The organism is Sphingomonas sp. CFBP 13714, from assembly GCF_014842205.1.
GTDB lineage: Bacteria > Pseudomonadota > Alphaproteobacteria > Sphingomonadales > Sphingomonadaceae > Sphingomonas > Sphingomonas aerolata.
This window is the reverse complement of record NZ_JACYVG010000001.1, coordinates 284195-395483: the sequence shown is the minus strand read 5'-3', so window position 1 is coordinate 395483 and position 111289 is coordinate 284195. Positions and strand designations below refer to the sequence as shown.

Below are 111289 nucleotides of genomic sequence, written 5' to 3'. Positions count from 1 at the left end.
ACCTCCTCGCGACTACGCGGCGTGCCGCCGATCATCGCATAGACGCGGGCGTCGGCCCACATCGCGGCGCAGTCGTCGAGATCGGCAGGGACATGGCCGCTCAGCGTCAGGCGCGCCGTTGCCAGCGTCGGCGCCTGGGGGTGGCGGGGGTCGGGATCGCCGGCGTGCGGTGCTGGCGAAGCGTCGGTCGGATGTGTGGGGGGCATGGCGGCTCCGGATCTGGCATGGACATAGTGGCGGAGATGGCGGCGGCGCGCCATGCCCGACCTGACGTCCCCCGTCCCTCCGTGTCGGGTGCGCGATGGCAGCGGACGACTGGCGCGCGGCGGATCGCGGCGGTGGCGGAAGAGGCGGCCGGGCCGGCAATGCAGGTTGTCTTCGCGCGCGATTGGGCGGGAAAGGCTGTTTTCGCAGGCGCCGGTTTGCGCTAGTCGGAGCCATGGCATCGACGATCTCCTGCGACGTCGCGATCGTTGGCGCGGGCCTGGCCGGCGGGATGATCGCGCTGGCGCTCAAAGCGAAGCATCCGGCGCTCGACGTGCGACTGGTCGATGCCGCCCCGACGGTCGGCGGCAACCACCTCTGGTCGTTCTTCGACAGCGACGTTGCGGCGGCGGACCGATGGATCGTCGCGCCGCTCGTGGTGCATGGCTGGCAGGGCTATGACGTGCGCTTTCCAGGGCATGCGCGGACCATCGACGCGCGTTACAATTCGATTGAGAGCGTCCAGCTCGACCGCGAGGTACGCCGCGTCCTGCCGCCGCACGCGCTGATGCTCGACCGCAAGGTCAGCGGCGCGAGCGCGACCGCGGTGGTGCTGAGCGATGGCGACCGGATCGAGGCGACCGGGGTGATCGACGCACGCGGGCCGGGCGACCTCACGCTGCTCGATCTGGCGTGGCAGAAATTCCTCGGGCGCGAGCTGCTACTCGACGCGATGCACAAGGCACCGCGGCCGATGGTGATGGATGCGGGCGTCGAACAGCTCGACGGCTATCGCTTCGTCTATTGCCTGCCGTTCAAGGCGCGGCGGATGTTCGTCGAGGACACCTATTACAGCGACACGCCCGATCTCGATCTGCCCGTGCTCCGCGACCGGATCGACGCCTATGTCGCCGAGCGCGGCTGGTCGGTGAAGCGGATCGAGCGCGAGGAATCGGGCGTGCTGCCGGTGGCGATGGGCGGCGATTTCGAGGCCTATTGGCGCTCGACCGGCGCGCGCGTCGCCAAGGCGGGGATGCGCGCGGGGATGTTCCACCCGACCACCGGCTATTCGCTGCCCGATGCGGTGCGGACCGCGTCGATGATCGCGGCGCTGGGGGATTTCTCGGGCGCACGGCTGCACGACGCGACCTATGCGATGGCGCAGGCGACGTGGAAAAGCCGCGGTTTCTACCGGATGCTCGACACGATGCTGTTCCGCGCGGCGGAGCCTGAGGAACGCTACCGGATCCTCGAGCGCTTCTATCGCCTCTCCCCTTCGCTGATAGGCCGTTTCTATGCCGGACGTTCGACCATGACCGACAAGGCGCGGATCCTGACCGGCAAGCCCCCCGTCCCCATCGTGCGCGCCGTCCGCGCCATCGCAGGCAGTATGAGATCATGAAGACAGCTATCGTCATCGGCGCAGGGTTTGGCGGGCTGGCGCTCGCGATCCGGCTGCAATCCGCAGGCGTCCAGACGACCATCGTCGAGAGCCGCGACAAGCCGGGCGGGCGTGGTTATTACTGGGAGCGCGACGGCTTCACCTTCGATGCGGGCCCGACCGTCATCACCGATCCCGACTGCCTGCGCGAACTATGGGCGCTGAGCGGGCACGACATGAGCGCGGATGTGACGCTCGACCCGGTGCTGCCCTTCTACCGGCTAAACTGGGCGGACGGGACGAATTTCGATTATACCAACGACGATACGCAGATGCGGGCGGAGATCGAGAAGCTGCATCCGGGCGACTGGGCGGGCTATGAGAAGTTCCTCGCCTATTCCGCCGGCGTGTTTCACGAAGGCTATGAGAAGCTCGGCCATGTCGCGTTTCTCGACTTCGGATCGATGATCAAGGCGGCGCCGGCACTGGCAAAATATCAGGCCTGGCGTTCGGTCTATTCGATCGTGTCGAGCTTCGTGAAATCGGAGAAGCTGCGCGAGGCGCTCTCGTTCCACACGCTCCTCGTCGGCGGCAACCCGATGACGACCAGCGCGATCTATGCGCTGATCCACAAGCTGGAGCGCGACGGCGGCGTGTGGTTCGCGCGCGGCGGCACCAACCGGCTGGTCGCGGCGCTGGTGACCCAGTTCGAGCGGCTGGGCGGCGTGCTGCGGCTCGACGACCCAGTCACCTCGATCGAGACGCTGGGCGACCGCGCGACCGGGGTCACGACGGCGAGCGGCTGGTCGGGCCAGGCGGATGCGGTGGCGGCGAACAGCGACATCATGCACACCTATCGCGACCTGCTGGCGACGTCGCGCAGCGGACAGCGGACCAAGGCGTCGCTCGAACGCAAGAAGTACAGCCCGTCGCTGTTCGTCGTGCATTTCGGGATCAAGGGCACGTGGCCGGGCATTCCGCACCACATGATCCTGTTCGGGCCGCGCTATAAGGGGCTGCTGTCGGACATTTACGATCACGGCGTGCTGGCGGAAGATTTCTCGCTCTATCTCCACCACCCGACCGTCACCGATCCCAGCCTGGCGCCGGAGGGGCATTCGACCTTCTATGCGCTCGCGCCGGTGCCGCATCTCGGCAAATTCCCGGTCGACTGGGACGAGATCGGCCCGATCCTGGAAAAGCGGATCCTCGACGAGATCGGCCGGCGGCTGATCCCCGATATCCACGACCGGATCGTGACCAAGTTCAGCTATGCGCCGAAGGATTTCGCACAGGATCTGAACGCGCATCTGGGCTCGGCCTTCTCGCTCGAGCCGGTGCTGACGCAGAGCGCCTATTTCCGCGTGCACAACCGCGACGATCATATCCCGAATCTGTACTTCGTCGGCGCGGGGACTCACCCGGGGGCGGGGATTCCTGGCGTCGTCGGGAGTGCCAAGGCGACGGCGCGTCTGATGCTTGAGGGCGAGCAGTAAGGGTTTGTTCGCGCGGAGGCGCGGAGGACGCGGAGGTGATGCGTGTCGCGAAGCGACCGTGTCTCCACCTTAACGCGGAACGGACGTTAAGACAGTGCAGGCGCTGTCCGGACCGCAACACCTCCGCGTTCTCCGCGTCTCCGCGCGAACCCATTCTTTTCTTGCGGCACCACGCGCGCTTCCCCTAGCGAGGCCACATGAAAAGACTTGCTGTGTATTGCGGGTCGGCGACGCCGGCTGATCCCCTGTATATCGAAGGCGCACGCGCGCTGGGACGGACCTTTGCCGAGCGCGGAATCGGCCTCGTCTATGGCGGTGGCCGCACCGGCCTGATGGGCGCGATCGCCGACGGCACGCTTGAGGGTGGCGGTGAGGTGATCGGCGTGATCCCGCAGGCGCTGGTCGATGCCGAAGTCGCGCACCGGGGGCTGACCGAGCTCCACGTCGTGCAGGGCATGCATCAGCGCAAGCAGATGTTCACCGACCTGTCGGACGGGTTCGTGACGATTCCCGGTGGTACGGGCACGATGGACGAGCTGTGGGAGGCGCTGAGCTGGGCGCAGCTCGGCTATCATGCGGATCCGGTCGGGCTGCTCAACACCGCGGGCTATTACGACCATCTGATCGCGTTCTGGGACAAGATGGGCGAGGTCGGCTTCCTGCGACCGCAGCACCGCGACCTGCTGATCGTCGCGGATACGCTCGACCTGCTGCTCGACCGGATGGCGGAGCATGTGCCGACGCAGCCGATCGTCCGGATGAACGCGTCGGATCTGTGAACGTCTTGAGGCCGCACACTATCCTGCACCACCCCGGCGAAGGCCGGGGCCCAGTTGGGGGACGCGGATTGGCTCGCTCTACGCGTTGTTACACTCGCTTTCCCACCTGGGCCCCGGCCTTCGCCGGGGTGGTAGTAAAGGTGGCGGCATGACCTCCCCCTCCCCTACCCGCGAAGCGATCGTCGCGACGGCGAAGGAATCGATCGCGCGCGGCTCGAAGAGTTTCGCGGCCGCCAGCCTGTTGTTCGACAAGCCGACGCGCGAGCGTGCGTGGCTGCTCTACGCCTGGTGCCGGCGGTGCGACGATATCGCCGACGGACAGGATCACGGGCACGGCATGACCGTGGTCGACGATGCCCCGGCGCGGCTCGTCACGCTGTCGGCGATGACCGAGCAGGCGCTGGCGGGCGAGGTCGTCGGCGAACCCGCATTCGACGCGCTGCGGATCGTCGCGGCCGAGACGCGGATGCCCAAGCGGTTCGCGCGCGATCTGGTCGAGGGCTTCGCGCTGGATGCGCGCGAGTGGCGACCGCGCTCCGAAAACGACCTGTACAAATATTGCTACCATGTCGCGGGCGTCGTCGGCTGCATGATGGCGATCGCGATGGGCGTTGATCCCGAGGACGAGGACACACTCGACCGCGCCTGTGACCTGGGAATGGCATTCCAGCTCGCCAACATCATGCGCGATGTCGAGGAGGATGACCGGGTCGGGCGCTGCTACCTGCCCGAGGACTGGCTCGTCGAGATGGACTTTCCGCCGGGCCAGCACATGAAGCCGCCGTTCCGCGCACGCCTCGCGGTACTCACGAAACGGATGGCGGACCGCGCGGCGGCGTTCGAGGCGAGCGCACGGGAGGGCACGCCCGCGCTGTCGTTCCGGTCGGCCTGGGCCGTGCTGTCGGCGGCCGGTATCTATGGCGCAATCGGGCGGGCCGTCGCGGCGCGTGGCGAGCATGCCTGGGATCACCGCGTTACGACGTCGGGGGCGCAGAAGCTGGGATTTATCGCGAGAGCCGCCCGGGAAGCAGCGGCGCGGGAGCGGCTGTATCCGCGTACGCCGCGCGATCCGAGGCTGTGGACACGGCCGCGGTAGCTTCGTCTTTCACGCCTCACCCCTCATCCGTTCGCCCTGAGCGAAGTCGAAGGGCCTCCGTTCGGGGTCTGTGCTTCGACTTCGCTCAGCACGAACGGGGAAGAGGCGAACTCGAACACGCGTGAACCGGCATATCAGCCCCTAATTTTGGCCTTGCCTGTCACGGCGATCTGCGCGCCCGCGGTGCGGCAGTTGGCGCCGATCATCGGATAGGGAACGTCGGTGTTCTGCGCGAGCTGATCCGGCAACGCCGCGCGGCACTGCGCCATCGTTTCGTACCGCGCCGGCACGACCCGTGCCTCGGTGCAGTTCATATTGCCGTCACTGCAACCCATGATGGCCATGACGTAGAACAGCGGTTCCATTTCATTCTCCAGCGGATCGCCGTGCCCGGCGTTGGACACGGTATGAAAAGCGACGAAGTGGCAGGATTGTTCCGCCAACCGCTTTCGCCGGGGCTTGACCACGCCTACATCACCACCAGCAATGCCCCCTGATACCTACACCTCCACCCGCGCGGACCAGCCGTTGCTGCCGACGCTCCGCCGCTTTCTGCCATTCCTGTGGCCGGCGGGGCAGCCGAAGCTGAAGGTGCGGATCGTCGTCGCGATGCTGCTCGTGATCGCGTCGAAGCTGGTGCAGGTGTTCGGCGCGGCCTTCACGCTGAAATATGCGGTCGACCGGATGGCGGGGAACGACCGCGGCGCGCTGACGCTCGTCGCGCTGCTGGTGATCGGCTATGCGGCGTCGCGGTTCGGAACGACGTTGTTCGACAATCTGCGCAACGCGGTGTTCGAGCGTGTCGGACAGGACGCGTCGCGGCGGTTGGCCGCGCAGGTGTTTCGCCATCTCCATGCGCTGAGCCTCGATTTCCATCTGTCACGGCGCACTGGTGCTGTGACCAAGGTGGTCGAGCGCGGGACCAAGAGCATCGACACGATGCTGTATTTCCTGCTGTTCAACATCGCGCCGACGCTGTTCGAACTCGTGCTGGTGCTGGGCCTGTTCTGGACCAAGTTCGGCTGGCCGCTGGTCGTCGCGACGGTCGTGATGGTGGTCGGCTATATCGCGTTCACGCGGATGGTCACCGACTGGCGCAATGCCCTCCGCGCACGCATGAACGACCTCGATACCGGTGCCGTCGCGCATGCGGTCGATTCGCTGCTGAATTTCGAAACGGTCAAATATTTCGGCGCGGAGGAGCGCGAGGCGAAGCGCTATGACAGCGCGATCACCGCCTATTCCGAAGCCGCGGTGAAAAGCGAGAATTCGCTCGCGTGGCTGAACCTCGGCCAGGCGCTGATCACCAATCTGATGCTCGCGGGCGGCATGGGCTTCGTCGTGTGGCGGTGGAGCCGGGGCGAGGCGTCGGCGGGCGACGTGGTCTTCGTTTCCACGCTGCTGGCGCAGCTATTCCGGCCGCTCGACCTGCTCGGCATGGTGTATCGCACGATCCGCCAGGGCGCGCTCGACATGGCGGCGATGTTCGACCTGATCGATACGCCCGCGACCGTCGTCGACGTGGCCGATGCGCCCGCGCTGGCCGTGAGCGCAGGGCATGTCCGGTTCGAGAATGTCTCGTTCGGTTATGATGCGGGCCGGCCGATCCTGCGCGATCTCGAGCTCGACGTGCCCGCGGGATCGACGCTCGCGGTGGTCGGACCGTCGGGCGCGGGCAAGTCGACGCTCGCGCGGCTGCTCTACCGCTTCTACGACCTGACGGGCGGTCGGATCACCGTCGACGGACAGGACATTGCGCAGGTCCGCCAGGCATCGCTGCGGGCGGCGATCGGGATTGTGCCGCAGGACACGGTGCTGTTCAACGACACGATCGGCTACAACATCGCCTATGGCCGCGAGGGGGCGGAGATGCCCGAGGTCGAGACGGCAGCGAAGGGCGCGGCGATCGCGGGGTTCATCGAACGCCAGCCGCTCGGCTATGCGACGCGCGTCGGCGAGCGTGGCCTCAAGCTGTCGGGCGGCGAGAAGCAGCGCGTGGCGATCGCACGCACGCTGCTGAAGAACCCGCCGATCCTGATCCTCGACGAGGCGACGTCCGCGCTCGACAGCCGCACCGAGGCGGAGATCCTCGACACGCTCGAGGCGATCGAGCGCGGCCGCACCACGATCGTGATCGCGCACCGGCTGTCGACCGTGGTGCATGCGGACCAGATCGTCGTGCTGGAGGCGGGGCGGATCGTCGAGAAGGGCACGCATGCCGAGCTGCTGCGCCGCGAGGGCGTGTATGCGGAGATGTGGAACCGCCAGGCGCAGGAGCGTGCGGGGCAGGATGACGGGGCGCTGGCGGCCGAGTAGCGACGCATCCGTTTTTGCTGCACGCGACAAGGCCTACCCTGCCCGGTGCGTCCGCCGCCAGTAGAAGAACGAGTAAAGGATTGGCGTCGCGACCATCACGAGCAGCAGCGCGATGACGAACGACGTGCGCGTTTCGCCCTGCATCGGCAGCAGCCCGACGAGGATCAACCCGAACCCCGCCCCCATCATGATACGGCCGCCATAACGATGCGTGGCGATCCAGTTATCAGGATCCATGATCGCCCAGGGCGTGCGGATGCCGACGAAGAATCCCGGGCGCGACTTCGGCAGGACGTTGCCGAGCGCCACGAACAGCACCCCGATCCCGACCAGCATCGTCGTCGCGGGCAGCGTGATGCCAAAGGCCGGCGCGGCGACCATCGCCTCGACCAGTATCAGGATTCCGAGCAGCCCGGCCCAGGCCGTGCGGTAGAGCGGAGCGGATTGTTCGAGCTTGTCCTGCATCGGTTCGAGCGAGGGCAGCGCCGCCATCACCAGCGAGACCACGACCGTCAGCGCGACAGGCATGAACAGAGCAGTTTCTGCATCGGCGAACCGGTCGGGCAGCCCATCAGGGCCCCAATGCGTCGGCAGTTGCGTCCCCGCCGGCAACCGCCCGAGCGCGACCGCGGCGACGATCGCGAGCCCAGCCGCAGTCACTGCAGAGGCTATGATGAGGTTTCGGTAGCGCATGTCTCGTCCCCCTTATCGTTATCCGCGGCACCGACGCGAAGCCGCCCCATGAAGCCCATCACCACCTCCTCCATCACCGACAGATCGAGCGTGTAGACGATCGACGTGCCGCGGCTTTCGGCCTGGATCAGGCCGGCGGCTTTCAGCTTGGCGAAATGATTGGACATGGTCGGTTTCGACACCGCGAACGCGTCGGCCAGCGCCCCTGCGGTCATCGCGCCGCCCTTCAGCAGCTCGAGGATGCGGCGGCGGGTCGGGTGTGCAAGGGCGTCGAAGACCGAGTCCATGCGCTTTGTTTATTCGTAAAGTCGCTAATTAGCAATACGGCTAAGTTTACGCGAGGGCTCGGCGGTGGTTGCACCTCCCCGGCGGAGGCCGGGGTCCAGTTGGGAGACGTTGCTGACAAAGGGCGTCCCGTTGTTACGACCACCTTTCCAACTGGGCCCCGGCCTCCGCCGGGGAGGTGCATGCTAAATGGTCGGGATGCCAGACCCCGGTGCACCGGCGCGATAAGGCCCGCGCTATCCTCGACATCGCAGCGGGGATCGCTACCTAGACGGCGATGGCACTCGACCCCCTTCCCGATCTCCAGCGCATCTTCGGCTTTCCTGATTTTCGTGGCGTGCAGCGCGATGTCGTCGACCGCGTGCTTGCGGGGCAGCGGACGCTGGCGGTGATGCCGACCGGGGCTGGCAAGTCGCTGTGTTACCAGTTGCCGGCGACGATGCTCGAGGGGACGTGCGTGGTCGTGTCGCCGCTGATCGCGCTGATGCACGACCAGCTGCGTGCCGCGACCGCGGTGGGGATCAAGGCGGCGACGCTGACGAGCGTCGATACCAATCGCGAGGAGACGATCGCGCGGTTCCGCGCGGGCGATCTCGATCTGCTGTACGTCGCGCCCGAGCGGGCCTCGAACGAGAGCTTCCGCAATCTGCTGTCGCAGGCGAAGCTCTCGCTGTTCGCGATCGACGAGGCGCATTGCGTCAGCGAGTGGGGGCACGACTTCCGCCCCGACTATCGCCTGTTGCGGCCGTTGCTCGACAGCTTTCCCGACGTGCCGCGGCTCGCGCTGACCGCGACCGCGGATGCGCACACGCGCGCGGATATCCTCGAACAGCTGGGGATCTCGCAGGACGGCTTGATCGTGTCGGGGTTCGACCGGCCGAACATCCGCTATGCGATCTCGGCACGCGACAACGTCAACCGGCAGATCGCGGATATTCTCGAGAAGATCCCGGGGCCGGGGATCGTCTATGCGCAGACACGCGCGGCGACCGAGAAGCTGGCCGAGGCGCTGGGGCGCAGCGGGCGGCCGACGCGCGCCTATCATGCCGGGCTCGATCCGCAGGTGCGCGCGAAGAACCAGGCGGATTTCGTCGCGAGCGAGGACATGGTGATCTGCGCCACGGTCGCGTTCGGGATGGGGATCGACAAGCCCGACGTGCGGTTCGTCGCGCATGCTGGGCTGCCGAAATCGATCGAGGCCTATTATCAGGAAACGGGGCGCGCGGGGCGCGACGGCGATCCGGCGATCGCGCATCTGTTCTGGGGCGCGGAGGATTTCGCGCGCGCCCGCCAGCGGATCGGCGAGGTCGAACCCGAGCGGCAAGCGGGCGAGCGCCAGCGGCTGACCGCGATGGGCGGGCTGGTCGAGACCGCGGGGTGCCGGCGCCGCATTCTGCTCAAGCATTTCGGCGAGGAGCGGCTCGAGGATTGCGGCAATTGCGACAATTGCCTTGGCAATGTCGATGCGGTCGACGCGACCGAGACCGCGCGGAAATTCCTGTCGGCGGTGTTCCGGACGGGGCAGATGTTCGGCGTCGGCTATATCGAGGGCATCCTGACGGGCGTGTCGAGCGAGCGCAGCCTGATGAACGGGCACGAGGCGCTGTCGGTCTACGGGATCGTCGAGGGCGACGAGGTGGCGTTGCTGAAACCGGTCTCGCGCGCGCTGATGTTGAAGGACGCGCTGCGCACCAATCCACACGGCGGCCTCGAATTCGGACCGGCGGCCAAGGCGATCCTGAAAGGCGAGGCGGCGCTGTCGGTGATCGTGCCGCCCAAGCGCGAGCGGCGGCGCAAGGCTGCACCGGGGGCCGTGCCGAACCCGGTCGACGATCCGCTGTTCGAGGCGCTGCGCGTATGCCGCCGCGATCTGGCGAAGGACGCGGGCGTTCCACCCTATGTGATCTTCCACGACTCGGTGCTGCGTGACATGGCGGCGCAGCGGCCCGCGTCGCGCGCGGCGCTCGCGGTGCTATCGGGCATTGGCGCGCGCAAGCTCGACGCCTATGGGGATGCCTTTCTGGCAGTTATCCGCGAGTCCGCATGATCCGGCACATCAACGAAAGCATTTCGGTCGCGCCGCAGATCGCGGTCGAGCAGGTCGCGGACATTGCCGCGGCGGGGTTCAAGACGATCGTCAACAACCGCCCCGACGACGAGGATGCGGGACAGCCTTCGGGCGACGCGATCCGTGCGGCGGCCGAGGCAGCCGGCCTGAACTATGTCGCGATCCCGGTGACGCATGCGGGCTTTTCGCATCCACAGATCGACGCGATGACCCAGGCGCTGACCGAGGCCAAAGGCCCCGTCCTCGCCTATTGCCGGTCGGGCACGCGGAGCTGCAATCTGTGGGCGCTGGCCGCGGCTAAGGCGGGGCGCAATCCCAACCTGCTGCTCGCGCAGGCCGAGGACGCGGGCTATGACCTGCGCGGGATCCGCCCGATGCTGGACGCGCTCGCAGGGCCGCGATGATCCCGATCGCGCTCGGCCCCGCGGTGATCGGGGCTGCGGTCGCGGCATTGGTGGCGTCGGTCGGCGGTATCGGCTGGGCAACGGCCCGGAAACGGCGCGTGATACGGATCGAGACCGCCGAGGAGGCCGCCGAGGCGGCGCAGGCGCAACTGCCGGGCTTTGCCGTGTCAGGGGCCGTCGTCGGCGCCGATGGGCGCGGTGCGCTCGCCGTCGCGGACGATGGCCGTGTCGCCGCGGTCAAGCGTGTCGGCAAGCGGATCGCGGTGCGCGAGGTCACCTGGCGGACGGTGCGCGCGACGCAGGAGGGAATCCTCGTCGAGACCGGCGACCGGACGCTCGGCGCGGTGATGCTCTCGCGGGTCGACGTGCTCGATATCCGGCGGCTGGCTCCCAGGAACATCGGCGTCTAGCGGCCACCCTGCCGGCACCGCGATCGACACGCAAAAAAAGACCCGGTGCGTTGTGCGCACCGGGCCAGGTTGTCCGCAGGAGGAACATCGTGGGTGCGGGCTCGGGCGGCCCGCTACCGAACAGGATCAGTTATAGGCACGCTCGCCATGCTCGCCGATGTCGAGACCCTCGACCTCGACTTCGGGCGAGACGCGCAGGCCGGTGACCGCCTTGGCGATCAGGATCGCGATCACGGTGCCGACCGAGGCCCAGATGATCGTGACAAGAACCGCCTGGATCTGCACCAGCAGCTTGGCACCGATCGCATAGTCGGCGGCACCCGGGCCACCGAGCGACGGCGCATAGACCACCGCAGTGCCGATCGCGCCGACCATGCCGCCGATGCCGTGGATACCGAACGCGTCGAGCGAGTCGTCATAGCCGAGCAGCGGCTTGATCTTCGACACCGCCATGAAGCAGATCAGCGAGGCGATCGCGCCCAGCACGATCGCACCGAACGGGCCCGAATTGCCCGCCGCCGGCGTCACCGCGACCAGCCCTGCGACGATGCCCGAGCAGAAGCCGAGCGCCGAACCCTTGTGACCCGACAGCCGCTCCGCGAGCATCCAGAACAACGCGGCCGACGCGGTCGCGACGAAGGTGTTGATCATTGCCAGTGCCGCCGACCCGTTCGCCTCGAGCGCGGAGCCGGCGTTGAAGCCGAACCAGCCCACCCAGAGCAGCCCGGTGCCGATCCCGGTCATCACCAGCGAATGCGGCGCCATCGGCTCCTTGGGATAGCCGATCCGCTTGCCGAGCATCAGTGCGGCGACCAGCGCGGAAACGCCCGCGTTGATGTGGACGACGGTCCCGCCGGCGAAATCGAGCGCGCCAGCCTTGAAGAAATAGCCCGACGCGGCCCAGACCATGTGCGCGATCGGGAAATAGACGATCGTCAGCCAGACCAGGCCGAACACCATCACCGCGGAGAATTTCATCCGCTCGACGACCGAGCCCAGCACCAGCGCGATCGTGATCGCGGCGAAGGTCATCTGGAAACAGACGAAGACATATTCGGGAATCTCGACGCCTGCGGTGAACGTCGCCGCCTGCGAAGCCGGGGTGATCCCCTTGAGGAACGCCTTGTCGAGGCTGCCGATGAAATTGCTGAGCAGCGGATTGGTCACGTCGGGACCGAAGGCCAGCGTATAGCCCCACATCACCCAGATGAGCATCGCGAGTGCTGCGACCGCGCCGATCTGCGTCATTGTCGAGAGCATGTTCTTCGACCGGGTAAGACCGCCGTAGAATAGGGCGAGACCCGGCAGGATCATCATCAGGACGAGGATCGTCGAGGTCATCATCCAGGCGGTATCACCCTTGTTGACGGTGGCGACGACGGGCGCGGCCGCGGGTGCGGCGACCGTCTGCGCAAAGGCGGGCGCGGCGGCGACCAGCGCGGCACCGAACCCCAGAACCGCCGCGGCGGCTGTCTTCATGTCATGCTTCATCGTGTCCCCCTCCCCTCAGAGCGCCGAGTCGTCGGTTTCGCCGGTGCGGATGCGCACCGCCTGGCTGACGTCGACCACAAAGATCTTGCCATCGCCGATCGCGCCGGTGTTGGCCGATGCCTGGATCGCCTCGACCACGCGGTCCACCAGGCTCGTCGCGCACACGACCTCGACCTTGATCTTGGGCACCATGTTGGTCGTGTATTCGGCACCGCGATAAATCTCGGTCTGACCCTTTTGCCGGCCGAACCCCTTGACCTCGGTGACCGTCATGCCCGCCACGCCGAGCGTGGTGAGCGCTTCGCGCACCTCGTCGAGCTTGAACGGCTTGATGATGGCAATGACGAGTTTCATCGCGCCCCTTCCCCTTGTTACGCCGAACACAACGCAACGACCGTGCCAGTTTACCGGCAAGGTGCGGGACGGGGCGGGAACGGGGTGCCGGATGCGCCGGGCCGCTAGAAACTGTGCAGCGCGCGCCGATTGCCTCAAAAACGGGCAGCGCGCCGCCGGACGGTTATTCGCTCACCGGTCGGGAATGATCGCGCGTGCCTCGGCGAAATCGTCGGCGTCGACCATCACGCGGACCGGGATCAACAGATCGCTGCCGTCGCCGATCGCCATGTCGCCGTCGAACACGATCGCGGCGATGCCTTCGCTTTCGAGCCGACCGGCGATGATCAGCGCCTCGTTGCGGCTGTAGCGGCCAAGCTCGGCGAGACTCATCGGGCCGCACCGGGCGCGACCGTCGGCACCCGCGTCGGCAGACCGTCGATGCTGCGCGGATGCTCGGCCCATTCGGCGAGCCGTTCGGCGTCGCTCTGCCCGGCGTGATATTTGGACAGAGTCTGGCGTTCGCGATCGAGCGTCATCACGGGCACGCCCCATCCGCAGCTCGTCTGCACCTGGTCGACCGCGATCTCGAAGATCTGCCGCGTACCCGGCAACGGCGTGAACTGCGCATAGAGCGCGTCCCAGCGATCGTCCTGCGGCAGTACCGCGGTGCCGTGCCCATAGATGCGGAAGATGAGCGCGGGGCGATCGAACGCGCAGAACATGATCGTAATGCGTCCGTCGGCGGCAAGATGCGCATTGGTCTCGTTCCCCGAGCCGCCGACGTCGAGATAGGCGACGGTGCCAGCGTCGAGCACGCGGAAGCTGTCCATCCCCTTGGGGCTTAGGTTGATCCGCGCGCCCTCGGCCGCGGTCGCGACGAAGAACACGGGCTGGCGTTCGACGAACGCGCGGTGCGCGTCGGTAAGGGCGGGGAAGAAGTCCATGGCAACACCCTATCAGGACCACCGCTCAGACGCGAACGGTGAACCGCTTTTCCAAGCCACTGAAAACGCAATTTGCGAATCGGTCGCAACGCTATTGCAAATCAGTCGCGACAACAGTAGCGAGCCGGAAAGGGGTTTTTCATGTCCGATCGTCGCTTCGCCCGCCTGCTGCTAGCCGGCACCATTCTCACGGCCGGGCTGTCCGCAACACCGGCCTGGGCCGGGTCCGTGTCGGAGGACACGACCCCCAACGCGTCTGTGGCAGCCGCAACAAGCACTGACGAATCTGACGCGTCCGACGCGTCCGAGCCGCAGGATCACGGCGTGATCGTCGTGACCGGCGAGAAGGCAACGACGATCGCGTCGTCGGGGACGAAGAGCGCAACGCCGATCGTCGAGACGCCGCAGTCGATCAGCGTGATCAGCGCCGCCGACATTGCCGGGCTGGGGCTGCAGAACCTCAATCAGGCGCTGCGCTTCGTCGCGGGTGTGACCCCCGAGACGCGCGGTGCATCGGCCGAGGTGTACGACCAGTTCAAGCTGCGCGGGTTCGACGCGCCGGTCTATCTCGACGGGCTGCGCCAGTTCGGCAGCGCGACCGGCTATGCGGTGCCGCAGGTCGACGTGTCGCGGCTCGATCGGGTCGAGATTATCAAGGGCCCGGCGTCGGTGCTCTATGGCCAGTCGAGCCCGGGCGGTCTGGTCGCGGAGGTCAGCAAGCTGCCGCTTGATCGCGCAACCTATGGTGCGGTCAGCGGCACCTATGGCACCTACGACCTGTACCGCGTCGACGCCGATATCGGCGGGCGCGCAGGGGACGGCGTGCTGTGGCGCATCTATGGCAGCGCGAATGGCGCCGACGATCAGCAGACGCAGGGCCAGGGCAAGCGCGAGCGCCAGACGATCTCCGCCGCGGTGACCGCCGGCGCGGGCAGCAGCACCAGCTTCACGCTGCTCGGCGCCTATTCGCACGATCCGTTCAATGGCAATTACGGGGTGTTCCCGACGCTCGGGACGCTGATCGACAACCCGGCAGGCAAGATCTCGACCAAATTCTATGGTGGCGAGCCCGGGGACTTCTTCCGTCGCGAACAGGCCGCGCTGACCTATATCTTCAATCACGATTTCGGTAGCGGCTGGGCGCTGCGCTCGTCGGGGCGCTATCAATATGTGAAGAGCCGGATGGGGCTGGTCTATACCAGCGGACCCGCGGTCGATCCGCTCGCGGTAGCGCCGACGCTGTATGCCCGGTCCTCCTATTCGACGCGGGAGCAGCTCAACAACTGGACGTTCGACAATCAGCTGACGGGCAAGGTCGTCACTGGCCCCGTCACGCACAACCTGTTGTTCGGGGTCGACCGTCAGGTCGCGCATTCGGCGGGGCTCTCGGCCTTTGGCGGCGGGACGCCGATCGACGTTTTCAACCCGGTCTATGGGACGATGCCCACGCCGCAGACGCCAGCCGATGTCCAAGCGTCCTTCGGCATCGGTTCCGCCAATGTCCGCCAGCGTCAGCAGGGGATCTATGCGCAGGACCAGATTGCGGTCGGCGGGCTGCGCGTGACGCTAAGCGGCCGCCAGGACTGGGCCCGCCAAGCGCGCGACGGCCAGGCGCAGAAGGACGAGAAGTTCACCTGGCGCGCGGGCGCGCTGTACCTGCTGCCGTTCGGGCTTGCGCCCTATGCGAGCTACTCGACCTCGTTCGAGCCGCAGAATGCGCGCCTGCGCGACGGCAGCCTCGCCCAGCCCTCGCTCGGCAAGCAGATCGAGGCGGGGGCGAAATTCCAGCCGACCGGTACCGAAATCCTGGTCACCGCGGCCTGGTTCCGAATTGAGCAGACCAATGTCGTCGTCAACTATCCCGACTTCACCGCGGACCAGGTCGGCAAGGTGCGGTCGCAGGGTATCGAGGTCGAGGCGAGCGCGCCGCTGCCCTACGGCTTCAACGCCAAGCTCGCCTATAGCCGCCAGCGCGTGAAGAAGGTCGAGGACGTCATCCCCGCCAATATTGGCCTGCCGCTCGCGACGGTCGGGCGCGGCGGGATTTCGGCGAACCTCGAATGGGCACCGACCGAAGGGCCGGCGTCGGGCTTTGCGATCGGCGGCGCGGTGCGGCACGTCGACAAGACCTATGCCGATTTCTATTCGGACGGCGTCGCGCGCTATTCACCCGCCTATACGGTGTTCGACGCGCTGCTGCGTTACGATCTGGGCAAGCTCAGCCCGCGGCTCGCCAATGTCGATCTCGGCGTCAACGCGACCAACCTGTTCGACAAGAAGTATCTGACGAGCTGCTTCGCCAACTATGCCTGGTGCTGGTACGGCAACCGCCGCACGGTGCAGGCGACGATCGGGTATCGCTGGTAACGGGCCGCTCAACCCTGCGCAGGCGGTTTATGCGCAGGTCGATGGCACATCTTGGCGTGTCGGCCGTTCAGCGGTCCGAGCGCATTCGTTCCGGATGCCGTCCAGCATAGGAGTTTAGCATGAACACGACGACCTTGAAGGGTGAAGGCCAGGATCTGCTCGGTTCGGTGAAGCAGGCAGCAGGCAATGCAACGGGCGACAGCTCGCTCCAGGCCGGCGGCGTCGCCGACCAGATCGCAGGCACCGCAAACAAGGCGATCGGCACCGCGACCGACACCGTCGCACCGCTCGCCGACAAGGCGCGTGCGTTTGCCAAGGATCGTCCGTTCGCCACCGCGGCGCTGGTCGGCGTCGTCGGCATCGCGCTGCTCAACACGCTGCGCGGCAAGTGATCAACCGGGGCCGCGTCCGCGCGGCCCCGCTGGTCGGAGGATCCCGGCGGTGTCGGCATGGGGTGACCGCCTCGTGAGTCGACCCGCCGGCCTCTGGATCGGTACCAGTCGCGGCGGGCTGCACCCACTGCGACACGGCGATGGCTGGTCGACCGGCGCGCCCTATCCTGACGCGATAAACGTGTCCTTCGGCGTCCGTTCGCCGCGCCATGACCTCCATTATCTCGTCGACGAACGCGATGACGGCGCGGTCGGCCTGTATCGCGCCACCGCCGACGGCTGGCAACAGATCGCCCGCGTGGCGGTCGATGGGGACGCGCCCTGTCATCTCGCGCTGAGCCACGACCAGAGTCTGCTCGCCGTCGCCAATTATGCGAGCGGGAGCGTGTCGGTCCTAGATCTCGACGCCGACGGCCTGCCGAACGCGCCAGCCCATGTCTTTGCGCATAGCGGATCTGGTCCGAACCGCGAGCGTCAGACTAGCCCTCACGCGCATTGGGTCGGGTTCGATGCCGAGGATCGCTGGCTCTATGCAACCGATCTGGGGACCGACGAAATCCGCGCCTTCGCGGTGGCGCCGGCGCCGGCGCCGGGCGGCAACCGTGTACGGGCGGCCGGCACAGCCTTTCACGCACCAGCGGGGTCGGGGCCACGCCATCTGCTGCTGCATCCGCAGGTGCCGCGGGTGGCGTATCTAGCAAACGAACTTGCGAACACGCTGACCGTGCTGGTCGGCGGCGAGGGTCGGTTCTCGGCGACCAGGACCGTGTCGACGCTGCCCGAAGAGTATGAGGGTCCGAGCATCGTCGCGCATCTGGCGATCAACGCAGCGGGGGACCGCCTCTATGTCTCCAACCGCGGGCATGACAGCATCGCGGTCTTCGCGCTCGACCCGGATGGCGACCCGCGGCTGATCCAGCATGCGCCGGCAGGGGCGGCCTATCCGCGTCATTTCGTGCTGTTGGAGGACGAGGGCCTGATGGTCGTCGCGAACGAGAAGGACGAATGCGTGACGCTGCTGCCGATCACCGCGGACGGGCTGCTCGGGCCGCATGTCGCCCGGGTCGCGGTTCCGGGGGCGGCGTTCGTTCTGTCACGCTAGGCTGCACGCCTGCACTCAGCGATAGGCGAGCGTCCAGCCGGGCGGCAGATAGTCGGTCGACATGTAATAATAGAAGAGGCAGCTGCCATCGGCGCGGTAGGTGCCGCCCTTGACGAGGCCGAGTGCGACCTGCCCTTCGAAAACCGGCGCGCCGCTGTCACCCGACTTGCATGTCGGCCCTTCGACCGCGACCCAGGTCGGCAGGCACGCGCCGCCGCACAGATCGCCCGCGGGGGCGAAATCGACCATCGCGACCGGCGCGCAGCTATAGCCGGTGCGCTCGCCGCGGTGACAGACGAAGTCGCCCGCGCGCGTGCTGGTCCGGTTGCGCCATGTCGCGACGGTGCGGAGCCGGGTCTTGGCGGTATCGGCAAAAAAGGCGGGCAGCCGTGGCGCAGTCGCCGGCAGCGCGGGCGCGCGGTTGATCTGGACGTCCTGATACCCCCAGCCCCATTGGCCGACATAGGGCAGCGCGATCGCCCGCCGCTCCGTGCCCGCCGGCGGCCGCCCGACATAATCGAGCGTGTCGGGACAATGCGCGGCGGTGGCGATCGCATCCGCGACGCCATCGGTGACGACGAATCCCGTCGTGCAGACATAGCGCCGCCCGTCGACCGTCCCGACCACCCGCCCGCCGCCCGCGACGTCCGGCATCACGGTCACGACGTCGGCAGGCGGGATCGTCGCCACGGGAATCCCGGGCGCTGTGGCGCCCGGCGTGGCCGTTACGCTCGTCTGAAGCGCCATCGGCAGCATCGGGCGGTCACTGGCTTCGATCCGCACGGGAACGCCGGTCATATCGGCGAACTTCGCGGTAAGCGCGCCATCCCGGTCGAGCGCAAGGTCCGCGGTCGCGACCATCACGACGAGTGTACCCGTTCGCTGATCCGCACCGATGCCGGGGGGATGCGGAAGCGCGGCGCGGATCGCCGCCTGGAAGGTGCGGATCTGGCCGAGTATCCGGTCGAGCGTCGCCGCCGCGCCGGTCCGGAACACCAGCGGGACGCTCATCCCCCCCGCCTCGACGACGCGGTCCGCGACCGGGTCGGTGCCGGTCAGCAGCACCACGATCCGGTAGGCCGGGTCATGCTCGACCGCGATGCCCGCGAGCCGATCCGCGAATTCGCGGCGCAGCGCGTCGGTGACGGGAATCGTCGCCGCCTGCGCCCGCATGCGGTGGAGCGCGACATCGAGCGGCACGCCGAAACGCCGCGCATATTCCGCCGCGTCCTGCATCGCCGCATCGACGGGGAGCTGGAGCTGCAGGGCGTCGACCGACGCGATCTGTGACGAGACGATCGGCGACGGGGCGGACGGTGCGACACTGGTCTGTGCCGCGCCAGCCGGCGTCGTGTACCCCAACCCCGCAACCAGCGCTCCGGCCAGCCCCGCCTGCATCCATCTCACTGTCATGATCGGCAAACGTCCAGTTTCGGGGGCCAGCACCGGGTCGCGGACCGTGCGCCACGACCGCCCCTGACCCCGACCCCGCCTAGCGCACCGGCGCGGTGTCGCGCGAGACGGATTTTAACGCGCGTCGCGCGCACGCCCCCGCGGGATCGCCGCCATTGTGCCCTAGGTTCGGCGGTGCAGCACTGCGCTGCGATTACAAAGGAATGCCACAGTGACTCTTGCTTTACCCGCCCGACATTTCTCGCCGGCCCCGCGACCCGCAACCGCGACCACAGCCGGGATCGCGGCCCCCGCCCCAACCCCACCGCTGTTCGCGCTCGACCAGCTCGAGGTGACGTTTGACCCGCAGGCCGACACGCTGTGGACCTATATGCGGCCAAGGACGCGGCCGAGTTTCAACCCTGCGCTGCTCGCGGACTTTGGTCAGTGGCAGGCCGATATCCACAGCGCCCACACCTCCGGGGCGATGCCGATTCGCTATCTCGTGCTCGGCTCGCGATTCCCCGGCGTCTTCTCGCTTGGCGGTGATCTCGACCTGTTCGCACAGCATATCCGTGCCGGTCACCGCGAGGCGCTGGTCCAATATGGCCGCGCCTGCGTGCAGATCCTGCACCGCAACCTGCGCGGCCTCGACCTGCCGATCGTGACGATCGGTCTGGTCGAGGGCGATGCGCTGGGCGGCGGGTTCGAGGCACTGCTGTCGTTCAACGTCGTCGTCGCCGAACGCGGCGCGAGCTTCGGGCTTCCCGAGACCGTGTTCGGGCTGTTCCCGGGCATGGGGGCGCACTGCTTCCTGTCGCGGCGGCTGGGGGCAGCGCGCGCCGAGCAGATGATCCTCAGCGGGCGCAACTACAGCGCGGAGGAGCTCTATGATCTGGGTATCGTCCACGCACTCGCCGACCCCGGCCAGGGACGCCGGGTGGTCGAGGACTATATCCGCCAGAACCGGCGTCGCCACAGCGGGCATTGCGCGATCTACGAGGCGTCGCGCGCGGTCAATCCGCTGACGCTCGACGAGCTCGAGGCGGTGGTCGACCTGTGGGCGGACGCCGCGCTGCGCCTCAGCGAGGGGGATCTCAAGCTGATGCGGCGGCTCGTCGCGGCGCAGACCCGTCTGCTCGACAAGCCGAAAGGCTGACGGACATCGCCCCCGGCCCTCAGGACAGCGCACGCATCCTGGGGGTTTCGTCGGCAAGCAGGTTCGCCACCTGGCTTGCCGACATCGGGCGCGCGAGCAGGAAACCCTGCACTGCGGTGCAGCGGGTGCGGCGCAGCTGCGCGAGCTGGGTCGGCGTCTCGATACCCTCGGCGACGGTCTGCATGCCGAGCGTCGCGGCGAGATCGACCACCGTCTGGATGATCGCCATCGACGCGGGATTGTCGTCGAGCGCGGTGATGAACGACCGGTCGATTTTGAGCGTCTGGAACGGGAATTTGGTAAGATAGCCGAGCGACGAATAACCGGTGCCGAAATCGTCGAGCGTGGTGCCGACCGCCATCCGGTTGATCGCCGACAGCGCCGCCAGCGATGCGTCGATATCGTCGAGCAACACCGATTCGGTCACCTCGAGATCGAGCCGCCCCGGCGCGAGCCCGCTGGCGTCGAGCGCGTCCTTCAGCACCTTGGCGAGCCCGGGCGACAGGAGCTGGATCGGCGACAGGTTGACCGCGACGCGCACCGTGTCCGGCCAGTCGCGCGCGTGACGGCAGGCCTCGCGCAGCACCCAGGCGCCGATTTCGACGATCAGGCCGCTCTGCTCGGCGATCGGAATGAATTCGGCGGGCGACACGCTGCCGTGGCACGGGCTGTCCCAGCGCAGCAGCGTCTCGCAGGACAGGATGCGGTGCGTCGCCAGGTCAAAAATCGGCTGGAAGGCGAGCCACAGCTCGCCGCGCGCGATCGCGCCGTGCAGATCGCTGGTCAGCGCACGCGTCCGTTCGATCTTCTCGTCCATCACCGGTTCGTAGAAGCAGAAGGCCCCCCGGCCGCTTTCCTTGGCGCGGTAGAGCGCGAGGTCGGCATGTTTAAGCAGCGTGTCCGCGTCGCCCCCGTCGATCGGTGCGATCGCCACGCCGAGCGAGGCGCCGACCGTCAGCCGACGCCCGGCATAGGCCACGGGCTGTGAGACGAGGTCGAGGATATGATCGGCGATCGTGCGGGCATCGTCGCGCGCGCCGATCGCGCAGACGACCGCGAACTCGTCGCCGCCCAGCCGCGCGACGATCGCGTCGCCGGCCACCCCGATGGTGCCGCCATCGGTGACGAACGCGGTCTGAAGCCGCTGCGCAACCTCGGTCAGCAGCACATTGCCCGCGAGGTGACCGAGCGAATCATTGATCTCCTTGAACCGGTCGAGATCGATCCAGTGGATCGACAGGAGCTCGCCGGTCGATTCCAGCCGGTGCAGCCGCCGCTCGAACCATTCGCGAAACGCGGTGCGGTTGGCGACCCCGGTGAGGTCGTCGCGTCGCGCGAATGCGGCGTGATGCTCGGCGAGCGCGGTCTTTTCACTCGCCGCGATGGTCGCGCCGAGGATGGCCTCATAGGTCTGCAGCGTGATGTCGATCATCGCCAGCACGAACAGGATGATGACGATCGCGAGCATTGCGTTGAGCGGCTCGCCCGACAAAAAGAGCCCCACCGCGAGCGGCAGCGACGCGAGGCAGAGCTGTGCGAGCGCGATCGTCGGCCGACCCGCATTGCGTCCGGCAATCCCCGCCGCATAGCCGATCGCCGTCGTCACCGAAAGGAGATGAAGTACGCCGTCCGCGGTCCGGGTCAGCGTCAGCAGCCCGAACATGCCAAGCAGCGCGGAAAAGGCGAAGGCGCCGATGCGGTAGTAAAACTCCCACTGTCCTGCCCGCGGGCGCTCGGCGGCACCCCGATCGACAGCAAATACGTCAGCGGCCTGTTGATCGGGCACGCGCTGGACGATGCCGATGATCCGCAGTGCGGCGACAAGCCCGATCAGCACCGCGAAGCCGGCAAGCCAGCGATCGCCACTGGTGACAGCCACGACCGTGGCGATACCCGTGCTCGTCAGCGCACCGATCACCAGCGACTTGGGTGAGGCATAGAGCGAGGTGACCAGAGTCGCCCGGACGTCCGCGGCGACCGCGTGATCCGAGTGCCGAAGCTGCCTCAACCGGGTAATGAAATGCGTCATGGCACCTTCGAACAGACTGTAACCGTAGGGTAAAGCGGTTAAGCAAACGCTACGATCCCGCGCGCGGGCGGTTCGCCGCAATGGGGTTCAGCTTCGACCGGGTGTCCGCTAGCAGGGATAATGATCCCAATCGCACCGCGTTCCGATACGCCCGGCCTGCTGGCCGCCCTCGCGCTGTGCGCCATGCTCGCCGGCTGCGGCACGACGCGCTACCGCCCGGTCAGCGACTATCCGGTCAAGATCGGCCGCCCTTACAGCGTGCGCGGCACGACCTACCGCCCCACCGATCTGCCGGGCTATGACGCAGTCGGCATGGCGAGCTGGTATGGCCGGGAATCGGGCAACCAGACCGCGAACGGCGAACGGTTTCGTGTGAAGGGCATTTCTGCCGCGCATACCGTCCTCCCGCTGCCGAGTTATGTCGAGGTCACTGCGCTCGACACCGGCCGGACGATCCTGCTGAGGATCAATGACCGCGGGCCGTTCACGCCCTCGCGGCTGATCGACCTGTCACGCGGCGCCGCCCGGCTGCTCGGGATCGAGCTCCTCGGCCGGGCCGCGGTCCGCGTCCGCCGCGTCGAGCCCGATGCAAAAGACCGGGCGCGGTTACGGGCCGGCAAGCCCGCATCAGCGAGACCCGATGCCTCGCCCGACGAACTCGCCGCGTTGCGCGCGCGGCTGACGGATCAGTCCTTCCAGGCCCAGTAGAGCTGTGCCGGGGGCACGTTCCACCATTCCATGTCGTGATCGATCGATTCAAAATGCGGGGTGAGGAAGTCCTTCACCTTCGGGCTGAACTGATAGACCAGGAACGCGCCGCCGCTGCGCAGTACCGAATGCGTGCCGGCGGCGATCGCCGGGCCGACGCCGGGGGGCAGCGTCGAAAATGGCAGGCCCGAAAGGACATAGTCGGCCGATTCGAAGCCGTGATCGGCGACGATCTTTTCGACATCGGCCGCCGAGCCGAGCACCGCCGAAAACCGCGGATCGGTGATCGTGTGGCGCAGATAGCGGATGAAATCGGGGTTGGTGTCGATCACGATCAGCGTCGCGTCGGGCGCCATGCGGTCAAGAATCGGGCGGCAGAAGGTGCCGACGCCGGGTCCGTATTCGACGAACACCTTGGTGTTGTCCCAGTCGACCCGACCGAGCATCTTGCGGATCAGCTTGTCCGAGGACGGCACGATCGAGCCGACCATGACAGGGTGTTTCAGGAATTCGGTGAAGAACATCTGCCACGGGGAGGGCACGCCGGCGGGGCGGGTGCGCGCGCGCCGGGCGGCTGTGGTCGGACTGGGCATCGTGTTCCTTACGATCAGGGATCCCGCGCGCACGCGAGGCTTTGAGCCCCCCGTCGCACGGATTCCAAACGTGTTTCAAGGCCTGCGGGTTGCATCACGCGACGAACCGCACCGAACGCGACCAGTGCCCGGTGCCGCAACCCGCGCTTGCCAACCCCCGGGCTTGGCTTAAGCATTGGGCATGCACGACGATCGGACGGGCCAGACGGCGGTCATTTTCATGTCGAACCGTAACGGCACCGACCCCGCCGGCTATGCCGCGGCCGCCGCCGCAATGGAGGCGCTCGCCGCGACGCAACCCGGCTATCGCGGGATCGACAGCGTGCGCGACGAAGCCGGGCTGGGGATCACGATCAGCTATTGGGCGGACGACGCCGCGGCGATCGCGTGGCGCGACGATCCCGACCATGCCGCGATTCGCGAGCGCGGGCGGGCGCTCTGGTATGACCGCTACCGCGTCACTGTCGCACGGGTCGAGCGCGACTACGACTGGGCGCGGCCATGACCGGCACCGGTCGCGAGGATGCGCGGATCGATCGTCGCTTCGCGCTGATGTTCCTCGTCATGCTGACGATCGCCGCGGGCAATACCGCGCTGCAATCGGTGCTGCCCGCGCTCGGCCGGTCGCTGGGCGTCGCCGACAGCGCGGTGGCGGGCGCGTTTTCGGTGTCCGCGCTGCTGTGGGTGATAGCCGCGCCGTTCTGGGCGAACCGGTCCGACCGGCATGGGCGCCGCGCAATGATTCTGCTCGGCATCGGCGGGTTCAGCGTGTCGCTGACATTGTGCGGGCTGTTCCTTATGGCAGGGATCAACCACTGGATCGGCGGGACCGCGGCGTTCGGCTGCTTCATCGCCGGGCGGCTGATCTATGGCGCATTCGGTGCCGCCGCCCCGCCCGCGGTGCAGGCGCTCGTCGCGGGCGAGACGACGCGCGCGGAGCGGACCCGTGCGCTGACCCTGCTCGCTTCCGCCTTCGGGCTCGGCACAATCCTGGGGCCGGCGATCGCGCCCTATCTGATCCTCGGGTCAATCGGCGGGCTGGAGGTGGGGCTGGCGGGCCCCGCCTTCCTGTTCGCGCTGTTCGGCGTGGCGGTGTGGATCACGGTGCGGCGGATGCTGCCCGATGACCGGATCGTCGCGCCGCATGATGATACGCACGGCGCGAGTTCGGCCTATCCGTCGATCGGCGGCGCGCCGAGCGGTGCGTCGGTCACCGCCGCGACCCAGTCGCATGTCGAACAGGTCGGCTATACCGATCCGCGCATCCGCGCCTGGATGATCGCCGGGCTGGTGATGGGGCATGCGCAGGCGATGACCGGGCAAGCGATCGGGTTCCTGGTGATCGACCGGCTCAACCTTGCCCCCGCACTCGCGCTCGAGCCCACGGGGATCGTGCTGATGATGGGCGCGGGTGCGGCGCTGCTCGCACAATGGGGAATCATTCCGCGGCTCAACCTGACCCCGCGCCAGCTCGTCCTGACCGGGCTGGTGCTGGCGGCGGCGGGCACCGCGCTGACGGGAATCGCGACCTCGCTCTACACGATCGCGACCGCCTATGCGCTGGCGAGCCTCGGTTTCGGCTTCACGCGGCCGGGCTTTACCGCGGGCGCCTCGCTCGCAGTCGGCGCGAATGCGCAAGGGTCGGTCGCGGGCAAGGTGACCAGCATCAACGGCGCGAGCTTCGTGCTCGGGCCGTCGATCGGGGTCGGACTGTACGAGGCGCAGCACTCGCTGCCCTATCTGGTCGCGGGCGCGGCGTGCGTGGTGTTGATCGGCTATGCCTGGGTGACGCTGAATGAGGCGAAGGACGCGTCGGGCGGCTGACCCGGGATTCATCAGGCCGCGGCTCCGCTATTTCGCCGACATTCCGATGCAGTACAGAAGCAGCGGAACCCCGATCAAGAGGATCATCAGTAACAAGTTCATCTGGATCAGTCGGTTGAGCCATTTCGGCTGCCCGGCAGAGTCCCGATCGGCCTCTTCCTTTGAATAGTCTTCGACAATTTCCATATCGAATTGCTTCGAAAAGAAATGCCTGGGACGCATCCGCAACGAGGCTTTCGGAGACAGGGCGTCTTCATCGACGTCGCGGCGCGCTGGCGAGTGATCGCCAGATTCAGAGGCTGGGCCTGACATTGCGTGGTTCCCGTATATTCGAGATCATGGGCGTGCAGCGCACGTCCCAAAGGTCAGATCGAATAAAGCCCGAACTCCAGCGGCCTATAACCGCGAGCTCGGGCTAACCCCGTGCGGCGAGTTGGCCGGCGTGATCGAGGAAACGCTTATGTGTCGCGGATGCGTACATGAAAGTTACATTGGACCCGTGCCCGGTAATGTCAACACATGGCACAAGATCAGGGCCATTCGGCCAGTCGACTATCGACCGCCGAATGGAACCATGCTGGCGGTAGCCCCTCTCCCGCCAAGGAGAGGGGCGATGATCACGCCGCGCCTTTGCTGGGGAAGGCGAAGCCGATCGGCTGGATGGCGGTCGCGTCCTGTTTCAGGCGGGCCGCCATCTGCTCATACTCACGCTCGGTCTCGGGCGTGACGCTTGCGCGCGATTCCTTCAGCGCATTGTCGAAATCAGCCATCGTCACGTCGGTCGAATCGATCGAGCGACGCAGCGCGACCAGGCCTGCGCGGCGGACGACGTCCTCGAGATCCGCACCCGAAAACCGGTCGGTGCGGTCCGCGAGACGATCGAGATCGACGTCGGACGCGAGCGGCATCTTCTGCGTCTGGATGCCGAGGATCCGCCGGCGCCCCGCTTTGTCGGGCACGCCGACATAGACGAGCTCGTCGAACCGCCCCGGGCGAAGCAGCGCCGGGTCGATCAGATTGGGGCGGTTGGTCGCGCCGATCACGACGACCGACTGGAGCTCCTCCAGACCGTCCATCTCGGCGAGGATCGTGTTGACGACGCGCTCGGTCACCTGCGGCTCGCCCGCGCCGCTGCCGCGGGCGGGCACCAGCGAATCGAGCTCGTCGATGAAGATCACGCACGGTGCGACCTGACGCGCGCGCTGGAACAGCCGGGTGATCTGCTGCTCGCTCTCGCCATACCATTTGCTGAGCAGGTCTGACGATTTGGTGGCGATGAAATTGGCCTCCGCCTCGCGCGCGACCGCCTTGGCGAGCAGCGTCTTGCCGGTGCCGGGAGGGCCATAGAGCAGGAAGCCCTTGGCCGGGCGGATGCCCAAGCGGCGGAACGCGTCGGGATTCTTGAGCGGAAGCTCGACGCCTTCCTTCAGCCGCATCTGCGCATCGTCGAGCCCGCCGACATCGGCCCAGCGCACGGTCGGCGCCTGGACCATGACCTCACGCATCGCGGATGGCTGGACGCGCTTCAATGCACCCAGGAAATCCTCACGCGTGACCGACAGGTCGTCGAGCACCTCGGGCGGGATTGTGCGTTCCTCGAGGTTGAGCTTGGGCATGATCCGCCGCACCGCCTCGATCGCCGCCTCGCGTGCGAGCGCTGCGAGATCCGCGCCGACAAAGCCGTAGGTCGTGCGCGCCAGCTCGTCGAGATCGACACGGTCGCCGAGCGGCATGCCGCGCGCATGGATGCCGAGGATTTCGCGGCGGCCGCGCTCGTCGGGGACGCCGACGACGATCTCGCGGTCGAACCGGCCGGGACGCCTGAGCGCCTCGTCGATCGCCTCGGGACGGTTGGTCGCGGCGATCACGACGAGGTTCGCGCGCGCTTCCAGCCCGTCCATCAGCGTCAGCAGCTGCGCGACGAGACGCTTTTCCGCCTCGCCCGACACCTGCCCGCGCTTGGGCGCGATCGAATCGATCTCGTCGATGAAGACGATCGACGGTGCGGCCTTGGCGGCCTCCTCGAACACCTGGCGCAGCTTGCCTTCCGATTCGCCATAGGCCGACCCCATGATCTCGGGGCCGTTGATCAGGAAGAACTGCGCGTCGGATTCGTTGGCGACCGCGCGCGCGAGCCGCGTCTTGCCGGTACCGGGGGGGCCGTGCAGCAGCACGCCCTTGGGCGGATCGACGCCCAAGCGCTGGAACAACTCGGGATAGCGCAGCGGCAGCTCGACCATCTCGCGCAATTGGTCGATCGTCTGTGCCATGCCGCCAATATCGTCATAGGTGACGTCGGCGCGGCGTGCGTCCTGCGGCTCCTCATATTCGGGGCGCAGCTCGATCTCGGTATTCTCGTCGATATGGACGACGCCCTTGGGGCTGGCGGCGATCACCGCGAGGCGGATCTCCTGCAGCGCATAAGCGGGCGCATTCATGAACTGCTGGACGCCCGCGGGCATGTTGCCGACCCGCTGATGCCCCGCGGTCGCGACGATGTCGCCCTGGCAGATCGGCCGGCCGAGGAATGTGCGCTTCAACGCGTTGGTCGAGCCCTGAAGCCGCAGATTTTGCTGTGCGGGCGCGAAGACGACGCGCGTCGCGGGCTTCGATTCGGCTTTGCGCACCTCGACGAAATCGCCCGAGCCCACACCCGCATTCGCGCGCTGGAGCCCGTCGATGCGCAGGATGTCGAGCCCCTCGTCCTCCGGATACGGCCCGACGGCACGCGCGGGCGTGTTCTGCTTGCCGAGGATCTCGATCACGTCGCCCTCGCCGATGCCGAGCGTCGCCATCAGCGCGCGCGGCAGATGCGCCAGGCCGCGGCCGCTGTCCTCGGGACGCGCGTTCGCCACCTGGATTTTCCGCGTCGGGGTTTCGCTATCGGGCATCTCGACTCCTTCAAACTCGAAGCGTGTCAGATGGGGGGCCGCCGCCGGGCTTGCGAGGACTTGAAAAGACAAAAAAAAGGGCCGGCCAATGAAGGCCAGCCCATGAAAGTTTTTAGGAGAGGATGCCTGAAAGGCGAGGTCTTTTTGCGTCGAGGCGGTTCATGTTGCAAGTGCGAATGGATCCGCTACGATTGCGCTAACTGCAATCGTAGGCTTCAATGCGGCCAATGATGCGGATCACATGCATCGAGTCGGATAAGGGAGTCGGGGAGGAATCATGCGGAGGCTGCCGCCACTCGGGGCTATCGAGGCGTTCGTCCAGGTCGCGCGGCTGGGCTCGATCAAGGCCGCCGCGGAGGACCTCGCGCTGTCCGCGCCCGCGCTCAGCCGGCGCGTGCAGAGCCTCGAACGGTTCATCGCCAAGCCGCTGTTCGCACGCCGGCATCAGGCGATGGTGCTGAACGCCGACGGCGAACGCCTGCTCGCGCAGATCGCGCCGGTGCTCGATTCGCTGTCGGATGCGGTCGAGTCGATGACCAGCACGACCGAGGTGCTGCGGCTGCGGCTGGGCATCCTGCCGCTCTATGCGTCGCAGAAGCTGTTCCCGCGGCTCGGTGAACTGCGCGCGTCGCATCCTGAACTGCATCTCGACATCGATACCGCGGCGCATCTGGTATCGCGGCTGGGTGACGGGCTGGACGCGGTGATCGCGCTGTCGCGCGAGATCGATCCGGCCTTCTATGCGCGGCGGCTCGATCGCAATTCGGTCTATGTTATCGGTGCGCGCACCCTGCTCGACCGCGCCGATCCGATCACCCGACCCGAACAGCTCTCGACGCTGACCGCGCTGGTCCACCGCGACATGACGGATACGTTCACCGCGTGGCGGACGGCGGCTGGGCTCGACGATATCGAGCCGCTGGCGATCGATCATTTTGATTCGGGGGCGCTGATGCTCGAAGCGGCGGCGCAGGGGCTGGGCGTCGCGTTCATGCATGCCAGCCATTTCGAGGATGCGAACGATCCGCGGCTCGTGCGGCTGTTCGAAATCGAGGTGGAGAGCCCGTACAGCTATTGGTTCGTCTGCCGCCCGCGCGCGCTGCAGGCCAAGCCGGTCAAGCTGTTCCATGACTGGCTGATCAAGACGCTAGCGGAAGTTTAGCGAGGCACAGCCTCCGCTCGGATACCGGATGTACGGTTGAGAGAGGGTCAGGGCAGCAACCGCGACGCGCTTCTGACTTCAAGCGCGTCGCGGCTAAGCCGCGCCGTCGGACGGAGCTTTGCTCCGCCGGCCGGCTTCGACTGTCTCCGACGCAGCTTCGCTGCGCCGGTGCAGTCTTCAGCTCAGGCTGCGCGTGCCTTCACGATCTTGCCGGGCTGGCGCGGCGGCTCGCCCTTGGGGAGCGCGTCGATCAGCTCCATGCCGTTGGTGACTTCACCCCAGACGGTGTACTGCTTGTCGAGGAAGCGCGCGTCGTCGAACACGATGAAGAACTGCGAGTTCGCCGTGTCGGGCTGGTTGGTACGGGCCATCGAGCACACGCCGCGGACATGCGGCTCGGCCGAGAATTCCGCCTTGAGGTTCGGCTTGTCCGAGCCCGACATGCCGGTGCCGGTGGGATCGCCGCCCTGCGCCATGAAGCCCGGGATCACGCGGTGGAACACGACGCCGTCATAGAAGCCGTCATTGGCCAGCTCGACGATGCGCTCGACGTGCTTCGGGGCCAGATCGGGGCGCAGCTTGATCGTCACGTCACCGCCGTCGAGGGTCAGCGTCAGCGTTTCGGGGGTATCGGCCATTGGGTCTTCTCCTGAATTGATGCGCGGCAGATAGGGATCCACCCCGCGACTGGCAAATGCATGCGCAGCGCGTTAGGGCCCAAGCGCACGCTTTAAAGGGAGGCAGCCATGAGCGAACTCGAGCTTCCCGAGGTCGAAACCGAGACCCAGCCCGAAACCCAGCTCGATCGCGACGACCGGTTGCGGCCCGAGTTCGTCCGCGCCGTGCTCGACGCGGTCGAGGACGGCGACAATGCGGCGGCGCGCGCGCTGGTCGAGCCGCTGCACCCCGCGGACATCGCCGATCTGTTCGAGCTGACGCCGCAGGAGGATCGCGCGGCACTGGCGCGCGCGGTCACCGATCTGCTCGACGGCGACGTGTTCGCCGAAATGAACGATTATGTCCGGGAGGATCTGATCGACGCACTCGAGCCGCACCAAGTCGCCGACCTCGCCTCCGAACTTGATACCGATGACGCGGTCGCGATCATCGAGGATATGGACGAGGACGAGCAGCGCGCGGTGCTGCGCGCGCTCGACCCCGATGATCGCGCTGCGATCGAGGAGGCGCTGAGCTACCCCGAGGAATCTGCGGGCCGCCTGATGCAGCGCGAGCTGATCGCGGTGCCCGAGCACTGGACCGTCGGCGACGCGATCGATTATCTCCGTGGTCACGAGGAGCTGACGACCGATTTCTGGGAAATCTTCGTCGTCGACCCCGCGCACAAGCCGATCGGCACGTGCCAGCTGTCGTGGATGCTGCGCACGCCGCGCGGGATCGCGATGGCCGATGTGATGAAGCGCGAACAGACGTTGATCCCGGTCGACATGGACCAGGAAGAGGTGGCGCTGCGCTTCCAGAAATATGCGCTGATCTCCGCCGCGGTGGTCGATCATGGCGGCCGGCTGGTCGGCATGATTACCGTCGACGACATCGTCCACATCATTTCCGAAGAGGCGGGCGAGGATACGCTGCGTCTGGCAGGGGCTGGCGACGGCGACATCAACGAACCGATCCGGCTGACGGTGCGGACGCGCTTCACCTGGCTGGTGGTCAATCTGGGCACCGCGATGGTCGCATCGTCGGTCGTCGGCCTGTTCCAGGGGACGATCGCGAGCTTCGCGTTGCTCGCGGTGCTGATGCCGATCGTATCGGGGATGGGCGGCAATGCCGGGACGCAGACGCTCGCGGTCGTGGTCCGCGCGCTCGCGACCAACCAGCTTACGAGTTCGAACACCAAGCGGATGATCGTCCGCGAATTCCGGATCGCCACGGCCAATGGCGTCATGCTGGGCACGCTGATCGGGCTGGGCACCTATGTGATCTTCCGCAACACCGACCTGTCGATCGTGATCGCGGCGGCGATGCTGACCAACAACATCACCGCAGGGCTTTCCGGCGTGCTGGTCCCGATCACGCTCGACAAGTTCCGGATCGATCCCGCGGTCTCGTCGGCGGTGTTCGTGACCACGATGACCGACACGATGGGGTTCTTCTCGTTCCTCGGCCTTGCCAGCCTGTGGGGGCTGCACGGTTGACGCTCCGGTTGAATGGCGCGGATTAGCGCCCATTTCCAGACGGATGCCGCTTCACCTCACCAAAGTCGCGTTCGGCGCGGACAGCGTCGACCATCTGGCGGAGCGCCTGCGGCTGCGCGGCGAAGAGGGCCCCGTGTTCCTTACCACCCGCTACCTGCCCAAGCGACACGAGGAGGTGGCGGGGCCGGTCGGCGAAGGCGGTTCGATGTACTGGATCCTGAAGCACCAGCTGATCGCGCGGTCGCCGATCCTGGGCTTTGGCGAGGCGGAGGGAGGACGAGTCGCGATCCATATCGATCCCAGACTGGTGCTCGTTCAAGCGCGGCCGAAGCGCGCACATCAGGGGTGGCGGTATCTGGAGGGCGCCGATGCGCCGCTCGATCTGGGCGGCGACGCGACCGGGCTCGACATCATGCCGCCCGCGCTGATGACCAAGCTCGCCGAACTCGCGCTGATCTAGCCTGCGCGCCTAGCGGCCGCAGATCACCGGGCCGGTCGCGGCAGCGCGGACCGTGCAGGCCGCGGTGCCCGCGACCGTGACCGAGCCCGCACCGCCGTTCGTCACCTGCGCGGTGCGGCGCGCCGAGGCGCGGGTTTCGCCGACGCCGTCCTGCATGACGACGAGATCATCGACGGCGAAAGCGGTCGCGTCGATGAGCCCCGGACCACTGACGGTCAGACGCGCCCGCGCACTGCGCCCTGCCAGCGTCATCCGCCCGGTGCCGATGACGGTGGCATTCAGCTGGTCCGCCTGCGCATCGTTCACCGCAAGGCTGCCCGCACCGCTGACCGCGAGATCCAGCCGCATCCCCTTCATGCGATCGATCGTCAGCCGCCCCCCCGCCACGACGCTGGCAAAGGCGAGACGCGGCGTGGACAGCGTCACGATCACCGGGCGCTGCGCCCCCGTCTCGGGGCGTTCGCCCCAGCGGCTCGTGCTCCGCCGGACCGACAGCGTCGCGCCGTCGACGCGGATCTCGACCGCCTCGGTCGCATGCGGATCCCCCGCGACCTTTGCGCCGGGCGATCCCGTGACGAGGCGCACGTCGAACGGACCATCGATCCGGACCCGCTCGAAGCTGCCCACCGACACGCTACGATCGGCCGCGGCTGCGGCGACGGGACAAGCAAACAGGAGCGGCAGGGCAAGGAGACGGATCATTGCCCGATCGTTGCCGCTTCGACGCACCGACGCAAGCCGCGCGCGCAGCGGCTCACGGTGCGCAGCGGACCGAGCCGGAGCCCATCTTGGACACGGTGCACCGCGCGGCGCTGCCCAGGTCGACATCGCCCGACCCCATCATGTCGACGGTGGCGGGGCCATCGACGACCGCGCGGACGCTGCCCGAACCGGCAATCTCGACCCGCGCGGAGCGGGCCTTGAGCCCGGCTGCGTCGACATCCCCCGAGCCCGCGATCTCGACCGCCAGCGCCCGCGCGGATCCCGCCGCCGAGACGCTGCCCGAGCCCGCGATCGAGACGGCGAGATCGTCGACCTTCACCGCCGCGACGCCCAGGCTGCCGGAGCCCGCGACATCGGCTGCGAATCGCGTCCCCTCGACCCGGTCGACGGTCATGTCACCCGATCCCGATATCGCCGCCGCCGCCAGCCGCGGCAGCGTGACGAAGACCTTGACCTTGCCCGATCGGCCCCAGCCAAGATCCACATTCTTGCGCCGCCCGATCTCGAGCGTGTCGCCTTCCCGCTCGATCTTCAGCCGGTCGAGCAGCTCGACCGGTCCCTGGGCGCGCACCGAAAAGCCCGTGCCCACGCGGACATCGACGTCACTCGCACCGCGCAGGTCAATCGTGCTGAAATCGCTGACCATATAGGTGCGGGTCGTGCCGGTGCCGCTCGGCGATGCCCCCGCCCCGTCATCGTCCCCCGGCCAGCTGAACGAGCAGGCAGCAAGCGGCATCATCAGACCGAGCGCGAGATACTTCATGGCATCCTCCTGTGTATTGCCCAAACAATACACCCGATCGGCGAGGGGCGGAAGCGGAATCCTTGGTGGTCGTCGGCCGACGGACCAGAAACGCAAAAGGGCGGCCCCGCGGGACCGCCCTTGCGTCATCGAACGGAGCGCCACCGGTCAGGCGGGCAGCTTGTCCTTGTTGTAGATTGCGGCGGCGGCGCGGAGGATGTCGAGGATCTTCTCCTGCGCCTTGGGCTCGTCAATCTCTTCCATCGCGGCGAGTTCGCGGGCGAGACGGCTGGTCGCACCTTCGAAGATCTGGCGCTCGGAATAGCTCTGCTCGGGCTGGTCGTCGGCGCGGAACAGATCGCGGACCACTTCGGCGATCGACACGAGGTCGCCCGAATTGATCTTCGCCTCATATTCCTGCGCGCGGCGCGACCACATGGTGCGCTTGACCTTGGGCTTGCCCTTGAGCGTGTCCATCGCCTCGCGCATGGTCTTGTCCGAGGACAATTTGCGCATGCCGACGCTTTCGGCCTTGTTGGTCGGAACGCGGAGCGTCATGCGCTCCTTCTCGAAACGGAGGACGTAAAGTTCGAGCGTCATGCCGGCGATTTCCGAGCGTTGCAGCTCGATCACACGGCCGACTCCGTGCTTTGGGTAAACGACGAAATCACCGACGTCGAAGGACAGTGCCTTGGCAGCCATTGGGGGCCTTTCCGGATCAATGCCTCCACGCGGTGCCACAGCGACGCGTTCGCCGGATTGCACCGTGGAGGAATAGGGTTCGAACATACTCCAGGCGGACGACTTGACATATCGCGCCCGTCACGGACCCAATTACCATCTTTTCAACAAAATTACCAGCCGATCGTGACAGCCCTCGTGCCCCAATCCGCCATAAAGACACGAATTTCGTGCGATTTTCAGTCGCCGGCGCCGGGCTCGGGCGAGAAATACTTGTCGAACTTGCCCTCAACGCCCTTCATCGCGTCCGCGTCGGGCGGCGTCTGGTTGTCGTTGCGGGTGACGTTGGGCCACTGCGCAGAGAAGGTCGTGTTGAGTTCGAGCCACTGCTCCAGCCCGCTCTCGGTGTCGGGCAGGATCGCCTCGGCGGGGCATTCGGGTTCGCACACGCCGCAGTCGATGCACTCGCTGGGATTGATCACCAGCATGTTCTCGCCCTCATAGAAGCAATCGACCGGGCACACTTCCACGCAATCCATGTACTTGCAGCGGATGCAGGCATCGGTGACGACGTAGGTCATTGCAGAACTCCTGGGCCGGATTCCTTCCCGGCGACGAACGGCCTGCGACTATGCGCGCAGGCCCGTCGCGTCAATCATAGCAAGCCTTCTGCGAGACGTTATCAGGCTTTCCGGCTCTGACCGCGCCCGCCCGAACCACGCCGTCATCCTGACGAAAGTCAGGATCCAGAGCGGCAGAGCGCGGTCCTTCGATATCCTGGATCCTGACTTTCGTCAGGATGACGGGCGGGGTGGTGCGACGTCGTCCGCTTCGGTGCCGGCGGGGGTCTGGCCGGCGATCAGGTCTTGATAGCACGCCTGCGCTTCGGGGGCGGGACCGCGGCGTGTCGGCAGTGCCTCGATGCGGATCACGCGGACGCGGTCGTTGGCGGCGAAGGTGAGGACGTTGCCGATCCGGACGGGACAGTGTGCGCGGTCGATCGCGCGGCCGTCGATTCGCAGATGCCCCTTCTCGGCGATCGCCTGGGCCGCGCTGCGCGTCTTGGCGAGCCGGACGAACCACAGGAACCGATCGATCCGCATCGCGCCTTCAACCATGGCGGACCAGTGCGGCGAGCCCGGCAAACGCGTTCTGCCGCGACGGGTCGATCGGCGTCGCAGGGACCGCGCGCGCGGGCGGGCGGCCGCGCCAGACCCAACGCGGCGTGTCGCCCGCCAGCGCCTTGAAGCCGAGCTCGGCCATCAGCCGCTCGATCGACGCAGGCTCGAGCCCGATCGAGGTCGCGAGCGCCGGGTCGGGCGCGAACGGTGCGCGGCCGGTGCGCGAATCATGCGCGGCGCGGGCGATACGCTCGATCAGGTCGACACGCACCGCCTGGAGCCCCAGCGGGCGGAACCCGGCCTCGAGCGTCGCGCCGTCGCTGCCGCGTGCGAGCACGGTCGCCCCGTCGCGCGGCGCGGTGATCACCGTCCCGCGGATGCCGGCGAGGATACGGCGCCAGCGCGCCGGCTCGGGCTTGAGCAGGCGGATGTCGAACAGGTCGAGCGCACCGATCATGATCCCGATCTTGCGCAACCGCTTGCGCTCGTCGGGATCGACCGCCTCGAGCGCGAGCCGCATCGGCAGGCGGGGGAGAATCCCGCCCGCTTCCTCGATCGCGCTGGCGACCGCGCGCAGCGCCGGGGTCGCGTCCGCGTCGCGGCTGAGCGCGGCAAGATCGACGAGCACCGCGAGCCGCCGCTTCAGCATCCCCGCGAGCCAGCGCGACAGGCGCGTCTCGATCCGCTCGCGCGCCGCCTTGTCGAGACAGTCGAGTGCACGATCGAGGATCAGTTTCGGGCGGGCGAAGGACGGGCCAGCGCCGAGTCGGGCGACCGGATGCCCCGCCCAGACGATCTGCGCCGACTCGTCGAGCGCGATGTCCGCATCCGGCGCATCGACGAGCGACTGGCCGCGCCGCGTGCGTTCGCCCGCCAGCCGCTTCTCGGCGGCGGCAAGCAGCAGGCGCTTGTCGCTGGCGCGCGCGTCGGCAGCGACGGTGAAGCGGAAGCCGTCGAGCCGGCCGATCGGGTGATCCTCGACCATCACCTCGCCCTCCGGACCGATCACGACGGGAAGCGACGCGGCGTCCGCGCCGATCTGACGCATCAGCGCGGTCGTGCGCTTGTCGACGAACCGCTGCGTCAGGCTGGCATGGAGCGCATCGGACAAACGCTCCTCAAGCGCAGCGGTGCGCGCGGCCCAGTGCGCGGGCTCGGCGAGCCAGTCGGCCCGCTGCGCGATATAGGCCCAGATCCGGGTCGCCGCGATCCGGCCCGCGATCACCGGCACGTCGCCCGCGACGGTGTCGAGCCGCGCGATCTCGTCGGCGAACCATTGGTGCGGGATATGCCCCCGCCCCTCGCTGAGATGCCCGAACACGCGCGAGACGAAGCGCGCATGCGGGTCGAGCCCGACCTTGCGGAAATCGGGGATGCCGCATGCCGCCCAGAGTCGCGCGACCATCTTCGGGTGCCGCGTCCGTTCGCGCACCCAGCCCTCCTCGGCGAGCCGCTTGAGCACGCCGAGGTCGAGCGCCTGGGGTGCGGCACGCAGGACGCCGGCGGGCGGACGCGCCTCGAGGCTGGCAACCAGCGCGTCGATGCTGGCGAAATCGGGTTCGCCCTGCCGCCAGTAGAGATTTTCGAGACGCGGGAAGCGGTGTTCCTCGATCGCGAGCACCTCTTCGGGCAGGAACGCGCCCGGCCCGTCATCGGACAGCGCGCCGAACGTGCCGTCGCGCTGATGCCGGCCCGCACGGCCAGCGATCTGCGCCATCTCGGCCACCGTCAGGCGGCGCTGGCGCTTGCCGTCGAATTTGTTGAGGCTCGCGAACGCGACATGCGCGACGTCCATGTTGAGGCCCATGCCGATCGCGTCGGTGGCGACGAGATAATCGACCTCGCCCGCCTGGAACATCGCGACCTGCGCGTTGCGCGTACGGGGTGACAGCGCGCCCATCACCACCGCCGCACCACCGCGCAGCCGGCGGAGCATCTCGGCGACCGCATAGACCTCCTCGGCCGAGAAGGCGACGATCGCGGAGCGCTTGGGCAGGCGGCTGATCTTCTTGGCGCCCGCATAGGTGAGCGTCGAGAAGCGCGGGCGGTTGACGATCTCCGCCCCGGGCACGAGCGCCTTGATCATCGGTCGCAGCGCCTCGGAGCCGAGAATCATCGTCTCCTCGCGTCCGCGGGCACGGAGCAGCCGGTCGGTGAAGACATGGCCGCGCTCGGGATCGGCGCCCAGCTGCGCCTCGTCCAGCCCGACAAAGGCCACGTCGCGGTCGGGCATCGATTCGGCGGTGCAGAGCAGCCAGCGCGCATCGGGCGGCATGATCTTTTCCTCGCCGGTGACCAGCGCGACGCGATTCGCGCCCTTGATCGCGACGACGCGGTCATAGACCTCGCGCGCCAGCAGCCGCAGCGGGAAGCCGATCATGCCGCTGGAATGCGCACACATCCGCTCGATCGCGAGGTGCGTCTTGCCTGTGTTGGTCGGCCCCAGGACCGCGGTCACGCCGCCGGACACATCGTCACTCATAGCCCAGAACATCGGGCGTAAGGTCGCGCGGCGCAATGACCGGCAGGACAAGTTCGCCGTATTCCGCGCACAGGCTTCCGTCCGCCCCCGCCGCACCACGCCTCGTCGTCGTGCGTGGCTGGCGTAAGGCGGGTTAATTTGACTTTAGGACCCTTGCTGCACAGGACTCCGACCCGCGCCGGGGGGAACGGCGAGCCTGGCCGGAAATGTGCGCCAGGAATTTGGGCCACGAGGTGCGCGACGTGTATCTAGGGACGGAGCAGGAACTGGGGCTGGCCGGCGGCATCGACGCCCGAGGTTTCGGGCGCGCCGCCGCCACCGGTTCCGACGCAATTCCCCGGGGCGTCACGCGGTTGCACGACGCCGCAGCACGGATCGACTGGGTGCCCGATCTGGGCAGCGCGATCGGTAGTGCGACGTGGTGGCGCGGCCTCGCGACCTGCACCGCGCTGTGCGCCGCGACCGTCATGCTCGCCCCCGGCTTTCGTCCGCTGACCGGCGGCGTCCCCGCACCGCTGGCCGGTTCGGCACGCGAGCAGGCGCGGGCACTGGCGATCGCGCCGTTCGGCCAGGGCGCGGATACGGGGCGGCGGATGGCGGCGAACGACCTCGTCGTCCCGCTCGCGCAGGCCCCCGAACGGCCGAGCGTCGACCTTGCCGCGACACTGGGTCAGGGCGATGCGTTCGACCGGGTCCTGATCCGCGCGGGCGTCAGCCGGCGTGACGCCAGTGCTGCATCGGCGCTGATCGCGCAGACGGTCGATCCCGGCGCGATCCCGGCAGGCACGCGGATCGCGCTGACGCTGGGCCGGCGCGCGGATCGCACGGTCGCCCGTCCGCTCGACTCGCTCGCGGTGCGCGCACGATTCGACCTCGACGTATCGCTGCACCGCACCGCGGCGGGTCTGGCGATGACGCGCACGGCGATTGCGGTCGACCGCACCCCGCTACGAATCCAGGGGCTCGCCGGATCGAGCCTCTACCGGTCGATGCGCGCCGCCGGTGTGCCCGCCAAGGCGGTCGAGACCTATATCAAGGCGATCGCGACGCGGCTGTCGATCGGTCGCGACGTCAGCGCGACGGACCGTTTCGACCTGATCGTTGCCCGCGAACGCGCCGCGACCGGCGAAACGCGGATCGGCGCGCTGCTGTTCGCCGGGATCGACCAGGGACGGCGCACGCTGCAGCTCGTCCGCTTCGCACCGGCCGCTGCGACCGACAACCAGTCGGATCTCGACACTGCAGAGGGCGAAGACGCCGGCCGCGGCGGCTGGTTCGATGCCAATGGCCAGACCGAACGCCGCGCCGTGTCGGGCATGCCGGTGATCGGCCGCATCACGTCCGGTTTCGGCCTGCGCGTGCATCCGCTGCTCGGCTTCACGCGGATGCACAAGGGACTCGACATCGGGGCGCCGAGGGGCGCGCCGATCCATGCGATGACCGACGGGGTGGTCAGCTTCGCGGGCCGGACCGGCGGCTATGGCAATTTCGTCAAGCTTGTCCACGGCGGCGGTCTGGCGAGCGGCTATGGCCATATGAGCCGGATCGCGGTCGCATCGGGCACGCGCGTACGCCAGGGTCAGGTCATCGGCTATGTCGGCTCGACCGGCATGTCGACGGGGCCGCATCTCCACTGGGAGGTGTGGAAGAACGGCGGCGCGATCAATCCGCGATCGGTATCGCTGGCGAGCGCGGCACAGCTGTCCGGCCCGGCATTGCGCGCGTTCAAGGCGCGGGTCGCCCGCCTGCTCGCGGTCCGCACCGGCACCTAGGGCCGCGCGACGCGCCGTACGAGCGCGCGACCGATGCCGAGTCCCCGCAGATGCCCGTACCAACTGCGCACACTATTGATCGATCATCTTTCCGAATTCGCGCAGACTAGGCCGCTGTCGATCCTGATCACGGATGCGGCGCCCATACTAAAGTCCGGTTCGTAGTTCTACGATATTACAGGACCGTCATGCACCATGCTAGGCGGGATGCACCATCGCTTTACCGGATATGTGACGATCATGCAGACAGGGCTCTCCTCGACCGCGACCGGACGGCTGATCTCGATCCAGGGCTATGTTCCGGGACGCGCGATGCGCCGCGAGCAGGACTGGGCCCTGCGCGGTGCCAGCCGGCCGCAACCGCGCCCGACACCCGTCACCGCGATCCGGCCCGCCCGCGCGACGCCCGTGCCGGCCTTGCGGACAGTGCTGTATCTGAGCAAGATCAAGCCCGATATCGCGATGGATCAGCGCGCGCTGATGGAGATCGTCAACGAGTCCAGCGCGCGGAACGCACAGGCCGGCATCACCGGCGCGCTGATCATCACCGATCTGCACTTCGTCCAGCTGGTCGAGGGGCCGGATCCGGCGATCTCCAATCTGCTCGCGCGGCTGAGCGCCGACCGGCGCCATAGCGACGTGACGATCATCACGGACATGATCGGCCTCGACCGGGGGTTCCGGCGCTTCTCACTGGCCTATTCGGGTCCCGACACGTTCGTCGACCAGCAGCTCATCCCGATGCTCGCCACCCCGAACGGGCCTGGCAAGTCGGAGATCGCATGCCGCCTGATCAACCGGCTGCGGCTGATGGCGGACAACGAGATCACCGAAACCGACTACGCCGCCTAGGCGCCGCCGCGAGTAGCACCCGCCACGACGACCGACAGCCGGCTTACTTGCCCTGCGCGCGCCATTTCAGGATCGTCCGGTCGATGATCTGCTCCTCGCCGCCGACATCGTGCCACAGCGTCGAGAAGAGCGGATCGCTCGAGGCGGGGCGGCGCGCGTCCTCGAGATCGTCGAACGCGACGCGGATCGGGATCGTCACGCCCTCCCCGCAAATAATGGCCTCGCGATTGCGCAGCGCAGGGATGGATTCGAGAAAGCCGCGTGCGCCCTCGGGCATGGCCGCGCGGACAAAGGCCTGATCGCGTTCGTTGTTGAGCCGCATCGCGACGATCGTCCCGCACTGCGACAGGACGCCTTCCGCCAGATCAGACGGGCGCTGCGTGATCAACCCGAGCGAAACGCCGTATTTGCGGCCCTCCTTGGCGATCCGTCCGAGGATCCGCCCGACCGAGCTCTCCGCCTGACGATCGTTCGGGATGTAGCGATGCGCCTCCTCGCAGACGAGCAGGATCGGTCGCTGCGGCTCGTTGCGCGACCAGATCGCGAAGTCGAACGTCATCCGTGCGAGCATCGCGACGACGACGGCGGTGATGTCCGACGGCACGCCCGACACATCGATGATCGAGATCGGCCGGCCGTCGCCGGGCAGGCGGAAGATGCGCTGGAGAAACGCCGCCATCGTGTCCGCGACGAGCATCCCCGAGAACATGAAGCCATAGCGCGGATCGGCCTTGATCTCGTCGATCTTGCCCTTGAGCCGCAGATAGGGGCTGGTGTCGCCGGCGCGGTCCATCTTACCCATTTCGAGGCTGATGATGCCGGTAAGGTCGCTGAGCAGATAGGGGATCGGCGCGTCGACCGTCAGCTTGGCGATCGCCTGGCCGAGCCGGCTCTTCGCGCGGGCGGCGAGCAGGCATTTGGCGAGGATGTCCGCATCGAACTGGCGCTGTTCCCCGGTGCTGGTCAGGAAGACCTCGCAATGCTCTTCGAAATTCATCAGCCAATAGGGCATTTGCAGGTTCGACACGTCGTGGATCGCGCCGTTCGTGCCAAAGGCCGCGGCATATTCGCCGTGCGGGTCGATCATCACGATATGCCCCTGCGGCGCAAGATCGCAGATCCGGTGCAGGATCAGCGCGGCGGCGGTCGACTTGCCCGTGCCGGTCGAGCCGACGAGCGCGAAATGCTTGCCGAGCATCGCATCGACATACAGCGCGGCGGGAACGTCGGTGGTCGGATAGACGGTGCCGATCGCGATATTCGCGCGGTCCTCGGCGGCATAGACCTCGCGCAGGTCGCGCGTCGTGACCGCGAACACCTCGCAGCCCGGCATGGGATAGCGCGTCACGCCGCGGCGGAATCCGTACAATGCGCCGGTCGCCCGGTCCTCGTCCCCCTCGCCAAGGAAATCGATCTCGCCCGCGATGACGCCGCCCATCGCCGCCTCAAGCGCGAGCGAGCGGACATTGGCGATGATCCATGAGCTGCCGACCCGGATCTTGACCTGGCTGCCGACCTGGCCGGCGGCGGCGAGCACCGCGTCGGGGTGCGCGAGCAGCGGCGCGATCGCGGTCCGGTCGAGCAGGACCCGGCTGCTGGCACCGGCGATCGCGGATATGACGCCGATCGGAGCGTCGGCCTGTCCCCCCGGTGGTGCGTCCGGCCCCGCGCCGTCCGCGATCGCCGCGGCGGCAATCGCCCGCTGGAACAGATGGGCGGCGGGGATGTCGGTCATAGGCGGTCGGTCCTCGATCCTCCGGCTTTTGCCAGATGACCGCATCCATGCCGCGCACGGGTAAAGAATGCGTGAGCGTTCGCGCGCCTCAGACCCGGCGTGCGATCCAGCCGGCCGCCCAGCCGAGAAAGATCGAGAGAAAGACCGCGACCAGGCCATAGGCGATCGCCGACCGGTCTGCCGCGCGCGCGACGAAGCGTTCGAACCCCGATTTGCGGATGTCGATGTCGCGCACCGCCGCGGCCAGCACACGGCCGTCGCGGATCAGGAAGGTTTCCGCGGTGAAGCGCCCGACCGGTACGCGCGCGGGCACCGAAACCCGCGCGCGGTACAGCACGTCATCGGTGATCTCGACCGCGCCCGGCGCCTCGTAATACAGCCCGGCACGCCGTTTCAGGTCGACCAGGCCGCGCTGGAACCGGTCTTGCGTCGGAATCGGCGCGCTCGACGCGGGCGACAATTGCAGGCTGTCGAGGCCGAGTTCGTAGATCGCCCGGGTGCGGTCGTCGACCAGCCGCCCGATCGGCTTGGACGAGGCGATAGCATAGAAACTGGGCGCGGACCGATAGCGCAGCCGCGACGTGTTGACCCAGATGCCGGCGACCTTCTCCTTCTCGCGCATCACGATCGACTGGGTCGGCCCCTTGACGACGACGACGATGTCGGTGGGACTCTCGCCGCTCGGCAGGCGCCCGCCGGGATAGAGGATCGCGCCGAACAGCAGCAGTTCGGCCCCGGTGAAGCTGTAGGCGATCTCGATATTGCGCTGCGACACGTCGGGGACGAGCACCGGCTTGGCCTGTGCCATCAGCAGCGGCGCGAGCAGGAGAAGCGGCGCGCCCGGCTTCACGACAGCGTGACCGAGAAGATCTCCTCGGGCCGCCACACCAGCCCGAGCACGATCCGTGCGCCAACGAGCAGGACCATCACGGCGAGCCCGAGACGGAGATATTCGGGACGGAATTTGGTCGCGAACCGCGCACCGATCTGCGCACCGACGACCGATCCGATCAGCAGCAGCCCGGCCAGCACGATGTCGACCGCCTTGGTTGTCGTCGCATGCACCATCGTCGCCACCGCGGTGACGAACAGCGTCTGGAACAGCGAGGTCCCGACCACCACCGACGTCGCCATGCCGAGCAGGTAGATCATCGCCGGCACCAGGATGAACCCGCCGCCGATCCCCAGCAACATGGTCAGGATCCCGGTCGAAAAGCCGAGCAGCAACGGCGCCAGTGGCGAGATATACAGGCCCGAGGCGTAGAAGCGCGTGCGCAGCGGCAGCGCGGCGACCAGCGGGTGATGGCGTCGCTTGCGTGGCTTGGCGGGGCGGCCCGTCCGCGCGCGGCGGATCGTCCCGATCGATTCGCTCGCCATCATGCCGCCGATCGAGCCGAGCATGACGACATAGACGATCGCGATCACGGTATCGATCTGGCCGCTCTGCTGGAGCAGCCGGAACAGCCAGGCGCCGAAGAACGCGCCCAATATGCCACCTGCGACGAGGACGCCGCCCATCTTCACATCGACGCCGTTGCGGCGGAAATGCGCGAACACGCCCGACACGCTCGCTCCCGTGACCTGGCTGGCGGACGAGGCGGCGGCGACGGTCGGCGGGATGCCGTAGACGATCAGCAGCGGCGTCGTCAGAAAGCCGCCGCCGACCCCGAACATCCCCGACAGGAGCCCGACACCGCCGCCGAGCAGGATGATGACGAGCGCATTGACCGACAGGTTTGCGATGGGAAGATACAGGTCCACGCGCGTCGTTATACGCAAACCGGCCGCGGGGGCTAGCGGCCGGCTAGAAGTCGCTACCGACCGAGAGTGCGGGACCCGAGCCGGGGCGGGCGGTGCCGGCGATACGCTGGCGCCAGTCGAGCGCGAGACGGACCGATCGTCGGCCGAGCGGCACTGCTAGGCCGAGCGACGGGCCAAGATCGCCCCGTGTTGCGCCCCGCTGCGCGCTCACCCATGCGCCGACCCCCGCGTCGAGACGGAGCCTGCCGCGTTCCGCGACGCCGTGCGTCACGCGCGCAGCGCCGTCGACGAACCCTTCGACGCCGTCGCGCATGATCGCCCCTGCCTGACCATAGGTCTCGATCCGCGCGCCCGGTGCGATCTCGGCGGGGCCGTAGCCTGCGATCACGCCGACCGTCGGGCCGCCGCGGCCCCCGTCGAGGACGAAGCGCTGTTCGGCGATCAGACGGACGGGCCAGCGGGTCGGCCGCCATTCGATGCCGAGGGCCGCCTCGCGCCCGCGCCCCTCGAGCGGCGCCGCGACCCGCGCGGTCAGCCCGAGCCGCGGTACCGCGTCGACCGCATAGACGACCCGCACCCCCGCCTGCGATGCGCCCAATTGCCCCCCCGATACCGTACCCGACGCGCCACCGCGCGCGAGCAGCCAGCTGCTGACGCTTAGGGGCGGGTGCAGAGTTGCGCGACTCGCCCCGATCGCGGCCGGACCGAGCGGCGGGAGCATTGCGATCCGGCCCTGCCGGTCAAGCGCAAGGTCGGGCTGGACGTCCATCCCGAATGTGGCGTCACGGTCTGCGGGCCTCATGCGAACGTAGGCAGCGCGCGCAGGCCGTTTTAGGATGACCGCAGCAAGCATCGGCGCGGCGCGGGCATGACCGGGCGACGCGCGGGGACCGTGCCCGATGGCCCCGTAAGGCGGTTGCGGCGGCGTGACACGCCGGTCGGGGCGGTGGGCCGCGGCAGCAGTGATGTTCGCATCGGCGGTGGCGCGACGATGGTCGGTAGCGGCGATACCGACGGCGCGGGCTGCGGGCGAAGATTGCCGATCGTGCCGCGTCCCCGCCGCGACAGTGGGACGCTGCTGGCTGCCAGATCCGCCGGGCGTCAGCACCCCCGCGGCATAGGGTGACAGCACCAGGATCCGCATCACGACCCATGCGCCGAGCGCGGCGGCGAGAAAACGGAGCGGCCGCCCGCCCTTCACCCGTGGCGCAGCGTGCGCGTCCCGCTCACCCTCCCGATGATCGGAGATCGGGAAATTCATGCCGGGTCTTGTCCCAGACCAGCGCCGCGCCGCGGAGCATCGCAATATAGCGGACCACGGCGCGCGGCGCGGCGATGAGGCTGATGACATTGCCGACGACGAAGCGGGGCAGCGACCAGAATGCCTCGGCCAAGCCGTAGATGCGCGCGGTGAAGGCCATCCGCATGCCGAGCCGCCACACGAGAAGCCCGATATTCGCCCCCGCCAGCCAGACGACCGGCATCGCTGGCCAGCCCTGCGCGGCCGGGACCATCGCATGAACCAGGAACGTCAGCACCCAGGCGGTCAGCCCGACATAGGCGGCGGCCAGCACGACCATGCTGAGCGGCGCCCGCCGATCGCGCATCCGCATCCAGTGATCGGCCAGCGCCTGCGGACGAGCCCAGCCGGTCCGGTCCCAGCCGGCCAGCGCGATCCCGGTCATCCAGCGCGCCTTTTGCCGGACGGCGGCGTCGAAGGTCGCCGGGAAGAACGCCCGCACCGCGATCAGCGCGCCCGCATCGTCGACTATCCGCGCAAACCGTCCGGCCCCGCCGAGCTGCGCGATCCGCAGCCCGAGCTCATATTATCCCGTGCACATAGTAATCTTGATTTGAGCTAGATCTAGCGCTGCTGCGTGACGACCGTCACGACATAGCCGTCCACATAACTTTAAGCACCCGATCCATATTTTTTAACAAGCCTAAATGTTCTTCTCGATGGAGCACTCAGTCATTGCCCTGGGTGCGCCATTCTGCGAATCAGCCCAGGCGATGCGGTCAATCCCGCTCGCGGGGCGTCGTAACCCCACTGCTACGTCGATCTGGTCGAGTTTCTCGGCCGGGTGGCCGACGCATATGTCCAGGGTTCTGCCTAAAAGCGGCGGCGCCTTGTGCGACGTGCAGGGTTACGAACGCCCGGCTTTGGCCGGGCATCGCCTCTATATTGGACGGAGGCGACGATGCGTTCTAGACGAGATTCACGGGCAACCGAGCGGCGCAAGGAAGCCGTTGACCTGCTAGTGGCGGTTTTGACCGCCTTTGGGCGTGAGGCAGTTTTCTCGCAAACTTCGCCAATCACCCCAACTGGCCGCTCCGTGTTCGGCGTACTTGCGGAACGAAAAGGGGCATTTTTCCGTCCTGTACCGTTCGATCGAGATGATCTCACCACGCTTACCTGCTATTCCAAAGGCGCAGTAAGCGCCGCTATTCGACAACTGACCGCGAATGGATTTTTGACCGTCACCGGAACGAGGACAGCGCCAATGGCAAAGCTGCAATTCCCTCAATCGGCGATTGATGATTTCACGTCGCGAGAAAAACGGAAAGCCGATCAAGCTCGCAAACACGGCTATGATGGTCCGCTGTGGAGTTTCGGGATCGAGGAGGCGAAGAGCGTTCTCGACGAAGGGTAGAGACATATTCAGCGCGTCGTAGTCTGTGCGTTACCGCTTGTCGTGCTCGCCGACAGCTAAGACGCTCTTTTTATCTACTATTAGATCTATTCGATTGCCCAGCGACCGAAGCTATGATGGAGTTTTACGCACTGAGCATTGCTGATGGCGGGTGCTTCACACTTCCGCCAAAAACCTCTCATCTTGCCTCGGTCATCTGTGTCGGGCGCGGCAACGACCGCACGAACCGCCTGAATGAATTGGCCATGACTGAAGAGAAGGACAATCGACCGCGCCGGCAGTTTCGCAAGGCGATTGAGTGTCGCCTCGGCTCGACGAAGCAATGTGGCAAAGCTTTCTGCTCCCGGACCATCACAGTATGAGGGGTCAAGCTCACTCCAGTACTGTTCGAGATGTGGCATGCGCTCATCGCTACGAGTGCCATTCCAGCGAGACGGCTCCAGATATGTGAACTCTTCGATTGGCCAGACCTCTACCGGCACGTCCGCAAATCTTGCAACAGTCCTGGCTGCTGTTTGTTGCGTTCTTCGATATGGCGAGGTCACAATTAAAGACGGAGTGTCTGTCCACGAAGCGGCGAGCTCACGTGCTTGCTGGTGGCCCAATTCCGTAAGCTCAATTTCTGCGAGATCGTGACATGGGAATCCTGCATTACCCGTGCTTTGACCATGCCTTACAAATATTGCCGTTATCATATCACCCCAACTTTCATGTAGAATGAAAAAATTCAATATCATTTGTCGAATGATAGGTTACCGGCACTTCAAGAGCGGATTTTCAGTGAGCCACAGTGAAGTAATACAATTAATATCAGACCGGGTACGATCGCAGCTAGAAACAGATAGTTTCGGATGGTTTCCCGCATCAAAATTCCCATTGCTCCAGATGCTATAAAAAGAGCATCTGAGAATATGAGCATCACAACTATTAAAGGCCAATTCGGTCTTCGGAAACTGCTCGCTCTAGCTTGAGCAACGCGATCGCGGAGTTCCTGCTCAAATTGATCGGAAAGTTTGGTGGGGAAGTCAGTTCGCCTCAAAAGCGGCCTCCTGTGGACAATGCATGAAAGGCATCACGAACGCGTTCCTTCGCTGCCTCTTCCGCGTTTTCCGGTTCTCGCGCGATCAGATCGGCGAAATTGCGTATGACCTCTTCTGGGAGGGTTAGCCTAGCGCGCTTGGCCAATCTCCTCACCTCACCCCAAAGGCGGTGGCGTCGGTCAGGAGGGCTCAAGGACACTTGCCTAAGAGGGATCAGTCCCGGACCAGAGAGAACCCACTCGGGATCAATATCGAACGCCTTTCGCACCGCAGCTAGCGCCCAAACAGGAGGCACGTTTGTTGCGTTTTCCCAGGACAGGACTTGGCGCCGGGAATAGCCGATTCGGTCGGCAAACTGCTGCTGAGTAAGTCCAGCATGCTCGCGGGCGAGCCTCAGACGCTTAGCTAGCCCCTCCGTGTCACGGCTTTCTTCGTGCTTTTCAGTTGCCGGATCGACGTACGACATTTATCACCTGCTGGTGGAGATATATAGCACTTCGGCATTTAGTCTTAAAGTGTGGAGCCGAACATGATTGATGAGAAGCGCCATAACCGCATCAAAGCTGCTCTCCAACTCAAAGGGAGCAGCCTGAGCGCGGTAGCCCGCCATCTCAACGTTACGCCCACCACGGTTTCAACGGTAAGCCGCGGGTTCCGGAGGTCTCGCCGGATTGAGACTCAAATCGCGGCGGAGCTTGGCTGTGACGTCGAGGATCTCTGGCCTGAGCGATACAAGCGAATTGGAACGGAGGTAGCGATGAAGGTGCCGTGATTGCCGGTTGGCCCTCCGAAAAGGGTCGAACAAAAACCGCGCGAAAGAGAAAAGGCCCAGCTTTGCAGAGCTGAGCCTCTTCGAGATTGGTCGTAACCGACACCTTTCTCCTCGTGTGCTGACGCCATGTCAAGCGGACCGCTTCCGCTGCCGGTGGAGCGCGCCTGTCTTCCGCGCTTCCAATTTGATGAAGGGAGCTACCGGATCGATGGCATTTCAAAGCGCCTTTCCCGCAATTGCATGCGAGAGCCGACCTATGATGAAATCGTATAGCGCCAAAGCGAGTGAAGCTTACCAGGAGATCTCTCGGATAATCAGAGCATTCGCTAAATGCATAGAATTTTCTAATATTAAAAGATCCGAAGATGTAATTCGAATTCTGGTCGATGTTGCTGGATATTCCGGAGCATTCCTAAGTTATCGTGGCACTATAAACCATTTTTTGCGATACTTGGAGATTGAAAATGTCAAGATATGTGATATAAAATGGGAGAATTTGGAGAACTTTTGGAAACACAATTGCAGTCATGCATGTTGGCCCGCTCGCGGTTTATCTCCATCCCAGACGGTTGCAGTTACCAGATTTTACTTGTTCCTCCAGTATCAGGGAATCATCGATTCGAATGGGTGGGACTCAAATGACCCGGACATTTGCGCGGATTTCCTCGAAGCGCTCACTCAGGAGGGGGTGCATCCGGATCAGGCAAAGCGACAAGCCAGAACCGCACTTCATCTGATAGTTTGGCTACGGCTCAGAGGTATCCCAGAGTCATGCCTTAGCGATCATATCCTCGACGACTTTGTCGGCCACTCCTGCCGCTGCGGTATGCACATTCGGTCTGGAAGGCCGGGTGCTCAGGCCAAGTCGCGACGCCGGGTTGCAGTTGACCGCTTTTTACGGTTTCGGAATGGTGAGAACCCCGTTTTTAAAAACGGAATATTCCTGCAGAAACGGCGGAGATCGCACCCATCTTCGACCGTGGTGCGGTATCGCACTTGGCTGACCGACCAAAGGGGGCTGAGGCCTCGGACAATTTATTACTACGTGCTCGACGTAATGAGCTGGTTGCCAAGGCTTGGAGAAGACGCTTCGGCCTATTCCGCTACGGCAATCAGGGAATTAGCCGTCCTCGAATTCGCGAAGCGCACTCCCGCAATGCAGAGCCGTTTCATCCGCTCCGTGCGCAGCTACATGCGGTTCCGAGCTTTTGAAGGGCATTGCAACGCTTCCTTAGCAAATGCGCTGATCTCTCGACCAACTTATCGCCTTTCGACGGTTCCGCGCAGGCTTGACACCGGTATCGTGAACAAGGTCATCGACAGTTGCGACCTGAGCACATCGTACGGAATCCGGGAACGAGCGATCCTCACGCTGTTGGCCGAACTTGGGCTTCGAGCTTCTGAGGTTTGGAAGCTAAAACTCAGTGATCTGGACTGGACCGAGGCTAAGCTCTGCATCGAGGGTAAGGGCGGACGGGGTTCGATTGTCCCACTCACTCAAGGAGCAGGCGACGCTGTTTTAGATTATCTCGAGAAGGGGCGCCCGAGCTCACGCTCAGAGGCCCTGTTTTTGCGTGTGCCTCACCCGCACATGCCGCTTGCGAATGGCTCAGAGATATCAGGTATCGCCCGCAAAGCGCTCGCTCGATGCGGTCTCGAAGGTGGAGCGCACGTTTTTCGCCATACGCTTGCTACCGAACTTCTCCGGGACGGAAAAAGCCTCGAAGATGTAGCCACAATCTTGCGGCATCGATCGGTGGATACGACGACCATCTACGCGAAGGTCAACGAGCCAATGCTTAAACGTCTCGCAGAACCTTGGTTGGGAGGCCGGTCGTGATCGAGGCCATTGAGCGCTATCTGCAGCTAAGGGAACAGCTTGGGTACCGAGATCTTGATCTTGATCGCGACCTGCGAAACTTTGCGCATTTCTCGGCAGGTCGCGGCGCTCATCATCTGTGCAGTGCAGACGCAATCGCTTGGGTAGAGCAGAAATGTCAGCCCCGCAGGCGATATGAGCTCTTGGCTTCCATTCGTCGCGTTGGCCTATTTCTCAGCGCAGAGGATCCCCGTCATGACGTCTTGGCAGAAGAATACGTGCGGCCGGTTCGTCGGCCGAGACGCCCTATTCCCTTTATCTACACCGATGGCGAGATACAGCAGATCCTTGTCGAATTGGGACGCTTGCCGCTGGCGCATACCTACGATGCTGCCACCTATAAGCATATTGTCGGCCTTATCGCCGCGACGGGCTTACGGATAAACGAAGCCCGAAATATCTTGCTCCAGGACTTCAAAAATAACGAGATCATGATTAGGCGCGGGAAGTTCGGAAAGGACAGGATCGTCCATATCCACAAAAGTACCGCTAGGGCTCTAAGAGTTTACCTCACCAACCGCCCAGATTCTTTGAACAAAGAAAGGTTATTCGTAATCCACAATAACAGGACTCCGTCTGACCACTCGATTTGCGCCATGTTTCGAAAATGCACAACAAAGTTAAATATGACTAGTCGAAACGGTAGCAGGTTGCCGAGAATACACGACCTCAGGCATACGTTTGCCGTTCGATCGTTGGCATCGTGCGGGTCGGACCGGAAACTGATTTCCAACCATATGGTCGCCCTGTCGACCTATCTGGGCCACGTCAGCGCAGCTAGCACCTATTGGTATTTGGAGATTTCGACCGAGACAAAAGAATCGATGGCCTTGGCGATCGAGGAGGTGCTCGATGCGTGACGATCACCAACATGATTTGGCTCCCGTCCTGTCTAGCTATCTCAACGAACATCTCGTTCGAGATCGCGGGCTCAGCCAACTGACGCGTGCGAGCTACGCACACACGTTCATTTTGCTGATCCGTTTTATCGCCGAGGCGACGCGGATGAATATCGACCGCCTCCACCTGGAAGACATCACAGCGGAGATCGTCCTCCAATTTCTCGATGATCTGGAGAAGACTCGGAAAAATTCACGGCGAACGCGCAATCTGCGGCTGGCGGCGATCCGATCATTCTTCAGATATGTGCAAATGAAAATTCCGGCAGCGATGGAGCAAGCCGCTCGCATACGCGCGCTGGGGGCAAAGAGAGCGGATGTTCCCGTGATCGATTGGCTCTCGACCGATGAGGTTAAAGCCATACTTGGGGTGCCCGATATGAGGCACAAAGACGGGATCCGGGACCGGGCAATGCTGAGCATCACGTACATATGCGGTTTACGTGTGTCTGAGGTTTTGGCGCTTTCGCTCGGTGACCTCGACCTCGGTCCAAAGCCAACCTTGCACGTGATGGGAAAGGGACGAAGGGCTAGAATTCTGCCGCTGGGCCCCGAGACCGTCCGCCTTCTTCGCGCCTGGTATTCGGAGAGGCCGAATGTGCCGTACGATCATGTTTTTCTGAGCCGGCTTGGCTTGCCGCTAACGCGCGATGGCTTCGCAGCGCGTCTCGCGAAATATACTCAGATTGCAGCCAAAACAGTCCCGACCCTTGTGCCGAAGAATATCACGCCGCATGTTTTGAGGCACAGCTGCGCCATGCACATGCTCAAAGTCACTCGCGACATAAGAAAGGTGGCTCTGTGGCTTGGTCACGCTTCGATCCATTCCACCGAGATTTATCTACATGCTGATCCTGATGAGAAGCTTGAGATCCTTACATCGCACGGAGGGCTCGGCATAAAAGCGGGACGGTTCGCTTCCCGCGCTTCGAACATTATGAGCATGCTGCAGGCAGTGCGGAAGCCTGCGGACGGCCTCGAGGCAGCTGTAACTAAGTTGAAATCAGATGCCCGCTTTTCCAAAAGTAATTAACAAGCCGTTCGCCGAAAGCGGCTAGTTTTCGCCCGCTGAGCGTTCCGTGTCGAACAGCAGCGTACATGCAGCAAGATCAACGGAATGACCCAATAGTCGACACTGGCGGGCTCTTTCCGGCTTCCCAACTTCGGCCGTTAGTTTATACCGGTCGAACGGCTTGAGTTGGGACAAAGCGGTCATCGGATGTGCCCGCCGGGAACGGCAGCTCCCGACGAAAGCAGACGCTTGCGGTAGAAGCTCTGGTAGAGCGGCAATGCGCATGTTCGCCCGGTCCAGTTAAGAAGACACAAAGGCGCAGAGCGGTCGGTCCGTCTGGCGGCGTGCGCCGATGGCTTGTTGGCGGGCATCTCTCCTCAAGAGCTCACATCCGTTCACAAAACTGCCGTTTGTTGAACACCTGTTGCACTAAGCGACTGTAAACACGCTTTTATAAGAAGCACGGCCAACGGCTGCCTCTGTCCAGAAAACGTCCGTTTATTGAACATACGCGGACGATGCTGCTGAGGGTGTTGTGTACATCAGCACCCGGCTTCAGGTTTGGGTATAGACGTCACCCCATATCCGCCCAAGAGCGATCGGCAGCTTTCCCAGTTTGCCGTGAAAATTCGCAATTTCGAGAATTTTGAATTGGGAACACATTTTGAGAAAGCGCACCCGTCTGTGGCTGTCAGTCGGATCGACGGGTCAGGTTTCCCGGTCAACGTTCCATTATGGGAACGCCGATCAGGCTCTGGTTCGCTCAGTTTCGCGCGTGATCGTCCAATGCTCCAATTGTTTGTAAACTATCACCTTGTTGCCGAGCAGATCGCCATGCCGGCGACAGAAAATGTTGAGCTGGTCACGTTCGCCGACCAGCTCGACGCAGATAGTCAGATGCGGATCGGCAATCTCCGATCCATTTTCCCGGATTGGGCCGCGATTGCTGAAGCCGTAATGCATGTTCTGCGCGACGGCGTTGATGATGCCGTCCGCCTTCGCGGTGCGGATCAGCTCGCGATAAAAAGGTTTCGCACCCCAGAAGCGACGTGGGCCGACCTTGTCAGACGGCTTCAAATAGATGCGCAGCATTCCAACCTCGCGGTGCTGGACGGTGAAACGATCAGGCATAATGGGCCTTCCGATAGGAAGCAGGATCAGACGCGCGAGCGACGGCGGGAAGCACGGTGCGTGCGGGCATCACGCAGGGTCGCATCGGGTGTGAGGCGCGCAGCAGGCACCTTGGGGACTGCGACGCGCTGCGACAGATAAATGCCGTTATGACCCGAGCAAAGGTAGGCGACGAAGCATGCGACCGCGATCGGCACAGCATAGGCCGCCCCGAACAATTCGATCCCCATGAACGTGCAGGCAAGCGGCGTGTTGGCCGCACCCGCGAACAGCGCAACGAAGCCGATCGCCGCGAATAACCCTGTCGACACCCCGAACATAGGCGCGAGTGCATTGCCGAGCGCCGCGCCGATGAAGAACAGCGGTGTCACCTCCCCGCCCTTGAAGCCGGTACTAAGGGTGACGACGGTGAAGAGCAGCTTCAGCGCCCAGCTCCACGGGTCCGTATTGGAGCCGAAGAAGCTGGCGATGGTCAGGCCATCCGGCGTCGCCGCTAGCGTGCCCAGACCGAGATAGTCCCGCGTGCCGAACAGCCAGACCAGTGCGATCACGGCCACGCCACCGATGACGGGTCGTAGTGGGCCATAAGGCACCATGCGCTTCAGCCATCCGCCCAGCGCATGATTGGCCTCTGCAAAAGCTAGTCCGACTAACCCGAATACGACGCCCGCGACGCCAACCTTGATGACGATTAGAGCGTCGACCGGCACTGTCGCATCGACATGGTAGATGCCGTGGTGAATGCCCCAGGCAAGACAGGTCCAGTCGCCGACCAGTGCCGCGACCAGGCACGGCACCAGCGCGCGATACTCGACCCGGCCAATCGCCAGCACCTCCAGCGCGAAGACCGCTCCCGCGATCGGCGTCCCGAACACTGCGCCGAACCCTGCTGCGATCCCGGTCATCAGCAGGATGCGCGTTGCTTGCGTATCCAGCTTGAGGGCGCGCCCGAACCCGCCGGAAAGACTGCCGCCCAATTGCACGGCGGTGCCTTCGCGCCCCGCCGATCCACCAAACAGATGTGTCACGACCGTGCCGAAGAAAATGAGCGGGGCCATGCGCAGCGGCACGCCGCCCCCCGGTTCGTGGATCTGCTCGACGATAAGATTGTTGCCACCTTCGACCGAGCGCCCTGTCAGATGGTAGAGCAGTCCGACCACGAACCCGCCGATCGGCAGCAGGTAGAGCAGCCAGGGAAAGGCAAAGCGAATCCGGGTTACGGCATCGAGGCTCCACAGGAAGGCTGCGCAGAGCGTTCCCACCGTTGCGGCCATCGGGACCAGGATCAAAGCCCACCGCAGCACCGACATGGCATGGGTGCGGCGATCGCGAATGAACGCTGCCATGTTGAACTGGTCGTAGAGATTGCGAAATGTCGCGCGCACGATTCCTCCTTGCTGCCTTACGGCGCCTGGTAGGAATCATCGGCCCTTGCGAGGGCGGTTCGGCCGAATGGCCCGGCGGAAATCCATCGCCGTGCCCGAGCATATGCTGTCCGACGGCGACCTGGTCAACCAACGGCAGGGTCACGATGAGACGATTGTTTTGCTGAGGATCAATAATTGGCTCACCCATGGAATAAACCCCGACGGGCGTCGTCTACCCTTTCGAGACTGATCCGCAGGAGGCTTATGCGTAGACGAAATTGGATGCTGGGTCTGACTGCTTCGGCCATGCTCACCGGCGCAGTCGCGGCCGCCCCCGCCGATGGCTACGCCAGCATGGTATCTGCCGCGATGGACCGGATGATGGCGGGCATGATGGTCAAGCCGTCCGGCGACGTCGACCGCGATTTCGTCGCGATGATGCTTCCGCATCACCAGGGCGCCATTGATATGGCGGTGGCAGAGCTGCGCTACGGCCATAACGAGCAGCTCAAGCGCATCGCGCAGGAGATCATCATCGATCAGCAGCAGGAGATCGCCGCCATGAAGTTGGCGATCGGTCAGCCGCTACCCCCTTCGACGCCAGCCCCGACGCAGGGCGGCGACCACCACAGCCATATGGAGCACTGACATGATCCGGACCTTCCTGCTCTCGGCCGCCTTGCTGATGAGCGCCGCACCGGGCATTGCCATGGCTCAGCAGGCGCCGTGGAACGCCAAGGACGTGCCTGTCAGCCACCGCGACCGCGTCTATGCATCCGAACAATTCTCCAACACGGTGTCGGTAACGGACCCGGCCGACAACAGGTTGCTCGGCGTCATCAAGCTCGGCGATCCGCAGCCGATGAATTTTTCCCCGCTCTACAAGGGGCAGGTGCTGGTTCACGGCCTCGGCTTCTCGCCGGACGGGAAAACACTGGCGGTCGTGTCGATCGGATCCAACGCCGTGTCGTGGATCGACACCGCCACCAACACCGTCAAGCACACGACCTATGTCGGGCGCAGTCCGCATGAGGCGTTCTTCACGCCGGACGGCAAGGAGGTGTGGGTCACGGTACGCGGCGAGGATTACATCGCCGTGCTCGACCCCACGACGTACAAGGAGACCGGTCGCATCAAGACGCCCGGTGGTCCGGGCATGACGATCTTCTCTCCCGATGGCCGATACGGCTATGTCTGTTCCTCATTCAATCCGGTGCTGGCCGTGTTCGATGTCTCGACCCACGCGCAGGTCGGACAGGTGGCGCAGCCGAGTCCGTTCTGTCCCAACATCGCCGCGACGCCGGACGGCAAGCAGGTTTGGTTCACGCTGAAGGACATCGGCAAGACGGTCGCATTCGATGCCAAGCCGCCTTTCGCGATCCTCAAGGTGCTGGATACCGGACCGATCACCAATCACGTCAACTTCGCCCGCACGGTCAAGGGACAGTTCGCCTATGTCACGGTGGGCGGGGAAAACGCGGTGAAGGTGTTCCGCACGTCCGACTTCGCGCTTGTCGCCACCATCCCGGTCGGCAAGATGCCGCACGGCGTCTGGCCATCGGGCGACGGCCGGCGCATCTATGTCGGGCTGGAGAATGCCGATGAACTTGCCGCGATCGACACCGCCGGCAACAAGGTCGTTGCCACCGTGCCGGTCGGACAGGCACCGCAGGCGATCGCCTATGTGCCGAACGCTGTTCCGACAGGCCCCGGCACCGACAATCTCCAACCGCTCGGTACGGCAGGCAAGGCGGTGCATCTGAACATGGGGCCGGTTGGCGGCAATGGTGCGGCAAGCAGCATTACCCTCTTCGACCAGGGCATCATTCAGGTCGTGCAGAGTGCCGTTACCGGTTTGCAGCCCAAGAAGCCTTACATGCTCGTGCTCACCGCCAACGCGGACGGCAGCGGTGCGGTAGAGCCGCTTGCGAACTTCATGAGCAATCCGGCAGGTGCGGCGATTGTCAACGCATCGGGTCCGATCCGGCAGATCGTTCAGGGCAGTGCAGCGGCCCCCCGGCGCTTTCTGGCGGTCGCCGAGGTAGTGAATGGCGCACCGGGCCGCATCGTGCAGGTGCAGCGCGACTGAGATGGACCCGCTTGCCGCCGCGATCGAGCCCCTGGTCCCCGGTCTGCGCCGTTATGCCCGGTCGTGGTTGCGCGATCAGGCGATGGCGGATGACCTGGTGCAGGATTGCCTTGAGCGCGCGGTCGGGCGCTGGCGGCAACGACGCGGGACGGAGGTTCGCCCCTGGGTCTATGCAATCCTGCATAATCTGTTGGTCGATCATAAGCGGCAGCATGTCCGGCGAGGTACGGCGGTTCCGCTCCACCTCGTGGACGACGTTGCGCTCGGTCGCCCGGCCGATCAGGACGCAGGCCTGCACCACCGAGACCTGTTGCGCGCACTTGATGCGTTGCCCGAGGAGCAGCGGACGGTGCTGCTCCTCATTTCCGTCGAAGGTCTGTCATATGGGGAAGTCGCTGCCGTCGTCGGTGTGCCGCTGGGAACGGTGATGTCGCGCATATCGCGGGGGCGCGACCGTCTGGCGACGCTCCTCCGGGAGGGTGAACGGCCACGATTAAGGAGTATTCGATGACCAGCCCGATCGGAGAGGACGATCTGGCCGCGTGGATCGATGGCAGGCTGTCGCCCGAGCGGCAGCGTCTGGTCGACGCTTACCTTGAAGGCCAGCCGGACGTGCATGCCCGTTTGCGGGAGCAGGCGGAGCAGGCGCGAGCCCTTGCATCGCTTTTCGCTCCAATCGCGGATGAACCTATCCCGGCGACGATGCGCGTCGCAGCCATCAGGGGACGGCAACGCCAACCGCGTTGGCAACTCGCCATCGCCGCGTCGCTTCTGCTGGCGGTCGGGTTTGGCGGGGGCTGGTCGAGTGCGCGTTGGAGCGGCGAACCCCGCGCGGGCATCGCGGCGCTGGCCAACGAGGCGAGTGACAATTTCCGTGTCTATGCCGCCGACCGGATACGACCGGCGGAAATCGGCCCCGACCAGCGCGCCATGCTGATCCGGTGGACCTCCGCCCGATTGGGTGAGCGCGTGACCATCCCGGACCTCAGCACAGCCGGTTACCGCTATGGCGGGGGGCGATTGGTCGCGACGCCCCACGGCCCTGCGGTTCTTCTCCTCTACGATGGACCGCAAGCGTCAAAGCTCGCGGTGCTGACGAGGCCTATGCAAATCGACAAGAGCGCAAGCATGACCAGCACGTCCAGCGGGACCATGGGCCGGGTCACATGGGCTGTCGACGGGATCGGCTATAGTGTAGTGGGCGAGCGACCCGCTGCCGAGCTGCATCCGATCGCCGATGAGGTCCGGCGCCAGGCCGATGCGGGGCTTGTCTCCTGATAGCGCCTGGCCGCTTCTTAGCGCCGACAGGCACTGGGCGGACCAGCGGGATCACGGCTTGCGCTCGGCATCCTTCCGGTCGGCCTCTGCCGGAGTCAGCCTGGCCCGCTCGCGAATGCGACGTTCGAGCGGAGCGCCCGCGAACAGTACGAGCATCGCAAGGCTCAACCCGCCGATGATGAGCGGCCACACCGCCAACCCTGCTGCCGCGCCGATCGTGGCCGTGACCCAGATGCACGCGGCGGTCGCCAATCCATGCACTTCCTGACCCTGGCCGACCCGCAGCACCGCGCCGGCACCGATGAAGCCGACGCCGGACAGAATGCCCTGCATCGCCCGTCCTGCGGCATCGGCGTTTACGTTCGGCAAGCCACTGTGCACGATCGCCTGCACGGCGATGCAGCTCGCCAGACCGACCAGACCCAGCGTTCGCAATCCCATGATCTGCCGGTTCTCGCGCGAGCGTTCCCAGCCGAGCACCATCCCAGCCGCGGTCGCCACCACCAGCCGCCCGATCGCATCGATCCAGAAGCCGAGGTCCGATGCCGCTGATGCTTCGATCATTCGACCAGCACGTGCACATGATGCCAGGCGGTGCACAGATAGCCGGCGAAGTTCCACACCGTATCCGGCCGCTCGGGCTGACCCTGTCCAGTCTCGTCGAAGGCGCGCACGACAAGGTGCTGGCGCCCCTTGGCGAGCGTGGCGTCGAGGGTCCAGCGCCGCCAACCCCAGTGCGCCTCCGGATCATCGGTGAACGTCGCCTGTTGCCAGTCGCGACCACCGTTTACCGACACTTCGACCCGAGAGACGCGGCGATCATAGGCGATGGCATAGCCCTCGATCCGCACCTCCCCGGCCGGCAGGCTTTCGCCAGAGCCGGGCACGCAGATCGCGGCGTTGAGCGGCATGGCATTGATGGTCAGACCCTGGCTCCAGTCGACGGTGTCGCTCGTCACATCGGCAGGAAAGAGCTTGTAGTCGTGCGCCTGGATCGGTGCGTCGGATGGCGTCTCGCGCACCTCGATCCGTGTCAGCCATTTGGCGCTCCGCACCCCGGCATAGCCCGGCACCACCATGCGGAGCGGTGCGCCGTGTTCGGGCGTCAGCGGCTCGCCGTTCATCGCCCAGGCAATAAGGACGTCGGGTTGCCGCGCCTTGTCCATGGCGATCGAGACCCCGAACAATGCTTCCTCGCCTTCGACGTCCACCTCGTCCGCGCCGGTGAACGCCACGAACAGGTCGGACGCATTCGGCGCACCGACGGCATCCAGTACGTCGGACAGTCGTACGCCGGTCCATTCCGCATTGCCGATCGCGCCCACGTCCCAGGGGTCGCCGGACGTTTTAGCGACCTGCTGGAGATCCGTGCGCCGGTTGCCGGCGCACTGGAGAACTGCCGTCACCGTCCGCGTGGCCAACGCGCTTTTCAGTTCCTCCACCGAGAAGGAGCGGCTCGCCATGCCCGTCCCGCTCACTTCGATCCGGTGATCGGCAGGCAGATCGGGCACTGCACCATGGCTGCGCACGTAGAACAGCGCCTGCGGCGTCAGGAACCGCTCGATCAGCGCGCCGGGCGTCGGCTCGGCGTTGTAGGGATCGGATTTGCGCTCGATCATATCAGTCATGGACGAACCAACGCCGCAAGCGCGCGGATCGCTTCAAGCCTTCAAGACTATCGCAGACGAAGGATTACCAATCGTTCCGATATCCAGATTGGAACAAACAGATCAAACGGTTGGTCGTATCGATCAGTTTCCGCGATACAAGCTGCATGACCCTGGAGCAGCTCAGAATCTTCGTCGGTGTCGCCGAGCGCGAACACGTCACCAAGGCAGCAGAGGTGCTGAACGTCACGCAGTCCGCTGCCTCCGGCGCGGTCGCGGCCCTCGAAGCGCGCTACGGGGTTCCTCTGTTTCACCGCGTCGGGCGTGGCATCCAGCTGACCGAAGCGGGCCGCGGCTTTCTGGAGGAAGCGCGCGCGGTGCTGGGGCGGGCAGCGCATGCCGAGACGATGCTGGCGGACTATGCCGGGCTTGCCCGTGGTTCGTTGCGGATCGTCGCCAGCCAGACGATCGCAAGCTACTGGTTGCCCGCAAGGCTTGCCGCCTTCCACGAGCGCCACCCGCAGATCGCGGTCGAGCTGGCGATCGACAACACCGAAGGCGCGGCAGCGCAGGTCCTTAGCGGAGCGGCGGAACTCGGTTTCGTTGAAGGCGAAGTGGACGAACCAGCGCTGGCGCATTGGGAAGTCGGACGCGATCCGATGGTGCTGGTCGGACGCAGGGACGCCGAGCGTGTCGACGAGGACTGGCTTCGCGCTGCACGCTGGATCGTCCGCGAGCAGGGTTCGGGCACGCGCTCGACCTTCGAGGACGTGCTGCGAACGCGCGGGTTTGATCCGGCCCAGCTGACGGTAGCGATGACGCTGCCGTCCAACGAGGCGGTGCGTACCGCGGTCGAGGCCGGTGCCGGCGTCGCTGTGTTGTCGCGATTGGTCGTCGCACGCGCGCTCAAGGCCGGCGATCTGGTCGAGCTGGCGCTTGAGTTACCCGATCGCGCCTTCCACGCGCTGCGCCACAAGGAACGCTATCGCACCCGCGCGGCCGACGCGCTGACGGACCTCATCAAGGAGCAGGTCGCATGACTGCCGACGCACCTTCGGCCCTGACCGGCCTCAAGCCGCTAAGCAGGCTCGATCACCCGCGCGAGATGATCCGCCAGTTCACACCCAACTGGTTTGCCGCGACCATGGGCACCGGCATCCTCGCTCTCGCGCTGCCGCAGGTGCCCGGCATCGGCCCCGCGCTCAAACCGATTGGCGAGGTGTTGTGGTTCTTCAACATCGCGCTCTTCATCCTGTTCGCCGGTCTCTATGGCGCGCGCTGGGCGATGTTCGGGCATGAGGCACGGCGCATCTTCGGCCACAACACCGTGTCGATGTTCATCGGGACCATCCCGATGGGCCTGGCGACGATCATCAACGGATGTCTCGCCTTCGGGATCGCGCGATTCGGTAACGGCATCGTGCCGGTCGCACACGTCCTGTGGTGGATCGACGTCGCCATGTCGCTCGCCTGCGGCGTGTTGATCCCCTACCTGATGTTTACCCGCCACGAGCACAGCCTGGACGGCATGACCGCGGTATGGCTGCTGCCGGTCGTCGCAGCGGAAGTGGCGGGTGCCAGCGGCGGGCTACTCGCTCCGCATCTGACCGATCCCCACGCGCAGATCGTGACGCTCGCGACCTCGTATGTGCTGTGGGCCTATTCGGTGCCGGTCGCGTTTGGCATCCTCGCTATTCTGATCCTGCGCATGGCGCTCCACAAGCTCCCGCACGAGAGCATGGCGGCATCCTCCTGGCTCGCGCTGGGGCCGATCGGCACCGGGGCGCTGGGTATGCTGGTGCTTGGGGCGGATGCGCCGGCGATCCTCGCGGCGCACGGGCTGGTCGGTGTCGGTACCGTCGCGCAAGGGATCGGCGTCGTCGCCGGGCTCTGCCTGTGGGGTTTCGGCCTGTGGTGGCTGGCGCTCGCGACGCTCATCACCATCCGCTACTGGCGCGCCGGCGTCCCATTCAACCTTGGCTGGTGGGGCTATACCTTCCCGCTCGGCGTCTACACCGTCGCCACCTTCCGCCTCGGTACGACGCTGAACCTCGGCTTCTTCGGTATCGTCGGCACGGTGCTGACGATCGCGCTCGCGGCGATGTGGCTGCTGGTCGGTGCCAAGACGCTCGCCGGAGCATGGCGCGGCAACCTGTTCGTCTCGCCCTGCATCGCTACCCCGAACTGATCCACCCTGATGATCGGATCAGTCGGTCCGATCACTTGCAGAACGCCCCTTCGATCCGCCAGCGTAGCTGGCCACAGGAGAGCCTTGTCATGGACAATTTTGACGCCGCGCTGGCGAGTGAAACCAGCCGTCGCCGCTTTCTCAGGCGTACGGCGCTCGGCACCGCCGGCCTTGCCGCAGCACCTGCGCTGGCGCAGCAGCTCGTCGACCTGAAGCTGCCTGGCGGCAATGCCGAGCGGCCGATGACCAGCGCCTTTCCTGGCAAGGGCAGCATGATCCTCCAACGCATCCATCCTCCGCTGTTGGAGACGCCGATGGACGTGTTCGACAAGTCGGTGTTCACGCCCAACGACCAGTTCTTCGTCCGCTGGCACTGGGCCGACATCCCGACCTCGATCGACGTCGAGAGCTTTCGCCTCAAGGTCTTCGGCCACGTCAACAGACCGCTGTCGATCAGCCTTGCCCAACTGCTGCGCCTGCCGCGCGTCGAGATGGCAGCGGTCAATCAGTGCTCGGGCAACAGCCGTGGGTTGTTCCAGCCGCGTGTCGCCGGCGCGCAATGGGGCAACGGCGCGATGGGCAATGCCAAATGGCTCGGCGTGCGCCTGCGCGACGTGCTGGACCTCGCGGGGGTCAAGGCAGGCGCGGTACAGGTGCGCTTCGGCGCGCTCGATCAGCCGGTTGTGACGGGCGCCCCTGACTTCGAGAAGGCGCTCGACATCGACCATGCCCGCGACGGCGAAGTGATGATCGCCTTCGGCATGAACGGCGAGCAGCTGCCGCTCCTCAACGGCTTTCCCTGCCGGCTGATCGTCCCGGGCTGGTATTCGACCTACTGGGTCAAGATGCTGAACGCGATCGAGGTACTGCCCGGCCCTGACGACCAGTATTGGATGGCCAAGGCCTACAAGATACCGGCTACACCCGGCGCGAATGTCGCGCCCGGTGCCAAGGACTTCCCGACCGTGCCGATCAATCGCATGATCCCGCGCAGCTGGATGACCAGCCTGCCGGATGGCCAGGCGATCGCCTATGAAGCGTCCATCCCGGTTGGCGGGATCGCGATGGGCGGCGACTGCGGCGTCGCCAAGGTCGATGTCTCATCCGATGGTGGCCGCACTTGGTACAGGACGACGCTCGGAGCGGACGAGGGCAAGTATAGCTTCCGGCGCTGGGATGGTCGCGTGCCGCTTAGGCGCGGTCCCAACCCCATCATGGTGCGCTGCTGGAACGCCAACGGTGTCGCCCAGCCGATGAAGCCGATCTGGAACCCCGGCGGGTTCATGCGCGGCAACATCGAAACCACCACCATCATTGCGGCCTGAGGAGCGAGTAGCATGAAGACCCCGTCTCCCGGCATCATGGCCGCTGGCCTGATCGGCCTGACCGGTATCATCCTCATCTCGATAGGTGCGCCGAGCAGCCGCAAGGCGTCTGCCCCGATCTCCGAGACGTCCGAGCCGGCGCCCCCCGTCAGCGTGTCGGCCCGCGGCTTCTCGCTTACCTCGACCAGCGTCGACCTGCCGGTCGACGACGCGAGCTATCCCGATGGTCCGCACGCCGACGTCATCAACGCCAACTGCACCTCATGCCACTCGGCCAGTATGGCGCTGACCCAGCCTGCGCTATCGGCGGCTCAGTGGAAGGCGACCGTCACCAAGATGCGCGAGGTGTATAAGGCGCCGGTGGCCGAGAAGGACGTCGACGCAATCGTCGCCTATCTCACCGCCATGCCGCATCAGAAGGCGGCACCCGCAACCGGCAAGGCGCAGGACCCCGACCCCAAGGTGGCTCCCGATGTTTCAGGTGGAACCGGCTAACCGAGCCACTTCCATAATCCCAAAATACCATCTCAATCGGGAAAGTCGCTGGTGTCATAACCGGACGGTTGTGAAGCTGCCGCAGGCCCACGTATTCTTGCGCGGCGCGAAGTGTCAGAACCGTGGTTCGAAATGTCCGCTTTCGAGAACGGTCAATTTACTCGCTATCACCGACTTGGGCGTATCAGGTCATACAAAGGGCTAAGCTGCCAAGAGCGAGGGCGAGATGCGTAGCGGCCTGAGCTGATCCGGTGCCGGCCTATCGTCCCGCTCCCAGCTATAGTCGCCGGTGAGCGCGATATGCTCCCAGCCCAGCGGTGCGATATGGCGGGCAATATCGTCCGGCGCTCCCATGTCGGCCAGTGACCGTTCGAGATAGCGTGTGTTCCACAGGATGATCGCGGCGACCAGCAAGTTGAGGCCGGAGGCGCGGTAAGACTGATTTTCGAACTGGCGGTCGCGCAGCTCGCCGAGCTGGTTGAAGAACAATGCGCGGGCAAGCGCGTTGCGCGCCTCCCCCTTGTTCAGCCCCGCCTGGGTGCGCCTGCGCAGATCAATGTCCTGCAACCAGTCGAGCATGAAGATCGAGCGTTCGAGCCGTCCGAGCTCGCGCAGCGCTAATGCCAGACCGTTCTGGCGCGGATAGGCGGACAGCTTGCGCAGCATAGCCGACGCGGTGACGGTTCCGGTTCGGATCGAGGTGGCGAGCCGCAGCAGTTCGTCCCAATGCGCGGCTAAGTGGTCGTGCGCGATCGGATCGCCAACCATGCCGGCAAGCAACGGCCCCGCTTCCTGCCCGGGCAGGAGGTGCAGGCGGCGCTCCTTGATATCACGCAAGCGTGGCGCGAAGCGGTAGCCGAAGAACGGCATCAGCCCGAACACATGGTCGGACGCGCCGCCCGTATCGGTATAATGCTCTTCGATCGACAACCCGGTCTGGTGATACAGCAAACCGTCGAGGACATAGGGAGCCTCGCCCGCGGTCGCGGCGATCACGCGCGAGCCGAACGGGTCATACTGGTCCGAGATATGAGTGTAGAACGACACACCGGGTTCGTTGCCGTTGCGCGCGTTGATATCGCTGATCGCAGCGCCCCGCCCGCCGGCATGGAATTGCTGTCCGTCGCTCGACGAGCTGATGCCGCTGCCCCATAATCCGGCAAGCGGCATCGCGCGATGCGCCTCGATCAGTCGTCCGAGCGCCTCGCCATAGGCGGCTTCGCTGATGTGCCAGTCATGCAGATGCGCGAGTTGGCGCAGACTGGCACCACGGCAACTGTCCGCCATGCGGGTCAGGCCGAGATTGATGCCATCGGCAAGGATCACGGTCAGCAACGCATTACGGTCGTCGGCCGGACGGCCTGATCGCCGGTGGGTAAAACAGTCGCCGAAGCCGGTCCACGTATCCACATCGAGCAGGATATCCGTGATTTTCACGCGGGGGAGACGGTCATAGGCGGTGCGGCGGGCGACCTCTGCGGCGGGCGGTGTGATCGCCTTCAAAGGGGAGATCATCAGCCCGTTTTCGTCGAGCCGGACCTGCGGCAGTTCGCCCTGCCGGGCCAGCACCGTTACCCGTTCGATCGCGCGGTTCAGGCGTTCACGGCGATCCTCGATATGAGATACGAACCCGGTCGCGATCGCGAGCGGAAGTGGCCCCTTCTCGCGCAACGCTGCGAAGGTAGCGGGCGGAATGAGATAGCTGTCGAAATCCCGAAACTGTCGGCTGCCTGCCACCCAGATATCGCCGGCCCGCAGCCGATCGCGAAGCTGAGACAGTGCGCAGAGTTCATAGGCCGCGCGATCAACGACACCGTTACGGATTACGAATGGACGCCAGCCCGCCGGCACGAAGCGCAGCGGCACCTTGTCAGGCAGGCGTCGTTTTCCAGTATGGTAGAGATCAGCGATGATGGCGAGCGCGTCGAGAATTCCCTGCACCGGCCCGGCACCGCGAAACTCGAACGCCCGCAGGAACTGCCCGGCGAACAACTTCACCGTGCGATGCCGCTCAATAAGTTCGGCCGTGCGGTCGATCGTCTCGGGGCGGACCAGGACTTCCGCCTGATCGACGGCGGAGCCGAACCGTTCCCAGTCGAACGGGCCGAGACGCGCGAGGGAGTCGATACCCTTGGCGTGTGCGTCGATGAGCACGCGGCAACTGTTGGTCAGGGTGCGCAGATGCCCCTGCATCTCGCGCACCGTCCTGATTGCCTTGTCGCGCGTTCGGTTTTCCGCCCGGCGTACCATGCTGCCGAGAAGCTTATCGAACATGGTGAGCGTCGCGTCGGTGAGGCTTTCCTCAAGGCGGATTGTTGCGGCCGCCAGTGTCGCATGGCGGCGTAGCGGGGTCAGTTCGCCGAGGTGCTGCGGCGTGATCCGTACCGCCTCGTCGGCAAGCCGGTCGAATGTCGCTGATGGGATCATGGCGGCGCGCGCAAGGTCGAGGCCGAGGTTGCGGACATGATCGAGCCGTTCCAGCAGCCGCAGGATGTTGCGCGGTGCCGGTGATTGCGGCGCATTGCGCAGCCAGGCCAGCCATGTCGTTCCCTGATCCGACCGCCGGGTCAGCAAGGCATCGAGCATCGTGAGCTTGTCAGGCTCAATGCCGCTGGTCAGGATTTCATGGGTGAGTTGTTCGGCCTGCTGGCGCGCGTGCCTGACGATTGCCTCGATGACAGCCGGGGGCGGCAGTAGTACCCGTCGCCGACGCAACTCGTCGATCACGGTGCCGGCAAGCAAGAGAGGCTGCGCGACGGTCTGCGCGACCGGCATCGCGAACGCCACGATCTCGCGAAAGTGGTTACGGTCGAAAGCGGTATAGCCGAACCGCTGCATGAGATCGGCGAGATGCCCGCGGCGGGTTTCATCGCGACGGGCGTAATCGTCGAACGCCTTTGCCGGCGCGTCGACCTGATCGCCGACAAAGGCGAGGATGGCACTCGGCGGTTTCTCACCGGCTTCCAGCACGCGGCCCGGCCAACGCATGTAAAGCAGCAGCAGCGCGAACCCGAGGCGGCTTGGCGCTCCACGTCGTTCGCTGACAAGATCGAGATCCTCACGGCTGAGGGTAAAGTGACGGGCGATCTCCCGTTCGTCGGTTGGAGGATCGTAATGTGAGCCGAGCGCTTCGCGTGTCAGCAACTGCCGTCTTGCCATGCGTCACGACCTTTCCCGCACTGTCCGTCAGACGGTCCTCTGGCGGCCAGCATGAATATGTCCGTCAACTCTGGACCCGCGATGGCGATTCGGACAAGAATGCAAATCGATGGGAAAACGGACAGATCGGAACCGACCGTGGCGCTGATCGGCTATGCGCGGGTATCGACCGGCGACCAGAAGCTGGCGCTACAGCACGACGCGCTCAACGCGGCCGGATGCGAGCGCATCTTCGACGACCATGCGTCCGGCGCTAAAACTGATAGGCCGGGGCTTGCCGAGGCCCTGGCCTATCTACGTGGCGGTGACACGCTAGTTGTATGGAAGCTGGACCGCCTCGGTCGCTCAATGAGCCACCTGATCGAAAAGGTCGGCGAACTGGCCGCGCGTGGCGTTGGTTTCCGATCGCTCACCGAGCAGATCGACACCACCACGTCGGGCGGGATGCTCGTGTTCAACATCTTCGGCTCGCTCGCCCAGTTCGAGCGCGACCTGATCCGCGAGCGCACCAACGCCGGCTTGAAGGCTGCGCGGGAACGGGGGAGCCTTGGCGGTCGGCGTCCGGTCATCACGCCTGACAAATTGCGCAAGGCGCGCGATCATATCGCGGCAGGCCTGACGGTCCGGGAGGCGGCCACGCGGCTCAAAGTCGGTAAAACAGCGCTCTACAAGGCGCTCGAAGGCGCCGCTGCCAAACCGTAGCAAAGCATGAGGAAAGAGTGATGCACGAACGCGACCCCAACATCGTCACTTCGAGCCTATCCGGCGTCGTTACAGAGCAGGGCATCACCGTGAGTGTAAATATCATAAGGCTCGAGAATGAGCCGGGTTGGTCGCTCGAAGTGGAAAATGAGAATGGAACGTCCACGGTGTGGGATGACCTCTTCGCGACCGACGATGCGGCTCATGCCGCCTTCCGCCAGACCGTTAAAGAAGAAGGCATGCGCGTCTTCCTCGATCAGGCTGTCGTCATTCCCTTCAGACGTTAGGACCGTCCGCGTTCGCCGTTCGTTCGATCCTAGCGTACGTAAACTTCACTTTCGTGCAGTGACCCCTTTAAGCGCCAGTGACGGGCACCATGATGCAAAGTTCACGGGTTTCGCATCGAGCGGCATACCCCGTAAATTCGTGCGCTCTGATGATGCGTAAATCTGATGCACCGGGCGCTGGACGCATTCGAAGCCAATTCCCGAAATAGCATCGTTTTTGAGAGTTGGTCAGTCGCTAGGCGCTACGCGGAAGGAGCAAGTGCTTCGATGATCCGGCAGTCGGCGACGGTGTTGCGGCTACAGGAATCTATCAGCGCGTCGAGTTCACCAGCAAGCGCGGTGAGGTCTGCGATTTTGCGCCTGATCGCGTCGCGGTGTTGGTTGGCAACGACATCGACAGCGATGCAGGACTGATCGCGACGATCGGCAAGCCCCATCAACTCGCGTACCTGGTCGATCGAGAAGCCAAGATCCCGCGCACGCCGAATGAAGGACAGGCGGCGCAGATGCGCGCCCTCATAGGTCCGATAGTTACTCGCCGATCGCGCAGGTGCCGGCAGCAAGCCAATCTGCTCATAGTAGCGGATCGTTTCGACCTTCGTACCGGTCGCACCGGCCAGTTTTCCGATCGTCAGTTTCTCAGACACGGCGCTTGACCCTCTAGCGACTAGAGGGTGCATATAGGCTGTCAGATCGATTCTTCGAGGTGGCGAACATGGCCTGCACAAGCTGCACGTCCGACAAGTCGGGTACTCTCAACGACCCCAAGTGGCGGCGCGCGCTATGGATCGCGCTCGCCATCAATGGCGGCATGTTCGTTATCGAAATTGCAGCCGGCATCACGGGTGGATCGAAGGCGCTACAAGCCGACGCGCTCGACTTTTTCGGGGATACTGCGAACTACGCAATCAGTCTTGGCGTTGCCGGGATGGCGATAGCCTGGCGCGCACGCGCTGCGATGTTGAAGGGGGCGACGCTTGCTTTGCTAGGCGTCTATGTCCTGTTCGCAGCGGGATGGGGTGCGCTCCACGACGCAACGCCCCATGCCGAAATTATGGGCGTAGTCGGCATCGCGGCGCTGATCGCGAACCTTGTGGTCGCGGTCATGCTGTACCGCTTCCGAAGCGGTGATGCGAACATGAGGTCGGTATGGATTTGCTCGCGCAATGACGCGATCGGCAACATCGCCGTCGTACTGGCCGCAGGCGGCGTGTTCGGCCTCAACAGTGCGTGGCCTGATCTTGCCGTCGCCGCCTTGATGGCGGTGTTGGGAATATCGGGCGGTTTTCAGATCATGCGGCAGGCGCGCGCCGAAATGCTTAGCGAGCCCTCACCCGCCCCCGCTACTTACCAGCAGTCGTTACATGGCAGTCGGTAAGCTGCTAAGGCGCGGGCCGATGCACCGCCTTTCCGCCATGTTCCTCAGTTTCATGCTCGTGCTTATGCTCGGGCTTGGATCAGTCGCGCATGCGACCGAAGGCGTGACGTGCGTTGATACCACAGCGGTCAGCTCCTTCGATCATTGCGACGGCGATGCCGACCAAGTGCCGGCAGACACCGACAAGGCGTATCCTCACCATCATGGCGGTTGCCACGGCCATCATGTCGGCGTGCCGATCGCGTCCGATTCAACCGGACCAGCCAGCAGCGTTCGTATGACTGCATCGGTGTGGCGCAATGCGCCAAAGGCCCCGGTAGCGTCGGACCCAGCCCTACGTCCTCCCCAAGCCTGACCAACGCCTAATTCCGCCGGGAAAGCCCGTGCGGACACCCAAGGTTCGTCAGGAGTCCATTACCCATGCACCGTTTTATTGCGGCCTTATTGGCCGTGGCGTCGTGCGCGTCGTGCGCGTCGATCGCACAGGCGCAGTCAGCCGATCCCACATCGACCAGTCCCCCGCTCACCCTTGATCAGGCGCTTTCACTTGCCGGAGCGACCGCCCCCAGCCTTGAGGCTGCCACAGCAGGCGTCCGGGCAGCAGAGGCAGGCCGCACGGTTGCCGGCTACCGCCCTAACCCGTCGATCGTCGCCGAGACCGAGAACATTGCCGGTAGCGGTCAATATCGCGGCCTTCGCAGTGCCGAGACAACGGCAGGATTGGCACTACCGATCGAGTTGGGTGGTAAACGATCGGCACGGATCGCTGTCGCAGATGCGATTGGTAATCGAGCGAGGATAGGCACGGCGTTGGCCGCGGCCGATCTACGGCTTGCCATCACGCAGCTCTACATCGAGGCGACCGCAGCGGAACGCCGACTGGTGACCGCGCGCGAGCAGGCCGGTATCGCCCGCGAAGCATCGCGCGCTGCCGGCGTCCGCGTTCAAGCAGGGCGAGCATCACCGCTCGAACAGCAGCGCGCCGATGTATTGCGGATCAACGCGGACACGGCTTTGGAGCGCGCAGAGCGGCTTGCCGAGGTCGCGCGAAGTAATCTTGCCCGACGGATCAGCCAACCCCTCACGGGACCGTTGGACTTGGCGTGGTTCAATCGCGTCGAGGGCTTTGGTCCGGCACGGCCGAGCGAGACCGCAGGGACGTTGGCATTGGCAGCGACCCGCGCAGACGTGACAACGGCAGAGGCACAGGTGCGGCTTGCCAGGTCGCAACGCATTCCCGACGTGACACTCAGCGCCAGCGCACGCCGGCTTGAGGCTACGAACGACGTGGCAGCGGTGTTCGGGGTGTCGATCCCGTTTCCGCTGTTCAACAACGGCAAGGCGGCAGTGGCGCAGGCGCGAGCGCAGACCGATCAGGCGCAGGCGCTACGTCGCGTCGCCGAGCTGGATACCGCGCAGGATATCGCAAGCGCACAGGCGAACGTCGCGAATGCCGCGACGACCGCTCGTAACGCCAGCGGGCCGGCACTGGCATCGGCAAGTGAAGCCGCTCGGATTGCCCGGATCGGCTACCGGGAGGGCAAGTTCGGTCAGCTCGATTTGCTCGATGCCGAACGCACTCTGTCCGAAACACGAACCGCCGCGATCGATGCGCTCGCCACCTATCACGACGCCAAGGCACGCCTCGAACGGCTCGTTGCCGCAGCGCCCTCGCCCGAGGAAACCAATCAATGACGAAGATCATCATACGGGCGCTCGCGCCTGTGACCCTGGCTATCCTCCTTGCCGGGTGCGGCGGGGGTGGCAACAGCGAGGCCGGTGAGAAGGCCGGAGCCGAGAAGACCGAAGGTGCCGAGGCCGGCGAAGCCAAGGAGGGTCCAAAGGATATAGTCACCCTGTCCGCGCAGCAGATCGCGGATGCCGGGATAGAGGTTACGCGACCTACAGTAGGCGGCGTGGCCGGAGCGATCGAGCTATCGGCAACGATCGAGGGCGATCCTCAGGGTGTGCAGGTTGTGTCCACCTCCGTAGGCGGTCGGCTCGTTTCCCTCACCCGCAATCTCGGGCAGTCAGTCAGCCGGGGAGACCCGCTGGCTATCATCGAAAGCCGGGAAGCGGCATCACTGAAAGCGGAGGTAGAGGCCGCGCGGGCGCGTTCCGCACTCGCCCAATCGAACCTTCGCCGCGAACAGCGCCTGTTCGCCGAACGCGTTTCGCCAGAGCAGGATCTGGTCGCAGCGCGGACGGCAGCGACGGAGGCCAGCATTGCCCTTCGCCTCGCGCAGCAGCAGTTGTCAGCGACGGGCAGCGGAGGCGGTGCGCTTAACCGCATCGCGGTTCGTTCGCCGATCGCCGGCCAAGTGATCGCGCGATCGGCCACCCTCGGGCAAGCCGTCGCGGCCGATGCAGAGCTGTTCCGCGTCGCCAATCTGTCAAAGGTCACTGTCACCACATCACTCGTCCCCACCGATGCCGGCCGGGTGAAACCCGGCGTGCGTGTCGAAGTAACGGCACCGGGGCGGCGTCAGGAGGGGCGTGTTACGTTCGTGTCCCCCATTCTGGACGAGACGACCCGATTGGTGCCCGTGATTGCCACTCTCGACAACGCCGGCAGCACATGGCGCGTTGGTGAGACGGTCAACGTATCGATCCTCGTTCCTTCGACCGGGGACCGTACCGTTGCTGTACCATCGGCCGCAGTGCAGATGATCGAGGACAAGTCGTTTGTGTTCGTCCGCACCGCGACAGGTTTCCGGGCAATTCCGGTGACGCTTGGCCGCACCAATGGCGGGCAAGTCACCGTAACGGCAGGCCTTACCGGCTCAGAGCGCATCGCTTCCACCAACAGCTTCACGCTCAAAGCCGAACTCGGCAAGGGTGCGGGCGGGGATGAGGACTGAGCCATGATCGGTCGCATCGTCACCCTCTCCGTCGAGAAGCGCTGGCTCGTCCTGCTTCTCACTATCGCGGCTGCATTGCTCGGGATTGGCGCGCTGCGTCAGCTTCCGATCGACGCCGTACCCGACATCACCAACAACCAGGTGCAGATCAACGTCGTTGCTCCCGCCCTGTCCCCCGATCAGATCGAGAAGCAGGTTGCGTTCACGGTCGAAACCGCGCTCGCGGGCATTCCCGGTCTTGAATATACCCGCTCGCTAAGCCGCAATGGCTTTGCCCAGATCACAGCGGTTTTCGGTGAAAAGACTGATATCTACTTTGCGCGGGCGCAGGTCGCGGAACGCCTGCGAACCGCAGAGGAAGACCTTCCCGAAGGTGTGAACCCCGAGATGGGGCCGATCGCCACGGGCCTTGGCGATATCTTCATGTGGACCGTCGAATACCGCGAGCTGGATCAGGTCCATCATCGCAACGGGGAACCTGGCCTGCAACGCGATGCCAGCTATATCACCCCCGAGGGGGATCACCTCGTCAGCGACGCCGACAAGGCGACATATCTGCGCACCGTGCAGGATTGGATCGTCACGCCGCAGCTCAAAAGCACGGCCGGGCTTGCTGGCGTCGACTCCCTTGGTGGCTACACCAAGGAATATCGCGTTATTCCGGACATACAGCGCATGGCGGCAATGCGGCTAACGCTGCAGGATCTCACCACCGCCCTACAGCGCAGCAATACCAGCGCGGGCGCTGGCGTGGTCAACCGCAACGGCGAAGGGTTGGCGGTTCGATCGGATGGGCGTGTCCGCAACGCCGACGAGCTGGCCCGTACCGTCGTTGCCACCCGCGAGAGCGTTCCAATACTGCTCAACCAGATCGCGACCGTTCGCACCGGGCAGGCGCTACGCATGGGATCGGCGTCGGAAAACGGTCATGAGGTTGTCGTCGGGACCGCAGTCATGCGGATCGGGGAGAATAGCCGCACGGTGTCGACGGGCGTTGCCGAACGGCTGACGCAGATCGGCCGCTCGTTACCGGTCGATGTTGTCGTGAAGCCGGTTATGAACCGGACCGAGCTGGTGAACTCCACGATTGCCACGGTTGCCCGCAACCTTGCCGAGGGTGCGGTGCTGGTGATCGTCGTTCTGTTTGCGCTGCTTGGCAATTTCCGTGCGGCGTTGATCGCGGCCTGCGTCATTCCGATCACGATGCTGTTGACCAGCATCGGCATGTTGAAGGCGGGTGTTTCGGCCAATCTGATGAGCCTTGGCGCGCTCGACTTTGGTCTGATCGTGGATGGCGCGGTCATCATCGTGGAGAACGCATTACGGCGTTTGGGCGAGGCGCAGCATGGTCGCGATGACGTGCTGACGATCGAGCAACGTCTCGGGATTGTCGCGGCATCGGCGCGCGAGATGATCCGGCCATCGGTGTACGGGCAGGCTATCATCATCCTTGTCTATGCGCCGTTGCTCACCTTCACGGGTGTCGAAGGCAAGATGTTCGAGCCGATGGCGCTGACAGTCATCATCGCTCTAGTGTTCGCCTTCATCCTGTCGCTGACCTTCATACCGGCAGCGATTGCGATCTGGCTCAGCAAACGGGTTGAGGAAAAGGAAAGCCGCGTCGTCACGTTCCTACGGCAGCGCTATGAGCCGGGACTCGATGCGGCAATGCGCCGACCCACCCTCACTATCGGCGTCGCGATCGGTGCGCTGGCACTCGCCGGGGCTGCTTTCACGACATTGGGGCAGGAGTTCTTGCCGCAGCTCGATGAGGGCAACATTCTCGTGCAGGCGGTCCGCATCCCCGGCACATCGGTCGATCAGAGTCAGGCAATGCAATTCCAGGTGGAAAAGGCACTCGCCAAGGCCCCTGAGGTCCGTTTCGCCTTCTCGCGCACCGGCACGTCTGAAATCGCATCGGACCCAATGCCGCCTAACGCGACTGACACGTTCGTCATCCTGAAGCCGAAGAAGGAGTGGCCCGACCTCGGTTTGTCTAAGGAAGAGCTGGTGGAGCGGCTGGAAAAACGCCTCTCCACCCTGCCGGGCAACGCCTATGAGATCACCCAGCCGATCCAGATGCGGTTCAACGAGCTGATTGCAGGCGTGCGCGGCGATATCGCGATCAAGGTATTCGGCGACGACTTTGGCGAGATGAACGCGACCGCAGATCGGATAGCCGGCATCCTTCGAAAGACGCGAGGTGCAGCAGACGTGCGGGTTGAGCAAACCGAAGGCTTGCCGATGCTCGATATCCGGCCGAACCGCACTGCCATGTCCCGCGTCGGGGTGACGGCGGGTGACGTGCAGGACACGGTTGCCGCAGCCATTGGCGGCCGACAGGCTGGCGTGATCTTTGAAGGCGATCGTCGCTTCCCCGTCGTGATCCGGATGGCGGAAAGCTCACGATCCGATCTGACGGCGGTTGCCCAGGTGCCGGTGCCGACCGGCAGTGGCGGCTTCGTACCGCTATCGACTGTAGCGGATATCGCCGTGGTCGATGGTCCCAATCAGATCAGCCGCGAGAACGGCAAGCGCCGTGTCGTGGTGCAGGCCAACGTGCGCGATCGGGACGTGGCCGGTGTCGTGGCTGATGCCCGGTCAGCCATCGACGCTCAGGTGAAGTTGCCGCCCGGAACGTACCTCGAATGGGGCGGTCAGTTCGAGAACCTGGCATCTGCCCGCGATCGGCTCAGCGTTGTGGTGCCGATCTGCTTCGTGGTCATCATGTTCCTCCTCTACGGTGCGCTTGGCTCCGTCAGGGATGCGTTGATCGTGTTTACCGGCGTTCCGCTGGCGCTGGTCGGAGGCATCCTTGCTCTGGTGCTAAGAGGCATGCCGTTTTCGATCTCAGCGGCAGTCGGCTTCATCGCGCTATCAGGGGTCGCGGTTCTCAACGGACTGGTCATGGTGTCGTCCATCCATGATCTGATGCGGCAAGGCATGGATCGTGCGGTAGCGGCGCATCAAGGCGCTCTGGCGCGGCTCCGGCCGGTTGCGATGACGGCGCTCGTTGCGTCGCTTGGCTTCGTGCCGATGGCACTTGGTCATGGTGCTGGAGCCGAGGTGCAAAAGCCGCTGGCGACCGTCGTTATTGGTGGCCTGATATCCGCAACCTTGCTCACCTTGTTTGTGCTGCCGACGCTCTACGCTCGTTTCGGACGGCGCGAGCTGCCAGCTCCTTCAGGGGGACACATCGAACTGCCGCCTTTGGCTCATGACAGCGTGAGGGTTTAAGCTATGCAGGCCGTTGCTTTTACGCTCATTCCCGTCGTCGCCGTACTGATCGGCTCGCTATTCGCGGTATCGAGACGGCCAAGCGATGCCTTCGTAAGCGCTATGCAGCACTTGGCGGCAGGCGTCGTGTTCGCCGCAGCGGCAGCCGAGATCCTGCCCCAGGTGATGCACGAAGGTTCACCGATCGCGACATTCACTGGCGGCGCGCTTGGCATTCTCGTGATGCTGTCGCTCAAAGCCCTTGAGGGGCGCGCCAGTGGACCGATCGCTATGCTCGGGGCAGTTGCAGTCGATATCCTGATCGACGGGCTTGTTCTCGGATTGGCGTTCGTCGCTGGCGGGAAGGCCGGCGTGTTGCTGACGATCGCGTTGACGTTGGAGGTGCTGTTTCTCGGACTGACCGTAACGACCGAGTTGAGTGAGACGATCAAGTCCAGGGCACGTATCATCGCGATTACGATGGGGATCGCGTTGTTGCTGCCGATTGGTGCGGCGATAGCGACACCCGTTGCGACGTTTCCGCCCGTCGTCATCGCCGGGTTTCTCAGTTTCGGTCTGATGGCGCTGCTCTACCTCGTGACGGAAGAGCTGTTGGTTGAAGCGCACGAGAAGCCAGACACCCCGCTTATCAGCGCGATGTTTTTCATCGGGTTTCTGGGATTGCTCCTGATTGAGGAGGTATTGGGCTGACCGCTCGACGTGGAACGTCTTGGACCGATGATGATGACGCCGAGCTTCGTCAGCGTATCGGGGCCAGGCAGACGCTGGCGGTAATCGCGCGCGAGATGGGACGAACGATGGATGCGGTTCGGGGAAGAGCCTCAACCCTGAGGGTAACTCTCCGCTCGACGCAGCGACCGTGGCGGGACGGCGTGCCGCGCCGAGTAGACGTAGACTAGAAAATAGGGGCGGTTGCCCGCCCCTATCCATCCTTTAGCCGTGCTTCATGCCGCCCTTGGCATGATCGCAGCAGTCAGCAGCCTTGGCTTTTGCGCCATCCTTGCAGCAGTCCGCACCGTCCTTGCAGCACGCCATGTCGGCGCAGCAATTGGCGACAGCGGCGAATGCGCCAGTCGACAGGGTGAGGGCGAAAGCAGCGCTGATGAGCTTGAACTTGGTCATGATATTCTCCGTAATTTACGTGTGATGATGCTCAACTTCACACGGTTTGCGGAGGGGGTGTGGCCGGAGCGTATGCAATGCCCAAAAGGCCGGTCTGTGGAGCCGGCCAAGGCGATAGACGGGAGGACGGAACCAGCTCGATATGCTCGACGGTTTCGCCGGCAACAGCAACGCACGGTATGGCGCAGGCCGACGCAGGGGCCTTTTTGATGGGAGCGCCTGCTGATTTGCTGGCGCAGTCCATCATCGCGGACGCAGCCGGAGGCGCGGCCATCGCCATCGTCTCGCAGAGCGGGCCAAGCCGGACCAGCAACATCACCGCCAAGACGAAAAACGCCATGGAATGCAACATTTTGGAGAGTGGGCGAGCCCGGCGTTTCATCGAATGCATCTAGAAGCACCCTCAGTCATGTACAATGCCGCAGGAGCGGTTTGCCACACTAAGCGGACTTTACTCGCCTTTCCGGTACGTTGGCGAGGTTGCGATGCTCGAAAGGTCCGTGGCGCTATCGATCGGCACGCCTGCCTCCTTTCGCTCGGAATAGCGATCGACCAATTGGGCGGTGTGCGGGCGTAGCAGGACAGTGAAGCGTACCAATTCTTCCATCACGTCCACGAGCCGATCATAGTAGGCCGACGGCTTCATTCGATCGTTTTCTTCGAACTCGGCAAACGCCTTCGCGACGCTGGATTGGTTGGGGATCGTCACCATTCGCATCCAGCGGCCGAGGACGCGCAGCGTGTTCACGCTGTTGAACGACTGCGACCCGGCCGACACTTGCATGACGGCGAGCGTGCGGCCCTGCGTCGGGCGCATCCCGCCCATCGACAGCGGCAGGTGATCGACTTGCAGCTTCATGATGCCGGTAATCTGGCCGTGTCGTTCAGGGCTGCACCACACATGCCCCTCCGACCACATCGACAGTTCGCGCAACTCGTGGACGGCCGGGTGATCGTCCCCCGTCACCTGATCGGGCAGCGGCAACGTCGAAGGATCGAAGATCCGCGTTTCGCAGCCGAAGAATTGCAGCAGGCGAGCAGCTTCCTCGACGCACAGCCGCGAAAAGGACCGCTCCCGCAAAGAGCCATAGAGCAACAGGATGCGCGGAGGTGGATCGCCAGCACCCAGCCCAAGGGCAGGACGATCGAGCGCATAGCGCCGATCGAGCGCGGGCAGATTATCAGGATCGGCGAGAATACGGAGCGGCATCAGGCGGTCCTTGGGCCTAGCAGAATGATGCAGGTGCCGATCAGGCACAGTGCGGCTCCACCCGCGTCCCAGCGATCGGGCCTTACCCCTTCGACAGCCCACAGCCAGATCAACGATGCGCAGATATAGACGCCGCCATAGGCAGCATAAGCCCGCCCCGCTGCGTCGCTATCCACGCGTGTCAGCAGCCAGGCGAACAGCATAAGTGAGACCACGCCCGGAACCAGCCACAGGGGCGATTTATCCAGCCGGAACCATGCCCAAAAGGCAAAGCAGCCTGCGATTTCCGCAAGTGCCGCGGCCATATACACTAGCGCCGTCATACCATGCTGATCCTGATCGCGAGTGCCGCAAGTGTTACCAGCAGCACCGGAATCGTTAGCGTCGCGCCAACCTTGAAGTAATAGCCCCAGCCGATCCGAATGCCCTTTTGCCCGAGGACATGCAGCCAGAGCAGTGTTGCGAGCGAGCCTATCGGCGTGATCTTCGGTCCGAGGTCGCACCCAATTACGTTGGCGTAGATCATCGCTTCCTTGATCGCGCCCGTGGCGTGGGTCGCGTCGATCGACAGCGCCCCCACGAGTACGGTCGGCATGTTGTTCATCACCGACGACAGCAGCGCGGCGATGATCCCGGTCCCGAACGCCGCGCCCCACACGCCGCCTTGCGCAGTGCGATCGAGCAGGCTGGCAAGGTGATCGGTCAGGCCAGCATTCCGCAGGCCGTAGACGACCAGGTACATGCCGAGCGAAAAGATCACGACCTGCCACGGGGCACCGGCCAGCACCTTGCGCGTCTGGATGACGTGGCCGCGCGAGGCGATGATAAGCAGGAGGACCGCGCCCACAGCGGCAACGGCGCTGACCGGTACGCCGATGGGTTCGAGCAGAAAGAAGCCGGCAAGCAGTAGAGCAAGAACGACCCAGCCCGCCTTGAACGTGGCACGGTCGCGGATCGCATCACCGGGCGTGCGGAGTTGCGCCACATCGTAATTCGCCGGTATGTCACGGCGGAAGAATAGCAGCAGCGCTATCAGCGTCGCGGCGATCGACGCCAGATCGACCGGCACCATCACCGAGGCATAATCGGCAAAGCCGATCCGGAAGAAGTCGGCCGACACAATGTTGACGAGGTTGGAGACGATCAGCGGCAGACTGGCGGTATCAGCGATGAACCCCGCTGCCATGACGAACGCCAGCGTCGCCTTGTCCTTGTATCCCAGGGCACGCAGCATCGCGATGACGATCGGCGTCAGGATCAGGGCCGCGCCATCATTGGCGAACAACGCCGATACCGCCGCGCCGAGCAGCACGATCAGCACGAACAGTCGGCGACCATGCCCCCCGCCCCAGCGCGCGACGTGGAGCGCCGCCCATTCGAAGAACCCGGCTTTATCGAGCAACAGGCTGACGATGATGATCGCGACGAACGTCGCGGTCGCGTTCCAGACGATGCCCCACACCACCGGCACGTCGGAGAGCGAGACGACCCCGACGAGCAGCGCGATCGCCGCGCCGCCCATCGCGCTCCACCCGATGCCAAGGCCCTTCGGTTGCCAGATGACGAGCGCGATCGTGGCGACGAAGATAGCGAGCGCGAGCAACATCAGGCGACGCGCTGGCCCGAGGCGTCCACGACCTGTTCGCCGTCCTCCTTGGCAAACGCACCCTGTTGCGGCTCCGGCAGTAGATCGAGGACCGCTTCGGACGGACGACACAGTTTCACGCCAAGCGGCGAGACGACGAGCGGCCGGTTGATCAGGACCGGATGCGCCATCATCGCGTCCACCAGCGCTTCGTCGGACAGCGACGTGTCGCCCAGGCCCAACTCCGCATAAGGAGTCCCCTTCTCACGCAGCAGATCGCGGGGCGTGATCCCGGCGCGATCGATCAGCTCGACCAGCAGCGCGCGCGCAGGCGGTGTCTTCAGATATTCGACCACATGAGGCTCGATGCCGGCATTGCGGATCATCGCCAGCGTGTTGCGCGACGTGCCGCATTCGGGGTTGTGATAGATCACGATATCGACGGCCACGGGGCGTCCTTTCAGCAGCATGGGGTGAGTTCGGCTAGGAGTGGCCCACATAGTTCGGGTGAGCCGGCGCAGCAGTCTTTGACGAGGAACAGGGTCAGTGCGCGCAGCCCGTCCAGATCGGCGCGGTAGACGATCGAGCGGCTATGTCGTTCGGAACGGACGATGCCGGCACGCGCGAGAATGCCAAGGTGCGCTGACATAGTGTTTTGCGGCACGTCGAGCTGACGGGCTATTTCGCCGGCCGCCATTCCAACTGGTTCGTGCCGGACCAGTAGGCGAAACACGTCGAGGCGTGTGCCTTGTGCGAGAGCGCTAAGTGCAGCAATGGCCGAATCGTTTTCCATATATCCAGCATAGAGGATATGTCAGACTTGGCTAGTTCGAGATTTCCGAGGCCAACCTTCTCATTTTACGATCCCTTTTGAGAATCGGCTCATGGCAGGGGTGTGCGTAAAACGGCCGTTTTCCGAACCGTTGGCATACGACCGGCCCGAGCCGGCCCTTGCCGCGGGCCAATGTTCATCAACCGGTTCGGAAAACAATGTGCAGGAAAGGCCACGTACGTCAGCTATCCGCACAGAGGTGCCCGATAGCTGCCCGTCGGCAATGACCCATCGCCAGTCGGCCTGATGCTGGTGCCAAGTGACCTCAGGAATGGCGGCGTTCAAGACCAGTTACCAGTCGCGCTCTATCGCAAATATGGGCGAGCGCCGATCATCCTGTTGGCCTCGTCGAATGACGGGTTCCGTCCGGAGCCGCCGTTCGTAACTCGCTTTACGAACGGCTTGAGTTGGTCGCCAGCTGCCGCGCCTCCGTGACCCAGTTTCGGTCGTTCGGCGCCGGTTGAAGGCGTCTCGAAAGCGGTCGCTCGTTCAGGTGAAACGGTGCGGCAGGAAGTGGGCCGATTGCCGACAGTCCGGTCCTCGGTGCTTCTCCGCGGAAAGCTGCCGTTGAGTTGTCAGCGCAAGAGGTGCGATGATCTGGTCGGGCACACGCCGACGCGTTCCAAATAATCCATTCTGCCGTTCCGGTTTCAGTTTCCATGGCGATTACCCCTGAAACGCAGTTATGCTGATGCTTCGAAAGGGAGGACAAGTTGATCGCCCCGCTCACCCGGAAGAAGAAGGACGGGACGCTGTATACGCGCCCCGACAAAGTCGAGGCGCTCCTCCCCGCCCTTGGCGTCCTGTCGCGCGATGGACTGCTCGAGCGGGCCCGGATCCGCAATCGAAAGGATCCTGGCTACGTGCCCAGCGAATGTCTGGTTCATTTCATCCGCGCCAGTCGTTGCGAAAACTCCGACGCTTCGTTCGAGCGCCTCTACAAGGCGCTCGCCGAGCGCGTCATGCGGGCGGTGCCGATCGCTTCGGGCGGCACCGTGTCCGCCACTGACGAGCGCATCCGCGACGCGGTCTTCGACAACTTCGTCGACTTGCTCGCCAAGGACCGCGCGGAGCCCGACGACAGGCTCGACTTCTTTGAGGCGCGGTTCGATCTCGCCATCAAGCGGCTCCGGCTCGACGCCCAAGAGCGGGTGTGGCGCGAAGCGAACCGCGGCGTTTCCATGGACGACGAGGAGGGCGGCGCCGCTGAGGCGGCAGCCTCCGCCGGCACGACCGACCCGCTGGACGCCGAAATTTTTTCCGATCCGCTTTTCCGGGAGAGGCTCTACGTCGCGATTGACGCCCTGCCACCAGAACAAAGCAGGACCATGCATCTCCTGCTGATCGGGTGGCAGATCCATTCGAGCGACCCGTCGGTCATGACGATCGCTAGGGCCCTGGACTGCTCGGATCGGTCAGTTCGCAACTATCGGGACCGGGCGCTAAAGACGCTTGGCGCCCTTTTCAATCCTGGGGACGACGAATGACCGCCACCAACCCGCCGCTCGCGCTCGACGCCGTGCTCGACCTGTTCCAGATGGAGGAGGTCCACGACGGCGATGTCCTCGCCCGCTACGTCGCGGCCCATCCTCAGTTCGCGCTGCAGCTGATCGACTTCTCCCGTCTAATCGCCACGCCCGACACCGAGGACGAGGGCGGCCTGACCGCGACCGAGCAGTCCCGCGTCGACGCGGCGTGGATCAGGCATCAGGCAGCCCGGCCCAAAGCCGCGACTGACGCCGATCCCTTGGCTCGCCTTTCCGGCGACGTGGGCAAGGCTCTCGCCGTTAAGCTCGGCGTGCCGCGGCAGGTGATCACCTGCATCCGCGAGCATAGGGTGCTCGCCTCCAGCGTCCCGACGCCCGTGACGCGCGAGCTGTCCGTGGCGCTGGGCGTTCCTCAGCCGCACGTGATCGCCGCAATGGCGCGACCTCCGGCGGGGATGGCGGCGACCAGAAGCTACAAGTCGAACGGTCCACCCGGGTCCGTCGCGCAGACCACGTTCGAGCAGGTGCTGACGGATGCCGGCGTATCCGAAGCCGACCGCGTTCGGCTGATGGCCGACGGCTGACCCGTGGACGCAACTGAGCTAGGACGCCGACGCGCGGCGGAACTGCACGCCAGCGCGGTCGCGCGGGGACTCGATCCGACGGATCCCTACGCCTTCGCGGTCGCGATCGCGAAGGATCGCGGCCTCGACGTCGATTCAGCGAATCCGGGTGCCACGGTCCTCGACAACGGACGCGCGACGCTGGTTCCGGAGGATGACCTCATCATCCATGAGAACATCGGGTCGCCCTTCGAGCGGGCGTTCCTCGTCGCTCATGAGATCGGGCATCACGAGCTGGGGGACGGAACCTCGTCCCCGACGGTCACTGAGGCGGATCCGGCCCGTGGCTCGGAGCCCTCGCCGACCGGCATCGACCGCGTGGTGGACTACGGCCGCCGGCAAAGGCGCGAGGTCCAGATGGACCTCTTCGGCCGGGAGCTCCTCCTACCCCGTGAAGTGGTGTGCCGCCTCCACCTCGAAGATGGTCTGACCGCGTCTGACATCGCCGAGCGGATGCAAGCCCCGTTCGACGTCGTGGCGCAGCAGCTGTTCGACGGTCTCCTACTCCCCGTGATCGAACCCGACGACAAAGTCCGCGAGTTCCATCCGCTGAATGAGGCCCAGGCGATCGCTGCGGCCCATCGCGGCGGCCCCTACTTGCTCGAGGCAGGGCCCGGCACCGGCAAGACTCAGACCTTGACCGCGCGGGTCGTTCAGCTGCTCGACGAGGGCGTCGATCCCAAGCGGCTCCTCGTGCTCACCTACTCGAACAAGGCAGCCGGGGAGATGGCCGACCGCATTGCGGCCGAGTGTCCCGAGAAGGCAGCGGCGATGTGGATCGGCACGTTCCACGCCTTCGGGCTCGACCTCATCCGACGCCTCAGCGCCGAATTCTCGCTTCCCGACAATCCGCAGTTGATGGACAGGGTCGAGGCGGTCGAGCTGCTCGAGCGGGAGTTCCCGAAGCTGGCGCTCGAACACTATCAGGATCTTTATGACCCGACGCGGCTGATCGGCGACATCCTCGCGGCGATCTCGCGAGCGAAGGACGAGGTGGTCACCGCCGAGGAATATGCGCGGCACGCGGAGGCCATGCGCGTCGCTGCGGTCGGAGACGAGGCACGGACGACCGAGGCGCTCAAGTCCACCGAGGTGGCGCGGGTCTATGCGCTATACGAGAGGATCAAGCGCGAACGGCGGGCGGTCGATTTCGGCGACCTGGTATCGCTCCCCGTCGAACTCCTCGAGCGGCGCACTGACATCGCCGCGAAGCTCGGCGGAATGTACGACCATCTGCTCGTCGACGAGTATCAGGACGTCAACCGCGCCAGCGTTCGGCTACTCAAGGCGATCCGCCCAACCGGCGATAACCTCTGGGTCGTCGGCGACGCTCGGCAGTCCATCTACCGGTTCCGGGGAGCGTCCCCGATCAGTACCTCCAAGTTCACGACGGAGGATTTCCTTGGTGCCGCGTCGGGCAGGCTGAAGGTCAACTACCGCTCGTTCGACGAGATCGTCACGGCCTACTCCGCCTTCGCGGTCAGAATGACGGCGAGCAAGACGGAGACGCTGCTTAAGGCGGACCGTGGTCATTCTGGGATCCCGATCGAGCTCAGGACCCGCGCCATGAAGGACGAGCAGTCGGTCGCGATCGCCGACTGCGTCGCCGAGATGCACGAGGCCGGCTTCGCCTACCGCGACCAAGCCGTGCTGTGCACCGGCAACGAGCGGCTCGGCGTGATCGCCCGGGACCTCGAGCGCATGGGCGTCCCAGTTCTATTCCTCGGCAGTCTGTTCGAGCGCGGCGAGGTCAAGGACCTTATGTCGATGTTGTCGCTGCTCGCCGACCGCCGGGCGATGGGCCTCGTTCGCGCCGCAGGCATGACTGAATTTGCCATGTCGCTCGACGACGTCGGCGCCATACTCGCGACTCTGCGCGACGACGAGCGGGAGCCGCTCGATTGGCTTGCCGCGCGACGGGACCTGCCGATCTCCGCGGACGGCCATGCCGCGTTGGACAGCCTCGCGGAGGCGCTTGAGGGCTTCGACGCCGACACGCCGCCTTGGCGAGTCCTCGCCGTGATCCTCCTCGACCGAACCCGCATCGCCGCCACTATCGCCGTGGCGCAGTCGGTCGGCCAACGCAGCCAGGGCATCGCGCTTTGGCAGCTGATGAACTTCCTCCGCGTGCAGCCGCGCGAGCAGGGAAAGGCCGTTCCCCGCCTATTGGACCGGATCAGGCGGCTCGTGGCGATCGGCGACGATCGCGACCTTCGCCAGCTACCTGCCGCCGCGCAGGGACTGGACGCGGTGCGGCTCATGACGATCCATGGCGCTAAGGGCCTCGAGTTCCGGTGCGTCCACCTCCCGGGCCTCAACCAGGACACGCTCCCAAGTCAGTCAAAGGCGCCCGCATGCCTCCCGCCGGAGGGCGTCATCGCGGGATTGACCGGCGATGTGAAGACGGCCTTGCGCGATGGGGACGCGGAGGAGCGGGAGTGCCTATTCTACGTCGCGCTGTCGCGCGCGCGCGACCGACTCGTCATGTATGCGGCCACGGAGAAGGCCAACCACTCTGCCAGACCCCTGTCCGAGTTCCTCAACCGCCTCGGGGCGGCCGTTGCGCGGTCCACGCCCGATCTGCTCCGCAAGCTGCCTCCCGCCCCGGAGGACGAGCGGGTCACGCTCGTGATCGACGGGACGATCCGGCTGCGGGATTCGCAGGTGGCGATGCTGGACAAGGACAAGTGCAGGCGACGCTTCTTCTACACACACGTGCTCGGCATTGGGGGGCGCCGGACCGAGACCGACTACATGAGGATGCACGAGGCGGCTCGGTCCGTCGTCCGCGCGGCGGTGCGGGAGGGGCTCGACCTGTCGGATGACGCGCACCTCCGTGCCGCCGTCGAACAGGCCTGCGACGATCATGGTCTCGACACGCCCGGCAGCTTTGCGGAGCTGCGGACGATGGCGATCACGCTGGTGACGCGGTTCCGGCAGTCTCGCTTGGCCCACCCCGCCGAGATCCCGGCAGCGGTGCCGCTCAATATCGGCTCCGATCAGATCGTCTTCAACGCCGACGATGTCCTTGTCGACGCGCGGGGCGTCCGGATCTACCGGCGCATCCGAACGGGAGCTTACCGCAAGTCGGACACCGAGAACCTCGGCGTAGCCACCGCGCTGCTCGCCCTCGCGGAGAGTGCACCCGGCGCGGCCGCGGAGGTGGTGCACCTGATGAGCGATCAGGTCACCGCGCTCGACATGACGACGCGCGTGCTCGGCAACCGACGTGAGCTGCTGGATAAGGTCGTCGCGGGAATCCGCGACGGTTCGTTCCCCGCATCCCCGTCACAGCGCATCTGCCCGGGGTGCCCCGCCTTCTTCATCTGCGGGCCCGTCCCCAGCGGCTCGCTGCAGAAAGTTTTCTGATCGCCTTTCCGGTCGGCAGTGTCCGTTCCGATTGTCCCTTCGTGACCGGGTTGACCCGGCTAGACACGAAGGAAAAAGCAAGATGAACACCCCCGAACTCCCCGAATACGACGACGTCGGCGACGCGATCCGCGAGGGCCGCCCCCTGCTGGCGGCAAAGGCCTACCGCATCCAGTTCGCGCTCGACGGCCTCGACTTCCGCCCGCTCGGCATCGCCGACCCGATCCCGGTGGGCCGCCAGATCCTCGAGGCCGCGGGCCTCGAGCCCGAGCGCGGCTACAGCATCTTCGCGATCCTCGACACCGGCGATTTCGAGGATGTGCGCCTCAACGAGACGTTCGACCTCCGCGGGGCCGGCGCGGAGCGCATTGTCGCCTTCCTGACGGACCGCGACTTCAAGTTTGAGGTCAACGACCACGAGGAACGCTGGGGCAAGCCGACGATCAGCGGCCGTATCCTCGAGCAACTCGCCAAGCCGGGCCCCGACGAAGCAGTCTTCCTCGAGGTTCGCGGCGGGACGGACGTCCTGATCGAGCCCGCGATGCTGGTCGACCTCAGCGCGCCGGGCATCGAGCGCTTCTACAACGCGAAGCGCCCGACGGTGGAGATCGAGATCATCGTCAACACCCGTCCGCGCACCGTGCCGGGGCCGGAGGTGACCTTCGAGCAGATCGTCGAAATGGCCTTCCCCGGTCCGCACGAGCCGAACGTCGTATTCTCCATGACCTACCGCAAGGCGGCCTCGACGCCGCATGCCGGGGAGCTTGGCGCCCACGGCTCGGTCACCATTAAGCAGGGGACGGTCTTCAATGTCACGCGCACTGTTCAGTCGTAACGCCGACCTCGCGAAGCTGCGCGAGGAGGGCTATTTCGTCCAGATCGTCGGAGGGTTCCTCGTCATGCGCGAGGTCCCCTACGTCGACGCCGACCGCAAGGTGCGCAAGGGGACCTTGATCTCAAGCCTGGCGCTGGCCGGCGACCAGACCAGGCCGCCCGACACGCACGTCGTGCATTTCGACGGCGAGTACCCTTGCTTTGCCGATGGGGCCCGCATCGCCGCGATCGCCAACCAGACGACCCACTTCGACCTCGGCCACGGTCTGACCGCCGAGCATGCGTTCTCGAGCAAGCCCGACGGCGGCTATCGCGACTATCACCACAAGATGACGACATACGCGTCGATCATCGCGGGGCCGGCCGCGGTGCTCGATGCAACTGCGACACCCCGGCCCTATCGCGCGCTCGACGAGGAGGACGCCGACAGCGTGTTCAACTACGTCGAGACCGCGTCGGACCGCGTCGGCATCGGCGCGTTGACGGCGAAGCTGGCGGGGCACCGTATCGCAATCATTGGGCTCGGCGGCTCGGGCAGCTATATCCTCGACATGGTCGCGAAGACGCCGGTGGCGGAGATCCGCATCTTCGATGCCGACGAGTTCCTCCAGCACAATGCTTTCAGGGCACCTGGCGCGCCGAGCCTCGACGAACTCCGCGAGGCGCCGCTCAAGGTGGACCACTTCAAGGGGATCTACGAGCGCATGCATCGCGGCATCACCGCGGTGCCAGTCGCGATCGCGCCGGGTAATCTCGACCTGCTCGACGGCATCGACTTCGCGTTCCTGAGCCTCGACGCAGGCGAGGCCAAGGCGGCGCTGGTCGAGCGGCTCCACGCGCGAGGCGTCGGTTTCATCGACATCGGCATGGGGCTGGAGCTAGGCCACCGAGGCCTCAGCGGGATCCTTCGCGTGACGACCAGCACCCCGGAGACGCGGGAAACCGTCGCGTCGCATGAACGGATCCCGCTCGCCGGGGGCGGTGCCGGCGACATCTACGCGTCCAACATCCAAGTCGCCGACCTCAATGCGCTGAACGCGGTGTTCGCGGTCATCAAGTGGAAGAAGCTGTGCGGCTTCTACTGCGACCTCGAGAACGAGCATCATTCGACCTATACGCTCGATGGAAACATGCTGCTGAACGAGGATCAGTCATGATGCGGCATTCCGACCTCGAACACCGGTTCGTCGAGACGTTTCCGGAAACGCTTGAACCTGGCGTGCTCTACGTGTCGATGGAGTTCGGAAGCGCTGCGCACAGCTGCTGCTGCGGCTGTGGCGAGGAGGTCGTGACACCGCTCACGCCGACGGATTGGAACATCAGCTACGACGGCGAGACGATCACGCTGCACCCGTCGGTCGGTAGTTGGACGCTCCCATGCCGATCGCATTACGTGATCCGCCGCAATCGGGTGATCGAAGCGCCTCCTTGGTCGGATGCGGAAGTTGCAGCTGAACGTCGACGCGACCGTTGGGCGAAGGCGGCGCATTATGGTTTGAATGAAGTTTCCGAGGTGGCCGTATTAAAGGTGAATGTCGAACGTTCTCAAACACTACCAGCCGCCTCCGGATGGAAAAAGCGCTTCCTCGGTTGGCTGATGGGATCAAAATCTTAGGCGACCGCTTGTCAGGGTTCTGCGCGCTTCAACCGCGCGCAGAACCCAACCAATTTTCATTCGATGAGTCGCTCCAAGCGACCGGAGCGAATGGCAGCTTTAGGACACGTTCACAGAAGCGGCGCGTGACCGAAATTGGGGCGCGTAGCTGCCGTCGCGAGCTTTATGAACAAGCGTCCGCTTACGTTGTCTGCGCGCCCGAAAGCGGACCGGCGGCTCTCCACCAATTTTGGCGGCGCCGAACCGCATTAGCGGCAATTATTATATGGAACGGCTGCAGCCCGCATCGGGCTGTTGGCCTCAAGACGAGCTGCCAAGTCGGTATAAATATCTTGCCGACATAATACGTCTTATCTTGGACTCCATATAGCTCGTAATCCTCGGTCAGGCTGGACGCGTCGAACGGATCGCCGTCGCGGGTCGCCGCCACAGTTTCGAGAATCGCGGTGGACATCGCACACCCCGTCCCCGCCAGCGGCATCCCCGCACCGAGCGCGGTACGGATGACCAGCTGCTTCATATGCGCTTCGGCGAACTCATCGGCATAATGACCCGACACGAGTCGCGAGCCGCGCTTGACGAGCGGCAGGACGGGCAATTGCACGACGGCATAATGATCGATCAGCGAATCGAACACGCGCAGTTCGAGCGGGTGCACGACGTCTTCCGCATCGTGCAGCACGACCGCCTTGGTCCGCCGCCCGTCGCGATCGTCGGCGCGGCGCAACGCATGCCAGAGCGTGTTGAGGCAGTCCGCCTTTGTCGTCGGTCCGTCGCGCTGGCCGATGACCAGGCGGATCCGTGGATCGCGTGCCGCCACGCGCGATGCAGCGTCGATCGTCGCGCGGTCGTTCGGATAGAGTCCGACGAAGATGCGGTAATCGTCATGGTCGAACCGCGCCACCGCCGCCGACAGCATCGCGCCGATCACCGCCACCTCGTCCCAGGCCGGCACGAACACCGCGAGCCGGCCGGGCTCCGACGGCGTGGGCAGCGCGTCCATGCCCGGCAAGGTCGACGGTCCGCGCCAGATTTTCCAGAAAAAGAATGCGATGTCGACCAGGAGGTCATCGATGCCGCCGATCAGCAAGCCGACCGCAGCAAATGCCACCGCCTCGCGCACCATGATATCGATGATCCCCAGCGACTCGCTCATCGGCCCTCTCCCCGGGAAAGACTATCCGCTGTCCCCGCCGTAACGGACCAAACATGATCCGTTTCGGACAGGTGTCGGCCGACCGATCGTCAGAATATTGGAATGACTTGGCTCGTCCGCCGACCGATGCTGAAATTTGGATCGAATGAACATCGCCTGCCACGCTGCCCGGTGCGCGACTCAGCGTCTGTTCGGCAGGGCGGGGACGGCTCCTCATCACCGACGAGACCCACGTACAAGCCGGTACTTGCGCTTTTCGGCACGGCGAGGTTGCCAATTCGTTCCGCATCGCGCACGGTCGGCAACGTGCTTGCCTACCCCGCCCTTCACGCCAGCCATGGCGGCATCTGGGTCGCGCAGGGCGGCGAGACGCGCGGGATCGGGCGTGGCGAAGCCATCCGGATCGCCGCCGACACGCCCGTCATCCTGCTCAACGCCGCGCTGATCGGCCAGCGTCTGGGCTATGCCGATCTGTCGGGGCTCGACCTGCTCGAACTCTACGCGTTCCTGCGCCCGGCGCAGTTCGCGGCGCCGACGCCTAAGGGAATCTCCCGCGTCACCGGTCTCGACCTGCCGACCGACGATGCCGAGGTCGCGCCGTTCCTGTTGCGCGCGGCCGAGGCGATGCTGGCGCTGACCGACGCGGCCGACTGGCCCGAGCGCGAGGGGGCCTGGACCGCGGCGCAGTCGCTCTACCGGTTGCGCTGGCCCTGGGCGCCCGTGGTCGCCGAACGGCTGGCCAAGCCGGCGGTCAACGAACGCTGGCTGTTTTCGAAACTGCCCGAATGGGAGGAGCAGGCCCCGCGCCCCGCGCCACGGACGATCGCGATCGAGCCCGGCGATGCCGAGGCGCGGCTCGACGACCTGACCGGGCATGGCGCGGAGGAACGACCGGGGCAGCGCGCCTATGCCGCCGCGGCGACGGCCGCGTTCGCGCCGCGGGCGGTGCGCGATTCGCCCAATCTGGTGCTGGCGGAGGCGGGGACCGGGATCGGCAAGACGCTCGGCTATCTCGCCCCCGCCTCGATCTGGGCGGAAAAGGCGGGCGGCGCGGTCTGGATCTCGACCTATACCAAGGCGCTGCAGCGCCAGCTGGGACGCGAGACAGAACGGCTCTTTCCCGATCCCGCGGTCCGCCGGACCAAGGTCGTCACGCGCAAGGGGCGTGAGAATTATCTTTGCCTGCTGAACCTCGAGGACGCGTTGCAGGGCGGCTTTGCGGGGCGGGCGGCGGTGCTCGCCCAGCTCGTCGCGCGCTGGGCCGCCTATAGCGCGGACGGCGACATGGTCGGCGGCGACCTGCCCGGCTGGCTGCCGACGCTGTTCCGGCGCAACGGATCGACCGCATTGACCGACCGGCGTGGCGAGTGCGTCTATGCCGGCTGCCCGCATTACCGAAAATGCTTCATCGAACGCGCGGCGCGCGCCTCGACCGATGCCGACATCGTCATCGCCAACCATGCGCTGGTGATGGTCAACGCGGCGCGCGGACGCGAACTCGCGACGCGACCGACACGCTATGTGTTCGACGAGGGGCATCACATCTTCGACGCCGCCGATTCGATGTTCGCGACCGCGCTGACCGGCGGCGAGACGATCGAACTGCGCCGCTGGATCATCGGTCCCGAGGGCAGCAGCCGGGGGCGGCGGCGCGGACTGGCCGCACGCCTGTCCGATCTCGCCAGCTATGACGAGGCAGGCAATCGCGCGATCGGCGAGGCGGTGGCCGCGGCCGGCGCGCTGGCGAGCGAGGGCTGGCTGCAGCGGATCGGCGAAGGCGCGCCGTTCGGACCGATCGAGGAGCTGCTCGCCGCGGTGCGCGGACTGACCTATGCGCGCGCCGAACAGCCGGGCGATGCGGGCTATGGGCTGGAGACCGAACTCGCCGAACCCGATCCGACGCTGATCGAGGCCGCTGCGCCCGCCGCCGCCGCACTCGACGCGCTGGTGCGTCCGCTGGTCACGCTCGGCCGGCGGCTCGAGGCGGTGCTGAGCGAGGCCCCCGACTGGCTCGACGGGCCGGCGCGCGCACGCGTGGAGGGCGCGATCGCGTCGATCGGGTGGCGCGCGGAGACGGTGGCGGCCTGGCTTTCATTGCTGGCGCGCGTCGGCGGGCCCGCGGATGCCGATTTCGTCGACTGGCTCGCGGTCGACCGGGTCGAGGGACGCGAATTCGATATCGGGCTGCACCGCCGCTGGCTCGACCCGACCCGGCCCTTTGCGGAGGTCGTGCTGAAACCCGCGCATGGCGCATTGGTCACGTCGGCGACGCTGACCGGGGGCGGCAGCGCGGAGGAAGGCTGGCAGATCGCCGAGGCGCGCAGCGGCGCACCGCATCTCACCCGCCCGGCCGCGCGGTTCGCCGCGCTCAGCCCGTTCGACTATGCGACGCAGGCCGAGGTGCTGATCGTCACCGACGTCAAGCGCGGCGATGTGGGCGCGCTGGCCAACGCCTATGCCCGGCTGATCGTCGCCTCGCGCGGCGGGACGCTGGGGCTGTTCACCGCGATCCGCCGGTTGCGCGGCGTGCATGGCCGGATCGCCGACCGGCTGGCGCGCGAAGGGTTGCCGCTGCTCGCGCAGCATGTCGATCCGATCGATACGGGCACGCTGGTCGACATCTTCCGCGATGACCCGGGCGCGTCGCTGCTCGGTACCGATGCACTGCGCGACGGGGTCGACGTGCCGGGCGAATCGCTGCGGCTGGTGGTGATGGAGGGCGTGCCCTGGCCCAAGCCGACCGTGCTGCATGCCGCACGACGGCTTGCGGGTGGTGGCGCCGTGTATGACGACCGGCTGATCCGCGCGCGGCTGGCGCAGGCGTTCGGCCGGCTGATCCGGCGTGCGGACGATTCCGGCGCGTTCGTCATGCTGTCCGCGGCGATGCCGTCGCGGCTGCTGAGCGCATTCCCGCCGGGCGTACCGGTGACGCGCGTCACGCTCGACGAAGCGGTGACCCGAGTCGCGGCACGGCTTTCCTCGCGCGCCGCCTTGAGGCATGAGGCGGGCGAACCGGCCCGAGGACCCTTATCATGACGCCCGAGCCATGAAGACGCTGACGCTGCTGCGCCATGCCAAGTCGGGCTGGGACGACACGGTCTCGCGCGATTTCGATCGGCCGCTGAACGCCAAGGGCCGCCGCGCCGCGACGATCATCGGGCGGCAGATGCGCACACTGTCGCTCGCGTTCGACCATGTCGTCGCCTCGCCCGCGGTCCGTGTCGTCGAGACGCTCGACGAGATCGTTGCGGGCTATGGACGCACGCTGGCGCCCGACTGGGACCGGCGGCTGTACCTCGCGTCGGCGGGGACGATTCTCGATCTCGTCCGCGACCTGCCGCGCGGCGTCGATCGCGCGCTGGTGATCGGGCATAATCCGGGGCTCGAGGATCTGGTCCTGCTGCTGACCCCCGACGTGACCCACCCGTTCCGCGACGCGGTCGAGGACAAATATCCGACCGCAAGTCTTGCCGAGCTGCAGTTCGACATTGACGACTGGGACGATCTGACAAGCGGATCGGCGCGGTTCACCCGCTTCGTGCGGCCGCGCGATCTCGATCCGACGCTGGGGCCCGACGCGGACTGACGCGTCGGGCCGGACTCGTCAGCCCTTGCCCTCGAGCTTCGCCTTCAGCCCCGAAAACGCGTTGACCGGCTGATATTCGTCCTCACTGATCACCCCGGCGGCGCGCAGTGCGGCCGCGGCATTGGGACCGCGGGGAAAGGGATCGAGCGCGAGCGCGAGCGTCTCGGCCGCCGCTTCGCCCAGATCGACCGCACCGCCATCGATCGGCACTGTGTCGAGCGCATCGTCCGACAATTCGATCTCGCCCTCGACCGCGCCGAAATCATCGACGAAGCGCAGCGCGACGGGTTCGTCGATCGTCGCGGTGAGCGGTTCGTCGGTCACCGAACAGGCCTGCACGACCTTTGCCGTCACATGTCCCTTGGCGACGATCCCGGCGGTGTCGCGACGGATCGTGAAGTGCGCCTCGAGCAGGTCGACGGACAGGATCGCAAACCGCGCGGCGAGCTTGCGGCGCTCCTCGGGCGTCGCGGCGAAGGTCACGCTGCGATCGCGCTCGCCGATCGTGTCGAGTCGCTCGGGGCGGCTGAATTCGGGGGTCATTGCAGCTCTCCGGCGAGTAGGGTTGATAGCGGGACGCCGGCGAGCGCGGCGTGGAAGTCGGTGAGGGCCGTGCGGACATGCGCGAGTGCGGCGGGCGCGGGTGGATCACCGCGATAGAGGTTGCGGACCAGCGGTGCGTCGAGATCGCCCGCCGCGAGCCCGTCGCGATAGGCACCAAGCCGCCCGCCGAGCATGCTCATCATCCGGCCGATATGCTTGCCGACGATGATATCGCCGATCCCGAGTTCGCGCAGCTGCCCGTCCATGTCGTCGACGAAGCGTTCCGCGAGTCGCGCGGCGGGCTCACCACCCGATGGTTCCGATTCCATCCGTAGCATGACGAGCGCGAGGACCGCGGCGATCATGTCGAAGCGGCCGTCGACCGTATCGGGCACCTGCCCGTCGCGATACCAGTGCTCCGCGCGCGCGCGCTGCACGACCGCGGTATAAAGTGGCAGCGCCTCGTCGTGCTTCTCGCCCAATAGCCTGCCGAACCAGCCCAAATCCTGTCGCCTTCCCGTCGCCAATGCGCGGCGGCTTGTTTGCCTGCGCAACCTCGCATATCGAGGCGATCCGCGGCCGATGCAATCGTGCTGCCGCCAGTATCGCGTGACCCCGCCCCGGGAGAGTATATGAGCGTCCTTTCATTCCGCCTGACACGCCGTACGGCCAGCGTCGCGGCGCTCGCGCTCGTCGGCCTGACGAGCGCAGGCTGCACGCAGCTTCGCTCGCATCAGGGCTATGTGGTCGATGTCGACCTCGTCAACTCGGTCCAGCCCGGCGTCGACAACCGTCAGTCGGTGCTCCAGACGCTCGGCAAGCCGACGCTCGCGGGGCAGTTCGACCAGGGCGACTGGTATTATTTGGCGCGCGACAGCCGCAACCTGGCGTTCCGCAACCCGCGCCCGAACGCGCAGATCACGCTGCAGATCAGCTTCGACCAGCAGGGCACCGTCACCGCGATCCGTCGCGGCGGGCTCGACCAGGTCGCGTCGATCAGCCCCGATGGCAAGACGACGCCGACGCTGGGTCGCCAGCGCGGCTTCTTCCAGGACCTGTTCGGCAATATCGGCTCGGTCGGTGCCCCCGGCACGGGTGGCGGCGGTGGCGCGAATACGGGCACGGGCCGCACGCGGCCCTAACGCTACCGGGCGGTCGCGGACTTTGCAGACTCGTGCCTTCGCGCTAGGGCGCGGGGCATGACCGACGAGCTCCGCACCGCCGCCCTGGAATCCAAAGCCTGGCCGTATGAGGAGGCGCGCAAACTCCTCAAGCGCTATCCGCAGGGCAAGCAGGGCGCGCCGATCCTGTTCGAGACCGGCTATGGCCCGTCGGGCCTGCCGCATATCGGCACGTTCAACGAGGTGCTGCGCACGACGATGGTGCGCAACGCCTTCCACGCACTGAGCGATACGCCGACCCGGCTGATTGCGTTTTCGGACGACATGGACGGGTTGCGCAAGGTGCCCGACAACGTCCCCAATGGCGACATGCTGCGCGAGCATCTCGGCAAGCCGCTGACCCAGATCCCCGATCCGTTCGGCACGCATTCGAGCTTTGCCGCGCACAACAACGCGATCTTGCGCGAATTCCTCGATCGCTACGGCTTCGATTACGAGTTCGCGTCGTCGACCGACTATTACACGAGCGGTCGCTTCGACGAGGCGCTGAAGGGTGTGCTGCGGCATTTCCAGGGCATCCAGGACGTGATGCTGCCGACGCTCCGCGCCGAGCGCCGCGCGACCTATTCGCCGGTGCTGCCGATCTCGCCGACCAGCGGCATCGTGTTGCAGGTGCCGATCGAGGTGATCGATGCCGAGGCGGGCCTGATCGCGTTCGACGATGAAGGCCAACGCATCGAGCAGAGCGTGCTCGGCGGCAAGGCCAAGCTCCAGTGGAAGGTCGACTGGGCGATGCGCTGGGTCGCGCTCGGCGTCGATTACGAGATGGCGGGCAAGGACCTGATCGATTCGGTGACCCAGTCGTCGAAGATCGCGCGCGTACTCGGCGGCCGCCCGCCCGAGGGCTTCAACTACGAGATGTTCCTCGACGAGAATGGCGAGAAGATCTCAAAGTCCAAGGGCAATGGCCTCAGCCTCGACCAGTGGCTGACCTATGGCCCGCAGGAATCGCTGGCGTTCTACGCCTATCGCGAGCCAAAAAAGGCCAAGTCGCTGCACATGGGCGTGATCCCGCGCGCGGTGGACGAATATTGGCAGTTCCGCGGCAATTATGCCGGCCAGGACCTGAAGCAGAAGCTCGGCAACCCCGTGCATCACATCCATGACGGCAAGCTCCCCGAGGGCGAGCTGCCGGTGACGTTCGGGCTGCTGCTCAACCTCGTCGGCGTGATGGGCGATGCGAGTAAGGCGCAGGTCTGGGGCTATCTGGCGAACTATGTCCCCGATGCGTCGGCGGAGAGCTATCCCGAGCTCGACAAGCTGATCGACCATGCGCTGGCGTACGGCCGCGATTTCGTCGCGCCGACGCTCAAGCGGCGTGCACCCGAAGGCGTAGAGATCGCGGCGCTCGAGCGGCTCGATGCCGAACTTGCCGCGCTGCCCGCCGATGCGAGCGCGGAGGATGTGCAGAACATCGTCTACGAGATCGGCAAGACCGGCGGGTTCGAGACCCTGCGCGATTGGTTCAAGGCGCTATACGAGACGCTGCTCGGCTCCGAACAGGGGCCGCGGATGGGCAGTTTCATCGCGCTGTACGGGATCGACAATTCGCGCAAGCTGATCGCGGAGGCGCTCGCCCGCCCCGCTGCCTGACACTCCTTACGAGGGTATACCCGATGCGCACGTTCTTCGACGACCGGCAGCGGGCGCATGCGCCGACGCAGGAGCTGCACAATGGCGGCTTCACGACCTATGCGGAGATGCCCGCGCGGGTCGATGCGATCCTGGCGGCGCTGGGGCCGGTCGAAACGCCGGCGGATCGCGGCGAGGCGCCGATCCTCGCGGTGCATTCGGCGGCCTATGTCACGTTCCTGAAGGACGCGGCGCGTTTGTGGCGCGAGGCGGGGCGGACGGGGGATGCGATTCCCTATGCGTTCCCGATCCGCGGGCGGCGGCCGCTCGACCTGACGCGGATCGATGCGCTGATCGGCGCGCACAGCTTCGACGCAACGACGCCGATCACCCCCGACAGCTGGGCCGCCTCCTATGGCAGCGCGCAGTCCGCGCTGGCCGCGACGCACGCGGTGCTGGAGGGCGACCGCGCGGCGTTCGCGCTGTGCCGGCCGCCCGGCCATCATGCGGGCGCGGACTATTGCGGCGGCTATTGCCATCTCAACACCGCGGCGATCGCGGCACAGGCGGCGCGCGACGCGGGCGTCGCACGCGTCGCGATCCTCGACATCGACTATCATCACGGCAACGGCACGCAGGACATCTTCTACGACCGCGGCGATGTGTTCTACGCGTCGGTGCATGCCGATCCCCGGACCGACTATCCGTTCTTCTGGGGGCATGCGGACGAGACGGGGGACGGCGAGGGTCTGGGCGCTACGCTCAACCTGCCCCTTCCCCACGGCACGGCGATCGACGCGTTTCGCACGGCGCAGACGACCGCGCTCGACGCGATCGCGACGTTCGATCCGGGTCTGCTCGTCGTCAGCTTCGGCGCGGATACGTGGGAGGGGGATCCGATCTCGCATTTCGCGCTGACCACGCCCGATTATGCGGTGCTCGCGCGCGATATCGCGGCGCGCGGCTGGCCGACGGCGATCGTGATGGAGGGCGGCTATGCGGTCGATGCGCTCGGCCACAATGTCGACAGCTTCCTGCGGGGATTCTGACATTTCAGGGACGGGTATCGCGGCGGGGACGCCGGCCTATCGCGGGCTGACGCTCGCGATGTTGTTCGCGGGGTTCTCGACCTTCTCGCTGCTCTATTCGGTGCAGCCCTTGCTGCCGTCGTTCGCCGCGCAGTTCGGACTGAGCGCGGAGGCGGCGTCGCTCGCGGTCTCGCTGGCGACGGGGCCGCTCGCGATCGGGATCCTGTTCGCAGGGGCCGTGTCCGACCGGCTCGGGCGGCGGCCGCTGATGATCGCGGCGATGTTTGCGGCGGGTGCGCTGACGCTCGCGACCGCTTTGGTGCCGGGGTGGAGCGGGTTGCTCGTGCTGCGCTTCCTGACCGGGCTCGCGCTCGCGGGGGTGCCGGCGGTGGCGATGGCCTATGTCGCCGAGGAGGTCGATTCGGCGTCGGTGGGCGGTGCGATGGGGCTGTATATCGCGGGCAGCGCGATCGGCGGGATGGGCGGACGGCTGGTCGCGAGCCTCGTCGCCGATTTTGGCGGGTGGAGATTCGCGATCGCCGCGGTCGGGGTCGCGGGGCTAGCAATGGCGGAGGCGTTTCGCCGGCTCGCTCCGCCGTCGCGCAACTTTACGCCAAGCGGTGGACGCCCCGCGGCGCTCGTCCGCGATGCGCGCGCGCTGTTCGCCGACAGGGCGATGCCGCTCCTGTATCTCGAGGCGTTCCTGCTGATGGGGGTGTTCGTCACCGTCTATAATTATGCGGGGTTCCGGCTGATGGGGCCGCCCTACGGGCTCAGCCAGTCGGCGGTGGGGGCGGTGTTCCTGCTTTATGTGCTGGGGTCGATCAGCTCGGCGCGGTTCGGGACGCTCGCCGGGCGGCTGGGGCGGCGGACGATCTTCTGGGTGCCGGTGGTGGTGCTGATCGCGGGTGTCGCGCTGACCGCGATGCAGCCGCTGGCACTGGTGATCGCCGGCATCGCGGTGGTGACGATCGGCTTTTTCGGCGCGCATTCGATCGCGAGCGCGTGGGTCGGGCGGCGGGCACAGAGCGTCGCGGGCGGTGGCGCGCGCGGGCAGGCGGCTGCGTTCTATCTGTTCTTCTATTATATGGGGTCGAGCGTGCTGGGCTCGGCGGGCGGGTTCGCGTGGACGCATGCCGGCTGGCCCGGCGTGACGGGCTTTTGCCTGGTCGTTGGCGGTGCGGCGCTGGCGATCGGCCTGAGGCTGCGCGCGGTGCCACCATTGCGGGTCGAGCCGGTGGCAGCACCGCGGATGCCGGTGCCCTGAACCTCAGCGCGAGGCGATATCGATCGCGTCGCCTGGCGGCAGCGCGGACAGCGACCGCGCGACCGCGTCGGTGGCATCCATGACGCGGAGTATATTGCCGCCGGCGAGCCTTGCCATGTCGGCATCGCTCCAGCCGCGGCGTGCGAGTTCGGCGAACAGCAGCGGATAGCCGTCGACGCCGGTCATCCCCTGCGGCCCGGTGCCGTTGATGCCGTCATAATCGCCACCGAGGCCAACATGATCGCGGCCAGCCACCCGCGCGATATGCTCGACATGATCCGCAACGGTCGCGGCAGTGACACGCGGTTCGGGATGGTCCCGGTCCCAGGCGACGAGCGGCGCAGGCGAACGCGCGCCATAGACGTTGGCGGGCACGCCTGCAGTCTTGGCGAAGGCGGTCCGGTCGGCATCCCAGGTCCGCCACGCGGTCGAGACGAAGGCCGGGTAGAAATTGACCATGACGATCCCGCCGTTCGCGCCGATCGCGGCGAGCAGGTCGTCGGGAATGTCGCGCGGTGCGTCGGTCAGCGCGCGGGCACTGGAATGCGAGGCCACCACCGGCGCCCCGGCGGCGGCGAGGACCGCGCGCATCGTCGCGTCGGAGACGTGACTGACATCGACGATCATGCCGATCCGGTTCATCTCGGCGATGACCGCGCGGCCGAAATCGGTGAGCCCGTTCGCGCGCGGCGCATCTGTCGAACTGTCCGCCCAGTTCAGGCTCCTGCCGTGCGTCAGCGTCATGTAGCCGACGCCGAGCGCGCGGTACTGGCGCAGCACGGAGAGGCGCCCGTCGATCTGGTGCCCGCCCTCGACGCCGATCAGCGACGCTATCCGCCCCGCCTTCTCGATGCGGCGGATATCGGCAGCGCTGGTCGCGCGTTCGAGCGCGGCAGGATTGGCGGCGACGAACCGGTGGACGATGTCGATCTGTTCGAGCGTCATCTCGACCGCGCGCGGGCCGGTCGTGTCGGCGGGGACCCACACCGACCAGAATTGCGCGCCGACGCGGCCCTTGCGCAGGCGGGGAATGTCCGTCTGGAGCGGGCGTGTGTCCGCAGCGAGATCGAGCGATTCGACCTTCGCGCCGTGCACGTCGCGGATTTCCCAGGCGAGGTCGTTATGGCCGTCGATCACCGGGGTCTTCCCGAGCACCCGGTCGACACGCGCGGCTATGCGGAAGTCGGGGGCGACGGGCGCCACGCTTGCCTGCGCAGCGATCAGGAGCAGGGCGGTGATCATGCCGCGCCATCGTGCCCGCCGCATCGCACGGCGGCAAGGGGATCAGTCGTCGTCCTCGGGGGGGCCGAGTTCGTTGACCCATTCCTGATTATGGACGACGGTCGAGCGGACCGGGCGCCCTGCGGCATCGAGCCAGGGGCGATAGCGAAAGCGCAGCTCGATCAGCCGGCAGGTGGTCGCGTCGAGCACCGCATTGCCGCTCGAGCGGGTGATGCTGCACCCGGTGACGCGGCCGGTTGTCTCAACGGTGTAGCGGACACCGACCACGCCGCCCGCGCCGATGATCGCCTCCGCATTGGGGAAGTCCCTGTTCCTGAACCGCCCCTTCAACAGCCGCGGCGGGCTCTCGTCACCGCCATCGCCGTCGCCGTCGCCATAGCGGCCGCTACCGGTACCGTCGCCCTCACCGCCCGCGCCGGTACCGGGCCCCGGGACCGGCGCGGCGCCGGTCGTCGCCGCACTGCCGACGCCGGGCTTGAGCGCAGCGACGATCGGCGGCGGGATGACGGGCGGGACGATCGGGATCGGGGCGACGAGCTCGGTCGCCTTCGACCGGAGATTGGCGGGTGATGCGGCGCCTTCGGGGCGGTGGCTCTTCGCCGGGCGGGGCACGACTTTTTCGAGTGGCGGCGGCGGGGGGGGCGGGCCGACCGCGAAGGTCTTGAGCGCGTCGGGGATCGCCGACGGGAGGCTGACGCCGAGGCCGAGGATCAGCGCATAGCCCAATGCTGCACACAGGGCAGCGGCGCCGGCGGCGGACAGGATCCGGTCGCGCGGATGGGGTTGGACGCCGTACATGACTGATATCTGGGGAGGATGGCGCGGGGCGGCAAGCGTTCGGGCCGCGGCGCTGTCCGGGGGGTTGGTGGGTGGGGGAGGAGGACGGGCAATATGGGTCCGTCTATCCTCCCCTCCGTCAGGCTATGCCTGCCACCTCCCCCTGGCGGGGGAGGAGGGGCGGCGTCAGAGCTTTTCGGTCAGTTCGGGGACGATCTTGAACAGATCGCCGACCAGGCCGATGTCCGCGACCTGGAAGATCGGCGCGTCCTCGTCCTTGTTGATCGCGATGATCGTCTTCGAATCCTTCATGCCCGCGAGATGCTGGATCGCGCCCGAGATGCCGACTGCGACATAGACTTCGGGGGCGACGATCTTGCCCGTCTGGCCGACCTGATAGTCGTTCGGGGCATAGCCCGCATCGACCGCGGCGCGGCTTGCACCGACGCCCGCGCCAAGCTTGTCCGCGAGCGGATCGATCAGCGCGTGGAACTGGTCGCTCGAGGCCAGCGCACGGCCGCCCGAAACGATGACCTTCGCACTGGTCAGTTCGGGACGCTCGTTCTTGGCGATCTCCGCGCCGGCAAAGGTCGACAGACCCTTGTCGCCGGTCGAGGCGACCGCCTCGATCTCGCCAGAGCCGCCTTCGGTGGCGGCCTTTTCGAACGCGGTGCCGCGGACGGTAATCACCTTCTTCGCGTCCGACGACTGGACGGTGGCGATCGCGTTGCCCGCATAGATCGGGCGCGTGAACGTGTCGTCGCTCTCGACCGAGAGGATGTCGCTGATCTGCATGACGTCGAGCAGCGCGGCGACGCGCGGCGCGATATTCTTGCCGTGCGTGGTCGACGGCGCGACGAACGCGTCGTGATGCCCCATCAGCTCGACGATCAGCGGCGCGACGTTTTCGGCGAGCGCGTGCGCGAACGCCGCGTCATCGGCGACGTGCACCTTGCCGACGCCGGCGATCTTGGCAGCCGCAGCGGCGACGGCGTCGACCCCCTGCCCTGCGACCAGCAGATGGACTTCGCCGAGCTTGCTCGCGGCAGTGACCGCGGAAAGCGTGGCGTCCTTGACGATCTGACCGTCATGTTCGACCCAAACGAGCGTCTTCACTTTGCGACTCCCATCGTCTTGAGTTTGCCGACGAGCTCATCGACGTCAGCGACCTTGATCCCGGCCGAGCGCTTGGCGGGCTCGACGACCTTCAGCGTGGTCAGCCGCGGCGTCACGTCGACACCGAAGTCGGCCGGCGCCTTGGTCGCCATCGGCTTCGACTTGGCCTTCATGATATTCGGCAGGGACGCATAGCGCGGCTCGTTGAGGCGAAGATCGGTGGTGATGATCGCGGGCAGCTTGAGCGTGTCCGTCTCCGCACCGCCATCGACTTCGCGCGTCACATGGACCGAGCCGTCGGCGATCTCGACCTTCGACGCGAACGTGCCCTGGCCCCAGTTGAGGAGGCCGGCGAGCATCTGCCCGGTCTGGTTGTTGTCGTCGTCGATCGCCTGCTTGCCGAGGATGACGAGGTCGGGCTGTTCCTCCTCGACGATCTTGGCGAGGATCTTGGCAACGCCCAATGGCTCGACCTTGGTCTCGCTGAGGACGAGGATCGCGCGGTCGGCACCCATGGCGAGCGCGGTGCGCAGCGTTTCCTGCGATTTCTGCTCGCCGACCGACACGACGACGATCTCGGTCACGCCCTTGTCCTTCAGGCGGATCGCTTCCTCGACCGCGATCTCGTCGAACGGGTTCATGCTCATCTTGACGTTCGCCAGATCGACGCCCGTTCCGTCCGCCTTCACGCGAGGCTTCACGTTGTAGTCAAGCACACGCTTGACCGGCACCAGCACCTTCATCGGGATTCCTTCCAAGGTGAATATGTTCGTTTCGCCCGCCGGTTACCGGCTGCGTTGGTGCGACAGATGGCGGTTTCGCGTCGTTTTCGCAAGTGCGGTACGGAAACATCGGATACCGTAGCGTCACGACGACCGCCCCGTCGGACCGGCTGCGATACCAACGAAAAAGGGCCCGGACGTTTCCGTCCGAGCCCCGTTTTTCGCGAAGTCAGTATGCGAGGCCTACAGCGGTTACGCCGCGACCTTCTGCACCTCTGCGACGATCTTCTTGGCGGCGTCGCCAAGGTCGTTCGCGGGGACGATCGCCAGGCCGGAGTTCGCGAGGATCTCCTTGCCCTTCTCGACATTCGTGCCCTCGAGGCGGACGACCAGCGGGACCGACAGGTTCACTTCCTTCGCCGCCGCGACGATGCCGTCGGCGATGATGTCGCACTTCATGATGCCGCCGAAGATGTTGACGAGGATGCCCTTCACGTTCGGATCCGCGAGGATGATCTTGAACGCGGCCGTCACCTTCTCCTTGTTGGCGCCGCCGCCGACGTCGAGGAAGTTGGCCGGGAACATGCCGTTGAGCTTGATGATGTCCATCGTCGCCATGGCGAGGCCGGCGCCGTTGACCATGCAGCCGATGTCGCCGTCGAGCTTGATATAGGCGAGGTCGTACTTCGACGCCTCGAGCTCGGCGGGATCTTCCTCGGTCTCGTCGCGCAGCTGCAGCAGGTCCTTGTGGCGGAACAGCGCGTTGCCGTCGAACGCGACCTTCGCGTCGAGCACCATCAGCTTGCCGTCGTTGGTGACGGCGAGCGGGTTGATCTCGATCTGCTCGGCATCGGTGCCCATGAACGCGTCATACAGCTTCGACGCGGTGCTTGCGGCCTGCTTGGCGAGATCGCCGGTCAGCTGGAGTGCTGCGGCAACGGCGCGGCCGTGATGCGGCATGAAGCCGGTCGCCTGGTCGATGTCGATCGACTGGATCTTCTCGGGCGTGTCGTGCGCGACCGCTTCGATGTCCATGCCACCTTCGGTCGAGGCCACCATCATCACCCGGCCGGTGGTGCGGTTGAGCGTCAGCGCGAGGTAGAATTCCTTGTCGATGTCGACGCCGTCGGTGACGTACAGGCGATTGACCTGCTTGCCCGCGTCACCCGTCTGGATGGTGACGAGCGTGTTGCCGAGCATGTCGGTCGCGGCCGCGCGAACCTCGTCCTCGGTCTTGGCGAGGCGGACGCCGCCCTTGGCGTCGGGGCCGAGCTCGACGAACTTGCCCTTGCCGCGGCCGCCGGCGTGGATCTGCGCCTTGACGACATAGAGCGGTCCGGGGAGCTTCTTCGAGGCCTCGACGGCTTCCTCGACGGTCAGCGCCGCGAAACCGGCGGGGACGGGGACGCCGAACTTGGCCAGCAGTTCCTTGGCCTGGTATTCATGGATGTTCATCGGGAAGGCTCCACGCAATTTTTGGGAAACTCGGGAATTGCCAGCGCGTAAAGCACAGGGCGCGCTGCAAATCCACCCTTAAGGCATTTGCACTTGCGTCTCGTTCGCAATAGAGCAAGGGGATCGCTGATTTTTGGCTATTTTGTGGATGCGCGCCGCCGCGGATCGCAACGCCTGCGGGATCACAAACATTTGCGGAAAAGTAACCCTTTTCGTGCCAGAGTTGAACCATGACAGACCCCGCCTACGACTCGCCTGAGACTCGGACCGGTGAAGAGCCCGGTGGAGAGTTGCGCCGGGCGTTGCGCAAATCCGTCAGGATGCGTGCGCACCTGCGCGACCGCGGCCAGACGCGGTTCGAGATCGAAGTGACCGACCTGTCGCTGTCGGGGTTCCGGGCCGAGACGAGCTTCACGCTCTGGCCGGGGACGGTCGTGTGGCTGACATTGCCCGGCCTCGCCGCGCTCGAGGCGGTGGTCGCGTGGCGCGACAAGTTCAAATATGGCTGCGCCTTCGCCAAGCCGCTACACCCTGCGGTGTTCGATCACATCGTGGCGCTGTCGCAGCGGTAACCCGGCGACCGCACCACGATCCGACAGCGGCGCGCCTCAGTCGAACAGGCTCGAGACGCTAGTTTCATCCGCGATCCGCTTGATCGCCTCGCCGAGCAGCGGTGCGATCTGCAGGTGGCGGATCTTGCCATGCGCGCCCTTGATCACGTCGTGATTGCCGATCGAATCGGTGATGACGAGCTCGCGCAGTTCGGAGCCCTCGACCCGCGCGACCGCGCCGCCCGACAGCACGCCGTGCGTGACATAGGCGACGACGCCCTCGGCGCCCGCCTCCATCAGCGCGGCCGCCGCATTGCACAGCGTACCCGCCGAATCGACGATGTCGTCGACGAGAATGCAGAAGCGGCCCTCGACCTCGCCGATGATGTTCATCACCTCCGATTCGCCTGCGCGCTCGCGACGCTTGTCGACGATCGCGAGCGGCGCGTTGTTGAGCCGCTTGGCGAGCACGCGCGCACGCACAACGCCGCCGACATCGGGGGAGACAACCATCAGGTTCTTGCCCTTGAACCGCGCAAGGATATCCGCGGACATGACCGGCGCCGCATAGAGATTGTCGGTCGGGATATCGAAGAAGCCCTGGATCTGCCCGGCATGGAGATCGACCGAGAGGACGCGGTTGGCGCCCGCGACGGTGATGAGGTTGGCGACGAGCTTGGCCGAGATCGGCGTACGCGGGCCGGGTTTCCGGTCCTGGCGGGCATAGCCCATATAGGGGATGACCGCGGTGATGCGGCGTGCCGACGCGCGCTTCAACGCGTCGATCATGATGAGCAATTCCATGAGGTTGTCGTTCGCCGGAAAGCCGGTCGACTGGATCACGAACACGTCCTCGCCGCGGACATTCTCGTTGATCTCGACGAACACTTCCTCGTCGGCGAAGCGGCGGACGCTGACATCCGTCAGCGGGATTTCGAGATAGGCGGCGATCTCCTGTGCCAGAGGCAGGTTGGAATTGCCGGTCATCAGTTTCATCAAAATCGCTCCACGCCCAGTCGCACGCCCCTTAGTCCCGGTGTTTCAATGGGGAAAGGGGCGAAGGGGTTTGCCGGGGCGCGCGCCGCTTCGTACAGCGCAGGGCATGACCGTCATAACCCGTTTCGCCCCCTCGCCCACCGGCCGGCTGCACGTCGGCAACATCCGCACGGCGCTGCACAACTGGATGTTCGCGCGGGCGCAGGGCGGACGCTTCCTGCTGCGGATCGACGACACCGATGCGGCACGGAGCGAGGAGCGGTTCGTCGACGCGATCCGTAGCGATCTCGACTGGCTGGGCATGGCGCCCGATGGCGAGGCACGCCAGTCAGCACGGTTCGCGCTGTACGAGGCGCGGTTCGCGGCGCTGGTCGAGAGCGGCCATATCTATCCGGCGTATGAGAGCGCGCAGGAGCTCGACCTGAAGCGCAAGATCCAGGCGGGACGCGGGTTGCCGCCAATCTATGATCGCGCGGCACTCTCGCTCACCGAGGCGCAGCGTGCGGCGTTCGAGCGCGACGGGGTGGCACCGCACTGGCGGTTCAAGCTCGATCACGACACGCCGATCGCCTGGACCGACCTGATCCGCGGCGAGCAGCATTTCGAGGCGCGGACGATGAGCGACCCGGTGATCCGGCGCGCGGACGGGTCGTGGCTGTACATGCTGCCGTCGGCGATCGACGATGCCGATATGGGCGTAACTCATGTCGTGCGCGGCGAGGATCATGTGTCGAACACCGCGCTGCAGCTGCAGATGTTCGCAGCGCTCGGCGCACCCGCACCGCAGTTCGCGCACGAGGCGCTGCTGACCGGGGCGGAAGGGAAATTGTCCAAGCGGCTGGGGTCGCTCGGCGCGGATCATTTCCGCGAGGTAGGGATCGAGCCACAGGCGGTGCGCGCGCTGCTCGCGCGGATCGGGACGAGCGATCCGGTCGAGCCGATCGCCGACGCCGCGCCGCTGATCGCGACGTTCGACTTCGCCCGGTTCGGCCGCGCGCCGGCGCGCTTCGACGAGGGGGAGCTGGCGCAGCTGAATGCGCGGATCCTGCATGCGCTGCCCTTTGCCGACGTCGCCGACCGCCTGCCCGAGGGCATGAGCGAGGCCGCATGGGAGGCGGTACGTCCGAACCTGGTGACGCTCGCCGATGCCGCCGACTGGTGGCAGGTGATCGAGGGGCCGGTCGCGGTCAAACCCGTCGGCGGGGACGAGGATGCGACGTATCTCGACCAGGCGCTGGCCGCGTCCGCGGCGATCGACTGGGCAAGTGACCCCTGGCACGCCCTGACGAGCCAACTGAAGGCGGAGACCGGGCGCAAGGGCAAGGCGCTGTTCCTGCCGCTGCGCCGCGCGCTGACCGGGCGCGATCACGGGCCCGACATGGCCGCGCTGCTGCCGCTGATCGGGCGCGAGCGGGCACTGGCGCGCCTCGCGGCGGCACGCGCCGGCTGAGGCTTGAACGAGCGGGCTGAAACCCCGCTGACCGCCCCTCATCCGACGGCGTGCAAAACGGTTCCGATCGCGCTTGCGCGGCGCATGTAATGATGTACCATTTCACGTGGCGGTATCGATCGCGCCGCCATCCTCGAGGAGATGCGAAGGAGACGGACGGATGTACGCGGACAGAATGAGCCGTACGGGCGGATTGAACCCCGGAAGCCTAGGCGTCGCGCTGGCGATCAACGGCGTGGTGATCGGGGCGTTGTTCTTTGCGGCGCCGGAGCTGGTGCCGTTCACGCCGCCCGACCCGCCGCTCACAATCTATATCCCGCACACCCCGCCCCCGCCCACACCGGTGCCGCCGGTCGAACCGCTGGTCCGCCAGCAGCCGCGCCCCGCGCCGCGGCCCGACGCACCGGTCCGGCAGGTGCCGACGCCGGCCACCGAAGGGTTCGAGGTCGTGCCGGACCCCCTGCCCTTCACCCCGCCGATCGACGTCGTCGGCACGGGCACGGGAAGCGTGGCGGTCGATCCGCCCAAGCCGTCGCCCCTGTTCGTCCAGCCGGGCATCGACCCGCGCTATGCCGCGGATTTCCAGCCGGGTTATCCGTCCGAGGAACGCCGGGCCGGGCGCGAGGGGCGAGTCGTCCTGCGCGTGCTGATCGGCGCGGACGGGCGCGTGAAACAGGTCGAGCGGGTCACCGCCACCAGCGACGCCTTTTATCGCGCGACGCTGGACCGGGCGCTGACGAAGTGGCGGTTCAGGCCGGCGACGCGCGACGGGGTCGCGGTCGAAGCGTGGAAGACGATGAACCTGTCGTTCGTGCTGGAAAACTGAGCCGCGGGCAGCGACCCGCCGCAGGATGGGCCTGCAGGTCGGCCCCCCGGGTCGTCGCCCAAGGTACTGGCCTTGGGGGTCCTGCATGCCTATCTTTGCGCGATGGGCTCTTTCAGTCGTTTCTCGCCGGTCCGCGCCTATCGCGACCTCCGCCTGTTCCTCCGGGGCCGGCAGCCGTACGAGCTTGGTTTTCTCGCGCTGGCGATGCTCGTCACGGGCTTCCTGATCTATGCCTTCTCGAAGGACAGCTATGCCGAGCGCGAGTATCGGCCGAACATCGTCTATGTCGAGCAATGGCCCGCGGATCGCACCGATGCGCAGATCGTCGCGCAGCAGAAGATCGACGCGCCGATAAAGGCCGCGCGCCTGGCTGAGCAGAAGAAGCGCGAGGAGGAAACCCGCGCGTCGTTCAAGCGGATGGACGACAAGCTGAAGGCGCTGGGAATCTGAGCATCGACCAGCCCGGCCGCGGTATTGGCGCGGCACTGGCGCTGGCGGCACGGGGACGCGGGCGTACGGCACCCAACCCTTGTGTCGGCTGCGTGATCGTCGCGGACGGGCGCGTCGTCGGGCGAGGCTGGACGCAATCAGGCGGTCGGCCGCATGCCGAGGCGATGGCACTGGCGCAGGCGAGCGCGAAGGCGCGGGGAGCCACGGCCTATGTGACGCTCGAACCCTGCGCGCATGAATCACCGCGCGGGCCGGCGTGCAGCGATCTGCTGATCGCGGCCGGCGTGGCGCGGGTCGTCGCGGCGCTGGAGGATCCCGATCCGCGGACGGCGGGGCGCGGGTTCGCGCGGTTGCGCGACGCCGGGATCCGCGTCGAGACGGGCGTGCGCGCCGCCGAGGCGCGGCGGTCGATGGCGGGGTTCCTCATGCGACTCGCCCGCGGCCGGCCGCATGTCACGCTGAAGCTCGCGACCTCGCTCGACGGCTGTATCGCGATGGCGAACGGGTCGAGCCGCTGGATCACCGGGCCGCAGGCGCGCGCGCATGCGCATCTCGAACGGAGCCGGCACGAATCGATTCTGGTCGGGCGCGGGACGTTCGAGGCGGATGCGCCGCGACTCGACGTGCGGCTTGCGGGACTTGAGCCGCGGGCGCCGCTCCGCGTACTGCTGTCGCGGACGGCGCCCGATGCGGACGCGGGGTGGCACGTCATCGCCGATCCGCAGGATATTGCGGCCCTGCCCGGCGACCATCTGCTGGTCGAGGGCGGCGCGGCCGTAGCGTCAACGTTCCTTGCCGCGGACCTGGTCGATCGGCTGCTGCTGTACCGCGCGCCGATCCTGATCGGCGGCGGCCGGCATTCCATTGGCGATATTGGTCTCGGCGATCTTTCCAGCGCGCATGGGCGCTGGTCGATCGTCGAGTCACGGCAACTTGGCAGCGACCGAGTCGAGGTCTACGAGCGCGAGCGAAACGAGGGATAATGTTTACCGGAATCGTCACCGACATCGGCAAAATCACCAGCGTGGCGCAGCAGGGCGACACGCGCGTGGTCATCGCGACCACCTATGATCCCGCCACGATCGACCTGGGCGCCTCGATCGCGTGTTCGGGCGTCTGCCTGACCGTGGTCGACAAGTCCGCGGGCGGCGACGGACCGCACTGGTTCGCGGTCGACGTCTCGGGCGAGACGATCAGCCGCACCGCGCGCGACCAGTGGACGCAAGGCCGCCCGCTCAATCTCGAACGCGCGATGAAGCTCGGCGAGGAACTGGGCGGGCATATCGTCACCGGCCATGTCGACGGGCTCGGCACGGTCGTGTCGGTGGTCGAGGAAGGCGGATCGCACCGCGTCACCGTCCGCGCCGGCACCGACATCGCGCCGTTCATCGCTGCCAAGGGATCGGTCACGGTCGACGGCGTGTCGCTGACCGTCAACACCGTCCGCGACGTCGACGGCCCCGACGGGCAACGCGCGGTCGAGTTTGGGCTGAACATCATCCCGCATACCTGGGGCGTGACCACGCTCGGGACGATCGAGACGGACCAGACGGTCAATATCGAGATCGACGTCCTTGCCCGCTATCTCCAACGGATGGAGCATTACCGTGTCAATGCCGGCTGAACGCAGCGCCGAACTCGGGCGTCTGAAGCATGGATATCTGTCGAGCCCCGAAGAGATCATCGACGAGGCGCGCAACGGCCGGATGTTCATCCTGGTCGATGACGAGGACCGCGAGAATGAGGGCGACCTGGTCATCCCCGCGCAGATGGCGACGCCCGAGAAGATCAACTTCATGGCGAAGTTCGGTCGCGGGTTGATCTGTCTTGCGCTGACCAAGACGCGGACCGAAGAGCTCGGACTCGAGCTGATGAGCCGCAACAACGGCACGCGGCACGAGACCGCGTTCACCGTGTCGATCGAGGCGCTCGAAGGCGTTACCACGGGCATCTCTGCGGCGGATCGCGCGCGGACGATCGCGGTGGCGATCGATGCGACCAAGCAGAAGGCGGACATCGTCACCCCCGGCCATGTCTTCCCGCTGGTCGCGCGCGACGGCGGCGTGCTGATCCGCGCCGGGCATACCGAGGCGGCGGTCGACGTCGCGCGCCTTGCCGGATTGAACCCCTCGGGCGTGATCTGCGAGATCATGAACGAGGACGGGACGATGGCCCGGATGGACGACCTCGTCACCTTCGCGCAGTTCCACAATATCAAGATCGGCACGATCCGCGACCTGATCGCCTATCGCCGCCGCTACGACCATCTGGTCGAGAAGCGCGCCGAGGCCCGGTTCACGTCCGAATGGGGCGGCGACTGGACCGCGCTGACCTTCTGGAACAAGGCGACGGGCACCGAGCAGGTCGCGCTGGTCAAGGGCCGGATCGACCCCGCAAAGCCGACCCTCGTCCGCATGCATGCGCTGTCGCCATTCGCGGACATCTTCGGCGAATCGGGCGATCGCGGCCGGATCCTGGCGCGGTCGATGCAGATGATCGCCGACGAGGGCGCGGGCGTGATCGTCGTCATCAACCGGCCGCGCGGCAACGCGTTCACCTCTGCCGTGCTGAAGAAGGCGGGCGCGGAGATCACCCCGGACATGGAAGAGCTGCGCGATTACGGCGTCGGCGCGATGATCCTGACCGAGCTCGGCGTCCATGACATGGTGCTGATCACAAACACCCACCACACGCTGGTCGGGCTCGACGGCTATGGCCTGTCGATCGTCGGCGAACGCCCGATCGCTCCCCTCGACACCGAAAAGGCTCCCAACTGATGGCGCATATCCTGATCGTCGAAGCGCGGTTCTACGACCATCTGAACGACCTGCTGATCGAGGGCGCGCGCGCGGCGATCGAGGCCGCGGGCCACAGCCACGAGACGATCACCGTCCCCGGCGCGCTCGAGGTACCCGGTGCGATCGCGCTGGCGGCCGAAAGCGAGACCTATGACGGCTATGTCGCGCTGGGCGTCGTGATCCGCGGCGAGACCTATCATTTCGAGATCGTCGCGGGCGAGAGCGCGCGTGGGATCATGGCGCTGACGATGGACGGCCTGCCGATCGGCAACGGCATCCTGACGACCGAGAACGAGGCGCAGGCGCTCACGCGTGCGCGCCCGACCGAAGGCGACAAGGGCGGCGGCGCGGCCAAGGCGGCGCTTGCGATGCTGGCGCTGAAGGACCGCTTCGTCGCGTAGGATGCGTGGGCGTTCGGACGTCCGCCCTCATCCACGCACGATCGCCCTGGTCATTCCTCGGGAGTGTCGCGCAGGGCGGCCTCGACCTCTTCGGCAGTAATTCCGAACGCGGCGGCCAGCGCGGCGAT

General features: G+C 65.8%; 112 protein-coding genes and 1 riboswitch (2 of these 113 cut by a window edge). Of the genes, 62 read left to right on the top strand and 50 right to left on the bottom strand.

Going from position 1 to position 111289, the window contains the following annotated elements; genetic code table 11:
* Positions 1-206, bottom strand: the 5' end (the start) of a protein-coding gene (locus IFT54_RS01920) for a GNAT family N-acetyltransferase (protein WP_192069412.1). 388 nt of this gene lie to the left of the window's left edge; the window shows 206 of its 594 coding nt (coding positions 1-206); it begins with the start codon at positions 204-206; its stop codon lies beyond the left edge, outside the window.
* 233 nt (positions 207-439) lie between these two features.
* Between IFT54_RS01920 and crtY the strand changes: the two genes are divergently transcribed.
* The 4 genes from crtY (at position 440) to IFT54_RS01900 (ending at position 4956) form a co-directional block, all read left to right on the top strand.
* Positions 440-1606 (top strand): lycopene beta-cyclase CrtY, encoded by a 1167-nt coding sequence (crtY, locus tag IFT54_RS01915; RefSeq protein ID WP_031394043.1) that lies wholly within the window; start codon positions 440-442, stop codon positions 1604-1606.
* Positions 1603-3081, top strand: a complete 1479-nt coding sequence (locus IFT54_RS01910) for a phytoene desaturase (RefSeq protein WP_031394044.1) — start codon at positions 1603-1605, stop codon at positions 3079-3081. Before crtY ends, IFT54_RS01910 begins: the two co-directional genes overlap by 4 nt.
* A gap of 197 nt (positions 3082-3278) precedes the next feature.
* Entirely contained in the window at positions 3279-3860 is a 582-nt protein-coding gene (locus IFT54_RS01905) for an LOG family protein (protein ID WP_037529815.1), read from the top strand.
* A gap of 148 nt (positions 3861-4008) precedes the next feature.
* Positions 4009-4956, top strand: coding sequence for a phytoene/squalene synthase family protein (locus IFT54_RS01900; protein WP_192069411.1), 948 nt, complete (start codon positions 4009-4011; stop codon positions 4954-4956).
* Positions 4957-5090: 134 nt separating this feature from the next.
* Here the strand turns inward: IFT54_RS01900 and IFT54_RS01895 are convergent, their stop codons facing one another.
* Positions 5091-5423, bottom strand: coding sequence for a hypothetical protein (locus IFT54_RS01895; RefSeq protein WP_244648462.1), 333 nt, complete (start codon positions 5421-5423; stop codon positions 5091-5093).
* 19 nt (positions 5424-5442) lie between these two features.
* On the opposite strand from IFT54_RS01895, the gene IFT54_RS01890 reads away from it, so the two are divergent.
* Entirely contained in the window at positions 5443-7272 is a 1830-nt protein-coding gene (locus IFT54_RS01890; protein WP_192069410.1) for an ABCB family ABC transporter ATP-binding protein/permease, read from the top strand.
* A 33-nt stretch (positions 7273-7305) separates the two neighbouring features.
* On the opposite strand, the gene IFT54_RS01885 is transcribed toward IFT54_RS01890, so the two are convergent.
* Positions 7306-7932 (bottom strand): SdpI family protein, encoded by a 627-nt coding sequence (locus IFT54_RS01885; RefSeq protein WP_192069409.1) that lies wholly within the window; start codon positions 7930-7932, stop codon positions 7306-7308.
* Positions 7933-7940: 8 nt separating this feature from the next.
* Positions 7941-8252, bottom strand: coding sequence for a metalloregulator ArsR/SmtB family transcription factor (locus tag IFT54_RS01880; RefSeq protein ID WP_056673357.1), 312 nt, complete (start codon positions 8250-8252; stop codon positions 7941-7943).
* Between the two features lie 275 nt (positions 8253-8527).
* Here IFT54_RS01880 and recQ point away from each other — a divergent pair, with 275 nt between their 5' ends.
* From recQ to IFT54_RS01865, 3 genes are read left to right on the top strand one after another with little or no spacing between them, the layout of a single operon-like run.
* Positions 8528-10297, top strand: coding sequence for a DNA helicase RecQ (gene recQ, locus IFT54_RS01875; RefSeq protein ID WP_031439294.1), 1770 nt, complete (start codon positions 8528-8530; stop codon positions 10295-10297).
* On the top strand, positions 10294-10722 hold the full coding sequence (locus tag IFT54_RS01870; RefSeq protein WP_056406725.1) for a TIGR01244 family sulfur transferase: 429 nt from the start codon (positions 10294-10296) through the stop codon (positions 10720-10722). The genes recQ and IFT54_RS01870 overlap by 4 nt, the downstream gene beginning before the upstream one ends.
* On the top strand, positions 10719-11132 hold the full coding sequence (locus IFT54_RS01865; RefSeq protein ID WP_056406723.1) for a hypothetical protein: 414 nt from the start codon (positions 10719-10721) through the stop codon (positions 11130-11132). The genes IFT54_RS01870 and IFT54_RS01865 overlap by 4 nt, the downstream gene beginning before the upstream one ends.
* Before the next feature lie 126 nt (positions 11133-11258).
* Here IFT54_RS01865 and IFT54_RS01860 read toward each other — a convergent pair whose 3' ends face one another.
* The 4 genes from IFT54_RS01860 to IFT54_RS01845 form a co-directional block, all read right to left on the bottom strand.
* On the bottom strand, positions 11259-12611 hold the full coding sequence (locus tag IFT54_RS01860) for an ammonium transporter (protein WP_244648458.1): 1353 nt from the start codon (positions 12609-12611) through the stop codon (positions 11259-11261).
* Between the two features lie 27 nt (positions 12612-12638).
* Entirely contained in the window at positions 12639-12977 is a 339-nt protein-coding gene (locus tag IFT54_RS01855; protein ID WP_031439291.1) for a P-II family nitrogen regulator, read from the bottom strand.
* Positions 12978-13148: 171 nt separating this feature from the next.
* On the bottom strand, positions 13149-13349 hold the full coding sequence (locus IFT54_RS01850) for a putative signal transducing protein (protein WP_031439290.1): 201 nt from the start codon (positions 13347-13349) through the stop codon (positions 13149-13151).
* Positions 13346-13903 (bottom strand): pyridoxamine 5'-phosphate oxidase family protein, encoded by a 558-nt coding sequence (locus IFT54_RS01845; RefSeq protein ID WP_031439289.1) that lies wholly within the window; start codon positions 13901-13903, stop codon positions 13346-13348. The genes IFT54_RS01850 and IFT54_RS01845 overlap by 4 nt, the downstream gene beginning before the upstream one ends.
* 141 nt (positions 13904-14044) lie before the next feature.
* Between IFT54_RS01845 and IFT54_RS01840 the strand changes: the two genes are divergently transcribed.
* From IFT54_RS01840 to IFT54_RS01830, 3 genes are all read left to right on the top strand, one after another.
* On the top strand, positions 14045-16270 hold the full coding sequence (locus IFT54_RS01840) for a TonB-dependent siderophore receptor (RefSeq protein ID WP_192069407.1): 2226 nt from the start codon (positions 14045-14047) through the stop codon (positions 16268-16270).
* 119 nt (positions 16271-16389) lie between these two features.
* On the top strand, positions 16390-16662 hold the full coding sequence (locus IFT54_RS01835; protein WP_031396253.1) for a CsbD family protein: 273 nt from the start codon (positions 16390-16392) through the stop codon (positions 16660-16662).
* Between the two features lie 73 nt (positions 16663-16735).
* Positions 16736-17764: a beta-propeller fold lactonase family protein gene (locus IFT54_RS01830; protein WP_192069406.1), complete on the top strand. Its 1029-nt coding sequence runs from the start codon at positions 16736-16738 to the stop codon at positions 17762-17764.
* 15 nt (positions 17765-17779) lie between these two features.
* On the opposite strand, the gene IFT54_RS01825 is transcribed toward IFT54_RS01830, so the two are convergent.
* Entirely contained in the window at positions 17780-19177 is a 1398-nt protein-coding gene (locus IFT54_RS01825) for a hypothetical protein (RefSeq protein ID WP_244648455.1), read from the bottom strand.
* Between the two features lie 211 nt (positions 19178-19388).
* Here IFT54_RS01825 and IFT54_RS01820 point away from each other — a divergent pair, with 211 nt between their 5' ends.
* Positions 19389-20315, top strand: a complete 927-nt coding sequence (locus IFT54_RS01820) for a crotonase/enoyl-CoA hydratase family protein (protein ID WP_042466417.1) — start codon at positions 19389-19391, stop codon at positions 20313-20315.
* Between the two features lie 19 nt (positions 20316-20334).
* On the opposite strand, the gene IFT54_RS01815 is transcribed toward IFT54_RS01820, so the two are convergent.
* Positions 20335-22344, bottom strand: a complete 2010-nt coding sequence (locus IFT54_RS01815; RefSeq protein ID WP_192069405.1) for a putative bifunctional diguanylate cyclase/phosphodiesterase — start codon at positions 22342-22344, stop codon at positions 20335-20337.
* Between the two features lie 120 nt (positions 22345-22464).
* Here IFT54_RS01815 and IFT54_RS01810 point away from each other — a divergent pair, with 120 nt between their 5' ends.
* Positions 22465-23052 (top strand): septal ring lytic transglycosylase RlpA family protein, encoded by a 588-nt coding sequence (locus IFT54_RS01810; RefSeq protein WP_192069404.1) that lies wholly within the window; start codon positions 22465-22467, stop codon positions 23050-23052.
* Here IFT54_RS01810 and IFT54_RS01805 read toward each other — a convergent pair.
* On the bottom strand, positions 23031-23645 hold the full coding sequence (locus IFT54_RS01805; protein ID WP_031394390.1) for a class I SAM-dependent methyltransferase: 615 nt from the start codon (positions 23643-23645) through the stop codon (positions 23031-23033). The two genes, IFT54_RS01810 and IFT54_RS01805, sit on opposite strands and share 22 nt — an antisense overlap.
* 181 nt (positions 23646-23826) lie before the next feature.
* Between IFT54_RS01805 and IFT54_RS01800 the strand changes: the two genes are divergently transcribed.
* Both IFT54_RS01800 and IFT54_RS01795 read left to right on the top strand, forming a co-directional pair.
* The gene (locus IFT54_RS01800) at positions 23827-24150 is read left to right on the top strand and encodes an antibiotic biosynthesis monooxygenase (protein ID WP_031394391.1); all 324 of its coding nucleotides are present in this window, start codon (positions 23827-23829) and stop codon (positions 24148-24150) included.
* Positions 24147-25469, top strand: coding sequence for an MFS transporter (locus IFT54_RS01795; RefSeq protein WP_192069403.1), 1323 nt, complete (start codon positions 24147-24149; stop codon positions 25467-25469). The genes IFT54_RS01800 and IFT54_RS01795 overlap by 4 nt, the downstream gene beginning before the upstream one ends.
* A gap of 27 nt (positions 25470-25496) precedes the next feature.
* Here the strand turns inward: IFT54_RS01795 and IFT54_RS01790 are convergent, their stop codons facing one another.
* Entirely contained in the window at positions 25497-25781 is a 285-nt protein-coding gene (locus IFT54_RS01790; protein ID WP_146163640.1) for a hypothetical protein, read from the bottom strand.
* A 305-nt stretch (positions 25782-26086) separates the two neighbouring features.
* Positions 26087-28360 carry a CDC48 family AAA ATPase gene (locus IFT54_RS01785; protein ID WP_031396435.1) on the bottom strand — a complete coding sequence of 758 codons (2274 nt, stop codon included), beginning with the start codon at positions 28358-28360 and terminating at the stop codon, positions 26087-26089.
* A 277-nt stretch (positions 28361-28637) separates the two neighbouring features.
* Here IFT54_RS01785 and IFT54_RS01780 point away from each other — a divergent pair, with 277 nt between their 5' ends.
* Positions 28638-29522, top strand: a complete 885-nt coding sequence (locus IFT54_RS01780; RefSeq protein WP_037530034.1) for a LysR substrate-binding domain-containing protein — start codon at positions 28638-28640, stop codon at positions 29520-29522.
* A 182-nt stretch (positions 29523-29704) separates the two neighbouring features.
* Here the strand turns inward: IFT54_RS01780 and IFT54_RS01775 are convergent, their stop codons facing one another.
* Complete coding sequence (locus IFT54_RS01775; protein ID WP_031440995.1) at positions 29705-30160, bottom strand: peptidylprolyl isomerase; 456 nt, start codon at positions 30158-30160, stop codon at positions 29705-29707.
* A gap of 108 nt (positions 30161-30268) precedes the next feature.
* Between IFT54_RS01775 and mgtE the strand changes: the two genes are divergently transcribed.
* Positions 30269-31678: a magnesium transporter gene (gene mgtE / locus IFT54_RS01770; protein WP_031440994.1), complete on the top strand. Its 1410-nt coding sequence runs from the start codon at positions 30269-30271 to the stop codon at positions 31676-31678.
* Positions 31679-31721: 43 nt separating this feature from the next.
* Entirely contained in the window at positions 31722-32138 is a 417-nt protein-coding gene (locus IFT54_RS01765) for a DUF1489 family protein (protein WP_031396430.1), read from the top strand.
* 9 nt (positions 32139-32147) lie between these two features.
* On the opposite strand, the gene IFT54_RS01760 is transcribed toward IFT54_RS01765, so the two are convergent.
* From IFT54_RS01760 to IFT54_RS01735, 6 genes are all read right to left on the bottom strand, one after another.
* Complete coding sequence (locus tag IFT54_RS01760) at positions 32148-32840, bottom strand: GIN domain-containing protein (RefSeq protein ID WP_192069402.1); 693 nt, start codon at positions 32838-32840, stop codon at positions 32148-32150.
* Between the two features lie 52 nt (positions 32841-32892).
* Positions 32893-33624: a head GIN domain-containing protein gene (locus tag IFT54_RS01755; RefSeq protein ID WP_192069401.1), complete on the bottom strand. Its 732-nt coding sequence runs from the start codon at positions 33622-33624 to the stop codon at positions 32893-32895.
* 147 nt (positions 33625-33771) lie between these two features.
* The gene (locus IFT54_RS01750; RefSeq protein WP_031393647.1) at positions 33772-34305 is read right to left on the bottom strand and encodes a CarD family transcriptional regulator; all 534 of its coding nucleotides are present in this window, start codon (positions 34303-34305) and stop codon (positions 33772-33774) included.
* A 218-nt stretch (positions 34306-34523) separates the two neighbouring features.
* Positions 34524-34865, bottom strand: coding sequence for a ferredoxin FdxA (gene fdxA / locus IFT54_RS01745; protein WP_031393648.1), 342 nt, complete (start codon positions 34863-34865; stop codon positions 34524-34526).
* A 213-nt stretch (positions 34866-35078) separates the two neighbouring features.
* Positions 35079-35402 (bottom strand): RNA-binding S4 domain-containing protein, encoded by a 324-nt coding sequence (locus IFT54_RS01740; protein WP_244648453.1) that lies wholly within the window; start codon positions 35400-35402, stop codon positions 35079-35081.
* Positions 35395-37887 carry a helicase-related protein gene (locus IFT54_RS01735; protein ID WP_192069400.1) on the bottom strand — a complete coding sequence of 831 codons (2493 nt, stop codon included), beginning with the start codon at positions 37885-37887 and terminating at the stop codon, positions 35395-35397. The genes IFT54_RS01740 and IFT54_RS01735 overlap by 8 nt, the downstream gene beginning before the upstream one ends.
* A 242-nt stretch (positions 37888-38129) precedes the next feature.
* Between IFT54_RS01735 and IFT54_RS01730 the strand changes: the two genes are divergently transcribed.
* Positions 38130-39659 (top strand): peptidoglycan DD-metalloendopeptidase family protein, encoded by a 1530-nt coding sequence (locus IFT54_RS01730; protein ID WP_192069399.1) that lies wholly within the window; start codon positions 38130-38132, stop codon positions 39657-39659.
* A 240-nt stretch (positions 39660-39899) separates the two neighbouring features.
* Positions 39900-40511 (top strand): BLUF domain-containing protein, encoded by a 612-nt coding sequence (locus IFT54_RS01725; RefSeq protein ID WP_244648541.1) that lies wholly within the window; start codon positions 39900-39902, stop codon positions 40509-40511.
* Between the two features lie 43 nt (positions 40512-40554).
* Here IFT54_RS01725 and IFT54_RS01720 read toward each other — a convergent pair whose 3' ends face one another.
* From IFT54_RS01720 to IFT54_RS01700, 5 genes are all read right to left on the bottom strand, one after another.
* Positions 40555-42246, bottom strand: coding sequence for an ATP-binding protein (locus IFT54_RS01720; protein WP_192069397.1), 1692 nt, complete (start codon positions 42244-42246; stop codon positions 40555-40557).
* An 88-nt stretch (positions 42247-42334) separates the two neighbouring features.
* Positions 42335-43054 (bottom strand): TIGR02186 family protein, encoded by a 720-nt coding sequence (locus IFT54_RS01715; protein WP_052149151.1) that lies wholly within the window; start codon positions 43052-43054, stop codon positions 42335-42337.
* A gap of 38 nt (positions 43055-43092) precedes the next feature.
* Positions 43093-44007, bottom strand: a complete 915-nt coding sequence (locus IFT54_RS01710) for a sulfite exporter TauE/SafE family protein (RefSeq protein WP_037529957.1) — start codon at positions 44005-44007, stop codon at positions 43093-43095.
* Between the two features lie 43 nt (positions 44008-44050).
* Complete coding sequence (locus tag IFT54_RS20340; RefSeq protein WP_244648451.1) at positions 44051-45268, bottom strand: hypothetical protein; 1218 nt, start codon at positions 45266-45268, stop codon at positions 44051-44053.
* The gene (locus tag IFT54_RS01700) at positions 45234-45749 is read right to left on the bottom strand and encodes a hypothetical protein (protein ID WP_244648449.1); all 516 of its coding nucleotides are present in this window, start codon (positions 45747-45749) and stop codon (positions 45234-45236) included. The genes IFT54_RS20340 and IFT54_RS01700 overlap by 35 nt, the downstream gene beginning before the upstream one ends.
* A 459-nt stretch (positions 45750-46208) precedes the next feature.
* On the opposite strand from IFT54_RS01700, the gene IFT54_RS01695 reads away from it, so the two are divergent.
* On the top strand, positions 46209-46661 hold the full coding sequence (locus IFT54_RS01695) for a hypothetical protein (protein WP_137899640.1): 453 nt from the start codon (positions 46209-46211) through the stop codon (positions 46659-46661).
* Positions 46662-46747: 86 nt separating this feature from the next.
* Here IFT54_RS01695 and IFT54_RS01690 read toward each other — a convergent pair whose 3' ends face one another.
* Together IFT54_RS01690 and IFT54_RS01685 are read right to left on the bottom strand one after the other, a co-directional pair.
* Complete coding sequence (locus IFT54_RS01690) at positions 46748-47353, bottom strand: histidine phosphatase family protein (protein ID WP_107963537.1); 606 nt, start codon at positions 47351-47353, stop codon at positions 46748-46750.
* Positions 47354-47696: 343 nt separating this feature from the next.
* The gene (locus tag IFT54_RS01685; RefSeq protein WP_107963392.1) at positions 47697-48167 is read right to left on the bottom strand and encodes a helix-turn-helix domain-containing protein; all 471 of its coding nucleotides are present in this window, start codon (positions 48165-48167) and stop codon (positions 47697-47699) included.
* 63 nt (positions 48168-48230) lie between these two features.
* Between IFT54_RS01685 and IFT54_RS20980 the strand changes: the two genes are divergently transcribed.
* The 4 genes from IFT54_RS20980 to IFT54_RS01665 all read left to right on the top strand — a co-directional run bounded on the left by IFT54_RS20980 (position 48231) and on the right by IFT54_RS01665 (position 52284).
* Positions 48231-48473 (top strand): helix-turn-helix domain-containing protein, encoded by a 243-nt coding sequence (locus IFT54_RS20980; protein ID WP_137899639.1) that lies wholly within the window; start codon positions 48231-48233, stop codon positions 48471-48473.
* Positions 48474-49530: 1057 nt separating this feature from the next.
* Positions 49531-50313, top strand: coding sequence for a tyrosine-type recombinase/integrase (locus IFT54_RS01675; RefSeq protein WP_181321204.1), 783 nt, complete (start codon positions 49531-49533; stop codon positions 50311-50313).
* Positions 50310-51212 carry a tyrosine-type recombinase/integrase gene (locus IFT54_RS20855; protein ID WP_171009539.1) on the top strand — a complete coding sequence of 301 codons (903 nt, stop codon included), beginning with the start codon at positions 50310-50312 and terminating at the stop codon, positions 51210-51212. The genes IFT54_RS01675 and IFT54_RS20855 overlap by 4 nt, the downstream gene beginning before the upstream one ends.
* Positions 51205-52284 carry a tyrosine-type recombinase/integrase gene (locus IFT54_RS01665; RefSeq protein WP_137899637.1) on the top strand — a complete coding sequence of 360 codons (1080 nt, stop codon included), beginning with the start codon at positions 51205-51207 and terminating at the stop codon, positions 52282-52284. Before IFT54_RS20855 ends, IFT54_RS01665 begins: the two co-directional genes overlap by 8 nt.
* 726 nt (positions 52285-53010) lie before the next feature.
* Here the strand turns inward: IFT54_RS01665 and IFT54_RS01660 are convergent.
* Together IFT54_RS01660 and IFT54_RS01655 are read right to left on the bottom strand one after the other, a co-directional pair.
* On the bottom strand, positions 53011-53394 hold the full coding sequence (locus tag IFT54_RS01660) for a DUF190 domain-containing protein (protein ID WP_055982130.1): 384 nt from the start codon (positions 53392-53394) through the stop codon (positions 53011-53013).
* Positions 53395-53420: 26 nt separating this feature from the next.
* Positions 53421-54779, bottom strand: a complete 1359-nt coding sequence (locus IFT54_RS01655) for a voltage-gated chloride channel family protein (protein ID WP_055982128.1) — start codon at positions 54777-54779, stop codon at positions 53421-53423.
* 23 nt (positions 54780-54802) lie between these two features.
* A riboswitch (Fluoride riboswitch) is annotated at positions 54803-54879 on the bottom strand.
* A gap of 164 nt (positions 54880-55043) precedes the next feature.
* On the opposite strand from IFT54_RS01655, the gene IFT54_RS01650 reads away from it, so the two are divergent.
* From IFT54_RS01650 to IFT54_RS01635, 4 genes are read left to right on the top strand one after another with little or no spacing between them, the layout of a single operon-like run.
* The gene (locus IFT54_RS01650; protein ID WP_229668351.1) at positions 55044-55409 is read left to right on the top strand and encodes a DUF305 domain-containing protein; all 366 of its coding nucleotides are present in this window, start codon (positions 55044-55046) and stop codon (positions 55407-55409) included.
* A 1-nt stretch (position 55410) separates the two neighbouring features.
* A complete protein-coding gene (locus IFT54_RS01645; RefSeq protein WP_055982125.1) occupies positions 55411-56850 on the top strand; it encodes a YncE family protein in 1440 nt (479 codons plus the stop codon).
* Between the two features lies 1 nt (position 56851).
* Positions 56852-57361 carry an RNA polymerase sigma factor gene (locus IFT54_RS01640; protein WP_055982122.1) on the top strand — a complete coding sequence of 170 codons (510 nt, stop codon included), beginning with the start codon at positions 56852-56854 and terminating at the stop codon, positions 57359-57361.
* A complete protein-coding gene (locus tag IFT54_RS01635) occupies positions 57358-58128 on the top strand; it encodes an anti-sigma factor family protein (RefSeq protein WP_037529333.1) in 771 nt (256 codons plus the stop codon). The genes IFT54_RS01640 and IFT54_RS01635 overlap by 4 nt, the downstream gene beginning before the upstream one ends.
* Before the next feature lie 51 nt (positions 58129-58179).
* Here IFT54_RS01635 and IFT54_RS01630 read toward each other — a convergent pair whose 3' ends face one another.
* A complete protein-coding gene (locus tag IFT54_RS01630) occupies positions 58180-58692 on the bottom strand; it encodes an MgtC/SapB family protein (protein ID WP_052149081.1) in 513 nt (170 codons plus the stop codon).
* Positions 58689-59756, bottom strand: coding sequence for a sulfite oxidase (locus IFT54_RS01625; protein ID WP_037529332.1), 1068 nt, complete (start codon positions 59754-59756; stop codon positions 58689-58691). The genes IFT54_RS01630 and IFT54_RS01625 overlap by 4 nt, the downstream gene beginning before the upstream one ends.
* Positions 59757-59902: 146 nt before the next feature.
* Between IFT54_RS01625 and IFT54_RS01620 the strand changes: the two genes are divergently transcribed.
* The 4 genes from IFT54_RS01620 to IFT54_RS01605 all read left to right on the top strand — a co-directional run bounded on the left by IFT54_RS01620 (position 59903) and on the right by IFT54_RS01605 (position 63743).
* Positions 59903-60775 (top strand): LysR family transcriptional regulator, encoded by an 873-nt coding sequence (locus IFT54_RS01620; protein ID WP_055982119.1) that lies wholly within the window; start codon positions 59903-59905, stop codon positions 60773-60775.
* Positions 60772-61923 (top strand): TDT family transporter, encoded by a 1152-nt coding sequence (locus tag IFT54_RS01615; RefSeq protein WP_055982116.1) that lies wholly within the window; start codon positions 60772-60774, stop codon positions 61921-61923. The genes IFT54_RS01620 and IFT54_RS01615 overlap by 4 nt, the downstream gene beginning before the upstream one ends.
* Before the next feature lie 89 nt (positions 61924-62012).
* Positions 62013-63248: a molybdopterin-dependent oxidoreductase gene (locus IFT54_RS01610; protein ID WP_055982114.1), complete on the top strand. Its 1236-nt coding sequence runs from the start codon at positions 62013-62015 to the stop codon at positions 63246-63248.
* Positions 63249-63260: 12 nt separating this feature from the next.
* On the top strand, positions 63261-63743 hold the full coding sequence (locus IFT54_RS01605) for a c-type cytochrome (protein ID WP_037529331.1): 483 nt from the start codon (positions 63261-63263) through the stop codon (positions 63741-63743).
* Between the two features lie 201 nt (positions 63744-63944).
* Here the strand turns inward: IFT54_RS01605 and IFT54_RS01600 are convergent, their stop codons facing one another.
* The gene (locus IFT54_RS01600) at positions 63945-66902 is read right to left on the bottom strand and encodes a Tn3 family transposase (protein WP_056496545.1); all 2958 of its coding nucleotides are present in this window, start codon (positions 66900-66902) and stop codon (positions 63945-63947) included.
* Between the two features lie 138 nt (positions 66903-67040).
* On the opposite strand from IFT54_RS01600, the gene IFT54_RS01595 reads away from it, so the two are divergent.
* Positions 67041-67604 carry a recombinase family protein gene (locus IFT54_RS01595; RefSeq protein ID WP_137898443.1) on the top strand — a complete coding sequence of 188 codons (564 nt, stop codon included), beginning with the start codon at positions 67041-67043 and terminating at the stop codon, positions 67602-67604.
* 20 nt (positions 67605-67624) lie between these two features.
* Entirely contained in the window at positions 67625-67891 is a 267-nt protein-coding gene (locus IFT54_RS01590; protein ID WP_037529330.1) for a hypothetical protein, read from the top strand.
* 242 nt (positions 67892-68133) lie between these two features.
* Here the strand turns inward: IFT54_RS01590 and IFT54_RS01585 are convergent, their stop codons facing one another.
* On the bottom strand, positions 68134-68538 hold the full coding sequence (locus IFT54_RS01585) for a MerR family transcriptional regulator (RefSeq protein WP_249340609.1): 405 nt from the start codon (positions 68536-68538) through the stop codon (positions 68134-68136).
* A 68-nt stretch (positions 68539-68606) separates the two neighbouring features.
* Between IFT54_RS01585 and IFT54_RS01580 the strand changes: the two genes are divergently transcribed.
* The 6 genes from IFT54_RS01580 (at position 68607) to IFT54_RS01555 (ending at position 76057) form a co-directional block, all read left to right on the top strand.
* On the top strand, positions 68607-69269 hold the full coding sequence (locus IFT54_RS01580) for a cation transporter (RefSeq protein ID WP_137898441.1): 663 nt from the start codon (positions 68607-68609) through the stop codon (positions 69267-69269).
* Between the two features lie 19 nt (positions 69270-69288).
* On the top strand, positions 69289-69624 hold the full coding sequence (locus IFT54_RS01575; protein ID WP_137898440.1) for a hypothetical protein: 336 nt from the start codon (positions 69289-69291) through the stop codon (positions 69622-69624).
* Between the two features lie 65 nt (positions 69625-69689).
* Positions 69690-70964, top strand: coding sequence for a TolC family protein (locus IFT54_RS01570; protein WP_137898439.1), 1275 nt, complete (start codon positions 69690-69692; stop codon positions 70962-70964).
* Positions 70961-72130: an efflux RND transporter periplasmic adaptor subunit gene (locus tag IFT54_RS01565; RefSeq protein WP_137898438.1), complete on the top strand. Its 1170-nt coding sequence runs from the start codon at positions 70961-70963 to the stop codon at positions 72128-72130. Before IFT54_RS01570 ends, IFT54_RS01565 begins: the two co-directional genes overlap by 4 nt.
* A 3-nt stretch (positions 72131-72133) precedes the next feature.
* Positions 72134-75367 (top strand): efflux RND transporter permease subunit, encoded by a 3234-nt coding sequence (locus IFT54_RS01560; protein WP_137898437.1) that lies wholly within the window; start codon positions 72134-72136, stop codon positions 75365-75367.
* 3 nt (positions 75368-75370) lie between these two features.
* Positions 75371-76057, top strand: a complete 687-nt coding sequence (locus IFT54_RS01555; RefSeq protein ID WP_192069396.1) for a ZIP family metal transporter — start codon at positions 75371-75373, stop codon at positions 76055-76057.
* Between the two features lie 243 nt (positions 76058-76300).
* Here IFT54_RS01555 and IFT54_RS01550 read toward each other — a convergent pair whose 3' ends face one another.
* On the bottom strand, positions 76301-76489 hold the full coding sequence (locus IFT54_RS01550; protein ID WP_041394287.1) for a hypothetical protein: 189 nt from the start codon (positions 76487-76489) through the stop codon (positions 76301-76303).
* A 179-nt stretch (positions 76490-76668) separates the two neighbouring features.
* On the opposite strand from IFT54_RS01550, the gene IFT54_RS01545 reads away from it, so the two are divergent.
* Complete coding sequence (locus tag IFT54_RS01545; protein WP_137898435.1) at positions 76669-76884, top strand: hypothetical protein; 216 nt, start codon at positions 76669-76671, stop codon at positions 76882-76884.
* A gap of 56 nt (positions 76885-76940) precedes the next feature.
* On the opposite strand, the gene arsH is transcribed toward IFT54_RS01545, so the two are convergent.
* Genes arsH through IFT54_RS01520 form a run of 5 tightly spaced genes read right to left on the bottom strand, consistent with a single transcriptional unit; the run spans position 76941 to position 80077 of the window.
* On the bottom strand, positions 76941-77699 hold the full coding sequence (gene arsH, locus IFT54_RS01540) for an arsenical resistance protein ArsH (RefSeq protein ID WP_137898434.1): 759 nt from the start codon (positions 77697-77699) through the stop codon (positions 76941-76943).
* Entirely contained in the window at positions 77699-78022 is a 324-nt protein-coding gene (locus IFT54_RS01535; RefSeq protein ID WP_137898433.1) for a YnfA family protein, read from the bottom strand. The genes arsH and IFT54_RS01535 overlap by 1 nt, the downstream gene beginning before the upstream one ends.
* Positions 78019-79305, bottom strand: coding sequence for an arsenic transporter (locus IFT54_RS01530; protein ID WP_192069395.1), 1287 nt, complete (start codon positions 79303-79305; stop codon positions 78019-78021). Before IFT54_RS01530 ends, IFT54_RS01535 begins: the two co-directional genes overlap by 4 nt.
* Positions 79305-79733 carry an arsenate reductase (glutaredoxin) gene (arsC, locus tag IFT54_RS01525; RefSeq protein WP_235525809.1) on the bottom strand — a complete coding sequence of 143 codons (429 nt, stop codon included), beginning with the start codon at positions 79731-79733 and terminating at the stop codon, positions 79305-79307. Before arsC ends, IFT54_RS01530 begins: the two co-directional genes overlap by 1 nt.
* An 11-nt stretch (positions 79734-79744) precedes the next feature.
* On the bottom strand, positions 79745-80077 hold the full coding sequence (locus IFT54_RS01520; RefSeq protein ID WP_137898431.1) for an ArsR/SmtB family transcription factor: 333 nt from the start codon (positions 80075-80077) through the stop codon (positions 79745-79747).
* A gap of 752 nt (positions 80078-80829) precedes the next feature.
* Here IFT54_RS01520 and IFT54_RS01515 point away from each other — a divergent pair.
* The 6 genes from IFT54_RS01515 to IFT54_RS01490 all read left to right on the top strand — a co-directional run bounded on the left by IFT54_RS01515 (position 80830) and on the right by IFT54_RS01490 (position 88044).
* Positions 80830-81603, top strand: a complete 774-nt coding sequence (locus IFT54_RS01515) for a DNA-binding response regulator (RefSeq protein WP_137898430.1) — start codon at positions 80830-80832, stop codon at positions 81601-81603.
* The gene (locus IFT54_RS01510) at positions 81600-82187 is read left to right on the top strand and encodes a hypothetical protein (protein WP_137898429.1); all 588 of its coding nucleotides are present in this window, start codon (positions 81600-81602) and stop codon (positions 82185-82187) included. Before IFT54_RS01515 ends, IFT54_RS01510 begins: the two co-directional genes overlap by 4 nt.
* A 3-nt stretch (positions 82188-82190) precedes the next feature.
* Positions 82191-85595 (top strand): UvrD-helicase domain-containing protein, encoded by a 3405-nt coding sequence (locus IFT54_RS01505; RefSeq protein ID WP_192069394.1) that lies wholly within the window; start codon positions 82191-82193, stop codon positions 85593-85595.
* 82 nt (positions 85596-85677) lie between these two features.
* Positions 85678-86430, top strand: a complete 753-nt coding sequence (locus tag IFT54_RS01500; protein WP_137898427.1) for a multiubiquitin domain-containing protein — start codon at positions 85678-85680, stop codon at positions 86428-86430.
* Complete coding sequence (locus tag IFT54_RS01495; RefSeq protein ID WP_137898426.1) at positions 86405-87586, top strand: ThiF family adenylyltransferase; 1182 nt, start codon at positions 86405-86407, stop codon at positions 87584-87586. Before IFT54_RS01500 ends, IFT54_RS01495 begins: the two co-directional genes overlap by 26 nt.
* Positions 87583-88044, top strand: coding sequence for a DUF6527 family protein (locus tag IFT54_RS01490; protein ID WP_137898425.1), 462 nt, complete (start codon positions 87583-87585; stop codon positions 88042-88044). Before IFT54_RS01495 ends, IFT54_RS01490 begins: the two co-directional genes overlap by 4 nt.
* A 181-nt stretch (positions 88045-88225) precedes the next feature.
* On the opposite strand, the gene IFT54_RS01485 is transcribed toward IFT54_RS01490, so the two are convergent.
* Positions 88226-89200 (bottom strand): glycosyltransferase, encoded by a 975-nt coding sequence (locus IFT54_RS01485; RefSeq protein WP_192069393.1) that lies wholly within the window; start codon positions 89198-89200, stop codon positions 88226-88228.
* A gap of 306 nt (positions 89201-89506) precedes the next feature.
* Here IFT54_RS01485 and IFT54_RS01480 point away from each other — a divergent pair, with 306 nt between their 5' ends.
* Both IFT54_RS01480 and IFT54_RS01475 read left to right on the top strand, forming a co-directional pair.
* The gene (locus IFT54_RS01480; protein WP_192069392.1) at positions 89507-92236 is read left to right on the top strand and encodes an ATP-dependent DNA helicase; all 2730 of its coding nucleotides are present in this window, start codon (positions 89507-89509) and stop codon (positions 92234-92236) included.
* Between the two features lie 10 nt (positions 92237-92246).
* Positions 92247-92786: a SixA phosphatase family protein gene (locus IFT54_RS01475; protein ID WP_031396398.1), complete on the top strand. Its 540-nt coding sequence runs from the start codon at positions 92247-92249 to the stop codon at positions 92784-92786.
* 18 nt (positions 92787-92804) lie between these two features.
* Here IFT54_RS01475 and IFT54_RS01470 read toward each other — a convergent pair whose 3' ends face one another.
* On the bottom strand, positions 92805-93329 hold the full coding sequence (locus tag IFT54_RS01470; RefSeq protein WP_192069391.1) for a YceD family protein: 525 nt from the start codon (positions 93327-93329) through the stop codon (positions 92805-92807).
* Complete coding sequence (locus IFT54_RS01465) at positions 93326-93832, bottom strand: ubiquinol-cytochrome C chaperone family protein (RefSeq protein WP_183935998.1); 507 nt, start codon at positions 93830-93832, stop codon at positions 93326-93328. Before IFT54_RS01465 ends, IFT54_RS01470 begins: the two co-directional genes overlap by 4 nt.
* Positions 93833-93961: 129 nt before the next feature.
* Between IFT54_RS01465 and IFT54_RS01460 the strand changes: the two genes are divergently transcribed.
* From IFT54_RS01460 to IFT54_RS01445, 4 genes are read left to right on the top strand one after another with little or no spacing between them, the layout of a single operon-like run.
* Complete coding sequence (locus tag IFT54_RS01460; protein ID WP_031396395.1) at positions 93962-94471, top strand: outer membrane protein assembly factor BamE; 510 nt, start codon at positions 93962-93964, stop codon at positions 94469-94471.
* Between the two features lie 57 nt (positions 94472-94528).
* Positions 94529-96103 (top strand): lysine--tRNA ligase, encoded by a 1575-nt coding sequence (locus tag IFT54_RS01455; RefSeq protein ID WP_159511987.1) that lies wholly within the window; start codon positions 94529-94531, stop codon positions 96101-96103.
* 23 nt (positions 96104-96126) lie between these two features.
* Entirely contained in the window at positions 96127-97131 is a 1005-nt protein-coding gene (locus tag IFT54_RS01450; RefSeq protein ID WP_192069390.1) for a histone deacetylase family protein, read from the top strand.
* The gene (locus IFT54_RS01445; RefSeq protein WP_192069389.1) at positions 97103-98377 is read left to right on the top strand and encodes an MFS transporter; all 1275 of its coding nucleotides are present in this window, start codon (positions 97103-97105) and stop codon (positions 98375-98377) included. The genes IFT54_RS01450 and IFT54_RS01445 overlap by 29 nt, the downstream gene beginning before the upstream one ends.
* A 3-nt stretch (positions 98378-98380) precedes the next feature.
* Here the strand turns inward: IFT54_RS01445 and IFT54_RS01440 are convergent, their stop codons facing one another.
* The 6 genes from IFT54_RS01440 to IFT54_RS01415 all read right to left on the bottom strand — a co-directional run bounded on the left by IFT54_RS01440 (position 98381) and on the right by IFT54_RS01415 (position 103921).
* Positions 98381-99619, bottom strand: a complete 1239-nt coding sequence (locus IFT54_RS01440; RefSeq protein WP_192069388.1) for a dipeptidase — start codon at positions 99617-99619, stop codon at positions 98381-98383.
* Between the two features lie 42 nt (positions 99620-99661).
* Positions 99662-100417, bottom strand: a complete 756-nt coding sequence (locus tag IFT54_RS01435; RefSeq protein WP_192069387.1) for an energy transducer TonB — start codon at positions 100415-100417, stop codon at positions 99662-99664.
* 165 nt (positions 100418-100582) lie between these two features.
* Complete coding sequence (locus IFT54_RS01430) at positions 100583-101512, bottom strand: FAD-binding protein (protein WP_192069386.1); 930 nt, start codon at positions 101510-101512, stop codon at positions 100583-100585.
* On the bottom strand, positions 101509-102255 hold the full coding sequence (locus tag IFT54_RS01425; protein ID WP_192069385.1) for an electron transfer flavoprotein subunit beta/FixA family protein: 747 nt from the start codon (positions 102253-102255) through the stop codon (positions 101509-101511). Before IFT54_RS01425 ends, IFT54_RS01430 begins: the two co-directional genes overlap by 4 nt.
* Before the next feature lie 231 nt (positions 102256-102486).
* Positions 102487-103689: an ADP-forming succinate--CoA ligase subunit beta gene (sucC, locus tag IFT54_RS01420; protein WP_031393438.1), complete on the bottom strand. Its 1203-nt coding sequence runs from the start codon at positions 103687-103689 to the stop codon at positions 102487-102489.
* A complete protein-coding gene (locus IFT54_RS01415) occupies positions 103676-103921 on the bottom strand; it encodes a hypothetical protein (RefSeq protein ID WP_192069384.1) in 246 nt (81 codons plus the stop codon). Before IFT54_RS01415 ends, sucC begins: the two co-directional genes overlap by 14 nt.
* Before the next feature lie 88 nt (positions 103922-104009).
* Here IFT54_RS01415 and IFT54_RS01410 point away from each other — a divergent pair, with 88 nt between their 5' ends.
* Positions 104010-104261 carry a PilZ domain-containing protein gene (locus tag IFT54_RS01410; RefSeq protein ID WP_244648447.1) on the top strand — a complete coding sequence of 84 codons (252 nt, stop codon included), beginning with the start codon at positions 104010-104012 and terminating at the stop codon, positions 104259-104261.
* Positions 104262-104297: 36 nt separating this feature from the next.
* Here the strand turns inward: IFT54_RS01410 and IFT54_RS01405 are convergent, their stop codons facing one another.
* Positions 104298-105236, bottom strand: a complete 939-nt coding sequence (locus IFT54_RS01405) for a ribose-phosphate pyrophosphokinase (protein ID WP_056673279.1) — start codon at positions 105234-105236, stop codon at positions 104298-104300.
* A 106-nt stretch (positions 105237-105342) separates the two neighbouring features.
* On the opposite strand from IFT54_RS01405, the gene gltX reads away from it, so the two are divergent.
* The 7 genes from gltX (at position 105343) to ribH (ending at position 111161) form a co-directional block, all read left to right on the top strand.
* The gene (gene gltX / locus IFT54_RS01400) at positions 105343-106686 is read left to right on the top strand and encodes a glutamate--tRNA ligase (RefSeq protein ID WP_192069383.1); all 1344 of its coding nucleotides are present in this window, start codon (positions 105343-105345) and stop codon (positions 106684-106686) included.
* A 160-nt stretch (positions 106687-106846) separates the two neighbouring features.
* The gene (locus IFT54_RS01395) at positions 106847-107512 is read left to right on the top strand and encodes an energy transducer TonB (protein WP_192069382.1); all 666 of its coding nucleotides are present in this window, start codon (positions 106847-106849) and stop codon (positions 107510-107512) included.
* 102 nt (positions 107513-107614) lie between these two features.
* Entirely contained in the window at positions 107615-107962 is a 348-nt protein-coding gene (locus tag IFT54_RS01390) for a hypothetical protein (protein WP_031396092.1), read from the top strand.
* 23 nt (positions 107963-107985) lie between these two features.
* Positions 107986-108945: a bifunctional diaminohydroxyphosphoribosylaminopyrimidine deaminase/5-amino-6-(5-phosphoribosylamino)uracil reductase RibD gene (ribD, locus tag IFT54_RS01385; RefSeq protein ID WP_192069679.1), complete on the top strand. Its 960-nt coding sequence runs from the start codon at positions 107986-107988 to the stop codon at positions 108943-108945.
* Complete coding sequence (locus tag IFT54_RS01380; protein ID WP_192069381.1) at positions 108945-109586, top strand: riboflavin synthase; 642 nt, start codon at positions 108945-108947, stop codon at positions 109584-109586. Before ribD ends, IFT54_RS01380 begins: the two co-directional genes overlap by 1 nt.
* On the top strand, positions 109576-110739 hold the full coding sequence (gene ribB, locus IFT54_RS01375) for a 3,4-dihydroxy-2-butanone-4-phosphate synthase (protein WP_031440487.1): 1164 nt from the start codon (positions 109576-109578) through the stop codon (positions 110737-110739). Before IFT54_RS01380 ends, ribB begins: the two co-directional genes overlap by 11 nt.
* On the top strand, positions 110739-111161 hold the full coding sequence (gene ribH, locus IFT54_RS01370; RefSeq protein ID WP_031440486.1) for a 6,7-dimethyl-8-ribityllumazine synthase: 423 nt from the start codon (positions 110739-110741) through the stop codon (positions 111159-111161). The genes ribB and ribH overlap by 1 nt, the downstream gene beginning before the upstream one ends.
* A gap of 50 nt (positions 111162-111211) precedes the next feature.
* On the opposite strand, the gene IFT54_RS01365 is transcribed toward ribH, so the two are convergent.
* Positions 111212-111289: the end of a hypothetical protein gene (locus IFT54_RS01365; protein ID WP_236701578.1), read on the bottom strand. It continues 459 nt past the right edge of the window; only the last 78 of its 537 coding nucleotides appear in the window; the start codon falls outside the window, past its right edge; it ends in the stop codon at positions 111212-111214.

Bases quoted from the DNA above. Each gene is read 5' to 3' on its own strand.
- crtY (WP_031394043.1), top strand. From the start codon at position 440: ATGGCATCGACGATCTCCTGCGACGTCGCGATCGTTGGCGCGGGCCTG.
- IFT54_RS01910 (WP_031394044.1), top strand. From the start codon at position 1,603: ATGAAGACAGCTATCGTCATCGGCGCAGGGTTTGGCGGGCTGGCGCTC.
- IFT54_RS01905 (WP_037529815.1), top strand. From the start codon at position 3,279: ATGAAAAGACTTGCTGTGTATTGCGGGTCGGCGACGCCGGCTGATCCC.
- IFT54_RS01900 (WP_192069411.1), top strand. From the start codon at position 4,009: ATGACCTCCCCCTCCCCTACCCGCGAAGCGATCGTCGCGACGGCGAAG.
- IFT54_RS01890 (WP_192069410.1), top strand. From the start codon at position 5,443: ATGCCCCCTGATACCTACACCTCCACCCGCGCGGACCAGCCGTTGCTG.
- IFT54_RS01880 (WP_056673357.1), bottom strand. From the start codon at position 8,252: ATGGACTCGGTCTTCGACGCCCTTGCACACCCGACCCGCCGCCGCATC.
- recQ (WP_031439294.1), top strand. From the start codon at position 8,528: ATGGCACTCGACCCCCTTCCCGATCTCCAGCGCATCTTCGGCTTTCCT.
- IFT54_RS01870 (WP_056406725.1), top strand. From the start codon at position 10,294: ATGATCCGGCACATCAACGAAAGCATTTCGGTCGCGCCGCAGATCGCG.
- IFT54_RS01865 (WP_056406723.1), top strand. From the start codon at position 10,719: ATGATCCCGATCGCGCTCGGCCCCGCGGTGATCGGGGCTGCGGTCGCG.
- IFT54_RS01860 (WP_244648458.1), bottom strand. From the start codon at position 12,611: ATGAAGACAGCCGCCGCGGCGGTTCTGGGGTTCGGTGCCGCGCTGGTC.
- IFT54_RS01855 (WP_031439291.1), bottom strand. From the start codon at position 12,977: ATGAAACTCGTCATTGCCATCATCAAGCCGTTCAAGCTCGACGAGGTG.
- IFT54_RS01850 (WP_031439290.1), bottom strand. From the start codon at position 13,349: ATGAGTCTCGCCGAGCTTGGCCGCTACAGCCGCAACGAGGCGCTGATC.
- IFT54_RS01845 (WP_031439289.1), bottom strand. From the start codon at position 13,903: ATGGACTTCTTCCCCGCCCTTACCGACGCGCACCGCGCGTTCGTCGAA.
- IFT54_RS01840 (WP_192069407.1), top strand. From the start codon at position 14,045: ATGTCCGATCGTCGCTTCGCCCGCCTGCTGCTAGCCGGCACCATTCTC.
- IFT54_RS01835 (WP_031396253.1), top strand. From the start codon at position 16,390: ATGAACACGACGACCTTGAAGGGTGAAGGCCAGGATCTGCTCGGTTCG.
- IFT54_RS01825 (WP_244648455.1), bottom strand. From the start codon at position 19,177: ATGACAGTGAGATGGATGCAGGCGGGGCTGGCCGGAGCGCTGGTTGCG.
- IFT54_RS01815 (WP_192069405.1), bottom strand. From the start codon at position 22,344: ATGACGCATTTCATTACCCGGTTGAGGCAGCTTCGGCACTCGGATCAC.
- IFT54_RS01810 (WP_192069404.1), top strand. From the start codon at position 22,465: ATGATCCCAATCGCACCGCGTTCCGATACGCCCGGCCTGCTGGCCGCC.
- IFT54_RS01805 (WP_031394390.1), bottom strand. From the start codon at position 23,645: ATGCCCAGTCCGACCACAGCCGCCCGGCGCGCGCGCACCCGCCCCGCC.
- IFT54_RS01800 (WP_031394391.1), top strand. From the start codon at position 23,827: ATGCACGACGATCGGACGGGCCAGACGGCGGTCATTTTCATGTCGAAC.
- IFT54_RS01795 (WP_192069403.1), top strand. From the start codon at position 24,147: ATGACCGGCACCGGTCGCGAGGATGCGCGGATCGATCGTCGCTTCGCG.
- IFT54_RS01790 (WP_146163640.1), bottom strand. From the start codon at position 25,781: ATGTCAGGCCCAGCCTCTGAATCTGGCGATCACTCGCCAGCGCGCCGC.
- IFT54_RS01785 (WP_031396435.1), bottom strand. From the start codon at position 28,360: ATGCCCGATAGCGAAACCCCGACGCGGAAAATCCAGGTGGCGAACGCG.
- IFT54_RS01780 (WP_037530034.1), top strand. From the start codon at position 28,638: ATGCGGAGGCTGCCGCCACTCGGGGCTATCGAGGCGTTCGTCCAGGTC.
- IFT54_RS01775 (WP_031440995.1), bottom strand. From the start codon at position 30,160: ATGGCCGATACCCCCGAAACGCTGACGCTGACCCTCGACGGCGGTGAC.
- mgtE (WP_031440994.1), top strand. From the start codon at position 30,269: ATGAGCGAACTCGAGCTTCCCGAGGTCGAAACCGAGACCCAGCCCGAA.
- IFT54_RS01765 (WP_031396430.1), top strand. From the start codon at position 31,722: ATGCCGCTTCACCTCACCAAAGTCGCGTTCGGCGCGGACAGCGTCGAC.
- IFT54_RS01760 (WP_192069402.1), bottom strand. From the start codon at position 32,840: ATGATCCGTCTCCTTGCCCTGCCGCTCCTGTTTGCTTGTCCCGTCGCC.
- IFT54_RS01755 (WP_192069401.1), bottom strand. From the start codon at position 33,624: ATGAAGTATCTCGCGCTCGGTCTGATGATGCCGCTTGCTGCCTGCTCG.
- IFT54_RS01750 (WP_031393647.1), bottom strand. From the start codon at position 34,305: ATGGCTGCCAAGGCACTGTCCTTCGACGTCGGTGATTTCGTCGTTTAC.
- fdxA (WP_031393648.1), bottom strand. From the start codon at position 34,865: ATGACCTACGTCGTCACCGATGCCTGCATCCGCTGCAAGTACATGGAT.
- IFT54_RS01740 (WP_244648453.1), bottom strand. From the start codon at position 35,402: ATGGTTGAAGGCGCGATGCGGATCGATCGGTTCCTGTGGTTCGTCCGG.
- IFT54_RS01735 (WP_192069400.1), bottom strand. From the start codon at position 37,887: ATGAGTGACGATGTGTCCGGCGGCGTGACCGCGGTCCTGGGGCCGACC.
- IFT54_RS01725 (WP_244648541.1), top strand. From the start codon at position 39,900: ATGCAGACAGGGCTCTCCTCGACCGCGACCGGACGGCTGATCTCGATC.
- IFT54_RS01720 (WP_192069397.1), bottom strand. From the start codon at position 42,246: ATGACCGACATCCCCGCCGCCCATCTGTTCCAGCGGGCGATTGCCGCC.
- IFT54_RS01715 (WP_052149151.1), bottom strand. From the start codon at position 43,054: ATGGCACAGGCCAAGCCGGTGCTCGTCCCCGACGTGTCGCAGCGCAAT.
- IFT54_RS20340 (WP_244648451.1), bottom strand. From the start codon at position 45,268: ATGAATTTCCCGATCTCCGATCATCGGGAGGGTGAGCGGGACGCGCAC.
- IFT54_RS01695 (WP_137899640.1), top strand. From the start codon at position 46,209: ATGCGTTCTAGACGAGATTCACGGGCAACCGAGCGGCGCAAGGAAGCC.
- IFT54_RS01685 (WP_107963392.1), bottom strand. From the start codon at position 48,167: ATGTCGTACGTCGATCCGGCAACTGAAAAGCACGAAGAAAGCCGTGAC.
- IFT54_RS20980 (WP_137899639.1), top strand. From the start codon at position 48,231: ATGATTGATGAGAAGCGCCATAACCGCATCAAAGCTGCTCTCCAACTC.
- IFT54_RS01675 (WP_181321204.1), top strand. From the start codon at position 49,531: ATGAGCTGGTTGCCAAGGCTTGGAGAAGACGCTTCGGCCTATTCCGCT.
- IFT54_RS01665 (WP_137899637.1), top strand. From the start codon at position 51,205: ATGCGTGACGATCACCAACATGATTTGGCTCCCGTCCTGTCTAGCTAT.
- IFT54_RS01660 (WP_055982130.1), bottom strand. From the start codon at position 53,394: ATGCCTGATCGTTTCACCGTCCAGCACCGCGAGGTTGGAATGCTGCGC.
- IFT54_RS01650 (WP_229668351.1), top strand. From the start codon at position 55,044: ATGCTGGGTCTGACTGCTTCGGCCATGCTCACCGGCGCAGTCGCGGCC.
- IFT54_RS01645 (WP_055982125.1), top strand. From the start codon at position 55,411: ATGATCCGGACCTTCCTGCTCTCGGCCGCCTTGCTGATGAGCGCCGCA.
- IFT54_RS01640 (WP_055982122.1), top strand. From the start codon at position 56,852: ATGGACCCGCTTGCCGCCGCGATCGAGCCCCTGGTCCCCGGTCTGCGC.
- IFT54_RS01635 (WP_037529333.1), top strand. From the start codon at position 57,358: ATGACCAGCCCGATCGGAGAGGACGATCTGGCCGCGTGGATCGATGGC.
- IFT54_RS01630 (WP_052149081.1), bottom strand. From the start codon at position 58,692: ATGATCGAAGCATCAGCGGCATCGGACCTCGGCTTCTGGATCGATGCG.
- IFT54_RS01625 (WP_037529332.1), bottom strand. From the start codon at position 59,756: ATGACTGATATGATCGAGCGCAAATCCGATCCCTACAACGCCGAGCCG.
- IFT54_RS01620 (WP_055982119.1), top strand. From the start codon at position 59,903: ATGACCCTGGAGCAGCTCAGAATCTTCGTCGGTGTCGCCGAGCGCGAA.
- IFT54_RS01615 (WP_055982116.1), top strand. From the start codon at position 60,772: ATGACTGCCGACGCACCTTCGGCCCTGACCGGCCTCAAGCCGCTAAGC.
- IFT54_RS01610 (WP_055982114.1), top strand. From the start codon at position 62,013: ATGGACAATTTTGACGCCGCGCTGGCGAGTGAAACCAGCCGTCGCCGC.
- IFT54_RS01605 (WP_037529331.1), top strand. From the start codon at position 63,261: ATGAAGACCCCGTCTCCCGGCATCATGGCCGCTGGCCTGATCGGCCTG.
- IFT54_RS01600 (WP_056496545.1), bottom strand. From the start codon at position 66,902: ATGGCAAGACGGCAGTTGCTGACACGCGAAGCGCTCGGCTCACATTAC.
- IFT54_RS01590 (WP_037529330.1), top strand. From the start codon at position 67,625: ATGCACGAACGCGACCCCAACATCGTCACTTCGAGCCTATCCGGCGTC.
- IFT54_RS01580 (WP_137898441.1), top strand. From the start codon at position 68,607: ATGGCCTGCACAAGCTGCACGTCCGACAAGTCGGGTACTCTCAACGAC.
- IFT54_RS01575 (WP_137898440.1), top strand. From the start codon at position 69,289: ATGCACCGCCTTTCCGCCATGTTCCTCAGTTTCATGCTCGTGCTTATG.
- IFT54_RS01570 (WP_137898439.1), top strand. From the start codon at position 69,690: ATGCACCGTTTTATTGCGGCCTTATTGGCCGTGGCGTCGTGCGCGTCG.
- IFT54_RS01565 (WP_137898438.1), top strand. From the start codon at position 70,961: ATGACGAAGATCATCATACGGGCGCTCGCGCCTGTGACCCTGGCTATC.
- IFT54_RS01560 (WP_137898437.1), top strand. From the start codon at position 72,134: ATGATCGGTCGCATCGTCACCCTCTCCGTCGAGAAGCGCTGGCTCGTC.
- IFT54_RS01555 (WP_192069396.1), top strand. From the start codon at position 75,371: ATGCAGGCCGTTGCTTTTACGCTCATTCCCGTCGTCGCCGTACTGATC.
- IFT54_RS01550 (WP_041394287.1), bottom strand. From the start codon at position 76,489: ATGACCAAGTTCAAGCTCATCAGCGCTGCTTTCGCCCTCACCCTGTCG.
- IFT54_RS01545 (WP_137898435.1), top strand. From the start codon at position 76,669: ATGGCGCAGGCCGACGCAGGGGCCTTTTTGATGGGAGCGCCTGCTGAT.
- arsH (WP_137898434.1), bottom strand. From the start codon at position 77,699: ATGCCGCTCCGTATTCTCGCCGATCCTGATAATCTGCCCGCGCTCGAT.
- IFT54_RS01535 (WP_137898433.1), bottom strand. From the start codon at position 78,022: ATGACGGCGCTAGTGTATATGGCCGCGGCACTTGCGGAAATCGCAGGC.
- IFT54_RS01530 (WP_192069395.1), bottom strand. From the start codon at position 79,305: ATGTTGCTCGCGCTCGCTATCTTCGTCGCCACGATCGCGCTCGTCATC.
- IFT54_RS01520 (WP_137898431.1), bottom strand. From the start codon at position 80,077: ATGGAAAACGATTCGGCCATTGCTGCACTTAGCGCTCTCGCACAAGGC.
- IFT54_RS01510 (WP_137898429.1), top strand. From the start codon at position 81,600: ATGACCGCCACCAACCCGCCGCTCGCGCTCGACGCCGTGCTCGACCTG.
- IFT54_RS01500 (WP_137898427.1), top strand. From the start codon at position 85,678: ATGAACACCCCCGAACTCCCCGAATACGACGACGTCGGCGACGCGATC.
- IFT54_RS01495 (WP_137898426.1), top strand. From the start codon at position 86,405: ATGTCACGCGCACTGTTCAGTCGTAACGCCGACCTCGCGAAGCTGCGC.
- IFT54_RS01490 (WP_137898425.1), top strand. From the start codon at position 87,583: ATGATGCGGCATTCCGACCTCGAACACCGGTTCGTCGAGACGTTTCCG.
- IFT54_RS01485 (WP_192069393.1), bottom strand. From the start codon at position 89,200: ATGAGCGAGTCGCTGGGGATCATCGATATCATGGTGCGCGAGGCGGTG.
- IFT54_RS01475 (WP_031396398.1), top strand. From the start codon at position 92,247: ATGAAGACGCTGACGCTGCTGCGCCATGCCAAGTCGGGCTGGGACGAC.
- IFT54_RS01470 (WP_192069391.1), bottom strand. From the start codon at position 93,329: ATGACCCCCGAATTCAGCCGCCCCGAGCGACTCGACACGATCGGCGAG.
- IFT54_RS01460 (WP_031396395.1), top strand. From the start codon at position 93,962: ATGAGCGTCCTTTCATTCCGCCTGACACGCCGTACGGCCAGCGTCGCG.
- IFT54_RS01455 (WP_159511987.1), top strand. From the start codon at position 94,529: ATGACCGACGAGCTCCGCACCGCCGCCCTGGAATCCAAAGCCTGGCCG.
- IFT54_RS01450 (WP_192069390.1), top strand. From the start codon at position 96,127: ATGCGCACGTTCTTCGACGACCGGCAGCGGGCGCATGCGCCGACGCAG.
- IFT54_RS01445 (WP_192069389.1), top strand. From the start codon at position 97,103: ATGTCGACAGCTTCCTGCGGGGATTCTGACATTTCAGGGACGGGTATC.
- IFT54_RS01440 (WP_192069388.1), bottom strand. From the start codon at position 99,619: ATGATCACCGCCCTGCTCCTGATCGCTGCGCAGGCAAGCGTGGCGCCC.
- IFT54_RS01435 (WP_192069387.1), bottom strand. From the start codon at position 100,417: ATGTACGGCGTCCAACCCCATCCGCGCGACCGGATCCTGTCCGCCGCC.
- IFT54_RS01425 (WP_192069385.1), bottom strand. From the start codon at position 102,255: ATGAAGGTGCTGGTGCCGGTCAAGCGTGTGCTTGACTACAACGTGAAG.
- sucC (WP_031393438.1), bottom strand. From the start codon at position 103,689: ATGAACATCCATGAATACCAGGCCAAGGAACTGCTGGCCAAGTTCGGC.
- IFT54_RS01415 (WP_192069384.1), bottom strand. From the start codon at position 103,921: ATGGTTCAACTCTGGCACGAAAAGGGTTACTTTTCCGCAAATGTTTGT.
- IFT54_RS01410 (WP_244648447.1), top strand. From the start codon at position 104,010: ATGCGTGCGCACCTGCGCGACCGCGGCCAGACGCGGTTCGAGATCGAA.
- IFT54_RS01405 (WP_056673279.1), bottom strand. From the start codon at position 105,236: ATGAAACTGATGACCGGCAATTCCAACCTGCCTCTGGCACAGGAGATC.
- gltX (WP_192069383.1), top strand. From the start codon at position 105,343: ATGACCGTCATAACCCGTTTCGCCCCCTCGCCCACCGGCCGGCTGCAC.
- IFT54_RS01395 (WP_192069382.1), top strand. From the start codon at position 106,847: ATGTACGCGGACAGAATGAGCCGTACGGGCGGATTGAACCCCGGAAGC.
- IFT54_RS01390 (WP_031396092.1), top strand. From the start codon at position 107,615: ATGGGCTCTTTCAGTCGTTTCTCGCCGGTCCGCGCCTATCGCGACCTC.
- IFT54_RS01380 (WP_192069381.1), top strand. From the start codon at position 108,945: ATGTTTACCGGAATCGTCACCGACATCGGCAAAATCACCAGCGTGGCG.
- ribB (WP_031440487.1), top strand. From the start codon at position 109,576: ATGCCGGCTGAACGCAGCGCCGAACTCGGGCGTCTGAAGCATGGATAT.
- ribH (WP_031440486.1), top strand. From the start codon at position 110,739: ATGGCGCATATCCTGATCGTCGAAGCGCGGTTCTACGACCATCTGAAC.